Origin of the sequence: Atlantibacter subterraneus (assembly GCF_007570865.1) — a bacterium.
GTDB classification, from domain to species: Bacteria; Pseudomonadota; Gammaproteobacteria; order Enterobacterales; family Enterobacteriaceae; genus Atlantibacter; species Atlantibacter subterraneus.
Genome location: NZ_VLPS01000001.1, coordinates 519045 through 634387, shown reverse-complemented (window position 1 = coordinate 634387; position 115343 = coordinate 519045). Strand labels below are relative to the sequence as shown.

The window sequence follows — 115343 nt, the reverse complement described above, 5'->3', positions numbered from 1 at the left end:
CAGCGCGTCGGAGAGCTTGTAGATGCCCCGGGAATCCTGGAAGCCCCACTCGCCGTAAAACAGCTCCAGCAGTTTTTCCAGCTGGATATCCTGGTGCAGCCCGCCGCTAATCTCTTCGCGGGCGAGCGCCACCAGCGATTGCAGCCGATCGTAGACGTCCTGCGTCGGGAAGTCGTCGCGGATCAGCTGGGAAATCAAAATCATGCCGTCGCATAACGGCGCTTTATTAAACTCGAAATCGGCTAACGACTTCATACAAACCCCAATAACGGTATCTTGGTGGTGGCCAGCTTAATGACGATATAAATGACCACCAGGCCCAGCAGAAAAGCTATCCAGCGCACCTGCTGGCTACGCGGGCGTCGGCCCAGCGCGATAAAACCTAAAACGATGTAGATGATAACGCCAAAAAGCTTCTCAGTCAGCCATGCGCCTTGTGGGGTGAATGGGTAGAAATGGGTGATCATCACCAGCGCCACCCCGGTCACCAGCAGCAGCGTGTCGTTCACGTGCGGGACAATCCGCACCCAGCGTTTGGTCGACATGGCTGAACCGCGATATTGCCACCAGTAGCGCAGAATAAACAGACTCACGGAAAGGAACGCGGTGAGAATATGCACGTGCTTAAGCGCAAAATAGGTCGCCATGACTTACTCCTGTGATGTTATTTGTCCCATGGTCAGGCGTTCATTGCCGCCATAATCCAGACCGGTTTCTACTGCCAAAAATCCTGCTTGATGAAACAACGCGCGCACCGCCTCGCCCTGCTGCCAGCCGTGCTCCAGCACCAGCCAGCCGCCAGGTTCAAGGAAGGCGCGCGCTTCACGAATTAAATAATCGATATCGGCAAGCCCCGCATCAGGCGCAACCAGCGCAGACAACGGTTCAAAGCGCACATCGCCCTGCCGGAGGTGCTCATCTTCGCTGTCGATATACGGGGGGTTGCTGACAATAAGCTGAAAACGGTCGCCCTGAACGGCGCTAAACCAGTCGCTTTGCCGGATGTCGATATTGGCGATGTTGAGGCGCGCGGCGTTACGCTGCGCCAGATCCACCGCATCCGGCACTTTATCCACCGCGACGACCTGGCAGTCCGGGCGCTCGGAGGCCAGCGCCAGCGCAATCGCGCCGGTGCCGGTACCTAAATCGAGAATGCGGCAGGGTTCGGCGGGCAAGCGGGCCAGCGCCTGTTCCACCACGCACTCGGTATCCGGGCGCGGGATCAGCGTCGCCGGAGAAACCATCAGCGGCAGCGACCAGAACTCCCGAACGCCGGTGAGGTACGCCACGGGTTCTCCCGCTGCGCGCCGGGCTAACAGCGCGTCAAGCTCCGCGAGCTGCGCCTCTGATAGCTGGGTTTCACCGAAGGCCAGAATAAAGGTGCGCGCTTTGCCGGTTACCAGGCCCAGCAGGATCTCCGCGTCGCGACGCGGAGACTCGCTATCCACTAAACGTGCGGCGGCCTGCCGTAACCAGTGCTGAAACTCCATTAGTCCTGCTCGGAGAGTGCGGCGAGCTGATCGGCCTGGTATTCCTGAACAATAGGTTCGATCAGCATATCCAGTTTGCCTTCCATCACTTCATCCAGACGGTATACCGTCAGGTTGATGCGGTGGTCGGTGACGCGGCCCTGCGGGAAGTTATAGGTGCGGTTGCGATCGCTGCGATCGCCGCTGCCCAGCAGGTTGCGGCGCGTTGACGCTTCCGCCTGCTGGCGTTTGGCCATTTCCGCCGCATGGATACGAGCGCCCAGCACCGACAGCGCTTTGGCTTTGTTTTTATGCTGGGAACGTTCATCCTGGCACTCCACCACAATGCCGGTCGGCAGGTGGGTAATGCGGATAGCGGAATCGGTGGTGTTTACGTGCTGACCGCCCGCGCCCGAGGAGCGGAACGTATCGATACGCAAATCCCCCGGGTTGATGTCCGGCAGCTCGGCTTCCGGCAGTTCCGGCATCACCGCCACGGTACAGGCGGAAGTGTGAATACGGCCCTGGGATTCGGTGGCCGGTACGCGCTGCACGCGGTGGCCGCCGGATTCGAATTTCAGACGGCCATAAACGCCATCGCCGCTGATTTTAGCGATCACTTCTTTGTAACCGCCGTGCTCGCCGTCGCTGGCGCTCATGATCTCGACCCGCCAGCGGCGCGATTCCGCGTAGCGGCTGTACATGCGGAACAGATCCCCGGCAAACAGCGCGGCTTCGTCGCCGCCGGTTCCGGCACGCACTTCGACAAACGCGTTGCGCTCGTCATCCGGATCTTTCGGCAGCAGCAGAACCTGTAACTCCTGCTCCAGCTGTTCGCTTTTTTGTTTCGCTTCGTTTAACTCTTCCTGCGCCATGTCGCGCATTTCCGGGTCATCCAACAGCATCTGTGCCGTTTCGATATCTTCCTGAACCTGTTGCCAGAGCAAAAAACAGCGCGATACATCGCTCAACTGTGCGTATTCACGGGAGAGCGCGCGAAAGCGATCCTGATCCGCGATTGTCGCAGCATCGCCGAGCAGGGCCTGAACTTCTTCATGGCGCTCCTGCAAGGCTTCTAGTTTGGCAACGATAGAAGGCTTCATAGGCGGTGTTTCACCTTATAATATGTATTGTTGTGCTACTCCAGCCCAAGGCTGTTGCGCAGAATATGCAGGCGTTCGTCATCCCCGTCACGGGCGGCCTGCTGGAGAGATTTGGTTGGCGCATGGATCAGCCGGTTGGTTAACTTCCAGGCTAAATCCTGCATGATGGCTTCGGCGTCGCCGCCTTGTTGCAGCGCAGCAATGGCGCGGGCGGTGAGATCGTCACGCACCTGTTCGGCCTGGCTGCGGTATTCGCGAATGGTCTCGGTGGCGCCCTGGGCGCGCAGCCAGGCCATAAATTCGCTGGCTTCCTGGGCTACGATGGTTTCAGCCTGCACGGCGGCGGCTTTGCGCTGCGCCAGGTTGTGCTGAATGATCGATTGCAGGTCGTCCACGCTGTAGAGATAGGCGTTGGCAAGTTTGCCCACTTCCGGCTCCACGTCGCGCGGCACCGCGATATCCACCAGCAGCATCGGTTGATTGCGGCGGGCTTTTAACGCGCGCTCCACCATGCCTTTGCCGATGATCGGCAGCGGGCTGGCGGTGGAGCTGATAATAATATCGGCCTCTTTCAGGCGTTCGTCGATCTCGCTAAGTTCAATCACGTCTGCGCCCACCTCATCCGCCAGACGCTGGGCGCGCTCGCGGGTACGGTTGGCGATGATCATTTTCGAGACGTTGTGTTCGCGCAGATGACGCGCCGCCAGCTCGATGGTCTCCCCCGCGCCGACCAGCAGCACGGTGACTTTCGAGAGCGATTCAAAAATTTGCCGCGCCAGAGTACAGGCGGCGAAGGCCACCGACACCGCGCTGGCACCGATTTCGGTTTCGGTACGCACCCGTTTGGCCACGGAGAACGATTTCTGGAACATGCGTTCCAGTTCGCTGGACTGGGTATGTCCGCGCTGGGAATCCGAGAAGGCTTTTTTAACCTGGCCGAGAATTTGCGGCTCGCCGAGTACCAGCGAATCCAGCCCGCTGGCCACGCGCATCAGATGGCTGACGGCGTCGTTATCGTGATGCCAGTACAGGCTGTTGCGCACTTCGGCTTCATCAAGCTGGTGATAATCGCACAGCCAGCGCACCAGGCGCTCGTGGAGATCGTCCTGCTGCTCGACGCTTAAATAGAGTTCGGTACGGTTGCACGTCGATAACACCACCCCGCCCTGCACCATCGGCTGCGCCAGCAAGCTTTCCAGCGCCTGGTCGAGCGTTTCCGGCGAAAACGTAACGCGTTCTCGCAGTGAAATCGGGGCCGTTTTGTGGTTGATGCCGAGTGCTAAAAGGGTCATGTGTGCGGGAATAGTACCAGCGTTGATAAGGTTGAACTCGGCGCATCATACAGGATGCGCAGGGTCAATAAAAGAGAAGTACCTCTTTTGAATCAATCGGCGAACCGATCATTTAAGATAACTTGACCGTAGACGCATTTCTCGCTGACAGCTAGCATGAAAGGTTATCAAGCTAACCTACTTTCAAGGATTTGCCGCTACCATGATTCGCTCCCCGTTCCCGCTCATTCGTCTTTTACCGCTGGCAAGCCTGATCTTAACGGCCTGTGCCGTAACTACGCCAAAAGGGCCGGGAAAAAGCCCCGATTCGCCACAGTGGCAGCAGCATCAGCAGCAGGTCGCGAAAATTTCCCAGTATCAGACCCGCGGCGCGTTCGCCTATCTTTCTGACCGCCAAAAAGTGTATGCGCGCTTTTTCTGGCAGCAAACCGGCCAGGACCGCTATCGCCTGCTGCTGACCAACCCGCTGGGCAGCACCGAGCTGGAGCTAAACGCGCAGCCGGGCGTGGTGCAGCTGGTGGATAGCAAAGGCCAGCGTTACACCGATACCGACGCCGAAGAGATGATCGGTAAACTGACCGGGATGCCGATCCCGCTTAATAGCCTGCGCCAGTGGATCCTGGGCATTCCCGGGGACGCCACCGATTACAAACTGGATGAAAACTATCGCCTGCGCGAAGTGAACTACAGCCAGAACGGTAAAAACTGGACTGTGACCTACGGCGGTTACGACACCAAAACCCAGCCGGCGCTGCCTTCTAACATGGAGCTGCGCGAAGGCGATCAGCGCATCAAGCTGAAGATGGATAGCTGGACGGTGAAATAATGCGTCGCTGGCCCTCTCCTGCAAAACTGAACCTGTTTTTGTATATCACTGGCCGTCGTCCTGACGGCTATCACGATCTCCAGACGCTGTTTCAGTTTCTGGATTACGGCGACACGCTGGATATCAACCCGCGCGCTGACGACCAGATCCGGCTGCTGACCCCGGTGGACGGCGTGGCGGATGAAGATAACCTGATCGTGCGCGCCGCGCGGATGCTGGCCGCTAAAGCGCGCGACAACGGCTTTACCGGCCCGCTGGGCGCGGATATCGCTATCGATAAACAACTGCCGATGGGTGGCGGGCTGGGCGGCGGATCGTCCAATGCCGCGACGACGCTGGTGGCGCTGAACCATCTGTGGAAAATCGGCTTTAGCGATGATCAGCTGGCGCAGCTCGGCGTGACGCTGGGGGCGGATGTGCCGGTATTCGTGCGCGGGCGCGCCGCGTTCGCCGAGGGCGTGGGCGAGCTACTGACCTTCGTCGAGCCTGCTGAAAAATGGTATCTGGTGGCGCACCCCGGCGAGAGCATTTCCACGCCGGTAATTTTTGGCGACCCGGATTTGCCGCGCAACACCCCGAAACGACCTCTAAAAGCGTTACTAAAATGTGAATTCAGCAATGATTGCGAGGTTATCGCAAGAAAACGTTTTCGTAAGGTTGATGCCGCGCTTTCCTGGCTGTTAGAATACGCGCCGTCGCGCCTGACTGGCACAGGGGCCTGTGTATTTGCTGAATTTGACACAGAATCCGCTGCTCGCCAGGTGCTTAAGCAAGCCCCGGAATGGCTGCATGGCTTTGTCGCAAAAGGTGTTAACCGCTCTCCGCTGCACCAGGCACTCGCCGAGTAATGCAGGAATTCCGGGCATACTGAGTAATGGTGACAACGTCACCCTGTTCCAGATGTTGCGCCATGCTCTTTAAATACACCGCCTGGATGGCGAGCTTCACCCGCATTGATGCCGTCATCCACCACTGGACGCATGCCTGAGGTTCTTCTCGTGCCTGATATGAAGCTTTTTGCTGGTAACGCCACCCCGGAACTAGCACAACGTATTGCCAACCGCCTGTACACTTCCCTCGGCGACGCTGCTGTCGGTCGCTTTAGCGACGGCGAAGTCAGCGTACAAATCAATGAAAATGTACGCGGTGGTGATATTTTCATCATCCAGTCCACCTGTGCCCCCACCAACGACAACCTGATGGAACTGGTTGTCATGGTAGATGCCCTGCGTCGCGCTTCCGCAGGCCGTATTACCGCGGTGATCCCCTACTTTGGCTATGCCCGTCAGGACCGCCGCGTGCGTTCCGCGCGTGTGCCGATCACCGCAAAAGTGGTTGCTGATTTCCTGTCGAGCGTCGGCGTTGACCGCGTTCTGACGGTGGACCTGCACGCAGAACAGATCCAGGGCTTCTTTGATGTGCCGGTAGACAACGTTTTCGGTAGCCCGATTCTGCTCGAAGATATGATCCAGAAAAACCTCGACAACCCGATCGTGGTTTCCCCGGATATCGGCGGCGTCGTACGCGCACGCGCTATCGCTAAACTGCTCAACGATACCGACATGGCGATCATCGACAAACGCCGTCCGCGCGCTAACGTTTCCCAGGTGATGCACATCATCGGCGACGTAGCTGACCGCGACTGCGTGATGGTTGACGACATGATCGATACCGGCGGCACCCTGTGCAAAGCGGCGGAAGCGCTGAAAGAGCGCGGCGCGAAACGCGTCTTCGCTTACGCGACCCACCCGATTTTCTCCGGCAACGCAGTGGAAAACATCAAGAACTCGGTAATCGACGAGTTCATCGTATGTGACACCATTCCGTTGGCACCAGAAATCAAAGCGCTGGAAAAAGTTCGCACCCTGACCCTTTCCGGCATGCTGGCAGAAGCGATTCGTCGTATCAGCAACGAAGAATCCATTTCTGCAATGTTCGAACATTGATAGACATGCGTTCAGAAACCCGCTGCGGCGGGTTTTTTTTATTGCATGATGTATTTGTATGACTAATGCCTCCTTCATCTGACATACACTAAACAGATGATGCGCTCATGGATGAAACACAGTGAAAACATCTTCAATCGCCCATTTCCTGCCATTTCGCGCCCTCATCGACGCCTGCTGGCGGGAGAAATACACCGCGTCGCGCTTTAGCCGCGATTTAATTGCCGGGATCACCGTCGGGATTATTGCTATCCCGCTGGCCATGGCGCTGGCTATCGGCAGCGGCGTCGCGCCCCAGTACGGGCTGTACACCTCCGCCGTAGCCGGGATCGTCATCGCCTTGAGCGGCGGTTCGCGCTTTAGCGTCTCCGGCCCCACCGCCGCCTTTGTGGTGATCCTCTACCCGGTGGCCCAGCAGTTCGGGCTGGCGGGCCTGTTGATGGCGACGCTGATTTCCGGGTTATTTCTGGTGCTGTTCGGCCTGGCGCGTTTTGGCCGATTGATTGAATACATCCCGCTGTCCGTGACGCTGGGCTTTACCTCCGGGATCGGTATCACCATCGCCACCATGCAGATCAAAGACTTCTTTGGCCTGGAAATGGCGCACGTGCCGGAACACTATTTGCAGAAAGTCGGCGCGCTGGTGATGGCAATGCCGACCCTCAACATGGGCGATGCGGCTATCGGCATTGTAACCCTGGGCGTACTGGTGTTCTGGCCGCGCTTCGGCATTCGCCTGCCGCCGCATCTGCCTGCGCTGCTGGCGGGCTGCGCCGTGATGGCCGCCGTGAATATGCTCGGCGGCGACGTGGCTACTATCGGCTCACGCTTCCATTATGTGCTGGCGGACGGCACCCAGGGCAGCGGCATCCCGCAACTGCTGCCGCAGCTGATGCTACCGTGGAATATTCCCGATTCCGGCTTTACGCTGAGCTGGTCTTCGATTCAGGCGCTGCTGCCCGCCGCGTTTTCCATGGCGATGCTGGGCGCGATTGAGTCACTGCTGTGCGCCGTGGTGCTCGACGGCATGACCGGCACCAAACATAACGCCAACAGCGAGCTGATCGGCCAGGGGCTGGGCAACCTGATTGCGCCGTTCTTCGGCGGCATTACCGCCACCGCGGCGATTGCCCGCTCCGCCGCCAACGTGCGCGCCGGGGCCACGTCGCCCATCGCGGCGGTTATCCATTCCCTGCTGGTGATTATGGCGCTGCTGGCGCTGGCTCCCCTGCTCTCATGGCTGCCGCTGTCGGCCATGGCGGCGCTGCTGCTGATGGTGGCGTGGAACATGAGCGAAGCCCATAAGGTGGTCAGCCTGCTGCGCCATGCGCCGAAAGACGACATCCTGGTGATGCTGCTGTGCATGTCGCTCACCGTACTGTTCGATATGGTGATTGCCATCAGCGTCGGCATCGTGCTGGCCTCGCTGCTGTTTATGCGCCGGGTTGCGCGCATGACGCGCCTTGCGCCGCTCAACGTGACGGTGCCGGATGATGTGCTGGCGGTGCGCGTTACCGGCCCGCTGTTTTTCGCCGCCGCCGAAGGGGTATTTGGCCCGCTGATGCAACAGGCCGAAGGGAAACGAATCATCGTGATGCAGTGGGATGCGGTACCGGTGCTGGATGCAGGCGGTCTGGACGCCCTGCAACGCTTTATCGCCCGCTTGCCGGAAGGCTGCGAGCTGCGCATCTGCCATCTGGAATTCCAGCCGCTGCGCACCCTGGCCCGCGCTCACGTCAAGCCCATCCCCGGGCGTCTGGCGTTCTTCCCTGACCGCGAGGCGGCGCTCGCCGAATTGTGATCCGCTACGCTGATGCGGGCCGCTGCGCCTGCATCAGCGCGTTACAGCCAAAAAAAACGGCTCCGCATGCGGAGCCGTCCTTTAAAATTAATTGATTAGCTATAGTGATTAGCTATGACGATGTTCGTCGCGGCGGCAGCGCTTATCAAAGTGGCGCACCCACCAGTACCGGTCGCAAACCTGTTCATGCCCGCCAACGCGCGCGCCGGCAAGCCAGAGCACGGCACCGACAAAGATGCTTAATACCGCTCCATGGGCGAAAAATTGAGGCAGGTTGAGTTGAGGCAGCTGATTGAGGATGGAATACGCGACGCCAACGACCATAACAACTAAGCCCAACCCCATAAGAAAGTTACCGAGTAACGAAGCGTTTTTGCGTTTCATATGTCACCTCCGGAACGAAAGGGTGTGTGGGAATATCCCCATTCCTTGTGTGTAAAGTATAGACAACAGTTATGGTTCTCTGTTGCGCCTGGGATCACATTTACGCGCCTGACTTCACAAAACTTGACATATAACTTGCTGAACTGAATGAAATTCTAATGGTTCAGTATAGTTATTATTCAATAACTGCGTGCCACAAGCGGAGCGCTTTGTCATCATGACCTGAGCGAAGTAAACTACCCGGCGATTTACGGGCAACCTGGAATAACAACGTGACGATAAAATTGATTGTCGGCCTGGCGAACCCTGGCGCTGAATATGCGGCGACCCGCCATAACGCCGGGGCATGGTATGTGGATTTACTGGCGGAGCGCCTGCGCGCGCCGCTGAAAGAAGAAGCCAAATTTTTTGGCTATACCTCGCGGGTCTCCCTCGCGGGTGAAGATGTGCGATTGCTGGTTCCGACCACCTTTATGAACCTGAGCGGCAAAGCGGTGGCGGCGATGGCGGGCTTTTACCGCATCGCGCCGGATGAAATCCTGGTGGCGCATGACGAGTTAGACCTGCCGCCCGGCGTTGCCAAATTTAAACTTGGCGGTGGTCACGGCGGGCATAACGGCCTGAAAGACATTATCAGCAAGCTGGGCAATAACCCGAATTTTCACCGTTTACGGGTGGGAATTGGTCATCCCGGCGATAAAAACAAAGTTGTTGGATTTGTGCTGGGCAAACCGCCTGTCTCCGAGCAGAAATTAATTGATGACGCCGTAGACGAAGCGGCGCGCTGCACCGAGATTTGGCTGAAAGAAGGCCTGACCAAAGCCACCAACCGTTTGCACGCCTTTAAGGCCCAATAGCCGGCTTTTTATCGGGCGACGGGGTGAAATACGCCCCGAATAACGCCCGTTCGATGTATAATAGGCAAAGTTATTTATTTTCAGTCGTTGAGCCTGTTTTAACTCAATGATAATCAAGCAATTAAGGTGATCTAAACCATGGGATTCAAATGCGGTATCGTCGGCTTGCCGAACGTCGGTAAATCCACTCTGTTCAATGCGCTGACCAAAGCCGGTATTGAAGCGGCTAACTTCCCGTTCTGTACCATTGAGCCGAACACCGGCGTGGTTCCAATGCCCGATCCGCGTCTCGACAAGCTGGCGGAAATCGTTAAGCCCCAGCGCATTCTGCCGACCACCATGGAATTCGTGGATATCGCGGGCCTGGTAAAAGGCGCATCCAAAGGCGAAGGCCTGGGTAACCAGTTCCTGACCAACATCCGCGAAACCGAAGCTATCGGCCACGTGGTGCGTTGCTTTGAAAACGACAATATTATCCACGTGGCGGGTAAAGTCGATCCGGCGGAAGATATCGACGTTATCAATACCGAGCTAGCGCTGTCTGACCTGGAAACCTGCGAGCGCGCCATTCACCGCGTGCAGAAGAAAGCCAAAGGCGGCGATAAAGACGCCAAAGCGGAACTGGCGGCACTGGAAAAATGCCTGCCGCACCTGGAAAACGCCGGGATGCTGCGCGCGCTGGACCTGACGGCGGAAGACAAAGCGGCCATCCGCTACCTGAGCTTCCTGACCCTGAAGCCGACCATGTATATCGCCAACGTTAACGAAGACGGTTTTGAAAACAACCCGTACCTCGACAAAGTGCGTGAAATCGCCGCAGCGGAAGGCTCCGTCGTCGTGCCTGTTTGCGCGGCTGTAGAATCGGATATCGCCGAACTGGACGACGCCGACCGCGAAGAATTTATGGCCGAGCTGGGCATCGAAGAGCCGGGCCTGAACCGTGTGATCCGCGCCGGTTATGCTCTGCTGAACCTGCAAACCTACTTCACTGCGGGCGTGAAAGAAGTGCGCGCATGGACCATCCCGGTTGGCGCAACTGCGCCGCAGGCGGCGGGTAAAATCCATACCGACTTCGAGAAAGGCTTTATCCGTGCTCAGACCATCGCTTATGAAGATTTCATCACTTATAAGGGTGAGCAAGGGGCCAAAGAAGCGGGCAAGATGCGCGCTGAAGGGAAGGATTACATCGTGAAGGATGGCGATGTGATGAACTTCCTGTTCAACGTCTAAGATTGTCGGCCTGACAATAAAAATCCACGCTGCGGCGTGGATTTTTTTTTACCGTTATTTTTTATTGAGCATCGACTTTAAATCGGCGAACGGATTATAGGTGGCTGCCCCGACGTCTTTTTGCGCGTCCTCCCCCGCCACCACGGTGGTGCCGTACTGGTCAGCTTCGGTGTACTTCGAGTGTTCGTGATCATGGCAAAACAGGCACAACAACTCCCAGTTACTGCCGTCTTCCGGATTATTAGTGTGGTCGTGATCGATATGATGGACCGTTAATTCGCGAAGATTCGAGTAAACAAATTCCCGCGAACAGCGTCCACATACCCAGGGATAGATTTTTAACGCTTTCTCACGGTAGCCGCTTTCCAGCCGTGCGTAGTTTTTAGGGATCAGAGCCATTGTTGTTGTAACCTGTAATAAAGAGAATATAGCGTTGATTTTAGCAGGCTCGCGTGGCTAACAGGGAGCACTAAGTTGAACAATCGGCTCAGCGCAGATCCTCATAAAAATGCTATGCTCCAGCCCATGCCTCTTTCTCAAAGGAATTCACAATGACGTCATCTATCCCACTGAAGTTTTATGACATCGCCGACGAGTACGCGACGGAAACAGAAATCCCGGTCACCGAAACCGAACGCGACGCCCTCGCGCACTATTTCCAGCTGCTGATCACCCGCCTGATGAATAACGAAGAAATCAGCGAAGAGGCCCAGCAGGAGATGGCTGTTGAGGCCGGGATTCATCAAGGTCGTATTGATGAGATCGCAGATTTCCTCAATCAGTGGGGCAACGAGTAACGCCGGTTAGCGGCGTTGTTCAAAATCTCTTTTCCTTCAAACGCGCCGTAGAGTTTTGCGGATTTTACGGCGCTCAGGCGGCGCAGGATTTACTCCTCGCCCCCTTCCCGCTGCTTCTGCAAATTATCCCGTCCCACTCCGCCAATAAACGGCAATCTCAGCTTCAACGGCGACACGTCCAGGCCGACATTCAGCCCCAACACGTTCACCTCAAATCCCTCTTCTACCCCCAGCGTCACCCCTGCCACGCCGAGCACGGAAACCTGCAGCCCGCGCCCTGACGGCGGTAAGCCCACCACATGGCGCAGCGAGCGGAAATCTTTGCCGACCGCGTTGGCGGGCATATCCAGCTTCAGCGCCGGCACTTCGCGCCCGATATGGGCAATAAAGGTATTGCTGTTCGGTCCGGGCCAGACGCGATAGCTGTCCGGCCAGGGATAAGAGGCTATCGCCGCTTCGATCTGCGGGATCATGGCTTCGGCTGCCGCCCCGCGATGCTCCACCAGCAGGCGGGGCTTAGAGCCGTACCAGTAGCCGTCCGGCGAATTGCGGTTGCGGCGCACTTTCTCACCCGAGCCCCAGCTAATCACCTCGTAGCGGTTGTACTGGGTTTCTCCGGCGCGCTTAAAGATGATCCACGGATGTACCGCCACCACGCCCTTCCAGCCCCAGGTTGGGGCGGCGTAAACCTGCACCACCGCCAGCCCGGCGTTTTTACGCGGATCGGGGGCCATTCCGGCAGAATCGCTGCGGGCGGCCCACCAGCCTCGCTGCGCCTGAGGATCGTGGTGATACATCGCCTGCCCGACGCTGGCGACAAGAGACAGCAGAATAATGCACAGCAGGCTGAGCGACAGTGTTTTAATCAGGATCATTGGTGTCCGTAATGAGAGGGTTTTGCCTATTGTACTGGTGAATTTTTGCGCAGCAATACGTGTTGCGCCGCGAATTGTCCTGGAACGCCGCCAGCCCGCGAATCTATGCCAGGCTTTAGAGGCAGTTTCTGTTAAGGAGCCTCGCCTTCTTGCTTATCTGACATACAAGACAATATGGGGAAAGCATGACTGAAACCAACCCACTCTCCGATCGTGAAATTCAGTTAATCGATCGCTACTGGCGAGCCGCCAATTATCTCTCCGTCGGGCAAATCTATTTAATGGATAACCCTCTGCTGCGCGAGCCGCTCAAACCCGAACACATCAAGCCGCGGCTGCTGGGCCACTGGGGCACCACGCCGGGCCTGAACTTTATCTACGCGCACCTTAACCGCGTCATCCGCCAGCGCGATCTTGATATGATCTATATCTGCGGGCCGGGGCACGGCGGGCCGGGCATGGTCGCCAACACCTGGCTTGAAGGCAGCTACAGCGAAATCTATCCCGATATTAGCCTCGACGCCGACGGCATGAAAAAGCTGTTTAAGCAGTTCTCTTTCCCCGGCGGTATCCCCAGCCACGCGGCACCGGAAACGCCGGGTTCGATCAACGAAGGCGGGGAGCTGGGCTATTCGCTGTCTCATGCCTTCGGCGCGGTGTTTGATAACCCGTCGCTGATCGCCGCCTGTGTGATTGGCGATGGCGAAGCGGAAACCGGTCCGCTGGCCTCCAGCTGGTACGGCATCAAATTCCTTAATGCGGCGCGCGACGGCGCGGTACTGCCGATTTTGCATCTCAACGGTTATAAAATCGCTAACCCGACTATCCTCGGGCGCACCAGCGACGAGGATCTCCAGCAGCTGTTCCGGGGCTACGGCTACCAACCGCTGATCGTCAGCGGTCATGAGCCGGAGAAAATGCACCGCCAGATGGCGGAAACCCTGGAGCAGGCGCTGGAGAGTATTCGCCAGTACCAGCAGCAGGCGCGCAGCGGCAATCCGCCAGATCAACTGCCGCGCTGGCCGATGATCGTTTTACGCAGCCCAAAAGGCTGGACTGGCCCGCAAACGGTGGACGGTAAAAAAGTTGAGGATTTCTGGCGCGCCCATCAGGTGCCGATTTCGTCTTGCCGCGAGAATGACGAGCATCGCCAGCTCCTCGAACGCTGGATGCGCGGCTATCAGCCGGAAGATCTGTTTGACGAGCACGGCACGCTGAAGCCTGAACTGCGCGCGCTGGCACCGGAGGGCGACAAGCGCATGGGGGCGTCGCCCTGGGCCAACGGTGGCCGCCTGCGTCGGGAGCTGGTGACCCCGGAATTACGTGAATACGCCGTGGATGTCGTCAATCCAGGGGAAACCCAGGCCGAATCGACGTCGGCGCTGGGCGCTTATCTGGCGGGAATTTTCCAGCGTAACCCGGATAACTTCCGTCTGTTTGGCCCGGATGAAACCGCATCCAACCGCCTGAGCAAAGTGTTCGATGTCACCAACCGTACCTGGCAGGAGCCGGTGAAACCCTATGATGAACAGCTGGCAGCGGATGGCCGGGTGATGGAAATTCTCAGCGAGCATCAGTGCCAGGGCTGGCTGGAGGGCTATCTGTTGACCGGGCGGCACGGCCTGTTTAACTGCTATGAGGCCTTTATCCACATCATCGATTCGATGTTCAACCAGCACGCCAAATGGCTGAAGATCACCCGCAAGCTGCCGTGGCGCGAGCCGGTTTCGTCGCTTAACTATCTGCTCTCCTCGCACGTCTGGCGTCAGGATCACAACGGCTATAGCCATCAGGATCCCGGTTTTATGGATCATGTGGCCAACAAAAAGGCCGATATCGTGCGCATCTATCTGCCGCCAGACGCCAACACGCTGCTGTGCGTGGCTGACCACTGCCTGAAAACCTGGGACCGGATTAACGTTATCGTGGCCGGTAAACAGCCCGCGCCCCAGTGGCTGACGCTGGACGACGCGGCGGAACACTGCGCCGCCGGGATGGGCATCTGGCAATGGGCAGGCACCGTGCCACAAGGGGAATCCCCGGATGTGGTGATGGCCTGCGCGGGTGACGTGCCAACCATGGAAACCCTGGCGGCGGTGGATTTACTGCGCGAATACCTGCCCGAGCTGCGCATTCAGGTGGTCAACGTGGTGGATTTAATGGCGCTGCAAACGCAGGATGAGCATCCGCACGGTAAAAGCGAGCAGGATTTCGACGCGATTTTCACCCCCGACAGGCCGGTGATTTTTGCTTTCCACGGCTACCCGAGCCTGATCCACCGCCTGACTTACCAGCGCAACAATCATCGCAACTTCCACGTACGCGGGTTTATGGAAGAAGGCACCACCACCACGCCGTTTGATATGACGGTGCTGAATGAGCTGGATCGCTTTCACCTGGCGCAGGCGGCAATCCTGCGGGTTCCGTCGCTACAGGGTAAAGCCGACGCCATTCTTGACGCGTTGCAGGAGAAAATCGCCGCTCACCATCAATACGTGCGCGAGCATGGCGAGGACTTACCCGAAGTACAAAACTGGAAATGGCCTTCCCAACAGGGGGAAGGTCAGGCTCCGGAGTAAGCCGATCGCTGAAGCTTAAACGGTCTCGCTTTCCAGGCGCTGGCGGTGGCGAAGCCCGGGAAACCACTTCATCCACAGCGCCACCACTACCAGGGTGCCGATGCCGCCGATCGCGGCGGCTGGCACCGCACCCAGCCAGGCGGCCAGCATCCCGGACTCAAATTCGCCCAACTGATTGGAGGTATTGATAAAGATCGAGTTAACCGCGTTAACGCGCCCGCGCATCTCATCCGGGGTATCCAGCTGTACCAGCGAGCCGCGGATCACCATGCTCACCATATCGAAGCCGCCCAGGGCAAACAGCGCCAGCAGCGACAGCCACATCCAGCTCGAAAACGCGAAAATCAGCGTCGCCACGCCAAACCCGGCCACGCTGATAAACATAATCATGCCGACGTTACGCTTCAGCGCCCGGTGGCTGAGCCAGAAACCCACCAGCAACGCGCCTACCGCGGGGGCGCTGCGCAGCAGGCCTAAACCCAGCGGCCCGGTGTGCAAAATGTCATGGGCAAAAATCGGCAACAGCGCGGTCGCGCCGCCGAGCAGCACGGCAAACAGGTCGAGTGAAATGACGCCCAGCACATCCGGTCGATGGCGGATAAAGCTCACCCCGGCAAACAGCGACGACAGCGTGGCGGGCTGACGCGGGGGCGGTGCCTGTTCATAGCGCAGTGTTATCACCAGTAGCAGGGAAACGAAATAGAGCGCCGCAGTGACCCAATAAACCACGTCCGCGCCCGCCGCATATAAAAAACCACCCAGCGCCGGGCCGACAATCTGCGCCGCCTGGCCAGACACCGCGTTGGCGGCGGTGGCGCGCGGCAGCAGCGTGATCGGCACCAGCGCGGGCAGCATCGAAATCATCGAAGGGGATTCCATGGTTTTGGCGCAGGAGATGATAAAGATCAGCGCCAGCATCACGTCCACGCTGGCGTCGCCGTGCCAGGTCAGCCAGGCGAGGGCTACAATCGCCGCCCACTCGCACACCTGCCCCAGCATCACCACGCGGCGGCGATCAAACCGATCGGCGATATGCCCAGCGAATAGCGCCAGAGAAACCGACGGCACAAACTGTACCAGGCCAATCATTCCCAGCCAGAACGCGCTTTGGGTCTGGGAGTAAATCTGCCAGCCGACGATAATCGACAGCATCTGGTAGCCAAAGCCGGAGCTGGTGCGCGCCAGCCAGAACGCCACAAACGAGCGGTGCTTTAACAGTCGCCCATCGCCGGGAGTTAACATGGGTGCCATAAACGAGTCCTGAATATTTCTTCTTGTTACGCCAGGCGGCCAAAAATTCACAGGTTAGAATGTTTGAGGCCAATGCTTTTTCAAGATAGCTTGCAAATTAATGGGTTATTTCAATCGTTCTGATTATATTGCGTAACAAGCCGCGCCAGTGGACCAAAGTTAGCAACGACAAAAATTGCCACGCTGATCAGAACGATCACCCAGCATAATAAAATTTTTACGCCATTAATTTCGCACAACATCATCACCACTGACATTGCGATCCCCGGAAACCAGCCAAGAGCGAAAACACCGGCAAATGCGGCCGACAGACTTTTGAGTAAGGGGACTCTCAGGGTTGTTCCGAAGAATAAAAGCGCTACCAGTGGGCCTACTGCGGCGAGTAAAACTGCATAACCGGATTCCTGTGACATAAACGTCAAATCCATGGACTGGATAGCACAACGGAAGCCTTCCGTCGGGATGTACGGCAGCATCCACAGTGCATTAAGCCGTTCAGGCAGCTGTCCAAAATCCAGGATGAGCTGGTGATGCGTTACCTCCAGAGGCACAAGCAGCATCAGCGAGACAGCTAATGCCATCCCGACAAGGTAATAACCGGCACGTCCCAGCATGACTTCCAGGTGCTCACGTCTAATCAGGTTACTCACGGGAGCAATACCAAAGATACGCCGCTTACTATCGCGTGTGATATAAACCCTCTCGTTTTGCCGTACTGCCAGGCCGATTAGGACGCATCTCTCGCCGGGTTCGAGCCGATATTCACACTTAATCTCATCGCCCGCTCTTTTCTTTTTACTGGCCCTGAGCCACTGTAAATCCAACCCTTCACCCTCAACCGTTACTTTCCCCGTCGCATCCTGCAATGTGAATTCATTACATCGCTGTTCCTTATGGATCTGACAGAAGTGACTTTCGTTATCATAATTACGCCTTTCTTCATAAGCGGTGTATTCATAGCCAATACAAGGTTTATTACTGAGGGGAGCACGTAGCAATGTTTGGCCTGTAACGATCCCTTCCAGCTTTACGATGCCACTCTTCAGAGAACCAACGCTACTGGTTGGCAGTTTGTTATTATATTTAAGAAATCGATTCTGCCCGGAAGGGCGTAATAAACTAATGGCGATTACGCTAAGAATAAGTACCGCCCCGAACTTGAATAGAATAAAGAAGGGGATGATAAACAGGCTACTAATTGCTATTCGTTTCCACCTGAGAGTTCGCAATCTTCCTGTTTCTTTTACTTGAGGCGTGTTCATTAATTTGCTCTTCAATAAAACATGAACCCTATAGTGTCGATCCTCAGGTCAACAAAAAAGCGCAGCGCGAAGAATTAGGAGTATGGCAAATTGTTACCCGGTAAGTTTACCCCCTGAGAAGAAAGTGTTGAGCAAGTGCATCAATAATCCAGTTTGACTTATTTTGTAAAAAGCCTACATTTCAAGCCATGAAAACTATCCTGATTATCGTTCCTGATGGTGGCATGCTGTTTGAAGCCGCCGGTATCGCCGACATCCTGATGCAGGCCAACCGGCTGCATCCCACGCCTTCCGGCGCGTCGCGCTACCGCATCACCATCGCCACCACCCAACCGCACCAGGTGATCCACGGTCAGTCGGGGCTAAACCTGCTGGCGGATCACCGCCTCACCGAGCTGGACCCGTTTGAATCCCGCGATACCATTATGATCACCGGGCGCGGCACCAATCTGGACGAGCGCGACGCGGTGGCAAGCTGGGTGCGTATGGCTGCGCCCCATGCCCGGCGCGTGGCGTCGATTTGCGGCGGGGCGATGCTGCTGGCGCAGGCCGGTCTGCTGGATGGCCGCCGCGCCACCACCCACTGGCGTCTGCTGGAAACCATGCAGGCGACTTATCCGCAGGTGAAGGTGGAAGGCGGCCCGCTGTACGTGCAGGATGGCCCGATGTGGACCTCCGGTGGCGTCAGCTCGGGATTTGATTTAACCCTGGCGCTGGTGGAAGAAGATTACGGGTTTACCCTCGCCAGGGACGTGGCTCAGGATATGGTGATGTACCTGCGCCGTCCCGGCGGGCAGTTACAGTTCAGCCGCTATAAGCTGGATCGGGCCGAGCATGACGGCCCGGTGGGCGAGCTGCAAAACTGGATCCTGGCGAACCTCGCAGACGACTTGTCGGTAGAAAATCTGGCCCAGCACGTGGCCATGAGCCCGCGCAACTTTACCCGCGTATTCACCCGGGAAGCGGGCGTCTCCCCTGCCCGCTACGTGGCGGAAGCGCGTCTGGCTGCGGCCCGCGACCGGCTGGAGCAAACCACCGAAACCCTGGAACGCATCGCGCACATCACCGGTTTCGGCAGCAGCATCAATCTACGCCGCATCTTTGAAAAACAGCTGCACCTTACCCCCGGCGAATATCGCCAGCGCTTCCACTGCCGTAAATTGGCGTAAAGTGATCCTTTTTTGTCATTTACGCCAAACCGACCGCTGACTATCCTGATTGCAGAAACGGCACATCAGGAGGTAACTATGTTAAAGATCGGCATCAACGGCTTTGGCCGCATTGGCCGCAACGTATTCCGTGCGGCCCTCAACGATCCGCAAGTCGAAATCGTGGCGATTAACGACCTGACCGACAGCAAAACCCTGGCGCATCTGCTGAAATATGACTCCCTGCTCGGCACCCTGCCGCTGGCGGTTGAGGCGGGCGAAGGGGAACTGCGCATCGACGGCAACGCGGTGAAGGTATTCTCCCAACGTGATCCGGCAGAAATTCCGTGGAGCAGCGTCGGCGTGGATATTGTCATTGAGGCCACCGGCTTCTTTACCGAGCGCGACAAGGCGGCAGTGCATATCACCCACGGAGGCGCAAAGCGCGTCATCATCTCGGCCCCGGCGAAAAACGACGACATTACCGTGGTGATGGGCGTCAACCACCAGCAATACGATCCTGAGAAGCATTTTGTGGTCAGCAACGGCAGTTGCACCACCAACGGGCTGGCTCCGGCGGCGCAGGTGCTGCACCAGCAGTTTGGCATTGAGCACGGCCTGATGAACACCACCCACGCCTACACCAATAGCCAGGCGCTGCACGATCAGCCGGAAAAAGACCTGCGCGGCGCGCGTGCCGCCGCCCTGTCGATTGTTCCCTACTCCAGCGGCGCGGCCAAAGCGCTCGGCAAAGTGATCCCGGAACTCGACGGACGGCTGACCGGCTATTCGCTGCGCGTCCCGGTTCCGGTGGTATCGATCGTCGATTTAACCGTGACGCTGAAGCGCGATGTCACTGCGCAAGAGGTGAATGCCGCCTTCCGCGCCGCCGCTACTGACGGCCCATTGCAGGGAATTTTGGGTTACAGCGAGGAGCCGCTGGTTTCCAGCGACTATCAGGGCGATGCCCGCTCATCGATTATCGACGGGCTTTCCACCCTGGTGATTGGCGGTAATCTGGTGAAAATTCTCGCCTGGTATGACAACGAATGGGCGTTCTCAAATCGCCTGATCGACCTGGCCCGCCTGATGGAACATCGCGGCCTGTAATCACCGCTCCATCGCCATCTGACAGGATGGCGATGGAGGGCATTATTCAATCTCTTTATCGACGTGCTGAATGATGAGATCAGCCACCCGTCCGGCGTTTTTCGCCGCCAGAGCATCCAGGATAGCGAGATGCTCTTCATGAAGAATATCGGTTTTCTCCGGCGTATAGCCAAACTGCCGCCAGGCCAATACCCACAGATCGTGGATCTGCTCCTGCATAGCGATCAGAATGGCGTTACCGCCCAGCTCCGCCACTTTCTTCTCGAAACTTAAATCCAGACCAGCATCGTCGTTATCCACCAGTTGGCGGGCGAAAATCTCCCTATTGGTTTCGATAAGGTCGCGCAGCTGATTGATGCCAGATTTGTTGGCCCGCCAGGCGTAATCTTCAAAAATCGCCCGTTCAATCGCAGTACGCGCCACAATCAGCTGGCGCAATAAATCTTTCGTTACCCCCCCTTCAATCAGGCGAATCAGGCTGGTTTGATCGCTCATCGACACGGCGGTGGGTTCACACAGAAATGTTCCGCTGCCAACGCGGGTCTCAATCCGGCCGGTTGATTCCAGCACTTTTAACGCCTGGCGTACCGACGTACGGCTGACATTCAACATTTCCGCCAGTTCGCGTTCCGACGGCAAGCGCTCACCCGGCTGGATCTGCTGGCTATCCAGCAGATCGCTCAGATGCTGAATAATGGTCTGGAACACATCTGTGCGTTTAATTGGGATCATCGTGAATTTATTTTTTTCTGGCATTTCATCCCCCTTATGCCGGGTATCCGCTACCCGCACATCTGGTGAACCACAGAGTGGTCCTGTTGCTGGTGTATGGGCAGTATTATGCCACAAATTGGATGGACCACTAAACCTCCTCTCCTTTCACGCCGCGTTTTATGACGGCGCTCTCCTTTTAATAGCTTGAAAAACGCTGATTTTGTGAACTTCACTTCAAAAACACAAATAATTGGTTGGACAGCCATCCAAAAGTCGCGATAGTTACGCCATAAACCCTACCCCGATAAAGGAATTGATGATGTTCAGAAGTAATTTTAAGCCGGGCTCCACCCGCTGGGCTGTTCGCCGCGCACAATGGCGCAGCATGGGCATTCGCGAAGAAGACATGCATAAACCGAAAATTGCGATTATCAATACTTCAAACAAACTTTCCTGTTGCTACGTGCACCTTGACGAGCTCTGCCGCATCGTTGAGCAGGCTATTCGCGATGCTGGCGGTCTGCCGTTTGAAGTACGTACCGTCGCGCCCAGCGATTTCGTGACCAGCGCCGGTAAAAAAGCGCGCTACCTGATGCCGACCCGCGACCTGATGGTCAACGAAGTGGAATGTATGATGGAGGGCGCGGTGCTCGACGGCATGATCTGCCTCTCGTCTTGCGACAAAACCACTCCGGCGCATTTAATGTCCGCTGCGCGCCTCAACGTGCCGAGTCTGCTGCTGACCTGTGGGTATCAGGTAGGCGGTAAATGCTCGAATGAAAAGTTCGACGATCAGTTCTTTGATATCGACGACGTCTACGAGCAGGTCGGTGCGCTGGCGACCGGGGCAATCAGCGAAAAAGATCTCACTGATATGACCGATGTCGCTATCCAGTCGCCGGGCGTGTGCGCCGGTCTGGGCACTGCCAATTCAATGCATATCGTGGCCGAAGCGTTAGGCATGACCCTGCCGGGCAACTCGCCGATTTGGGCGAATGGCCGCAAGGTGAAAGAGTATGCTCAGGCCGCCGGTAAACGCATCGTTGAACTGACCCAGGCGCAGCTTCTGCCACGCAGCATCATTACTGAAAAAGCTATCCAGAACGCGGTGATGACCGTGCTGGCGGTGGGTGGTTCGGTCAATACCGTGCGCCATCTCTCCGCTATCGCCACCGAAGCCGAGTTGCCGGTAGACGTGATCGGGTTGTACGAAAAATACGGCAAAGATATCAAGCTGCTGACCTCGGTGCGTCCGAACGGCCCGTACCGCACGGAAGATCTGGAAGCGGCGGGTGGCACCACCGCTGTGATGAACCAGCTGCGCGATTTCCTGAACCTGGATGCCCTGACCGTCACCGGTAACGCCGTGGGCGACAACATTGCCCATGCCAGCGTAAAAAACAACGAGGTGATCCGCACCCTGAATAACCCGGTGAGCCAGCGCCCCGGTGTCGCTATCCTGCGCGGCAATCTGGCGCCGGACGGCGCGATTGTGAAGCTCTCTGCGGTTCCTGGCGAGCTGGAGCAATTTACCGGTCCGGCGAATATCTACGAAGGAGAAGATGAAGCTATTGAGGCATTAAGTCAGGGAAACATCCACAAAGGCGATGTGATAGTACTGCGCAATATGGGGCCTGCCGGCGGTCCGGGCACCGTATTCGCCTGCAGCTTCGTGGCAGCGCTCAATGGCGCGGGAATTGCCGAGCATGTGGCGGTGATCACTGACGGAGAACTCTCCGGCCTCAACCGCGGGATCATCATCGGGCAGTTGATGCCGGAAGCCGCAGCAGGCGGTCCGCTGGCAGTGGTCAAGCCGGGCGAAATGGTGCAAATAAACTTTGTCGACCTGAGTATTAATATGGACGTGCCGCAGGAAATCATCGAGCAGCGCCTGCAAGCCTGGCAACCCAAGCCCATCGAACTGGGCGGCGGCAGCGGCAGCTATCTCTCTCAGTATGCCCAACTGGTACAGCCTATCGCCCAGGGCGCGGTACTGGGCAAACGCCGCATTCATACGAAGCAAGTTGAATAATCTTCGCTGAACGCACGGGCTGAGAAGCCCGCCAAACAGGGAGTCTGTTATGGAAGTTTGTCACGAAACGGCGCGCGACCTGCCGGTCACCTATGATGTCGATGTGCTGGTGGTGGGTGGTGGTCCAACCGGTGTGGCGGCAGCGACCGCCGCAGCGCGCGCCGGGGAAAACACACTACTCATTGAAAAATACGGCTTCTGCGGAGGAATGGCCACTGCAGGCATGTCGGGGGCAATCTGCGGTTTGTTCACCTCGGGCAAAGGCCCGCATCATCAACTGGTACACGGCTTCGCCGGTGAGTTTTACCACCACCTCAAACAGCGCCATGCCGTCAGCGACCCGTTCCCGTTCGGTGAAACCAGACTGGTGGTACATGAACCTCACACCTGGAAAGAGATCGCCGACGATCTGTTGAGCGAGAGCGGCGTCAATGTGTTGTTCCATACCCTGGCCACTGATGTGGTGATGGACGGCGAACAACTGCGCGGGGTGATTATTGAAAATAAAGGCGGTCGCCAGTTTATTACCGCCAGGCGTTTTATCGATGCTACCGGCGACGGCGACCTGTGTGCCAAAGCTGGCGTGCCCTGGACTTTTGGGCGCAACGGCAAAGTGCAGTACCCGACCATGGTGTTCCGCATGACCAATGTCGATATCCGGCGCGGCATCGGTCACCCGGTTCCTCAACTGGAAGCCTGGGTGGAACAGGCCCAGGCAACGGGAATGGCGCTACCGCGCAAGCATATCTATCTGCTGCCCTCGCCCCGCCCTGGCGAAGTGATGTGCAACGTCACCAGTGTGCTGCGCGACGATGGCAGGCCGATTGACGCCACCTGCGCCGAAGACCTGAGCTTCGCTGAGTTGAAGGGCCGCAAAATCGTCAGGGAATACGAGCGCTTTCTTCAGCAGTATGTGCCCGGTTTTGAGCAGGCGTACCTTAATGACGTGGCGGCACAAATCGGCATTCGCCAGAGCCGGACCATTCAGGGCCAGCGTTGCCTGACCAACGATGACGTCTTTCAGGCAAGAAAGAGCCGGCGCACCGTCGCCAGCAGCGCATGGTGCATCGAAGCCCACGGTGATGACGGCATTTTTATGTTCTATCTGGATAACGACTATTACGACATCCCGTACGACACATTACTGCCGGAGAACGTCCCCAACCTGATCACCGCAGGACGCAGCCTGTGCGCGGAACATGAAGCCCTCGCCTCTGCCCGCGTCACCGCGCAGTGTTTTTTAACCGGCTATGCGGCGGGAACGGCGGCGTACTTAAGCCACCGTGATAACTGCCCGTTCGACGAAATTGACGTCGATGAATTACGCCAGCGTATTGAATATCAAACCTATTAAGGATTGCACAATGAAGTCAGTATTAGGATTTATCGGCCTCGGCATTATGGGCAAACCCATGGTGCGCAATCTGCTTAAGGCAGGCTATCCGGTGCATGTTTACAGCATCGAAGAACGGGATATCCGCGAAGTGGAGCAGGACGGCGCGCGGGGCGAAATCAGCTCTGCCGGGGTGGCCCGCCACGCCGATATCATTATCACCATGGTGCCGAATACTCCGCAGGTTGAAGAAGTGCTGTTCGGTGCCAACGGTATCGGCGACGCGCTGGGCGAAGGCAAGGTGGTGATTGATATGAGCACCATCTCATCGCTGGCGACCCGGGAGATTGCCGCGCGGGTTCACGCCACTGGCGCGCGGATGCTGGACGCGCCGGTGAGCGGCGGCGATAAAGGCGCGAAAAGCGGCACCCTGTCGATCATGGTCGGTGGCGATGTGCAGACCTTTGAACGCTGCCTGCCGGTACTGGAAGTGCTGGGGTCCCGCATCACGCATGTAGGAGGCAATGGCGCAGGTCAGGTGGTGAAATCCTGCAACCAGGTGCTGGCGGCCTCAACCATGGCGGCGCTGGGCGAAGCGCTGGTAATGGGTACCAAAGCGGGCGTCGACCCGACCAAAATTATCGAAGTGCTGAGCGCAGGGTACGCGCGCTGTGGCTGTATTGATATTCGCGGCAGCCTGCTGCTGGAGCGTAATTTCGATCCTGGCTTTATGACCCGTCTCCAGTACAAAGACCTTAATCTGGCGATGGAACTCAGCCGTGGCATCAACGTCCCAATGCCCATCGGCAGCATGGTGCATGAATTTTATAAAAGCATAATGGCCCAGGGGCTGGGTAATGAGGACCACTCGAACGTGATCAAAATATTCGAACGGATGGCGGGCGTGGAAGTGAAAGGTGGAGCAAAAAACCATGATTGAGCCGCACTGGAAACAGCGGCTTTACCATGAGCCGCTGCACGGGTGTTTCGTTACCTTCAGCTCACCGGCGCTGTGCGAATTCACCGCCCGAATGGGATTTGATTTTATTCTGATCGACAACGAGCACGGCGCGATGAACCAGGAGACGCTGGAAGATATGGTCCGCGCCTCGCAGGGCGTGGAGGTGCCCGCCATCGTGCGGGTGCCGATAAACCGCCACGAGTATATTCGCCGGGCGCTGGATTTTGGCGCGAACGGAGTGCAGGTGCCGCTGGTCAACACCGCCCGGCAGGCCAGAGAGGCGGTATCTGCCAGCCACTTTCCGCCACGCGGTGAGCGCGGTGTGGCGTTTCTGACCCGGGCGGCGAATTACGGGATGTGCCCGGACAAGGCCCGCTATATCGAAGACGCCGACGCCAGCAAGCTGGTTTCGGTGCATATCGAAACGCCGGAAGCCGTCGCGAATCTGGATGCGATTCTGGACGTAGAAGGGATTGACGTTTTGTTTATCGGCCCCGGCGATCTGGCGGTTTCCATGGGCTATGCCAACAGTCCGAATCACCCGGATGTGATGGAGACCATGGAAAATTGCATCCGCCGGATAAGTCAGGCAGGTAAAATCGCCGGCACCTATGTAGGGGATGCGGACCGGGCGGCTATGGCGATGGACTGGGGCGCAACTTATCTGGTTACCGCGATCACACCGTATATGGTGCAGGCCGGTACCCAGTATTTAATTAACGCCCGAAAACGATAACAACAGAAAAAGACGAAAGCGGAACCACGCTTTTTTAGCTCTACCCTACACATTGATAAAAAGGGGATCGTATGCATTCTCAACCTAAAAAGACCCATTCCAGATTTATTATTCTGGCAATGATTACTTTTGTATTAACCCTGGCGACAGGCGATCGCGCGACTATTTCCGTTGCCGGCCCGGAAATGCAAAATCAGTTGGGTATAACCTCAATCGAAATCGGGTATTTATTTTCCGTGTTCAGTTGGGCCTACGTATTATGTATGACGCCGGCAGGCTGGATCGCCGATAAATTCGGTTCTAAACGTGCCATGTTCTGGGGCATTTTACTGTGGTCGGCCATTACCGTCGTGATGGGCTGCGTCAGCTGGATCACCGCCGCCGTGGTACCAATGCTGCTGGTGTTACGCTTTCTGCTCGGAATGACCGAATCCCCGGTCGGCCCTTCGTCAGGCCGCATTATTGCCGCCTGGTTTCCTTCCTCAGAGCGCGGTGTCGCCGGAGCGATTTTTAACAGCGCGCAGTATGCCTCGATTGCGATCTTTACGCCGCTGATGGCCTGGCTGTGCCACGAATTTGGCTGGGAACATGTATTTATTGTCATGGGCTTTATCGGTATCGGCGTGGCGCTGGTATGGCTGAAATATTTCCACGTGCCGATGAAACACCCAACGATTAATCAGCAGGAGCTGGATTATATAAAAGAAGGCGGTGGCTTAATCGATCTGGATATTAAAGCCGTTAACCCTGCAGCCGGGAAAAAAAGCAAAGCGTCTTTAAAGGATATTGCACAGCTATTTAAAAGCAGAATGCTGGTAGGGATATTTATTGGCCAGTACTGCATCACTGCTATTACCTGGTTCTTTATGACCTGGTTCCCGATTTACCTGGTAAAGGAGCGCGGGTTTTCGATTCTCCAGGCCGGTTTCATGGCCTCTATCCCGGCGATTTGCGGTCTGGTGGGCGGTATCGCCAGCGGCTTTTTCTCTGACTGGATGCTGAAAAAGACCGGCAACTTAAGCCTCGCCAGGAAAGTCCCGATCACCATCGGCCTGACCCTGAGCGCCAGCATGATTTTCTGCAACTACGTCCAGAGCGAAGCGCTGGTGATTTTCCTGATGAGCGCCGCGTTCTTTGGGAAAGGCTTCGGTTCGCTGGGCTGGGCTGTGGTGGCTGACACCGCGCCGAAACAGATTATCGGCACCACCGGCGGCCTGTTTAACTCGCTGGGCAATATCGCAGGCATCGTCACTCCGCTGGTGATTGGCTACATCATTTCCAGCACCGGTTCGTTCCAGATGGCACTGGTGTACGTTGGCGCGCACGGCATTATCGCGGTATTAAGCTACTGGATTATCGTCGGCAAAATTCAGCGTCTGGAACTCACCACCGAAACTGAAGAGAAGAAAATCGAGAACTACTCGCACTGATTTATTTTCTGCGGCGTTCAACGCGCCGCCCCTGACCGATTAACGTGACACCCTTGAACCAAACTGGAGTGGATAATGAGCAATAACAGCACTAACACTGGACGCGTGATTCGACTCGACCCGCAGGACAACGTTGTCGTTGCGCCAAACGAAATCCCTGTTGGCACTTTTATTGCCAGCGAACACGTCACCACCCTTCATAAGGTGCCTGCCGGACATAAAATCGCCACCCGTCTGATAAGAAAAGGCGAACCGGTGCTGAAATACAACACCGTAATCGGCTTTGCCGGTGAAGACACCCCGCCAGGCAGCTGGATGCACAGCCATAATATCCTGTTTGACGACTTCGAACGCGATTACGCCTTCAGTAAAAACTACCAGCCGGTGGATTTATTGCCGCCGGAGCAGCGCGCAACCTTCCAGGGGTTTGTCCGTGAAGATGGTCGCGTAGGCACCCGTAACTATGTGGGTATCTTTGTGGTGGGTAACTGCGGTGCTACCGTGGCGCGCAAAATCTCGGACCACTTCACTCAGGAGAGGCTGGCGGAATATACCAATATCAATGGCGTGGTGCCGTTTATTCATGAGCTGGGCTGCGGGATGGAGATGACAGGTGAGCCGATGGATCTGCTGCGCCGCACCATTTCCGGCTATATCCGTAACCCTAATACCGCCGCCGCGCTGGTAATCGCCCTTGGCTGTGAGCGCAATAATATCCACGGCTTCTTTGAGCAGATGGGGCTTGAAGAGAGCGATAAACTGAAAAAACTGGTGATTCAGGACACCGGCGGTACCCGCAAAACCATCGAAAAGGGTATTGAAGCGGTGGAGGCGATGCTGCCGCTGGCTAACCGCTACCAGCGCGAAACGGTATCGGCGGAACATATCTGTATCGGCATGCAGTGCGGTGGTTCCGACGGCTTTTCCGGTTTGTCTGCCAATCCGGCGCTGGGTGCAGCGGTGGATATTCTGGTGCGCCACGGTGGTACCGCGATCCTGTCGGAGACCACCGAGATTTTCGGCGTTGAGCATACCCTGACCGCCCGCGCCATGACGCCCGCTGTTGGCCAAAAACTGGTGGACTGCATTCACTGGTGGCTGAAATACAACGAAGGCCGTGACTGCCAGATTAATGGTCGCGTCAGCCCCGGCAATAACGCGGGCGGGCTGGCGAACGTACTGGAAAAATCTCTCGGCGGAGCCAAGAAAGGCGGTAATGCGCCGTTAATGGAGGTCTACAAATACGCCGAGCCGGTTAAAGAACATGGACTGGTGTTTATGGACACCCCCGGTTATGACCCGGTTTCCGCTACCGGACAAATCGCGGGCGGCGCTAACCTGGTAACCTTCACCACCGGACGCGGCTCCTGCTTCGGCTCGTTCCCTGCTCCGTGCATCAAGCTTGCCAGCAATACCCCAATGTACACCCGGATGGAAGAGGATATGGATATCAACTGCGGTGTGGTGATTGACGGCGAAAAAACTATCCAGCAGATGGGACAGGTGATCTTCGAAAAAATCCTGCGCGTGGCCTCAGGCGAAGAGAGTAAAAGCGAGGCGCTGGGCGTAGGGGAAAATGAATTTGCCCCGTGGCCAATAGGCGTTCTGGCGTAAAACCGTATGAGCCTGCAGAGGCAGGCTCTTTTTATCGCTCCGCTTTACCCCTGCAATCTCATGTTATAAACCTGTACAAAAAATTATTGCAAACTTGTACAACCATCACTGGCGAACCCCCGCCGCGCAGTCTACGGTTAAACAAACACTACAGTCTGTTTCCATGGCGGTTCCTCATCAATGAGCGAGAATCAAAACACCCTGTCCGGTGGCGTGTCGGTCCACGAAATCAAAAGCACTATCGAGCATCACCTCAGCGGATTACTGAAAAACTGCGACAGTAAAACCGCAGTGGGCATGGCGATGCAGGAGAGCGTCTTAGGACAAGGCAAACGGATCCGCCCCCTGATGATGATGCTGATCGCGCACGATCTGGGGTATCCGGGCGAAAAGAAGACCCTGCTTGACCTCGCCTGCGCCGTGGAGATGATCCATAGCGCCTCGCTGATCCTCGACGATATTCCCTGTATGGATAACGCCGACATGCGGCGCGGCAAGCCGACTATTCACAAGAAATATGGTGAAAGCGTGGCGATCCTTGCGGCGATTGGGCTGCTGACCAAAGCTTTTGCGCAAGTCTCCGCCGTCAGCGGGCTGAACGGCGAGCAAAAAGCGCGGGTCGTGGGCGAACTGGCTAACGCCGTTGGTGAACAGGGGCTGGTGCTGGGCCAGTTTCGCGATCTGGCGGGCGTCGGGCACACCCAGAATATCAACGATATTACCGCCACTAACGATTTGAAAACCGGCGTGCTGTTTATCGCCATGCTTCAGGTGATTGCCCTGGCCGCCAGCGCCAGTGACGCCACCCACCAGCGGTTATCGGCGTTCGCCACCGACTTTGGCCAGCTGTTTCAGCTGCTGGACGATCTGTCGGATAGCCACTTCACTACCGGCAAGGATCGCAACAAGGATGCCGGTAAGCCTACACTGGTGAACGTGCTGGGCCGGGAGCGGGTCTGCGATCTGGTTTATCACCATTTTCACTCCGCCAATGAGCACCTGGCCGCGGTGTGTGTGGCCGGGCAGGAAACCCGTCAGTTTATTCACGCCTGGTTAACCCTGACGCTGGCGGGTGAAAAACCCGCCATGAAAAGCGCCTGATTTTGTCCGTTTGTGTATCGTTACCAGCCAGGTTGGAGGAATACCATGGCGTTGAAACAGCAGGGAATTGTACAGAGAAAAAACGATCATCTGGACATTATCCTTAACTCCCCGCAGGACGTGACGGGGACATCCACCGGCTTTGAATACTGGCGCTTTGTGCATTGCGCCCTGCCGGAAATCGATTATCAGGCTATTGATCTCTCCAGCCGGTTTCTCGGCAAAACCCTCAACGCCCCGCTGCTGATAAGCTCGATGACCGGCGGCGCGCAGCGTTCGAAATTTATCAATCACCATCTGGCGGAAGCGGCCCAGGAGCTGCGCGTCGCGATGGGCGTCGGCTCCCAGCGCATCGCCCTGGAAGGCAAGTCCGACAGCGGCATCGACAAATCGCTGCGCAGGCTGGCACCGGACATCCCGCTGATGGCGAATCTGGGCGCAGCGCAGCTGGCAGGCGATAAAGGCCTCGACGACGCGCGGCGAGTGGTCGAGATGATTGAAGCCGATGCGCTGATCGTCCATCTCAACCCGCTGCAGGAAATGCTGCAAGCCGATGGCGACCGCGACTGGTCAGGCAAGCTCGATGCCATCGCCCGCGTGGTGCGTTACCTGGAAGTGCCAGTGGTGGTCAAAGAAGTGGGCGCAGGCATTTCAGCGGCGGTCGCGGGACGGCTGATTGACGCGGGCGTCAGTGCCATTGATGTGGCGGGTGCGGGCGGCACCAGTTGGGCAGCGGTTGAAGGTAAACGCGCCCAGGATGCACATCTGCGCGCGCTGGCGATGGCGTTCGCCGACTGGGGGATCCCCACCGCCGACGCGGTGAAGGCGATTGCCGGGTCTTATCCGCAAATCCCGCTTATCGCCTCCGGCGGCATCCGTACCGGCATCGACGCGGCGAAAGCGCTGCGGCTCGGAGCCAGCCTCGCCGGGCAGGCGGCGGCGATCCTCGATAGCGCCACCGAATCCAGCCGGGCGGTGGTGGAGCGTTTTGCCGTCACCATCGATCAGCTCAAACTGGCCTGTTTCTGTACCGGCAGCCCCAATCTGGAAGCCCTGAAGCACGCCGACATCGTCTGGTGCGGCCGCTGACGATGAGCCATTTTGCGATTATCGTACCGCCGCTCTACAGCCATATCCGGTCGATGGAAGCGCTGGCGCTGCACCTGAGCGGCAAAGGGCACCGCCTGACGTTTATTGCCAGCCCGGAACTGATTACCCGCGATAACCCGCGCATCAGCGGCTGCCCGTCGCTGCCGGAAGCGATCGCTGCGGCGCAGCAGCGCTTTCGCGACCCCGCCGCCCGCACTTTTTTCCGCATTGCCGGCACGCTGGCCGGGCATACCGAGGCGCTGTGCCGCGAACTGCCGGGCCTGTTAAAACGCCTGCAGGTTGACGGCGCGATCGTCGACCAAATGGAACCTGCGGGCGGGCTGGTCTGCGAGTATCTGGGGCTGCCGTTTGTGTCGGCCGCCTGCGCCCTGCCGGTTAACCGCGAGCCGGATTTGCCGCTGCCGGTGATGCCGTTTAACTATGCCGACGATGACACGTCGCGCCGGCTTTACGCGGGCAGCGAGCGGGTCTATGACCGGCTGATGCAGGCGCACTATCGGGTGATCAACCGTTACAGCCGCCGCTTTGGTCTGGCAGATCGTTATCGGCTGGATCACTGCCTGTCGCCGCTGGCCCAGGTGGCGCAAGGCTCTGTGGCATTTGATTTCCCGCGCCGCGCCCTGCCCGACCATTTTCACTATATCGGCGCGTTTCAGTCCGTGGACGCCACGCCAATCCCGCCGCGTCATCCCAAACCGGTGGTCTACGCCACGCTGGGCACGCTGCATGGCCACCACTATTCGCTGATGCGAACCCTGGCGCGCGCCTGTCATCTGGCGGGCGTTGAGGTGACGATATCCCACTGCGGCGGGCTTGACGCCGCCCAGGTCGACGGGCTGTACCGTAACGGCGCGCATCGGGTGGAGAGTTTTGTTCCCCAGCGCGAGTTTATCCTTAATGCTGACCTGATCCTGTGCCACGCCGGGTATAACACCGTGCTGGAGGGCATTGCCGCCCGGCGACCGCTGCTGGTGATGCCGGTGGCGTTCGATCAGCCCGCCGTGGCGGCGCGGGTGACATACCACAATCTCGGTCGGCGGGTTTCCCGACTGGCGACCGCCTCGACCCTCGCCCGGGAAATAACCGCGCTGCTGGATGATAGCCACGGCGTCAGCAACAATCTGGCGCAGGCCAGCCAGGCGCTGCGTGAGGCGGGCGGCGCGGCGCGGGCGGCAGCGATCGCCGAACGGGCGCTGCTCAGCGGACGCCCGGTTTACCGTGGGACGGCGCAACCATGAGCTGGGATCTGATCCTCGTGGGCGCAGGCCTGGCGAACGGCCTGATTGCCTGGCGGTTAAAACAGCGCCATCCGCAGATGAAGATCCTGATGCTCGAACAGGGCGCATCGCCCGGCGGCAACCATACATGGTCGTTTCATCATCACGATCTCAGCGCCGCGCAGCATCAGTGGATCGCCCCGCTGGTGGCCCACCGCTGGCCCGGTTATCAGGTGATTTTCCCGGAGCTGATGCGCGATATCGATCAGCCCTATTACACCGTCAGCGCTGAACGCTTTGCCAGCCAGCTGCGCGAGGCGCTGGGAGACGCGCTGTGGCTGAATTGCCCGGTGGCCGACGTCGCACCAGACAGCGTGCAACTGGCAGACGACACTACGCTGCGCGCCAGGGCGGTAATTGACGGGCGTGGGCAGCAAGCCATGCCCGGCTGGCGCTGCGCCTGGCAACTGTTCGTCGGGCAGGAGTGGCGGCTTGCCGAACCCCATGGCCTGACGCGCCCGCTGCTGATGGACGCCACCGTGGCCCAGCACAACGCCTACCGGTTTTTCTATCTGCTGCCGCTGACGCCCGACACGCTGCTGATTGAGGACACCCGTTTTAGCAACGCACCGGACTTACCGGCGGAACAGTATCGCGACGCCATCCGCCAGTATGCCGCGCAGCACGGCCTGGCGCTGGATCAACTGCTGCGTGAAGAGACCGGCTGCCTGCCGCTGACGCTGGCGGGCGACGCGCCGCTGCACGCCAGCCAGCCCTGTTCCGGGATGCGCGCCGGGCTGTTCCACGCGGTCACCGGCTACTCTCTGCCGTTGGCGGCGCAGTTGGCCGACGCCATCGCCGGGCAGGAACGTATCGACGCGCCTGGCCTGCACCGGCTGGTTCAGGCGATGGCGACCCGACAGTGGCGCAGCCAGGGGTTTCTGCGTTTGCTCAACCGGATGCTGTTTCTGGCCGGCCAGGCGGATCGCCGCTGGCAGGTGATGCAAAAATTCTATCGCCTGCCCGATGCCACCATCGCCCGCTTCTACGCCGGGCACCTGACGCTGACCGATAAAGCGCGAATATTGACAGGCAAGCCGCCCGTTCCCGTTTTCGGGGCGCTACGGGCGGCGATAAACACAGGGAATAAATAATGAAAAATACCGTGGTGATTGGCGCAGGATTCGGCGGGCTGGCGCTCGCCATCCGCTTACAGGCGGCGGGCATCCAGACTACGCTGCTGGAACAGCGCGATAAGCCCGGCGGGCGCGCCTATGTTTATCACGACCAGGGGTTTACCTTTGACGCCGGGCCGACGGTGATCACCGATCCCAGCGCGCTGGAGGAGCTGTTCGTCAGCGCGGGAAAGCGGCTGGAGGATTACGTGGAACTGCTGCCGGTCGATCCGTTTTACCGGCTGTGCTGGGAGGACGGTAAGCGCTTCGACTACAACAATAACCAGGCTCTGCTCCAGCAGCAGATCGCCGACTTTAACCCGGCGGACGTGCAGGGCTACGCCCGCTTTCTCGACTATTCCCGCGCGGTGTTTAAAGAGGGCTACCTGCGGCTCGGAGCGACGCCGTTTTTGCAGTTCAGCGATATGGTGAAAGTCAGCCCGCAGCTGATGCAGCTGCGCGCCTGGGAAAACGTCTGGCAGGCGGTGTCGCGCTTTATTCAGGACGATCACCTGCGCCAGGCGTTTTCGTTTCACTCCCTGCTGGTGGGCGGCAATCCGTTTGCCACCTCGGCGATCTACACCCTGATCCACGCGCTGGAGCGGGAATGGGGCGTCTGGTTCCCGCGCGGCGGCACCGGGGCGCTGGTCAACGGCATGGTGAAGCTGTTTACCGATTTGGGCGGCAAGCTGGAGCTGAACACGGCGGTTGAGCGCATCGAGGTGAATCAGCAGAAAGTCACTCAGGTGATGGCCCGGGACGGACGCATATTCGCCGCCGACGCGGTAGCCTCCAATGCCGATGTGGTGAACACCTATAAAAAGCTGCTCGGCCACGATCCGCACGGCAAAACCAAAGGCGAGAAACTGGCCGGGAAGCGCATGAGCAACTCGCTGTTTGTGCTGTACTTCGGTCTGAACGCCCCGCATCCGCAGCTGGCGCACCACACTATTTGCTTCGGGCCGCGCTACAAGGAACTGGTGCAGGAGATCTTTAACGGCTCGACGCTGCCGGACGATTTTTCGCTGTATCTCCACTCGCCGTGCGCCACGGACCCATCGCTGGCCCCGCCGGGCTGCGGCGCGTTTTACGTACTGACGCCGGTGCCGCATCTGGGCAATGCGCCGCTCGACTGGCGCGTGGAAGGCCCGGCGCTGCGCGAGCGGATTTTCGACTATCTGGAACGGCGCTATATGCCGAACCTGCGCCAGCAGCTGGTGACGCACCGCATCTTCACGCCGGATGATTTCCAGCACACCCTGGGTGCGCATCTCGGGTCGGCGTTTTCGCTGGAGCCGCTGCTCACCCAGAGCGCCTGGTTCCGTCCCCATAACCGGGATGAGCATCTGCAAAACCTGTATCTGGTGGGGGCAGGTACCCATCCCGGCGCGGGCATTCCGGGGGTGATCGGCTCGGCGAAAGCCACGGCGCGGCTGATGCTGGAGGATCTGGCATGAATCAACCGCTGTTCCGCCACGCGGCCAACACCATGCGCAGCGGCTCAAAAAGCTTCGACGCCGCGGCCCGGCTGTTTGATGCCGACACCCGCCGCAGCGTGCTGATGCTGTATACCTGGTGCCGCCATTGCGATGATGTCATTGATAACCAAATCGCCGGTTTCGCTGCTGATGCCCCTGCCAGCAACTCCCCCGTACAGCGGCTGGTGCAGTTGCGTACCGCCACCCAGCAGGTGTATCAGGGGCACGCGATGAGTGAACCGGCATTTGCCGCGTTGCAGGAGGTGACGGTGCGTCACCATATTCCCGCCCGATGGCCGCTGGAGCATCTGGAAGGCTTTGCCATGGACGTGCGCGGCGAGCGTTATCACACCCTTGATGACACCCTGCGCTACTGCTACCACGTGGCGGGCGTCGTCGGCCTGATGATGGCGCATATTATGGGGGTGCGCGACGAGCAGGTGCTGGATCGCGCCTGCGATTTGGGGCTGGCGTTTCAGTTGACCAACATCGCGCGGGATGTGATTGAAGACGCCGGGGCCGGGCGCTGTTATCTGCCCCAGCAGTGGCTGGCTGAGCAAGGGTTAAGCATCGAGAACTTTCACGCGGTGGAGAACCGGGCGGCGCTGTACCGGGTGGCGGCGCAGCTGTTGGATGAGGCGGAGCCGTATTACGTCTCGGCGCTGGCGGGGTTGCCTGCCCTGCCCCTGCGCTCCCGCTGGGCGATTGCCACCGCCAGGGATGTGTATCGCGCCATCGGTATTAAAGTGGCTGACGCCGGGGAAAACGCCTGGAACAGCCGCCAGCACACCGGGAAAGCGGAAAAGCTGGCCCTGCTGCTCAAGGGCGCGGGGCGCGCGGCGATTGCGCCGCTGGCGGCTCGCTCGCCGCGTCCGGATTCACTGTGGCAGCGCCCTGTTTAGCCGGACGGCGACGCTTGCGCAGCTGCGCCTGCAGCTCTTCCGGCGAACGCACCACCAAAAAACCAAACGACACGCAGCCCTCTTTGCCGTTCACCGCGTGATGGAAACGGTGCGCCAGCCACAGCCGCTTGAGATAGCCTTTACGCGGCACCCAGTGAAACGGCCAACGTTGATGCACCAGCCCATCATGAACCAGGAAATAGAGCACGCCGTACAGCGTCATGCCCGCGCCGATCCACTGTAACGGCCACACCCCGGCGGTACCCACGGCGATCAGCACGATGGCGACCAGCGCGAACACCACGGCAAACATATCGTTAAGCTCAAACCAGCCGGTGCGTGGGGAGTGATGAGAGCGGTGCCAGCGCCAGCCGAAGCCGTGCATGATATAACGGTGGGACAACGCGGCCACGGCTTCCATCGCCGCCGCGCTAGCCAGAACAATCACTATGTTAAGCCAGATACTCACATCCCTTTCCTCGTCAGCGGGCGTAAACCTGTAGCAGTATAGTGCACCCGCTGGATTTGGCGGGCTGTAGCCTGGTCTGGACTCAGGATGGAGCGGTTTTTTATCGCAGAGGTAACGGGATGATGAAATACCGGTGCGGGCTATTGTATTATTTACCGCTTAATATCCCGCAAGGATCCACGCAAATGAAAAAGAAATGGCCGCAGGTAGAAGACCTGGAAGTATTTATGGCGGTCGTGCGTCATAACAGTTTTTCCGGCGCGGCGGTGGAGCTCGGTTTTTCCAATGCCTGGGTGACGAAGCGGATTAATACGCTGGAAGAAACCCTGAACGCGAAATTGCTGCACCGTAATACTCGTGAAATGCGCCTGACGGCGGCGGGAGAAGTCGCCCTTATCCAGGCCGAAGAGATTATCAGCAAAAATAACGCGGCGATGGATCTGATTGTTAATATCAAAAATGATATTCAGGGCAACTTCCATATTTGCAGTTCATTTGGCTTTGGTAAAAATCACCTGACCAATCCGCTGTCGGCTTTTTCCAGATTAAATCCCGGTTTAAAAATTAAGTTCACCTTAACCGATACCAAGCTGGATCTGATTAAAGAGAATATCGATCTGGAAATTATGGTTGGCGAAAGTTTTCACGAACGCTATTACGCCAAAAAAATTGCCGACAATAAACGTATCCTCTGCGCCTCGCCGGGTTACCTGAACCAGCACGACACCCCCGCCTCGCCTGTGGATCTCTCCCGCCATCAGTGCCTGTTTTTACAGGAAAAGGGGCTGACCTTCGGTCTGTGGCATCTCAGCGACGGGAAAAAGCAGGAAACGGTGCGGGTTGATGGCAACCTGTCATCAAATAATGGCGAAGTGATTTTGCAATGGGCGCTCGACGATCGCGGTATCGCGCTGCGCAGCGAGTGGGATGCAAAACGCTATATTGAGTCGGGCGATCTGATTCAACTATTGCCCGATTATTATGAACAGGCGTCGGTATGGGCGGTCTATCCGACCAAACTTGAAGAGTCCATCAAGACGCAAAAGTGCATTACTTTTCTTGAAAGCTATTTCAAATGCATTCACTTCTGATTGCCGCCCCCTGCGCCGGGGGCGGCGAACGCATCAGGAAAACGCGGCCAGCAGCATGGTCGCCAGAATCACGGTAGAGGCACCACCGATACGCGTTGAGATCTGCGCGAACGGCATCAGCCCCATGCGGTCACAGGCCGAGAGGATCGCCACGTCCCCGGTGCCGCCAAGCCCGCTATGACAAACGGTGACGATGGAGGCTTCCACAGAGTACATATTCAGGAAGCGGGCCAACAGGAAGCTGACAATGGCCATTGATAACACCACCGAGGCGCAAACCGCTACGTAGGCCACGGAAAATACCGACACCACGCTTTCCAGCGGCACGTACAGCATCCCCAGACCAATCATGGTCGGCCATATCAGCGAGGTGGAAATCAGTTTGTAACAGGATTTCGCGCCGGTTTCCATTCTGCCGGGGATCACTTTGGCGTACTTACACAGCACTGCCATCACAATCATTAATACCGGGCCCGGAATATGGACCAGGCGTTCCAGCAGGCCGCCAAAGATAAAGAAGCAGCAGATCATTAATAATCCGGCCCCCATCAGGGAATAGTCGGTTTTGCCGTTCCCTTCGTCACCGATGTTATTAAAAATGGCGTTATCTTCCGCGGTGCGGATCAGCATACCGTTGCCGCTGAGCTCGGGTTTCATTTTACCGAGCTTCGACAGAAACCCCGCGCAGACGATAGCAAAAATATTGCCGATCACGGCGGCAGGCACCAGCTGCGCGACATAGATATCCGGCGTGGTGCCGAGAATAGAAGAATAGGCCAGCGACAGCGGTAAAATCCCCTCCCCGATGCCGCCGCCAATAATCGGCACAATAATATAGAAGAAGGTGTGATAGAAGCTGTAGCCTACCGTTTTACCGACGACCAGCCCCACGCCAACGGCGGTTAGCGTGCCCACCACCAGCGGCACGAACATTCGAATCATCCCCTGAACCAGAATAATGCGGTTCATGCCCAGGATGCTGCCTACCACCAGCGTCGCGATCACGAAATACAGGAAGTTGGCATCCTTCATCAGCACATGCACCGAGTCCAGCACGTTTTTAGGGATGATATGGTAAAAGACCAGAATCGAAGGGATCATCAGGCAAAATATTGCCGGCCCACCGATATCTTTTATTACCGGAATATTTTTTCCAACGGTGGATAAAATAAACCCTAAAGACATAATGATCGCCAGGCCGCCAATCATATTTTTGGGGAGTGTGCCAAACCACGCCGCTGAACCCACTATCACGCACATTATTGCAAAAAACCAAACCGGTACTGAACAAATTTCTTTTACTGACAGCCCGCCCAGAGAATGCGTCGATGTCAGTTTTTTACCATCATGTAGGGTATTACTTTCAATGTGATTCATTGTTTCCGCCTTTATAGTAATAAGAGGGCTTACTTCCTGAAGAGGTAAAAGATGTTCAAAATTATTTTTAATTATGCTGCGACAGATTCTTTAATATGATTACTTAAGCGTCCCAGCCCTTCGATTTCCACTTCAATGCAATCACCTTCTTTTAAGAACAGTGGTGGAGTTCTTTTTTTACCGACGCCGCCGGGCGAGCCGGTAATAATCACGTCGCCCGCGCTCAATGGCGTAAAGGTACTGATATAGGAAATAAGGTACGGGATTTTATGGATCATATTTTTGGTATTATCGCACTGTACTTCCCGGGAATTTAAAAAGGTGCGGATCTGTAAATTATGCGGATCGGGGATTTCATCCCGGCAGGTTAAATACGGGCCGAATGCGCCGGTGCGCGGCCAGTTTTTCCCGGCGGTGTACCAGGTATGCTGCCAGTCGCGGGCAGAGCCATCCATATAGCAGCTGTAGCCCGCCACGTGGGACAGCGCATCCTGCTCGCTGACGTGGCTGCACTTCTTGCCGATGATCACCGCCAGTTCCCCTTCGTAGTCAAATTCCCGGGATTCGGCGGGCTTATTAACGTAACTCAGGTGGCCGGTTTGCGAGTCGGCGAAGCGAACAAACAGCGTCGGCTCGGGATTCTGCTCATTAAATTCGACGCGTTTTTCGCTATAGTTCATGCCGACGCAGATAATTTTGGTCGGGTTATCGATAACCGGCAGAAATTCGACCTCGTTAATAGCGTAATCAGCGGCGGCACTGGCAATTTCTCTCAGGCTGGAAACATCTTCATGCTCGAGAAACGCTTTTAATGACGGATAGCGATTACCATAAATTGCGCTGACATCAATAATGCCGGCTTCCTTTACGATACCGAATTTATTTTTACCGCTAATGCTAAAGTTGACAATTTTCATTGCGTTTATTCCTGTTAATACTGAACGGTTCTGTGCCACGGATTGCGGGCAAAGTATTGCTCTTCGAACTGCTTAATTTCCCGGGTAAAAGACAGGGTGAAGCCGATAGCATCCAGTCCCTGTAACAACATATCCTTTTTAATTTGGTCAACAGTAAAAGCGTATTGATTATCTGCACTGGTAATAGTCTGCTGCGCTAAATCGACCTGTAGAGTATTGGTCTCGCGCTGCGTAATAGCGTTGGCGATTTGCTGTATTTCCGTCTCGCTGAGGCAAATGGTTAATACGCCGTTGCGCAGGCAGTTATCATTAAATATTCCGGCAAATGATGTGCCGATTAACGCTTTGATTCCCAGCTGCTTTAATCCCCATACCGCATGTTCCCGGCTGGAGCCGCAACCAAAATTAGGGCCGACAACCAGAAAACTCGCCCCCAGCCATCCCGGCTGATTTAAAATAAAATCCTCATTCAGGCTGCCGTCCTGATTAAAGCGTAAATCGAAAAATAAGCCCTTATCCAGGCCGCTGCGGTCAATGCCTTTAAGAAACTGCTTCGGCATAATCACATCGGTATCAATATTTGCCGCCATCATCGGGGCGGCAATACCCGTTACGCAGTTAAACGCTTCCATTATTAAACCTCGGTGAAATATCTGACATCGGTTAAGTGACCGGCGACCGCAGCGGCGGCCACCATCGCCGGGCTCATTAAATGGGTGCGCGAGCCCGCGCCCTGACGGCCTGCGAAATTGCGGTTGGTGCTGGAGGCGCAGCGATCGCCCGGCGATAGCACGTCTTCGTTCATGGCCAGGCACATCGAACACCCTGACTGACGCCACTCGAAACCGGCATCGATAAAAATCTGCGCCAGCCCTTCCCGTTCGGCGCGTTCCCGCACCTGGGTGGACCCCGGCACAATCATGCCGCGCACGTGCGGGGCGATTTTTTTGCCTGCCAGCACCTTCGCCACTTCGCGTAAGTCCTCGATGCGGCTATTGGTGCAGGAACCAATAAAGGCATGGGAGATGCGAATCTCGGTGAACGGTGTACCAGGCTTAAGTTCCATATAGTTAAGCGCCGTCTGGTAATCGTGCCTTTTCTGCCGATCTTCAATGGATTGCGGATCGGGTATCGCGTCGGTAATCGGGCCAGCCTGATCGGGGCTGATCCCCCAGGTGATAAAGGGTTCGAGGCGGGAACAGTCGATATAGACTTCTTTATCAAACTTCGCACCCGGATCGCTTTTCAGCGTCCGCCAGCTCTCTACCGCGCGGTCCCACAGTTCGCCTTTCGGCGCGCGCGGGGTATCCTTCAGGTAAGCAAAAACCCTGTCATCCGGGGCCATAAAGGCACCGCGCGCCCCCGCTTCCACCGCCATATTGCAGATAGTCATGCGCGCTTCCACGCTCAGGTTATCGATAACGCTGCCGCAGAATTCGATGGCGTACCCGGTCGCGCCATCCGCGCCGATACGGGCTATCAGCGCCATGATGACGTCTTTGGAGGTGACGCCTGCGCCGAGCTGGCCTTCCAGGGTGACGCGCATATTGCGCAGCTTTTTGTACACCAGGGTTTGGGTGGCGAGGAAATGTTCGATCTCCGACGTGCCGATGCCAAAGCCGAAAGCGCCAAGCGCGCCGTAGGTGGTGGTATGGCTGTCCCCTGCCGCAATCACCATGCCAGGCATTGCCAGCCCCTGCTCATGCGCTACCACGTGCTCGATGCCCTGACGCTTATCCATCACGTCAAACAATTCGATATCGAAGAATCGGCTGTTTTCGGTGAAATATTTCACCTGCAGCGCACCGCCGGAATCGGTCATTTCCGGGTTACGCGCGGGCCGGGTCGGATTAACGTGATCCACATTGAGCAAAACAGATTTTGGGTTCCAGACGCTGCGGTTCTGTTCGCGTAAACCGCTGAACGCCTGCGGGCTGGTATATTCGTTGAGAATCGAACGATCGATATACAACAGCACATTACCGTCGTCATCGAATTTTTTAATGGTATGGGAATCGATATGTTTATCGTAAAGCGTTTTAGCCATATTCATAGTCATCTCGAATTACTCACGGGTTTGTTTTTTTCCAGTATAAATTTCAGGGGTAATGTGTATAGCCTGTTACGGGTTTAAATAAGTAAAATCATTTTTTGCAAATCGTGAAAAGTAGACAAATATTCACTATTACAGTCAGTTAGGCGCATTCTCAGCCTGTTAAGCACCATTATTATTCCGTAAACGTTAATGCTATAGTGCGCGACGGATAAGCGATGCGATGATAGCTAATGAGTACAACATTACTTTTATTTTTCGAATGTTTTTGTATTGGTGGAGGCCTGGGGTTTTTAGGTGGCCTGTTAGGCATTGGTGGGGGGATTATTGCGATTCCGGTGCTGGCATGGTTATTTCAGATGGATCAGCAACTCGCTCAGGGCACCGTATTAATTATGATCATCCCGAACGTAATAATGAGCGTGATTCACTACCGACGGCGCAATGATATTAAATTTAAAAATATTATACCGCTGTGTATTCTCTCGAGCGTATTTTCTGTTTTCTCTTCGATGTTGGCGATCCATCTTGATGCCGCATCCCTGAATCTGTTTTTTTGTGGCTTTATTTTTTTGCTGGCTTTTTATTATCTCTACACCATTGTCATCAACCGCAAAACACCCCGTTATGCCTTGCCTGAATCCTGGTTGCCCGTCACCGGCATCGTATGCGGATTGACCTCTGGCCTGTTTACCGTCGGCGGTGGTATGGTGATTGTTCCCCTGCTGGTGGCGCTGTTTTCCTACTCGCAGACCAAAGCGCAGGGCACCGCGCTGGCGCTGGTGTTGCCTGGTGCCGTTACCGCGCTGGTGACCTATGCGGTTGCCGGGCAGGTCGCCTGGTCTGTCGGATTGCCGATGGCGCTGGGCGGCGTGTTCACCGTCGCCTGGGGCGTCGCGCTGGCGCACCGGCTTCCGACGCAAGCGCTGAAAATGTGCTTCTGCGCGATGCTGTTTTTTGTTGCGTTCAGCGCGTAGTGATTAGCGCTGCCAGTATTTCGTCAACCCAGGCGTATCTCCATTAACCGGGTCCTGCTCCGGAAACGGCAGCGCAGCGATGCGCGCCAGCATTTCCGGCGTCGCCGCCTGCCTGCACAGATCGAAATCCGCGCCCGGCGGATAGGCCCCGACCACCAGAAAATCGTCGCTTGCCGAGAGCCGCCGGTGCCCGGTGCCTGCCGGGAGCAGCAGCACGTCGCCGGTTTCGACATCGATCGCTTCGCCGCCGGGGCCGCCAAGCATCAGGTGAGCCGAACCCTGCGCCACGCCTAACACTTCATGGGCGTTAGAGTGGTAATGGTGATAGTCGAAAATCCCGTCGCGCCACTGGGGCGGCCAGCCATTATCGGCAAATAGCTGTTCGAACCGGCTGGCGATATCACCGTCGTTAATCACGTTTTTATAAATTAACACCGGTAAATGCGGGTTATTAGGCACCCAGTCGTGGGCGGCGAGCATCAGGGTTTGAGGAACTATGGTTTGATGAACAGGGGCCTGAGTCATCCGCGATCTCCTTCCGTTAACGTGTCTGTTAACTGTAGACGGCTTATCAATCGGCCAGTAACTGTTCCAGAAGACTCTGCATGGCAGGCGAAAGCGTCGCCGCGTCGCGACAGCAAAAACAGAGCTGGCGCTGCGCCCAGCCGTCTGCCAGCGGCACAATCGCGTAGCCATAGCGCGGCTGGTAGCGCGCGGCTATGCTCAGCGGCAGCACCCCTATACCGATGCCCTGCGCCACCATTTCGCCGACGCCCTCAAAGGTATTCATGCGGATACGCAGCGTTAGCGGGCGGCTGGCGTGGGCGTGAATATGCTCCTGTAACGCGCTGCCCGGATATAACCCGACAAACGGCAATTCCTGAACATCCGCGAAGTGAACCGTTTTCTGAGACGCCAGCGGATGCCCCGAAGCGACGATCAGCGCCAGATTGTCGGTGGTCAGCGGGTGGAGCAGCAGTCCCAGCGGATCGACGGCATCAGAAACAATCCCCGCCTCGCCCACGCCGTTCACCAGGCAAGTGACGATATCGCTGCTGGTGCGCTCCTCCAGTTCGACATGCAAATCAGGGTGCGCCGCCAGCCAGCGCGCCAGCCGGGCAGGTAAAAACTCGCTTAGCGCCGAGGTATTGGCGTACAGACGCAACGTCTGCTGCGCGCCGCTGGCAAAGCTGTTGAGCTCGCTTTTTAGCTGGCTTTGCTGTTCGAGGATCAGCCGGGCATGGCGTTCAAAGGCTTTGCCTGCCGCCGTGGTACGTATGCCGCGCGCGTGGCGCTCCAGCAGCTGTACGCCCGCGTCCTGTTCAATATTGCGCAGGCGCTCGCTGGCCGAGGCCAGCGCCAGGTTCGCCCGCAGCGCGCCTTGGGTGATGCTGCCCGCGTCAACGATGCATAAGAACAGTTTTAAATCCGCCAAATCGAGCCGCATACGCTGCCTTTTCTCCCTTCGGTTGCACCGAAGGCCGTGTGGGAAAAACCAGATTGTGCCCTGTCCAGCGCATTGATTCAATTAAGCATTACGTTGCATAAAGGCCAGCCGCACGATGAATGAATTAATTTTACTGATGGGGATTTTTATCGCCGCCGGCGTAGTTAAAGGCGTAACCGGAATGGGATTACCGACGGTAGCAATGGGATTATTAAGCCTGATGATGCCGCTACCGGTGGCCGCCGCGCTGCTGGTGCTGCCGTCATTTATCACCAATATCTGGCAGCTGTTTAGCGGCCCGTCGCTGAGGCAGATCGTGCGTCGGCTGTGGCCGATGATGATATGTATTATTCCCGCCACGGTCGCCGGTTCGGCATTGCTGATCGGCGCGGGGCAATGGGCAACAGCGGGGTTAGGCGTGGCGCTGATTGTTTACGCCAGCTATGCGCTGCTGGCCCCGGCATTGACCGTTCCGGCGCGCGCCGAGGCGTGGCTTTCGCCGCTCACCGGGGCGATCACCGGCGTGGTGACCGGCGCGACGGGGGTGTTTGTGATGCCTTCGGTGCCCTATCTTCAGGCGCTGTCGATGAGTAAAGATGAACTGGTGCAGGCGCTGGGTCTGTCATTCACGCTCTCTACCGTGGCGCTGGCGGGCGGGTTGGCGGCACATAACGCCTTTGCGATGGCACAGCTAAATCAGTCACTGCTGGCGATTGTTCCGGCGCTGCTGGGGATGTGGTTGGGGCAGAAAATCCGTTCGCGCCTGAGCGCTACGCGTTTCCGGATGTGCTTCTTGCTGTTTTTACTGGGGCTGGGCGCAGAGCTGGCGTCGAGGCCGTTTATTTGACGGGGCGGCATCGCAGAAAACCGCGATGCCGCATACGTTTATATTTTGATGCCGTATTTCGCGGCGTTGTCATCGTAAAACTTAATTTCTTTTTTAACTTCATCGATGAGCGGTGAATATTTCTGTTTGGCAAACTCCACCTGGCGATCGCAGTAATATTTTAACGATTCACGGAACATTTTAGTGGGTAGAGAACCGTTGATGTAGTCTTTATATTTTTCGCCGGTCGCCGATGCGGCCAGCTCCTCAACGGTTGGGATCCGCCCTGGCGTCCAGAGCGCATAATAATCTTTTTTGCGTGCCTCATAAATTTCGTACCCCACCTTCTCGCCGTTGTCCTTCATTACCGCTTTTAAGCACGCCGCCTGCGGTACGGTGTATGAGGCATATTTATCATTCAGTTCTTTAAGTCGGGTAACCTGTTCCTGGCGGTTCCTCGCATACTCTGCCTGCTGTTTTGCATCGGCGCACAGTAAATGAATAATTTTGCTGTGTAACCCATCGTCGTCTTTACCCTCACGTTCGTATTCACGCTTAGCCTGAATGGCAGACGTGCATTCAAAATCGCTATTAGAAATACGGTTTTCAGGATGCGCGATAACGTATTCAATGGTCTCGGCGATATTCTTGCTGTGGCCTTCGTTATACCAGTCTCTCATCGCCGCCGTGAGATACTGGGTTTGCCAGGTCATACCGCCTTCGTTAAACAGTTTTACGGTGCGTAAATCGCCGCGTTTGATGGCCTGTTGCATCACTTCGCGATCCCACTGCACCCCAAGATTCGCCAGCTCTTTACGCGGGTCAACGCTGGTTTCCTGCTTCACTTTGCCAAGTTTTTCCTGCACGTCGCTGACTTTATCTTTGATGATTTCGGTATTCACAAAACTGCCGCCGCTAAAATGCAGCGTCACACCGGTAATGGCGATAATGCCCACAATACCCACCAGAGCCCAGGTGAGTTTGTGATTTATTTTCTTCACGACGACTTCATTACGTTCAGCGGCGGCATTCAGTTTCGCCAACTGTGCCTGATAGGCTTTGATAGCCTCGGCGGGCGCGTTGTACAGCGCATCCGGGTCCGTCTGCAAACGCCCCTGCTGATGGGCGTTGCGCAGCGGCTCTACCACCTGATCGAAATACTCGTTCAGTAACAGCATTTCCGATTCAGTTAACTTTTTATGGTGGGCGATTTTATTGCGGATATGGTTCAGGCTCTGCAAAAACTGCGACAACGTTTCCCGGGTGGTGGAGGCGTAATTCAGCCCCGAGGCGCCGTCAAAATAGGCGTCGTAATAATTCGGGTAATCCTCTTGATTGGAGAAAATAATCCGCAGTTGTTCCAGCAACGTACCGCTGAGAATATTGTCCTTCTCGGCGCTTTTCATAATCCGCGCCACCTGCTCTTTACCAAACAGCGTTTGCAGCCGCTCGGCTAATTTCTGCTGGTCTGCCCAGGCTTCGTCAATCACCTGGCGGATTAACAACTCGATGGCGCGCATCTGGCGCACCGCGTTATCCTCGCTGGTTTCGTCGGGCAATGAATAGCGGCTGTCCCAGTTCAGCTGCGGATATTTGTGTTTTGCCAGTTCAAGCAGGTTGACGATTTGCAGGCTGTCTATCAGGCATTTATTCAGGGTAATCGGATCAAGATTTTGTACATCGTCGCAGCCGCGCAGCCCTCTCATCAGATCCACATAATCCAGCATTTGCTGCCGATTAAATCCCAGCAACTCGCCCACTTTGATCCAGTTGCCGTTCTCATTGCGGGCGTCGTCCAGCATCCGGTAGCTGGCATCGAAGCTGTTATTTTCCGGTTGCGGTACGCTCAACTCCCTGGCGAGCTGTGCATGGGCCAGGGCGATAATATCCCGTGAGCGGGTAACAATAGCGATAGCGGTTTTATTATTCATTCGGTTATTTCTCCGTGCGCATTACTCTTCCTGGCTGCGAATATCAAAGAACCAGAAGAGGATGAATCCCAATAGACCAAAGGCTAAAAAGACGATCAGCGATATTAATTCGAAGTGGGCGCTCTGCCCGGCGATCTCCGCCAGTTGCTGCGGCGTGGTGTCGGGGTATTTAAACAGCAACAGCTGCCACTCATATTCATTGGTAGTGAGGATATCGCGCACCGGCTCCCAGACGTGGCTGGCGGCGATGCCCATCCCGAGCGCCGAAAACAGCGAGCCGTAAATGCGATGACGGCGCGAATTCTGCCGGGCGATGGCGTCGCGCATCAGCGCATCCAGCCGGTCGACCTGGGCGAACAGGCTGCCGCGCTGCTCGTGTAATCCCCACTGGCGCTGCAGCATTTCACTGAGGCGGTTTTGCTGGGCGCTGGCGAACAGGGTATCGGTGCTGTTCAGCACGTTCAGGGCGTTGACGCGCAGGGCGAAGATCTCCTCTTCCCACTGCTTATCCTCAATAGTGCCGGTATGCTGCCTGAGCTGCTGCGGCCATTTTTTGAAGATCTCCCGGGTCTGGCGTAGAAATTGGGCGTACTCGTCGCTGAGCGTGGCGATGCGCCGGGCAACCTTCAGTAAACCTTCAAGCGCCGGGTTATCCGGCGAGCGGCTGAACAGCGTGACGCCCTGCTGATGGCTGACAATCAGTACATCGCCCTGCCACTGCGCCTCGTAATGATCTGCCGCAGGCAGCGCGCTGGGCGTGGTGGGCATTAACGGCTGGCTACAGCCCGCCAGCCAGGCTTCAAACGAGGGCGTGCTGGTCAGGTAACTGGTGGTATCGGTTTGCTGCAAACGCGCATCCGGCTGGTTCCAGCGCCACGCGCACACCTGCTTTTGCCCCCCGGCTGGCATATCGGCCTCGTCGACGCGCGTCAGGCAGGGTTGCAGATAATCGACAAATCCCTGCTGCCAGATCAGCGGCAAAACATCATTCCACCAGCTGAGTTTGCTGCCCGGTTCACCGGTGTTAGCAAGTGTTTTCGGCGCACCCAGCAGCGTGTAGCGCCCGGCGTCATCCCACCACGGCTGATCCGGCGCATTGGGCACACCAGCGTAGCTGTGCAGCGGGCGCGGGTTATTGCACGGGCGCTGCCCTGCCCAGCGACGGTTCTCTTCCGCTTCCAGCGCCTGCCACAGGCTTTGCAGCGACAGGCCGCTTTTCGGATCCACCGAAATCACCATATCGTTACCCGTGCCCTGCTGTTGCTGGCGGTAAATGCCCAACAGCGTAAAGCCGTTTTTGCTCCAGCTGTGGATACGATCGTTACGGGCGAAGATTTTGAACAGGCCACTGGGATTTTGCTCATTAAGAAACAGCGCATCCACCAGCATTTTGCGGCGGCTATCGGCCTGTTCCACTAACAGTTGGCAGGTGACAGCGCGCTCGATAGCCAGTTGATAAAGCTGATATTCGTAGGCCAGCGCGGCCTGTGCCGCGAGGTAATCCGCTGACGGCAGGGATTGAATGCCCTGCAACGGCTCCAGTGTGTGATTAATAAACGCCGTGAGCAATTTCAGGCAGCGGATAAAGCCGTCACGCAATAAATCCGCATCATAATGATGCGCTGCGGTTTGCGCGGCATGCAGCCGCGCGTGGGCGAATACCGTATGCAGACAAGCGGCGGAATCGCTGACATTATCACCGTCGAGATAAAACCCCTGTTCCCACTGGTCGATATACCGCACCCATTGGTCCAGCCCCTGGGTTTCCCCGCTGCTGAACAGTAACCAGGCAAAACAGCTATCCAGCGAAAAATCTTCTATCGCGATATGGGTAATGGCCTGTGAGCGGGCTTTTCCCTGCAACGCACGTCGTTCATCCGCATCCATCGCCCACAGCCAGGCAGAGAGCGAGCGGTATTTGCCGCTGTTTTTGCAGTTCAGGGCAATTCCCTGTGACGCGGCGTCGCCAATACCCAGAGCCAGCATACCGGCGGGCAATTCTTGCAGCGACGGGCGCATGGAAAAGGTAACAGTTTCAAGCGCGGCGGCAAGGCGTTCGCCGTTGAGTCTTTCGGCCATTGATCATCCTTTATAATGCCCGAAGTAATACAGGCGGCATTGGGACAGCGTTATTTTATTGGGAAGGGCGTGTAGCGGAAAAGAATATTATATAGCGCGTAATGCGGCAATAATATTAACGCGAATTGCGCTTAAGTCATCAATCGACACGGCCCTGAATAAGTACCCGGGCCGTGACTATTAAATTTAATAGCTTGTAATTTGCTCGTTATTATTTTGCCACCAGCGGCTGAAAGTCTGTTGGCTATTATCCATCTGCACCGTTTCACCAATTTTCGGCGTCAGTAATCGCCAGGGCTGATTCGCACTGGCGGCGGCGAGACGTTCCAGGGGCTCATTCCAGCGGTGGTGCGCCAGTTTGAATTTGCTGTTATGAGACGGCAAAACCGCTTTAGCCTGTAGGTCACTGGCGGCTTTGGCGGCGTCTTCTGGCGTCATATGGATAAATGGCCACTGTGCGTCGTACTGCCCGCACTCCAGAACCGCAAGGTCAAACCCGCCGAATCTGGCAGCGATATCTTTGAAATGTCGGCCATAGCCGCTGTCGCCGCCGAAGTAGATCCGCTGATTTGGCGTAATAATCCCGTATGAAGCCCACAGCGTCTGGTTGCGCTTAAAGAAGCGGCCCGAGAAATGCTGGGCAGGCAGAATATGGATCTCCAGCCCGTCGGTTTTCATTGCGCTGTTCCAGCCGCCCTCGAATATTTTCGTTTTCGGGAAACCCCATTTTTCAAAATAGGAGCCGACGCCGGTAGGCGTAATAATCTGGCCGATTTTATCGCGCAGGGCGTTAATGGTCGGATAATCCAGATGGTCCCAGTGATCGTGGGTTATTAACAGATAGTCGACGGGCGGAATATCCTCGGCGCGATAAATATTGCTGCCGCTAAATGCCACGTTAGTGCGCGGGATCGGCGAAGCGTAATCGCTGAAAACCGGATCGATAAGATAATTTTTGCCGTCGAGGCGCAGGAAATAGCTGGAGTGCCCCATCCACACCACGGCATTTTCTTTTAGCTGGTGCAGGTTGGTTTTTTGCGACGGCAGCACGCCGTCCGGCTGAGCGCCTTCGTCTTTACCGAATAAAAAGCGATACCACAGGATTAACCGGCTCTGGGTGCGGGTCACCGGCGGCGGATCTTCGGCATTGAAGAATTGCCCGTCGCGGTATAGCGGGTTATCCGCCTGCGGCGCAACCACGGGCGAGGCGTACTGCGGCTGCTGAAGCCAGGCGAAAATGAACAGCGTTAAAAGAGCGATGATGATAATCAAATAGCGGATCCCACGTTTAAGTTTTGAAGCTGTTGTTATTGAGGTCATTGAGGCCATTGAGGCATGTGCTCCGGGGTAAATAGGCGATACGCTGGCACGTTGGATAAGGGTACTACAATCGGGCTGGCGCGGGGGGAGGATGGCACGAAGTGGCAAGATGTCTTTTGTTGTGGTCGGTGGCGTTGTTCCGGTTGGTGGAAGGGTTCCGTTCGGTGGAAGGGTTCCGTTCGGTGGCGTTGTTCCGTTCGCCAGGCGTTCGTGGCTCAACGTGACTCCGTAGTACGCGAACGGGCAAAGGGGGATTCCGCATCCCCCTTTGCAATCCCCGCTCCCGGCCAGCAAAATCGCCGCTACGCGGTTCCCTCGGCTCCATCTCCTCGCTTCAGGTCGGTCGTGATGCTACATCCTGTAGCTCACGACCTCAGCCCCGCATCCCTGCGGGTCTGACCTGGCTCGTCAATTACGCCTCGGCGATTTTGATGCCGGACCAACACCCCCAACTTTGAGATTTTTATTTTTTACTGAGCAGACTTTGTCGCTGTCAGTCCTTTTCATACTATTAGCGACACACTGGTTACATTAAAAACCTGAACGTATCGCGGGGGTTTTCACTCCCCATCGAAATCGCCGAGGCGTTCGCGGGAGGCCGGGGCAAGCCGCAGGGATGCGGCTTGAGGGCGAGAAAGGCAGGATGCCGTATCTCGCCCGACCCGGAGCCGGACGCGATAAGCCGAGGGTACCGCGAAGCGGCGATTTCGCTCGGGGGAGCCGGGGGTGTCGGGGGCGCGGCGGCGAGCGCCCCTGACACGTTCGCGTGCTACGGTGCCAGAGACTGACTCGAAAGCCCAGGCGAACGGAACAATTCCACCGAACGGAACAATTCCACCGAACGGAACAATTCCACTAAACAAACTACACCTACTTTTGCGTTTGAATAAACGCCGCCAGCCCCCTAATCTCCTCATCGGTGAGCTTCGCCTTCGCCCGCGCCGCCGCGCTATTCCCCCCGCCGTCGCGGATCGCCGTCATCCCCTCCACCGCCTGCTGCTCGCTGAGCGTAATCAGCGGCGGCGCTTTGTTAAACGCCGTTTTATCCGCCTTGCGCCCGTGGCAGCTCGAACAGTCGCGCTGAAACTGCCGGGCATAATCCTCCGCCCCGGCAACGCTGGCTGACACGGCCAGCAGACCACACACTATCAGCATCCGAAGCGTCATCACCCTTCCCCCGCCAGTTTACGGAAGGTTGCCGTCAGCGCCTGCTCATTGCGCGCGCCCTGATGCATATCAATCACCCGGCCTTTCGCGTCAATCAAAAACGAGGTCGGCGTGCCGATCACCTGATAACGCTCCTGGGTGATTTTCATCTGGTCGCGCACCACCGGGTAGCTAATGTGGTGCTGCGCCAGCAGCGGCGCGATATCCACCGCGTCGTTATCGGTATTCACCGCCACTACCACCAGCTTATCGCCCCACTGCTGGCTGAGTTTTTCCAGCGTATGCATCTCCGCCAGGCAGCCGCCGCAGCTGGCGGACCAGAAATTCAGATACACGCCCTTGCCCTGCCACTGTTCCAGTTTCGCCTCATGGCCCTGGCTGTCGAAGGCTGCCAGCTGCGGAGCCGGTTCGCCCAACGCCAGTTTTTCCTCTTTGCAGCCCGCCAGCGCCACCAGCAGGATGAATAACAGATTACGCCAGCGCATGGTTTCGCTCCTCGCTCAGGTATTTGCCGTGTTGCAGACGGATCACCCGGTCAGCGAACTGGCCGAGCGCCGGGTTGTGGGTCACCATCACAATGGTGCGGCCCTGGCGGTGCAGATCCTTTAACAACGCCAGCACCCGGCTTTCGTTTTCTTCGTCGAGGTTGCCGGTAGGCTCATCGGCAAAAATCACCGGCGGTTCGTTGACCAGCGCCCTGGCGATGCACACCCGCTGCTGCTCCCCGCCGGAAAGCTGGCTCGGCAGGTGCGTCATACGGTGCTCCATACCGACCTGCGCCAGCACCGCTTTAGCGGCATTTTCATCCACCACGCTGTGGTAGTGCTGCGCCAGCATTACGTTTTCCAGCGCGGTGAGAAAGGGGATCAGGTGGAACTGCTGGAACACCAGGCCGATTTTCTCGGCGCGAAAGCGGCGGCGGCCCTCTTCGTCCAGCCCGGCGGCGTCGGTGCCGTCGAGAAACACCTGCCCGTCGCTCACCGTATCCAGACAGGTAAGAATGTTCATCAGCGTGGTTTTCCCCGAGCCGGACGCGCCCATAATCGCCACAAACTCGCCACGCGCGATGCGCAGGTTGATGTCGTCCAGCGCGGTTACCTCGCCGAAGCGTTTATACAGATGGCGGGTTTCAATCACCGCCTGCGGAATGCGCGATACTGACATAGCGCTACTCTCCTTTGAGAACTTTTGCCGGTTCGACGCTCACCGCGCGGCGCACCGGGACAATGGCCGCCGCAGCGGCGACCAGAAGCGATAAAATTAAGGTGATCGGCAGCACCGGCAGGCGCAGCGCGATGGTGGCGTTGAACACCGTCATGCCCAGCAGTTGGGCCAGCAAATAGCCCAGCACCCAGCCGCAGGCCACCGCCGCCAGGGCAATCAGCCCGGTTTCTGCCAGCATCTGGCGGATGATGTCCCGGTGAGTTGCGCCGAGCGCTTTTTGCAGGGCGAACTCTTTGGCCCGTTCGCCGACTATCGCCATCAGCGTGGTATTCACGCACAGCGACGACAGCGCGAGGATCACAATCGAGACCAGCCCCATCAGCCCTTTGATTTTGTCCAGCACCTGGCCTTCCGACGCCGAGACTTTGCGGATCGGGCGGATATCAAGCTGCGGATACTGTTTTTGCAGCGTGTCGGCGTACTGGTCTACCTGGCCGAGATCGTTATTCACGCTGAGCAGCGCATGGTTGAGTTCGCCGGTTTTGTGCAGCAGGGTTTGCGCCAGGTCGATGTTGACGATCAGCATGTTGTCGGTGGCGTCGCCCGCCTCCACCAGCCCTTTGATACGCAGCTTTTTCTTGCCGTCGTCGGTAATCACGGTGACGCTGTCACCCACTTTCAGATTGAGCCGCCCGGCCAGTTTAACGCCCGCCATGGCGTTGCGATCGTCAAAGTTGACGCCCACCCAGTCGCCGGTCACCTGCCAGTACGGAGACAGCTTCGGCATCGATTCGAACCACACGCCCATCACCACCACTTTTTCCAGCTCGGTGCGGGCCATGCCGTAGAGCATCGGGCTGGCGGCGTTAATCAGGCCCGGCGGCGCGTCGTCGATAATCGGCTGTAGCTCGCGCTGATCCATGCTTTTGCCGTGGCCGGGGCCGATATAAAAGTTGGCCCCAAAGGTGCGCAGCTCTTCACTCATTTTGGCGTTGATATCGAACCAGACCGCCGACAGCGCCGTGACAATCGCCGCGCCGACGGTGAGCGCCGCGAACACTACGCTGACGCGCTGCATCCGCAGGCGCAGCGCGCGCCACACCAGCAGCCACAGCATGGAATGCTTACCGCCCATACAGCACCTCCACCGGGTAGAGCCGCGCAATGCGCCGCGCCGGGAACCAGGTGCCGATCAGCGCAATCAGCACCGCCACCACCAGCACGCACGGCACCACTACCCAGGCAAAATTCAACGGCGCGTCAAACAGCATCAGGCCGATGGACTTCGCCAGCCCCCAGCCCGCCACGCAACCCGCCGCGCCGCCCAGTAGTCCGCTACTCGCCGCTTCGAGATAAAACAGCAGCATGATTTGCCACTGGCGTGCGCCGAGGGCTTTCATCAGGCCGATCTCTTTGGCGCGCTCCATAATGGTGCTGGTCATCAGCGAGGCGATGCCCATCGCTGCCGCCACCAGCGCCGCCAGGGTGACCACCGCCAGCAGCAACTGGATCTTATCGATCACCACCCCTTCCGAGGCCGCCACCTGCCAGATCGGACGCACCACCGAGCCGGAAATCGCCTCTTCAAGCTGATGGGCAATCGACGAGACAAACGCGGTGCAGTACCACAGGTCGTACTCTTCGGCATTCAGGGCGTCGAGGTTTTCCCTGGCGCGGCGCGACAGTTCGTTTTCCGGCACGGTCAGCGCCGAGACGCGGATTGCCTGCACTTTGCCCGGCAACCCCAGCAGCGTTTGCGCGATGCTCAGCGGCATCACCAACTGGTTGTCTTCATCGCCGCCGCTGGCCAGAATCCCGCTAACGGTGACGGTTTGCGCAGTTTTCTCGCCCTGTAATGTCAGCACATCCCCCGCTTTCAGTGCGAGGCGCTTCGCCAAAGACTGCCCGACCAGCGTTTGCGGCTGCCCGGCCACTGGCTCCTGCGGCCACGCGCCGGTCACTTGCCAGTACGGGCTCACCGCCTGCTGGCCGATGCGGTAATCCTCTTCGTCCGGCACGTCCACCGGCTGGTTGAAGAAGGTGCCGAGAATATTCACCGGCTTACCGTTGAGCATCACCTCGCCGCCCAACAGCGGGGCGAAGCCGACGATGTTATTGCGCCAGAAGATGTCTTTGATGTTCGGCAGCTCTTTCTCATCGAGAAAATCCTGGCCGGAAAGCGGATTGCTCTGCTCGCTAAACAGCGCAGGCAGCGCCGCCTGCCCCGCCGGTTCGATCAGGATATTCGCGCCGTAGGATTTCAGCTCCCGCGACATTTTGTCGCCGATATCAATCGACACCGCCAGCAGCGCGGAAATCAGCCCGGAGGCCAGGAACACCGTCAACACCGCCAGCAGTTTCCGGCGCAGATTTCGTCCCCAGGTCTGACGCAGCATTCGCCACAGCATGGTTACTCCTCCTTCTCGCCCGGCACGAACTGCTCCGGCGCGTCGCGAAAGCGGTTGTAGTTGGCTTCGGAGGCAAAGAACCAGGTTTTGCCGCCGTAGCTGAATTTGTATTCGGCTTTGTCGTTGGTCAGGGTCGCGCCGTTCACCGGATCGGTGACTTTCATGCTGATCACGGTGGAGAAATAGTTCACGCCCGCTTCCAGCGACGCTTTGGTCAACGTCAGCTCTTTGTCGTCGCTCTGCCAGTCCTCAATCGGCACCGGGTTGCAGCCGCCCGCTTTGCCGATAGACGGGATAAAAATATGCACCCCGCAGGCCACGCAGATCACCTGGTTGCCCTCCATCACATAACCCTGGTCGCCGCACAGCAGGCAGGCGTCGAACACCACGCCGAGGCGCAATTTGTCCGGATAGCGGTTGATCACGAAGAAGCGCACCGCTTTGCCGTCGTCGGCCACCCAGACAAAGCGATGCAGTTTGCCATCGCGCACCTGCTCGATGGGAATATGCACTTTGCCGTCTTTTTCCAGCAGCACCGGTTTGGCCTCGGAGAGGCGCGGCGGCTGCGAGGCGACCTGATCCCAGTACAGTTGCCCGGCGGCGATCAGCACTGCGGCGCATCCGGCGGTGAGCAACAAGCGGCGCGCGCCCAGATAGCGGGCGCTGGCGAGGCGATGCGGGATCGGTTCGCGGGTTTGCGCCATGGTTTTACGGCGGCGCTGTAGCTCCGGCAGCCAGCAGGCCGCCAGCACCAGCAGCAGCGCGGCACCCGCCCAGTTAAACCACGGGGCGTTATTGGTAACGCGGGAAACAAAGCTCAGCAGCGCTTTGGTCAGCGGTAGTACCTGCAGTTTCATCAACAGCAGCAGCAAATCGCCCACCAGCGGCACCAGCAGCAGTACGGTGACGGCGATAACGGTCGGCCACTGGGCGCGCGGCATCCGGCGCAGCAGCATGGCGCACAGCACCGCCGCCAGCGCCAGCAGCGCGAATGCACCAACCAGCGCGGTGATATTGAGCAGCAAATCAGTATTGAGTACATGGGTGGTGGTAACCGCGCCGAGATTCGGGTCCTGCACCCAGTGGCGGGCCGCGCCGAAAATCAGCACGCCCTGCCAGAGGTAACCGAGACGCGAGGAAGGATGACGCCAGGTTAACAAAAATAGCAGCAGCACCGCGATTTCCACGCCGGTGAGCGTCAGCTGGAGCGTTTGATTCGCCGGCAGCTGCCGTCCCAGCCAGCCGCCCAGCGCCAGGGCAAGCAGGCTTACCCACACCAGCGGACGCAGCGTCGCCGCCCGCCGCACCCAATTCACCCCGCACAGCAGCGCAATACACAAAAACGCCTGCAGGGTCGTGACAAAAAAGTAACTCATAACGTCAACTCAATGCGCTCAAAACCGCCGTAGCGTAAAACCAGAAAAGGGCGGCGGCATAGCCGACACCCTGGTCACATCCTTTTGCCTCTTGTGCGATGGCGGCGATCAGTTCAGCCCGACGTATTTAAATTCGTAGCTGACGTCAAACGGCTTCCACCAGCGGCCTACGCCGGTTTCACCATCGGTATGGCGATGCATGCCCGCTTTTGACGGCGGATCGATGTGGTAGGTGACTTTGTAGTTGCCGACGCCCATCATTTTAATGTTCGCGCCGTAGTGCGGGCCGTCGCTCGCCACCATCGGCATGAAGGTGCCTTCCTGTTTCGCGCCGGTATCGGTGTTCACCAGGGTGTAATTGATGGTCAGGAACGGGATCCACTCGCCCGCGCCGAAGCCGTTTTTGTTGCCTTCCACCGCGTGGATATCCGCTTCAAGATGAATATCCGCTTTGGCGGCCGGCAGGCCCATGCCGCGCGGCTCCATGTCGATCGGCTGGAGGTAAACCGCCGCCAGCTCCATTTCGTTCATGGTGACAGGCTCGCCCGCCGGGTACTCTTTAAAGGCAAACGCCGCAGGTGCGGTAAAAATCCCGGCGATCACGGCACTGGCAATCAGGCTCTTCTTGATGGTCATCAGACTTATCCTCTCGTCTCAAAGAAAAATTCAGTTAAGGTTTGCTTTTAATAATGTCTGGCCCGGATACCGTCGCCCCGCGCCGTTGCATCACCCACAGGGCGATCAGCGCGGCGACCAGTAAAGCGGCCTGCGGCAGTAAGGTTTCAACATAGGGATAGATGCCGAGCCAGCCGATTTCCGGCATGCCTGGCAATAACGTGGGCTGGAACAGCTTGCCCTCGATCAGCTCCAGTACCCCTTTCCCGGCGAAGACAAACGCCATCAGGTACATAAAGCTGCCGGTAAACATAAAGAACGGCTTGAGCGGCAGTTTGACCACCGAGTAGCGCATCACCAGCCAGGCCACCAGCAGCACCACGCAGCCGATGGCGAAACCGGCAACAATCGCCAGGTGGCCGGAAACGTTGCTGGCGTCGCCCACCAGCGCGTAGTAGAACAGCACGGTTTCCGCGCCTTCCCGGTAAACCGCCAGGAAGCTGGTCATCCACAGGCCAATCAGCGAGCCGCGGCTCAGGGAGTGTGAGAGTTTGCCCTCCAGCCAGGCTTTCCAGTGGCGGGCTTCCACTTTGGAAAGCAGCCAGTAGCTCATGGAGAACAGCATAAACACCGCGATCAGCATGGTGATGCCTTCGAGCAGTTCGCGGCTGGCTCCGGAGTTGGTAAACACCGCCTGGAAGATCGCTGCGGTGATCACGCTGCACACCAGCGCCACTACTACCGACTGGCGGATCAGCGGCAGTTTGTCCTGATGGTTGTTTTTCACCATATAGGCCACGATGGCGGCCACGATCAGCAGCGCTTCCAGACCTTCACGCACGATGATCATCAGGCTGTACAGCAGCAGGCTCCACTGGGTTTGCTCACCTTCGCCAAGCAGAGAAACCGCTTTCGCCAGATCCTGCTCCAGCGCCTGCGCTTCGGCATTCAGCGCCGCTTCCGGCTGGCCGGCTTTCATCAGGCTGACCAGGCGGGTGAAATGGCCTTCGAGCTGGGTTTTAAAGGCGGCGTCACGGGAGCCGACTTTGTTCTCCATGCCGCTGGCTTCGAACAGGTCGAAATAGGTGTCCTGAACCGCCATCATGCCGTCCTGGACGTTGCCGTCCTGATAAACCGCAATGGCTTTTTTCAGGCTGCTGTTGATGCTGGCGGAAACGTTACCCCAGTCGGCCTGGGCGGCGGTATCGGCTTTGGCGGGCGCATCGCCGCTTTGCGGCGCGCTCACGGCCTGGGTATCGCGGGTAGTGGGCAGGCCCGGCAGCACGTCCTCGATATCCTGTAACAGCGTGGTGACGCCATAAGCGACATCGTTAAGATTGTCCGGTTTGGCGGTCAGGGCGATAAGCGTGGTGAACTGCTGATTAATCGCCGCGGCCTGCTGGGCGGAGCGGTTCTTGCGCACCGACATTTCCATTTCTGAGTTTTTGAAACCCTGATAATGGGCCTGCTGCACGCTCTGGCTGGCTGCCGTGAATTGCCCTTCCTGATACTGGGTCACCGCCTGGGCCAGCAGATCGTCGATGGTCTGGAAACTTTGCTGCCAGTAGTGGGCGATTTCCCCGTTGCTGTACGCGCCGTGCTGCTCTTCCGCCACCAGCTTGTGGCCGCCGTCCAGCACCGGCTCAACCTGGTCCAGCTCGTTCTTCAGCCAGTCAATTTTGCCCTGCACCTCGGTCACGGATTTGCCTTCGCCGATCATTTTGCGAATTTCGCCGAAGGTGCTCTCCATCTGGTAGCTTTTCTGGGCAGAAATATTAATGCGGATCGGGCCTTCGAGATTTTCGAACACTTCGAAGTAAGCCATCTGCACTTCGCGGCGGGCTTCATTGACCTGTTGCTGCTGGTACAGCGTGGCGGTTTTATCGAGGCGAGTTTTAATGTCGTTGATATAAGGGGAATAATCGGTGGCTGCCCACGCCAGTGAACTCACCAACAAGCAGCAAACGGCAAGGAAGAATGAACGCATGTTGAACACGGTACGCCCTGATAATCTAAATAATATTCATTATCATTACCTGTTTTGTCAGGTTTTGTACATGATAAAGATCATATAAGTGACAATTATTGACGTTACCTTTCAAAAACTGCGATGAATGACTCCATTTCGCCTGAATTTTGTGCTACCCGGCGAATTTTGCTCCGTCCCGCCCTTTACGTGACACCAATCCCACATTCCAGCTATTGAATTCAGGAATTGATATTTCATTTTCAAATCTTCGCAACGTTATGCTCTCAAAACGTTAACAAAAACGTCTGCGAATATGATGGAGATGAATAATGACAAGACAAATTAAACTCGGCGCATTTCTTCCTGGCGGCGGCCAGCATGTGGCAGCCTGGCGTCATCCCGATCAGCCCGCTGACGGTGCAACCAGTTTCGAATTTCACAAACAGCTGGCGTTGACTGCCGAACGCGGCCTGTTTGACGCTTACTTCCTCGCCGACGGACTGGCGGTCCCGGCTAAAGGCGGCACCGAAGGCGGCCGCGCCAAAATCGCCGGGTTCGAACCGGTGACGCTGTTTTCCGCACTGGCACCGTTAACCAAAAACATCGGTTTTATCGCCACCGCCTCCACCACTTACGAAGAGCCGTACAACACGGCGCGTAAATTCGCCTCGCTGGATTTGATTTCCCAGGGCCGCGCGGGCTGGAATGTGGTGACGACCGCCACCGAAGCGGCGGCGGTGAACTTTAACCTCTACCAACAGCATCCGCATGATTACCGCTACGAGCGCGCCCAGGAGCACGTTGAAGTGGTGAAGAAACTGTGGGACAGCTTTGAAGACGACACCTTTATTCGCGATAAAGCCTCCGGGCAGTTTATCGACCCGGACAAAGTGCACACCGCCGATCACGTCGGGAAGCACTTCAAGGTGAAAGGGCCGCTCAACGTACCGCGTTCGCAGCAGGGGCATCCGGTGATTGTCCAGGCCGGGCAATCGGATAACGGGCGGGAACTGGCTGCCGCCACCGCCGAGGTGATTTTCACCTCCCACCAGCATATTTCCACCGCCCAGGAGTTCTACCGCGATATTAAAAACCGCGCCAGAGCGCTGGGCCGCCGCCCGGAACATATTCTGGTGATGCCCGGCGTCGCGCCGTTTGTGGGCCGCACCGAAGAAGAAGCCCAGGAAAAATATCGCGCATTGACCTCATTAATCGTCGAGGAAGACGGGCTGGCGCTGCTTAACGGCCTGACCGGCGGCACCCTGAACTTCGCCGATTACGATCTTGACGGCCCATTGCCGCCGCTGCCGGCCACCGAAGGGATGAAATCGCGCCAGGCGCTGATCCGCCAGATCGCCGACGAGCACCAGTTCACCATCCGCGAACTGTATCAGTGGATCGCCACCGCGCGCGGCCACTTCACCATCGTTGGCACCGCTGAACAGGTAGCCGATACCCTGCAGGAGTGGTTCGAAAACGAAGCCGCCGATGGGTTCAACATTCTGCCGCCATACCTGCCGGGCGCGCTGAACGACTTTATCGACCTGGTGATCCCGGAGCTGCAACAGCGCGGCCTGTTCCGCACCGCCTATGAAGGCACCACCCTGCGCGAAAACTTAGGCTTACCGTACCCGGAAAACCGTTATTCCATTCTCCGCAACAGCAAAGTGGCATGAGGGGTTCACGATGACTGATTTCAGCAAAGTATGGGTGCGCCCACGGGCGCGCGGCCCCGGCGTCAGGCTGGCGATCTCCGGGAAATGGCGCAAGCGCGCGCTGGCATTCAGCGCTGATTACGGCCTGCTGGTATTTTTCTTCGCGGGCTGGCAAATCGCCAGTACCCAGGGGTGGCTGAACCCGGCGGTGATCCCGCCGCTGGATAAGGTGTTTTATGCCCTGTGGAACGGTATCAGCTCCGGCGCGCTGCTGGACGATATCACCATCAGCCTGCAACGCGCCGGTCTGGCGTTCTTCTCGGCAGTGATTATAGGTATTCCGCTCGGGTTGTTTATGGGGCAAATCCGCCCGCTGGAGCGCGCGCTGGATCCGCTGTTGCAGCTGTTCCGCCAGACCTCGGCGCTGGCGCTGTATCCGGTGTTTATCCTGCTGTTCGGGCTGGGCGAAAGCTCCAAAGTGTTCGTGATTTTCTGGGCCGCCCTGTTCCCGGTACTGCTGGCCACCATCAGCGGCGTGAAAGAGGTGGATCCGAAGCTGCTGGAAATGGCGAAAACCTTCGGCGCGCGCCGCTTAACGGTGTTCCGCCGGGTGATTGTGCCCGCGTCGGTGCCGTCGATTTTCGTCGGTCTGCGTCTCTCTGCCACCACCGCCCTGCTGCTGCTGATTGCCGCCGAGATGATTGGCGCGAATAAAGGCATCGGTTTCCAGGTGATGAATGCGCAATACAACTTCCAGATCCCGGTGATGTTCGCCGCCATTTTCCTGCTCGCATTGCTGGGGCTGATGGCGAACCGCATCCTGGTTACCCTGCAACGCCGTCTGTGTCGCTGGAATACGCATAACCATTAAATAGCCGTTCACTTTTCGTACTTTGATTGACTTATTTGGGAAGTTAAAAATGAAAAAACGCATCGCCTTATTTGCCGCATTCGCCTTTGCCAGCCTGAGTTTTACGTCGCTTGCCCAGGCGCAGGACAACGTCACGTTACGTTATCTGGCCAGCTACGGTGGCATCTCCGCCCATGAACTGGCCGACGCGCTGGGTTATTTCAAAGGCACCGGTGTGTCGATTGAAAACAAAGGCTATGCCAGCGGCGGCCCGGAATCGTTATTCGCGCTGGCCTCCGGCAGCGTGGATATCGGCTCCGCCGCCACCCCGGCGGTGCTGAACTCCATCGCCAGCGGCAATAAGTTCGTGGCCGCCTACCCCACCAACGGCATCGATAACACCACAAAGTCAATCTTCTATGTGCGGGAAGACAGCCCGATCAAGACCGTGAAAGATCTGGCCGGTAAATCCGTCGCCATCAATACCCTGGGCGCGCATCTGGATTACACCCTGCGCGAAGCGTTACGCCAGGCGGGTTTACCGCAAAACGCCGCTAAGCCGGTGGCGGTCCCCGGCCCGCAGCTTGAGCAGGTGCTGCGTTCCGGGCAGGTGGATGTGGCCGCGTTCGGCTACTGGCAAACCACCTTTGAAGGCGTGGCCCGCAGCCACGGCGGCCTGCGACCGGTGTTTAACGATACCGCAGTGTTAGGCGAGATCGCGGGCGGCTTTACCGTGCTGCGCGAAGATTTCGTGCAGGAGCACCCGGAAGCGGCGAAAACCTTTGTGCAGCAGTCGGCCCGCGCGCTGGACTATGCCCGCGAGCATCCTGAAGAAGTGCGCGTCATCCTGGCGAAAGCCCTGAAAGAGCGCGGTGAAAACCCGGAAGTGGCTCAGTACTTTACCGGCTACGGGGTGCGTCCTGGCGGCAAAGCGGAAGACCGCGATGTGCAGTACTGGATCGATATCCTGGAGCGCGACGGCGCGCTGGGTAAAGGCCAGCTCCAGGTGACTAACGTTCTGTTTAAAGCGCAATGAGGTGAATGATGACCACAGCAACCGATATCCGCCGCGGTGAAGTCTCCGTACAGCGCGTGCATAAATCGTTTTCCCTGAACGGCGAGCAGTTTGATGTGTTCCGCGATTTGAATCTGCATATCAGCGCCGGGCAAAGCATCGCCATCGTCGGGCCGAGCGGCTGTGGTAAAACCACCCTGCTGCGCATCCTGGCCGGGCTGGAGGAGCCGAATGCCGGGGATGTGTTGATTGACGGCAACGCGGTCCACGGCCTGAGCCGCGAACGGGCGGTGATTTTTCAGGAGCCGCGCCTGTTGCCCTGGCTGTCGGTGCTGGATAACGTCAGCTTTGGCCTCGATGTCCAGGGCGTCTCTAAGCGTGAAGCCCAGCAGCGCGCCCGCAAGGCGCTGGCGCTGGTGGGACTGAGCGAATTTGAAAAAGCCTGGCCGCGCCAGTTGTCTGGCGGGATGGCCCAGCGCGTGGGCATCGCCAGGGCATTGACCGTGCAGCCGGAAATTCTGCTGCTGGATGAGCCGCTGGGCGCGCTGGATGCGATGACCAAAATCACCATGCAGGAGGAGCTGGCGCGCATCTGGGCGGAGGAGAGCGTCACCATGATTCTGGTGACCCACGATCTGGAAGAAGCCATCTATCTGGCGGACCGGGTGCTGGTACTGCCGAAGCATAAAGGCGGGGAAATCCGCTTTATCGACGTCACCCTGCCCCGCCCGCGCCTGCGCAGCCAGAGCGAGTTTGTGGCCCTGCGCCAGCAACTGATGGCCGAGTTTGGTTTACACTAAGCCGCTGTATTTCCATGACTTACCGCGCCCAGGCTCACGCCGGGGCGTTTTTTTTGCCGGATTGCCAGCGAATTCGGCTGTAAACCTCAGATTTATCACATCAGATATCTCGCTTCGCCAATATTCGTCTAAGGTTTTTCTATGGTTGTTTTCAGCCCCTGCGCTGAACGCCCGACGATGGAGAATCATTGATGACAAAATCAGCTATGCGCCAACCCCGTACCCTGTTGTTCGCTATTCAGATTGCGCTGGGCAGCGCTTTTTTACTCTTCGGCCCGCAGACCGCGCTGGCGGAAGATCAACCCAAAGCCGCCGTGCAGCCGCCCGATGTGCTGTTAGGCCCGCTGTTTACCGATGTGCAAAGCGCCAAACTGTTCCCCGATCAGAAAACCTTTGCCGATGCGGTGCCAAAAAGCGACCCGTATATGATCCTCGCGGATTACCGGATGCAGCGTAACCAGTCGGGTTTCGATTTGCGCCACTTTGTGAACCTCAATTTCGACCTGCCAAAAGCGGGCGAGAAATACGTGCCGCCTGCCGGGCAAAGCCTGCGCGAGCATATCGACGGGCTGTGGCCGGTGCTGACGCGCACTACCGATAAGGCCGCGAAATGGGATTCACTGCTGCCGCTGCCGGAGTCCTATGTGGTGCCGGGCGGGCGCTTCCGCGAGGTCTATTACTGGGACAGCTATTTCACCATGCTGGGCCTGGCGGAGAGCGGCCACTGGGACAAAATTGAGGATATGGTGAAGAACTTCGCGTATGAGATCGACACCTGGGGCCATATCCCCAACGGCAACCGCAGCTACTATCTGAGCCGTTCTCAGCCGCCGTTTTTCTCGCTGATGGTCGAGCTGCTGGCGACCCACGATAAATCCGCACTGCAAACCTTCCAGCCGCAGTTGACCAAAGAGTATCAGTACTGGATGGAAGGCGGCGACAGCCTTGCGCCGGGCAACGCCAGCAAGCGGGTAGTCAAACTGGAAAACGGCGCGCTGCTTAACCGCTACTGGGACGACCGCGACACGCCGCGCACCGAATCCTGGCTCGACGATGTGACCACCGCGAAGAACAATCCGGATCGCCCGGCAACCGAGATTTACCGCGATTTGCGCGCGGGCGCGGCCTCCGGCTGGGACTTTAGCTCGCGCTGGATGGATAACCCACAACAGTTAGGCTCGATCCATACCACTTCAATTATCCCGGTGGATCTGAACGCCCTGATGTATCAGCTGGAAAAAACGCTCTCGCACGCCAGCAAAGCGGCGGGCGATGAGGCGGGCGCGGCGCGCTATGACAAACTCGCCAGCCAGCGTCAGCAGGCGATGGAATCGACCCTGTGGAACGACAAACAGGGCTGGTACGCCGATTACGATCTGCGTCGTAAAGCGGTACGCGATCAGCTTACCGCCGCCGCGCTGTTCCCGCTGTTTGTTAACGCAGCCGCCCAGGATCGCGCTGATAAAGTGGCGACCGCCACCCAGTCGCAATTGTTGAAGCCGGGCGGCGTGGTGACCACCACCGTAAACACCGGCCAGCAATGGGATGCGCCGAACGGCTGGGCACCGTTGCAGTGGGTCGCCGCCGTGGGGCTGGAGAATTACGGTCACAAGGATCTGTCGATGGAAGTGACCTGGCGGTTCCTGACTAACGTCCAGCACACCTATGACCGGGAGAAGAAGCTGGTGGAGAAATATGATGTGTCCAGCACCGGGACCGGTGGCGGCGGCGGGGAATACCCGTTGCAGGATGGGTTCGGGTGGACTAATGGGGTGACGCTGATGATGCTGGATAAGCTGTGTGCGGCGCAGAAGCCATGTGATAGTGTGCCGCAGACGCGGCCGGGGGCGGGTTCGTCGGCTCCGGGGGGTTCGAATTCGGGATCGGAACCGGTGAAGGTGGCGGAGCCTGAGGCGGCGAACGTACAGTGAGATTGTTCTTTTTGGGGTCGCTCGGTGGCGTTGTTCCGTTCGCCAGGCGTTCGTGGCTCAACGTGACTCCGTAGTACGCGAACGGGCAAAGGGGGATTCCGCATCCCCCTTTGCAATCCCCGCTCCCGGCCAGCAAAATCGCCGCTGCGCGGTTCCCTCGGCTCCATCTCCTCGCTTCAGGTCGGTCGGGATACGGCATCCTGCCTTTCCCGACCTCAGGCCCGCATCCCTGCGGGCCTGACCTGGCTCGTCAATTACGCCTCGGCGATTTTGATGCCGGACTCAACTGCCCCAACTTTGAGATTTTTATTTTTTACTGGGCTGTCATTGTCGCTGTGAGTTTTATTTTAAAACTGTCAGCGACATATTGGTTTCATGGAAAACCTGAACGTATTACGGGGGTTTTCACTCCCCATCGAAATCGCCGAGGCGTTCGCGGGAGGCCGGGGCTGGCGGCAGGGATGCCGCCAGAGGGTGCGAGCTACAGGATGTAGCATCGCACCCGACCCGAAGCCGGACGCGATAAGCCGAGGGGACCGCGCAGCGGCGATTTCGCTCGGGGGAGCCGGGGGTGCCGGGGGCGCGGCGGCGAGCGCCCCTGACACGTTCGCGTACACTGGCGCCAGAGACTAACTCGAAAGCCCAGGCGAACGGAACAATTCCACCGAACGGAACAATTCCACCAAGCCCCCATAAAAAACGGCCCAATGGGCCGTTTTCTTATAACTCCAAATTCTTAACCCTGAAGTTAATCCCTCCGCAACATGCGGAAAATCAACAGCACCACGATGGCACCCACCACCGCGACCAGGAAACTCTGTAAGTTAAAGCCCGTAACATCTCCGCCAATGCCGAAGAATGTCGCCAGCCAACCACCCACAACCGCACCCACAATCCCGAGAACACAGGTGAGGATAAATCCGCCCCCGTCCCTACCCGGCATAATGAACTTGGCAATCACACCTGCTATCAATCCAAAAATAATCCAGGACAAAATACCCATCGTGAGGCTCCTTATTCTTCGCTGAAAAACATGACCCGCCGCAGGCGGGGTACTCTTAGTGAAAGACAGTTCAAGTATAGGCAACTTTTGAAAAAAGGTGAGGAAGGTCACACGCTTAATCGCTCTGTTGCCCATTCCCCCCTGGAATTTGTATTAAGTTTTTTGCCGCGTTGCCGATATTCTTGCCATCACTTTGTACAGAGCAGGGATCGGGGACGTGAGTACCTATAATGAGCAGTTTCTGAAACATCATCCGCTGGCCGTGTTGGGCGTTTTACGGGATTTGCACAAGAATCGCGTGCCGATCCGTATCTCCTGGGGCAGCCAGCAGTTGATCAGCCGCATTCTCGACGTTGACGCCAGCCAGTTGGTGATGGACTTCGGCAGCCAGAATCATGAAAACAAATCGGTGCAGGAAGCCAGTGATATCCAGATTTCCGCCGAAACCCAGGGCGCGAAGATTGAGTTCAATTTGCCGCAGCTGAAAGCGGGCGATTACCAGAGCCTTCCAGCCTTCATCACCCAGCTTCCCCCTTCCCTGTGGTTTGTGCAGCGTCGCGAGTATTTTCGTATTCCCGCCCCGCTTTCCCCTGTTTTTTATTGCGAAGCAACGCTGACCAGCGGCAGCGCCTTTCGTTTTCGGCTGGCGGATTTATCCCTCGGTGGGATGGGCGCGCTGGTTGACGGCCCGGTGCCCGAAGGGCTTCAGGAAGGGCAGCTGTTTTCCCAGGTTAAAATTGAGCTGGGCGAATGGGGAACGTTTCACTTCGATATGCAGCTGATCACCATTTCCGAACGCCTGACGGTGAGCAGTAAAAATGAGACGGTTGTGACGCCCCGCCTGAGCTTCCGTTTTCTTAACATCAACCCGGCGGCGGAGCGGGAGCTCCAGCGAATTATCTTCGCGCTGGAGCGTATCGCACGCGAAAAAGCCAATAAAGTCCGCTGATTACATCACGTCCATGGCCTGCTGCATTTTCCAGATATAGCGGGGGGCCTGCGGAGACGGATGATTTTTTTGCACGTGCTCGACAAATTCATCCGGGCTGAGATCGTTGATCTTATCAATCGCCTTGCGGCGATCCGACGAGAAGGTGCGCAGCAGCGCGCCTGCACCGTTGGCATACGACACCATCAGCGCGTATTGCATGGTTGTGGGGTCCTGGATGCCCTGTAGCGCGCCGTGTTCGAGAATGCTCAGGTACGCCGTTCCCATAGAAATATTGCGCTCGGGGTTTTTCAGCTCGCTGGTGGACGGCTGCCCGCTCCAGCCCATATGGCGATAGACATCGCGCCCGGAAGTGGAGGCTTTGAGCTGCATCAGGCCGACGGCGTTGGATTTACTGACCGCATTGGGATTGCCACCGGATTCAATAGCAATAATGGCGGTGATCAGCCGCGGACTGACGCCCCAGGCCGCACCGGCTTTCTCGCTGATGGGATACCACTGCATGGCGCGTTTAACCGGAACTTCAGGGTTCCAGGGTGGATTTTTATAGTCGGGAGTAGAGGAACATCCTGCCAGAAACAGGACCAGTACAATCAGCCATTTAAAATTCACGCAAACTATCCTTTTTGTTTTGCCAAATCGGCATCAAAACCCCGCCGGGAGTGTGCTTCACCAACCACTCGACGGATGACAACAATCAATGTTAGCGGCATGATAACCATTCTATGTAATAAATCAGCAAGGAAATGCCATGTCCCGCATCCATCTCATCGCTCCATCCGGTTATTGCATTGCGCAGGAGGCCGCGCAGCGCGGTGTACAGCGGCTCACCGAGGCGGGACATCAGGTGAGCAATCAGGCAGTTATTTCCCGGCGTTTTCAAAGGTTTGCCGGGGATGATGCGGCGCGCCTTTACGATATCAATCAACTGGCGACCTTAACCAATTCCGATATCGTGCTGGCGGTGCGCGGCGGTTACGGTGTCACGCGCCTGCTGGAAAATATAGACTATTCCGCAATCGCCGCGCGCCAGCGCCGCAACCCGCTGGTCATTTGCGGGCACAGCGATTTTTCCGCCGTGCAGCTACAGCTGCTGGCGACCGAAAATGTCATCACGTTCTGCGGGCCGATGCTGGCGGGCAATTTTGGCGCGCCGGAAATGAACGCGTTTACGTGGCACCACTTCTGGCAGGCTGTGACATCGCCGGAATTCACCCTGGAGTGGCAAACTCGTGCGCCAGACTGCCAGGCGCACGGCACTATCTGGGGCGGTAATCTGGCAATGCTGTGTTCGCTGCTGGGCACCCCGTGGATGCCGGACATTGAAGGCGGCATTCTGGTGGTGGAGGACATCAACGAACACCCGTACCGCATCGAGCGGATGCTGTTGCAACTGCATCAGGCGGGCATTCTCAACCGGCAGCGCGCGCTGGTGCTCGGCAGCTTTAGCGCCAGCAAACCCAACGATTACGATAACGGCTACGATCTGGGTGCAATGATCGAGACCCTGCGCCAGCGTCTGGCGATCCCGGTAATTCCCGGTCTGGATTTTGGTCACGAGCAGCGTACCGTGACGCTGCCGCTGGGCGCGATGGGTAGCCTTATCTGTGACGCTAATCAGGTGTCGCTCACCGTCAAAGGTCATCCCGTGGTGAATAATTCCGGAAATAATCATTCACATCGTTAATTAGTCCCTCATTCACGGCCTAATTGTGGTATACCAAAATAGACCCGGCGGCGTTGCGCCGCCTTGATAACAGCATGATGAAGGAGAACGATAACGTTGGACGGCGGGGCGATTTTTAGTCTGTTTATTCTGGGTTCGGTGCTGGTTACCTGTAGCATTTTATTAAGTTCGTTTTCTTCCCGTCTCGGTATCCCTATTCTGGTTATCTTTCTCGCCATCGGCATGCTGGCGGGAATCGATGGCGTCGGCGGCATTCCTTTCGATAACTACCCTCTCGCCTATTTGATCAGTAACCTGGCGCTGGCGGTGATCCTGCTGGACGGCGGGATGCGCACCCAGGCGAGTTCGTTTCGCGTGGCGCTGGGCCCGGCACTGTCGCTGGCGACCGTTGGGGTGTTGATCACCTCGGGGCTGACCGGCATGGCGGCGGCGTGGCTGTTCGGCCTGCCGATTATGGAAGGCTTGCTGATTGGCGCGATTGTCGGCTCAACGGATGCGGCGGCGGTGTTTTCCCTGCTCGGCGGCAAGGGGCTGAACGAGCGTGTGGGCGCGACGCTGGAAATTGAATCCGGCAGCAACGACCCGATGGCGGTGTTCCTGACCATCACCCTGATTGAGATGATCCAGCACCACACCAGTACACTTAGCTGGATGTTCGCCTGGGAAATCATCCAGCAGTTCGGGCTCGGCATTATCGTCGGTCTGGGCGGCGGCTTCCTGCTGTTGCAGATGATCAACCGCATTTCTATGCCCCAGGGGCTGTATCCGCTGCTGGCGCTCAGCGGCGGCATCATGATCTTCGCCATTACCACGGCGATAGACGGCAGCGGCATCCTGGCGGTGTACCTGTGCGGATTCCTGTTGGGCAACCGCCCGATCCGCAACCGCTATGCTATTCTGCAAAACTTTGACGGTCTGGCCTGGCTGGCGCAGATCGGCATGTTCCTGGTGCTGGGCCTGCTGGTCAATCCATCAGATTTACTCGCCATCGCGATTCCGGCGCTGCTGCTGTCGCTGTGGATGATCCTGTTTGCCCGTCCGCTGTCGGTGTTCCTGGGCCTGCTGCCGTTCCGCGGCTTTAATCTGCGCGAGCGGATCTTTATTAGCTGGGTGGGGCTGCGCGGCGCGGTGCCAATTATTCTCGCCGTGTTCCCGATGATGGCCGGCCTTGAGAACTCGCGGCTGTTCTTTAACGTGGCGTTCTTTGTGGTGCTGGTGTCGCTGCTGTTACAGGGTACATCGCTGAGCTGGGCGGCCAAAAAAGCCAAAGTCGTGGTGCCGCCGGTGGGGGTGCCGATTTCCCGCGTCGGGCTGGATATCCATCCGGAAAACCCGTGGGAGCAGTTTGTTTACCAGCTCAGCGAAGAGAAATGGTGCGTGGGCGCGGCGCTGCGTGATTTGCATATGCCGAAAGAGACCCGCATCGCGGCGCTGTTCCGCAATAATCAGCTGCTGCACCCTAACGGCAGTACCCGCCTTCAGGAAGGGGATATTCTGTGCGTGATTGGCCGCGAGCGCGACTTACCGGCGCTTGGTAAGCTGTTCAGCCAGTCGCCGCCGGTGGAGCTGGATCAGCGCTTCTTCGGCGACTTTATCCTCGAAGCCAGCGCCAAATTCGCCGATGTGGCGTTTATTTACGGTCTGGAAGCCAAAGACGCGGATGATGCCCAGCAAACCATTGGCGAAATGATGCTGGCGCAGCTCGGCGCGGCACCGGTTGTTGGCGATCAGATTGAGTTTGCCGGGATGACCTGGACCGTGGCGGAGAAAGAGGATAACCAGATCCGCAAAGTGGGCCTGCGGGTGCCGGAACCCGAGGCGGAGTGATCCGCCCCGGTGCGTGATTACTGAGTGACCACCGGCACGCGCGGCGCGAGCGCGCACATCAGTTCATAACCTACGGTGCCCGAGGGCGCGGCCACATCGTCGATTTTGATGTTGTCGCCCCACAGCTCCACCGAACTGCCGATGCCCGCCTGCGGGCACGGCGTTAAGTCCACCGTTAGCATATCCATCGACACCCGTCCCACCAGTTGGGTGCGCACGCCATCGACCATCACCGGCGTACCGGTGGGTGCCTGGCGCGGGTAGCCGTCGGCATAGCCGCAGGCCACCACGCCGATACGCTGCTCGCCAGTCGCCTTGTAAAGACTGCCGTAGCCCACCGTATCCCCGGCCTTCAGATTCTGAATGCCGATGATTTCGCTATTCAGGGTCATTACCGGTTTAAGTCCGGAGGTAGCGACATCGCGCCACTGCCCGCTCGGCGATGCGCCATACAGCACAATCCCCGGGCGCACCCAGTCGAAATGGCTTTCCGGGTGCCACAGCGTGGCGGCGGAGTTGGCCAGCGAGCGCGGGCTGTCGAGCCCTTCCGCCGCCTGCTCGATGCGCGCCAGCGGTTCGGCAATGCCGTCCGGGTGTTCGGCGTCGGCGAAATGCGCCATTAACGTCAGTTGGCCGACGTTTTTCAGCTCGCGCAGCTGCCGCCACACCGTCTGAACCCGATCCGGCGTAAAGCCCAGCCGGTTCATCCCGCTGTTGATTTTAAGATATACGTCGATGGGCGCGTTCAGCCGGGCATTGGCCAGCACTTTCACCTGCCAGTTACTGTGCAGGCTGGTGGTTAAACGGTAGCGGTCAAACAGCGCCAGCTCATCGGCATGGAAAAACCCCTCCAGCATCAGAATCGGGCCTTTCCAGCCGCGTTCACGCAGTAAAATCGCCTCTTCAATATTGAGCATCGCGAAGCCGTCGGTGCCGGAAAGGCCTGACCAGACGCGGTCAAGACCGTGTCCATAGGCATTCGCTTTGACCACCGACCACACCCGGGAATGGGGTGCGGCTGAGCGCACCACCTGAAGATTTTGCCGCAATGCTTGCAAGTCGAGACGCGCGACAATTGGACGAGCCATGTCTACTCCTGTGTTATTGGTGCGCCCCGTGTAAACGATGGGATGACGTTGGGCGGAACCCGGAGGAGTAACGCGCCACGCCAAGATCGTCAAAAGGAATCGCCGGGGTGCGCCCGGAAATCAGATCGCTGATCAACTGGCCGGAGCCGCAGGCCATGGTCCAGCCCAGGGTGCCATGCCCGGTGTTCAGCCATAAATTCTTATACGGGGTGCGCCCGACAATCGGCGTGCCGTCCGGGGTCATGGGCCGCAGCCCGGTCCAGAACGTAGCCTGCTCAACGTGCCCGCCGCGCGGATAGAGATCGCGCACCACCATTTCGAGGGTTTCGCGGCGCGGTTGCAGCAGCGCGGTATTAAAGCCGACAATCTCCGCCATGCCGCCGACCCGGATGCGGGAATCAAAACGGGTAATGGCGATTTTGTACGTTTCGTCGAGAACCGTCGACATCGGCGCCCCGCTCTCTTCGGCGATGGGGATCGTCAGAGAGTAGCCCTTCAAAGGATAGACCGGAATATCGACAATGCCCCTGAGCATCGCGGTGGAATACGAGCCAAAAGCCATTACGTAAGCGTCGGCTTTGACCACTTCCTGGCCGCACTGGACGCCGTAGATCTGGTTGCCCTCATACAGCAGGCTGTCTACCGGGGTGTTGTAGCGGAACACCACGCCCGCGTCGGCGGCCATACGCGCCAGACGTTGGGTGAATAACTGGCAGTCGCCGGTTTCATCATTCGGCAGTTGTAAACCGCCGGTCAGCTTGTGGGCTACATCCGCCAGAGCCGGCTCCACTTCCGCCAGCCGATGGGATTCCAGCAGTTGATACGGTACGCCCGCGTCTTCCAGCACCGCAATATCCTTCGCCGCGCTTTGATACTGCTGTTCAGTGCGAAACAGTTGCAGCGTGCCGCCCTGTCTTCCTTCGTAGGCGATGCCGGTACTGGTGCGCAGTTGTTTCAGGCAGTCGCGGCTGTATTCCGCCAGACGCACCATGCGGCCTTTGTTTTCCATGTAGTGGCGGGTATCGCAGTTACGCAACATCTGCCACATCCATTTAAGCTGAAAACTGGAGCCGTCAAGGCTGATCGCCAGCGGCGCATGGCGCTGGAACATCCATTTGATCGCTTTCAACGGTACGCCCGGCGCGGCCCAGGGGGCGGCGTAACCCGGCGAGATCTGCCCGGCGTTGGCGGCGCTGGTTTCCAGCGCCGCATCCGGCTCCCGGTCGATGACGGTGACGTCATGACCCTGCTGACGTAAATACCAGGCGCTGGTCACTCCCACCACGCCACTTCCCAGCACAACGACTCGCATATCCACTCCGATTTAACCGAAAGAATAATCTTCTGATTACAAATTGATAACTCAGAAGAAAATATTATTCAACATAGGCTTTTTTTATGGTGACTAACCTCACATCTTGCCCAGCCAGCACAGGATGCTGGAAAATAGCATCTCCTGCTTCGGCGTAAAATTCTGCAAGATAAAATGCTAATGCCCGGCGGCAAATCCCCTGTTCTGGATCACTAAATCGCGGAGAAAAAAATTTCGTTAAGCCACGGATTTTTCCGCTGTGTTCTATGCTTTGTAGGTAAGGTTCCCCGTGCAGAGGGTTCCGCAACAATGAGGGCGCGCTGATGGCTATTATTGATTCCGAAACAAGGGATTCCCGTCGCCTGAGCGATGGGCCAGACTGGACGTTCGATCTGCTGGATATCTATCTTGCTGAAATTGATAGAGTGGCGAAGCTGTACCGCCTCGAGACGTACCCGCATCAAATTGAAGTCATCACCTCCGAACAGATGATGGATGCCTATTCCAGTATCGGGATGCCGATTAACTATCCCCACTGGTCGTTTGGTAAAAAGTTCATCGAGACCGAAAGGCTCTACAAGCACGGTCAGCAGGGGCTGGCCTATGAAATCGTTATCAACTCTAACCCCTGCATTGCCTATTTGATGGAAGAGAACACCATTACCATGCAGGCGCTGGTAATGGCCCACGCCTGCTACGGGCATAACTCATTCTTCAAAAATAACTATTTGTTCCGCAGCTGGACCGACGCCAGCTCGATTGTCGATTACCTGATCTTTGCCCGCGGCTATATTACCGAGTGCGAAGAGCGCTACGGCGTGGATGAAGTGGAGCGGCTGCTGGACTCCTGTCACGCCCTGATGAATTACGGGGTAGACCGCTACAAGCGCCCGCAGAAAATCTCGTTGCAGGAGGAGAAAGCGCGCCAGAAAAGCCGTGAAGAGTACCTGCAAAGCCAGGTGAATATGCTGTGGCGCACCCTGCCGCGCCGGGAAGAGGAAAAAACGGTGGAAGCCGAGCGCCGCTATCCGTCCGAGCCGCAGGAAAACCTGCTCTATTTTATGGAGAAAAACGCGCCGCTGCTGGAGCCGTGGCAGCGTGAGATCCTGCGCATTGTGCGTAAGGTCAGCCAGTATTTTTACCCGCAGAAACAGACCCAGGTGATGAACGAAGGTTGGGCGACGTTCTGGCACTACACCATCCTGAATCATCTCTACGATGAAGGGAAAGTGACCGAGCGCTTTATGCTGGAATTTTTGCACAGCCATACCAATGTGGTGTTTCAGCCGCCCTATAACAGCCCGTGGTATAACGGCATTAACCCGTATGCGCTGGGCTTTGCCATGTTCCAGGACATCAAGCGGATCTGCCAGTCGCCGACTGAAGAAGACCGCTACTGGTTCCCGGATATCGCCGGTGCGGACTGGCTGGATACGCTGCACTTCGCGATGCGTGATTTTAAAGATGAGAGCTTTATCAGCCAGTTCCTGTCGCCGAAGGTGATGCGCGATTTCCGCCTGTTTACCGTGCTGGATGACGATCGCAATAACTATCTGGAAATTTCCGCCATCCACAACGAAGAAGGCTACCGTGAAATTCGCAACAAGCTTTCTTCACAGTACAACCTGAGCAATCTGGAACCGAATATTCAGGTGTGGAATGTCGATTTGCGCGGCGACCGTTCGTTAACCCTGCGTTATATTCCGCATAACCGCGCGCCGCTCGATAAGGGCCGCCGGGAAGTGCTGAAGCACGTACACCGCCTGTGGGGATTTGACGTGATGCTGGAGCAACAGAATGAAGACGGAAGCGTAGAACTGTTGGATCGCTGCCCGCCGCGTATGAATACGCTGTAAATTTATTCTTCCACTCAACCTGGTGCCGAGCCTGTATCGCGCCAGGTTTTTTTGTGGGTTGCGACGCTGGCCTATAACCTTCCGTAATGTATCAACTTTTCTCGCCCCACCTTCCTGATAGGTATTCCCTATATTAACGATAGGTAAAAGTTTATAAATATATTACCGGGTGTGACTAGAATTTTTAGCATCAACACGGATTATTCGTTAGCTAATGATTAGCGTTGACACAGCTTTACAGTGGAGAACATCCCGTCAGGACGACGCATTCACACGGATTTTTCGATTTGAGCACTGCAGCACGATACAACAGGAGTGTATTCCACCATCTGGCTACACCTGCAGAAGGAAAATAATATGATCATGCTATTACCTTTACTGAAAGTGTTAATAGTCATTACGGTGTTGTGCGGTCTCTGGGTGTTATTAGGCGGTACGGTACTTTTCGCCTTTGTGTCGGTGCTTATCACCGGCTTATTGTTAATTAGACAACATAACATCATCTAGACCCGCCTGGCTCCTCTCGGGCACAAAAAAAGCCCCTCCGCCTGAGCGCTTGAGGGGCTAATCATTTGATAAATCTTTTTTTACGCGTTGTTATTCAAAATCAGCTGGCCGTTGCTATCCAGCGGAATGGTCTCGCCGGGCTGTTTATCCATGCGGATTTTGCCCTGCTGATCGCCGATTTTATAGGTGACGTCATAGCCGATCATCTTCTCGGACTTGTCATAGACTGTCTGGCAACGCTGTTGGGTGGTGGTGTAGGTATCGCGCTCCTGCATGGCTCCCTGAATCTGGTTACCCGCATAGCCGCCGCCCAGTGCGCCCGCGACCGTGGCGATATCTTTGCCGCGTCCACCGCCGAACTGGTGACCAATCACGCCGCCTGCTACCGCGCCCAGCACCGAACCGGCAAGACGGTTTTCATCCTGCACCGGACGACGGTGCGTCACGGTGACGTTGCGACACTCTTTACGCGGCGTTTTGACCGTTTCCTTTATCGGCGTGGCGGAAACCACCTGCGCGTACTTAGGCGCGGGATTGAATACATTTAAGCTGGCTACTGCAGCCACACCCAGCGCGGCTGCGACGCCAATCCCTATACCCGCTAACATTGATTTGTTCACAGGACATCCTCCTGGCTGTGTTATTCATAACAATTGTGCAACCGGATGTAAGAGTAAAACATCAGACGAAGGCGTAAAAACGAGGAATATGTGGTGTAAGACGGGGGTTTCAGAGGAGTCCGATGTGACTTAAGCGAAATCCCGCTGATTTGTGCTAAAACCCTCCCGCGACAGGCGGGAGGGTGAGTGGGATTAATGCAGCTTCAGGCGTGGGCGAATAACCCGGTTGATGCTGCCTACCAGCATCATCAAACCAGTTTTGATGTAGCCGTGCAGGGCAATCTGATGCATACGGTACAAAGAAATGTACACGAAGCGCGCGATACGCCCTTCCACCATCATCGAACCGCGCATCAGGTTACCCATCAGGCTGCCCACGGTGGAGTAATTAGAAAGCGACACCAGCGAACCGTGGTCTTTATAGACGTAGTTCTTGAGCGGCTTGTTCTTGTACTGCGCCAGAATGTTGTCCAGCGCCAGGGAGGCCATCTGATGCGCTGCCTGGGCGCGCGGCGGGACGAAGCCGCCTTCCGGACGGGCGCAGGAGGCGCAGTCGCCAATGGCGAAAATATCCGGGTCACGCGTGGTTTGCAGCGTCGGCTCAACCACCAGCTGATTGATGCGGTTGGTTTCCAGCCCGCCGATATCTTTCATAAAGTCCGGCGCTTTGATGCCTGCGGCCCAGACCATCAGATCCGCTTTAATAAACTCGCCGTCTTTGGTATTCAGGCCGTTGGCTTCCGCGCTGGTCACCATGGTGTTGGTCAACACCCGCACGCCCAGTTTAGTGAGTTCGCTGTGGGCGGCGCTGGAAATGCGTGGCGGCAGCGCCGGAAGAATGCGTTCGCCTGCTTCTACCAGCGTGACGTTGAGCGCCTCGTTGGTTAAGCCCTTGTATCCGTAGCTGTGCAACTGCTTCACCGCGTTATGCAGCTCTGCCGACAGCTCAACGCCCGTCGCTCCGCCGCCGACAATAGCGATGTTCACTTTGCCGCTGGCACCGAGGTTGGAAGAGTATTTCAGGAACAGGTTAAGCATTTCCTGATGGAAGCGCCGCGCCTGGTGCGGGTTATCCAGGAAAATGCAGTTCTCTTTCACGCCCGGGGTGTTGAAGTCGTTAGAGGTACTGCCCAGCGCCATCACCAGCGTGTCATAGGCCAGTTTGCGTTCCGGCACCAGCAGTTCGCCCTTCTCGTCGCGCAGCTCCGCCAGGGTGATGGTTTTGCTTTCGCGATTGATGTCTACCACCGAACCCAACTGGAACTGGAAATGATGGTTACGCGCGTGGGCCAGATAGCTCAGCGCATCCACGCCTTCGTCGAGGGAGCCGGTAGCCACTTCGTGCAGCAGCGGTTTCCACAGATGGCTGTGATTGCGATCGACCAGGGTGATTTTGGCTTTTTTACCGCGACCCAGCTTTTTACCCAGCTGCGTCGCCAGCTCCAGCCCGCCAGCACCGCCGCCGACAATCACAATCTTTTTCAATGGCGTAGTCAACGTGACCCCCTTAAATTATTAACCAATTGTTAACTAAAAGTTATATAAATAGCTTTTAATTAACAAAGGGTTACCCGCGTTTCCTCATCCTGTTGACCAAAGAATAACATGAACGGGTCAATGGTCATACCAAATTTGATGTGAATCAATTTTTCTGCCGAAAACTTCAACAAAAAGGGCCAGCACATGGCTGACCCGTTAACATTTTTGACCGCTGCATCGCTTATCCGAGGGTTTTAAACGCCTTGATGCGCTGCAAATGGGGCGAAATGTTTTTAAATTTGTGGGTCTGCTGCTCGTCCCAGACGATTTCGTAATACGGAAGCAGCACCTGGGCCGAACGCTGGCTGTCGAGCGCCTCGTCATTACGGGATAACAGCACCAGGCAGCGGTCGCGGTTTTTCTCGCGAAAATTCTCCACGCACTTGGTGGCGATGTCCTGGTACTCTTCCGGGCGGTCGATCTTCCCTTCCATATTTTCATAGGGGAACAGATTTGGGTTGAAGATGGCCTGACGGATATCGCACAGGAACCCCACCCGCTCGGCCCAGTAGCCGCCAAGCCCGACGCCGCAAATCAGCGGTCGGTCATCCGCATTTAACTGTAGCATCTTGTCCACTTCACGCAGCAGATGTTGCATGTCGTGTTTGGGGTGCAGCGTGCTGTAGCTGATCAGCCGCACGTCCGGATCGATAAATTGCAGTTGCAACACTTTTTCATGGTTACCCGGACTGCTTGAGTCGAAACCGTGTAAATAAATTATCATCGTTACCTCACCCTGCCGCTTACCGATAAACGATTACAGCCCTGCTTTATGGGCCTGCCAGCGCTCATGCTGCGCTTCCAGCGCGCGATTCACCTGCTTCCAGCGCGATGAGGCAAGCAGTTCGCTGCGCGAAAATGAACCTTTATGATACAAATGCGTAACACGTTCAGCATTGATCGGCGACAGGTTATCTAACACGCTAACCGCGCCTTCACGATTATTACAAACCAGGATCATGTCACAGCCAGCATCCAGCGAGGCCTGACCGCGCTCGGCATAGCTGCCCATAATTGCCGCGCCCTCCATGGAGAGGTCGTCGGAGAAAATCACCCCATCAAAGCCTAATTCGCCGCGCAGCACCGTTTTCAGCCAGTGCGGCGAGCCGCTGGCCGGGCGGTCATCTACCTCCGGATAAATCACATGCGCAGGCATGATGGCGTCGAGCTTGTTATCGAGGATCAGGTTTTTAAAGATCGACATATCGTGGCTGCGGATCTCTTCTTCCGGACGGGGATCGCGCGGCGTCTCTTTATGGGAATCCGCCAGCACCGCACCGTGGCCGGGGAAATGCTTGCCGGTGGTTTTCATTCCGGCGCTGTGCATCCCGTCGATAAACTGCTCCGCGACGCGCAGGGCAATCGCCGGGTCGGCATGGAATGAACGCTCGCCAATGGCGGCGCTGATGTGACCGAGATCGAGCACCGGCGCAAAGCTGATGTCGATATCCATGGCGATCATTTCGCTGGCCATTAGCCATCCGGCGTCAAACGCCAGTTTCGCGCCCTCTTCTTCGCCGTACAGTTCGGCGAAGGATTGCGCCGCCGGCAAGCGGGTAAACCCTTCGCGGAAGCGCTGAACGCGCCCGCCCTCCTGGTCCACCGCCACCACCAGGCGATGTCGGGACGCCGCGCGGATTTGCCGCACCAGTTCGCGCAACTGTGCCGGATCGTGGTAATTGCGGGTAAACAGGATCAGCCCGCCCACCAGCGGATGGTTTAAAATCTCGCGCTCTTCGGCATCCAGCTCGAAGCCCGCCACATCCAGCATTACTGGTCCCACATCAACCTCCGGTTAATTATTCTTAAGCCTGTTCCAGGCATCATTGGCAAGTGTAATAAACTGGCTATCGCGCGTTTGCCAGAAATGGCGCTCGTACCAGCCCGCCATCAGGGCGACGGTCCAGGGCCGCCAGCGCGCAACCTGCAAACCCAGCTGTTGCGGGTCAAGTGCAGCACGCTGCGCATAGTCGCCGATTAATGTTTGTCGGTCGCTTTCATCCAGACTGGCGGCGGCGATTTCCAGCGCCACATCGCCGTCTCCGGCGTATTCCCAGTCGATCAGCCGTAGCTGGCCCGCACTGCGTACCATATTACCCGCATGGAGATCCATATGCAGCGGCGCGAGGCGTAGCGGGCGCGGTTCGCCCTGCGCGCGTAGCCGTTGTAAGGTGCGCAACCATAGCGGCGTGCGCCGGGCCGGATCGCTCTGCTGCCAGTAGCTCAACAGCAGCGGTAACAGCTGAATTCGCCAGCCGAATCGTCGCTGCTGATGCAGAGTATACAGCAGCGCGGCCAGCTCACCCGCATCGGGTAAGGTTTCGACCACGTCGCCGCTGATAAATTCGCTGACCAGCCAGCCGTCGCCCAGCGCATAAGGTTTTGGCCCGAGGCCAGGGGCAAGATGCCTGAGTGCGCGATAGTGGCGGCGCAGGCTGACGCCGGATTGCAGGTTGCCGACGTCGCGCCGGGCGACCAGCGGAACGCCAGCCCATTCGAGGCGCAGGCTCTGACCGCTGGAGCCGGGCAGTGGAGAAACAGAACCGGCGGCCTGAGCCGCCGGAAACCGGGATTGAAGCAGTGCGTTTAATGCCGCATCACTGGATTTGGGAAACCGCACCTTTACCTGACCAGATAATTTCGCCGGTTTGCACCAGCATCAGTTGCATTTGCAGAGTCGGCGCGCCGACGTTGCCGCTGGCGCTGGTATACAGCACATAGTGTGCGCCAACGTTACGGGCAATGCCGATCGCCTTACTGCGCGTTCCTAAGCTGTCCTGTGGAGAGAGGCCAAGCTGCTGCTTCGCCATCGACAGCTGCTGCGCGGAAACCAGGGTGAAAGTGTTGTTGTTGGCCAGCGCATTGCGCAGCGCTTCAGTGGCCGGACCGGTTTGCAGCGAACCGTTAGTACGGTTGTTGACCGAATCCACCAGCAGCACGCTGCCCGCATTCACGCCGCCCGCCTGCAACATTTTGCCAACCATCGGTTGCACCGCGCCGCTCCAGTCGTACTGGCGCACTTTCGGCTCTGCCGGTGTTGGTTCCTGATGTTCAATCGGGCCCGGCTGCGACGGCACTGAAGGCACCGACGGCACGGTTGGCACCGGCTGAGGCGTCGGTACCGGTTGCTGTGGCGCAGGTGTGGCTTGATCCACCGGCGCAGGCTCCTGTTGCCCACGCATTACACACCCAGAAAGTATTAACGCTACTGTCGCCAGTAGCCAAAAACGAGGCATCGCCCTCATTAATATCACCCCTTATAACCAGAGATAGAGTCGAACCTGGCTGGCGCCCAAAAATGGCGACGCCGCATTCAGCACGGTACGGCTGTGCGCAGGTATGATTACCGTGGCGGACTTATCCAGTGGATGCAATTCCAGTCCGCTCTCTTCGTACCAGTAAAATTGATAGTTCAGCGTTACGGGCACATCCTTTTCATTGTAAAGCGTACTGGTGGCGACAAGCTTGCCGGATTGACTGGATAATTCTGGTTTTTCAGCAATAACGCCAGCCGCCATCACCGAGGTCTCCATCACCAGCGTTTGCCGGTCGCTTACCGGGATTTCCGGGCGCGAGCTGCACCCTGCCAGCACCATCAGCGAACACAATGCCAGAAGGCACGCACGTTTCATATTACAGCCCTTTATGGGAGAGCATTGGCCCCAACGCGCGTCCACCCAGCAGGTGCATGTGGATATGGTAAACCTCCTGCCCGCCGTGGCGATTGCAGTTCATAATCAGGCGGTAGCCGTCTTCGGCGATGCCTTCCTGCTCGGCGATTTTCGCCGCCACGGTCAGCATCCGGCCCAGCGCCTGCTCGTGTTCCGCCGTGACGTCATTGACGGTGGGGATCAGAATATTTGGGACGATTAAGATATGGGTCGGCGCTTGCGGAGAGATATCGCGGAACGCGGTAACCAGTTCATCCTGAAACACGACGTCGGCTGGGATCTCGCGACGAATGATTTTGCTAAAAATAGTTTCTTCAGCCATGACCGTATCCTTATTTAACGCTGCGGCGCTATAAAGCGCAGTAAACGAGTGAGCCTCTGTGGATTCAGTATATCACTCACACTGATTGCCACAAATGAAACACTGGTTTTAATCAATAGGTTGCGTGGTATTCAGTGGGCAAAATCGGTTTGTCTCGCCGGTTCGCCAGCAAAACAAACCGTCTGATTACGCCGTGAGAGATGCCATATCGATGACGAAGCGGTATTTTACGTCGCTTTTCAGCATCCGCTCGTAAGCCTCGTTGATCTCCTGAATTTTAATCACTTCTACGTCGGAAACGATGCCTTTCTGCGCGCAGAAATCGAGCATCTCCTGAGTTTCCGCAATCCCGCCAATGCACGAACCCGCCACGGAACGGCGGCCCAGGATCAGCGGCACGGTGTTGACGTAGGGCTGCAGCTCGCCAAGCAGGCCGACAAACACCAGCGTGCCGTCAAGGGTCAGCGTCGGCAGATAGGGATTAATGTCATGGGTATAGGGCACGGTGTCGATAATCAGGTCGAACTGGTTTTTTACCTGTTCCATATGCGACGGATCGGTGGAAATAATCACGTGATGAGCCCCGAGCCGACGCGCATCCTCTTCTTTGCCCGGCGAGCGGGTAAACAGTGTGACCTCCGCGCCCAGCCCGTTCGCCAGCTTAAGCGCCATATGCCCTAATCCGCCAAGACCGACTACCGCCACTTTGCTGCCCTCGCCAATATTCCAGCGTTTGAGCGGCGACCAGGTGGTGATACCCGCGCATAACAGCGGTGCGGCACCTTCTAAATCCAGGCCGTCCGGGATACGCAGCACAAAATCTTCGCTGGCGAGAATAGCCTGTGAGTACCCGCCAAACGTGGGGCGATGATCGAAGCGATCCTGACCGTTATAGGTCTGGATGTTGCCTTCTTCGCAGTACTGCTCCAGCCCCTGCTTGCAGGGGTTACATTCGCGACACGAATCCACCATACAGCCGATGCCCGCCAGATCGCCGGGTTTAAATTTGGTCACCTTGTCGCCCACCGCCGTGACCCGGCCAATGATTTCATGGCCTGGCACCAGCGGATACTGACTGAAGCCCCAGTCGTTACGAGCCTGATGGAGATCGGAGTGGCACACGCCGCAATAAAGAATCTCCAGCGTCACGTCATCGGGGCGCGGGGTACGGCGTTCAACCTGGAAAGGCGTTAACGGTTCTGTGGGGGAAAGCGCTGCATAACCTGAAACTTTCATCTTTGTTCTCTCTCGCTGTAAACAGACCTATTCACTGTAGACCCGCCCCCTGCTGATAACCACTGCGCGAAAAATTACGCCCCGCATCCAGCCATGGATCACATCGGTTTCCGGCGCGTATCCGGCTGTTTATGTTGTGAAATCGTGATGCGGCGGGATCAATGACGTTAACTAACGCACCCTTCAGCGCGATCGTTATCACTGTTTCCGGAATCCTGTTTCAGTTTCCCTCTTACATTTGTTTACACCAATCAATCAAATGCATATAGTTCTCATTTTTATTCGTATCTCTGATATTTCTTGCACCCACAACAGCTATGCGCCCTCAGGAAAACCGGGCCGCGCAGCAAAATTTGCGTCTTTTATTAAGGGTTAATCATGTCTTTTGTTGTTAATACCAGGAAAAATGTTTTGCCGCACCGCTCGCTGCTGGCGATGTGCGTTTGCGCCGCCCTGCCGGTGAGCAGCGCGTTCGCTGCGCCGCAGTCTGAAGATACCGTGCTGGTAGAAGCCTCTGCCGATAACGCGCAGGCTGAAGAGAGCCAGGATTACAGCGTTAAAACCACGACGACTGGCACCAAACTGCTGCTGGTTCCGCGCGATATTCCGCAGTCTGTTAGTGTGATCAGCCAGCAGCGCATGCAGGATCAGGAACTCAACACCATCGGTGAAGTGTTGGATAACACCACCGGTGTAAGCGCTTCGCGTATTGACAGCCACCGAACCAACTTCTTCGCACGTGGCTTCTTCATCAGCAACTTTGCTTATGAAGATATGCCGACCTTTCTGGATAACCGCTGGAACTTTGGCGATACCGCAGGCGACACGGCTATTTTTGAAAAAATTGAAGTGGTGCGCGGCGCAGCTGGCCTGATGAGCGGTACCGGCAACCCTTCTGCTTACGTCAACATGGTCCGTAAGCATGCCGACAGCAAAGAATTCAAAGGTTCGGTTTCCGCTACTTACGGCAGTTGGGATAAACAGCGCTATGTGATGGACCTTCAGGCGCCCCTGACCGAGTCGGGCGATGTCCGTGGACGCGTGATCGCCGGTTATCAGGATAATGACTCCTGGCTGGAGCGTAACCACTACCGTAAGAAGTTTGTTTACGGGGTGGTAGATGCGGATATTACCGACTCTACCACCCTCTCTCTGGGTTATGACTATCAGGAAAATGAAGAAGATAGCCCGACCTGGGGTGGATTCCCGTCATTATTCAGCGACGGTAGCCGCACTGATTTCCGCCGTGGTTTCAATACCGCTGCCGACTGGGCCTATTCCAATGGTGATTCTTCCAAAGTCTTTGCAAACCTGACGCAACGTTTTGGCGACGGCTGGGAAATGAAGGTTAACGCCATGCACGCCGAAACCAATTTTGACGGCAAGCTGATGTATATCGACGGTTACCCGGACAAAACCACGGGACTGTATGACGCATCGCAATTCCAGGGCGCATGGGGCGGCTGGAACCGCGGCGAGCGTAAGCAGGATTCTGTTGACGCGTTTGTGCGCGGTGGTTACGACCTGTTAGGACGCCAGCATGAAGTGATGTTCGGCGGCAGCTACAGCCGCCAGCGTAATAATTACGATAACTCTTATCCGGTTAACGACAATTACGGTCTGATGGACGTGGGCAGCATTTATGACTACAACGGCAACCTGGCTGATCCGCAATGGTCTGAGTGGGCGCTTTACCAGCGCGACGTGATCCGTCAAAAAGCCGTGTACGCTGCCACTCGCCTGTCGCTTGCCGACCCGCTGCACCTGATTCTGGGCGCGCGTTATACCGAGTGGAGCGCAAAGTACAACCTGGAGCGTAAACCAGACGAAATTCGTAACACCAAATTCGACGATGTTACGCCGTATGCGGGCCTGATTTACGACATCAACGATACCTGGTCGGCCTATACCAGCTATACCTCAATCTTCCAGCCGAGCGGCCAACGTGACGCCAATAGCGAATTCCTCGATCCTACCACCGGTAAAAGCTATGAAGCGGGCATCAAAGGCGACTGGGACAACACGCGCCTGACGGCTTCGCTGTCGGTATTCCGCACCGAGCAGGATAAGGTCGCGGTTTCTACCGGTCAGGCCATTCCGGGTTCCGGCGGGCAAACTGCATATAAATCCGTGGACGGTACGGTCAGTAAAGGCGTGGAGTTTGAGCTGAACGGCGCGCTGACGGATAACTGGCAGCTGACCTTCGGTGCCAGCCGCTATATCGCTGATGACGAAAATGGGGATGCGGTGAATCCGGCCCAGCCGCGTACTACCGCCAAACTGTTTACCCGCTATCAGCTGCCGATGCTGCCTGAGTTAGCGGTAGGCGGTGGCGTTCGCTGGCAGAATAAAACCTGGAACCTTATCGACAACGGTCCGAATGGCGTATCGCGCGTATCCCAGAACGGGTATGCGGTGGTGGATCTATTTACCCGTTATCAGGTGACAAAAGACTTCGCCGTTCAGGCCAACCTGAACAACGTATTTGATAAAGAGTATTACGACTATCTGGACACTTACGGGGTTTACGGCGCGCCGCGCAACTTCTCTGTGACCGCGAACTACAGCTTCTGATGCCTGTCTGGCGGGGACGTTAACGCGTCACCGCCTTTTTTACGTCCCTTCCCCGCCTGGATTGCAGGCAATAAAAAAGGGAGCCTTGCGGCTCCCTCAGTCTCCCCGAACAACGCTTAGCTGTTACGGATGTACTCATCCATTTCAGTTTTCAGGTTATCGGATTTAGTACCGAAAATCGCCTGAACGCCGGAACCTGCAACAACCACGCCCGCAGCACCGAGTTTTTTCAGGCCAGGCTGGTCAACTTTCGCCACGTCGGCCACGCTAACGCGCAGGCGAGTGATGCAGGCATCCAGGTTAGTGATGTTTTCTTTGCCGCCGAAAGCCGCAACCAGAGCCGGTGCCATTTCGCTGGTACCAGTGGCTTTGCTGTCTTCGGTTGCATCTTCACGACCCGGGGTTTTCAGGTCCAGCGCTTTGATCAGCACGCGGAAGATGGTGTAGTAAACCACCGCGTAGCCTGCACCCACAATCGGGAACAGCCACAGTTTGCTGCTGTTGCCGGACAGAACGATGAAGTCAATCAGGCCGTGAGAGAACGAGGTACCGTCACGCATACCCAGCAGGATACAGATCGGGAATGCCAGGCCTGCCAGAATCGCGTGGATGATGTACAGGATCGGCGCAACGAACATAAAGGAGAACTCGATCGGCTCGGTGATACCGGTCAGGAACGAGGTCAGCGCAGCGGAGATCATGATACCGCCGACTTTAGCGCGGTTTTCCGGCTTAGCAGAGTGCCAGATGGCAATCGCGGCAGCAGGCAGACCGTACATTTTGAACAGGAAGCCACCAGACAGCATGCCCGCAGTCGGGTCGCCTGCCATGTAACGCGGGATATCGCCGTGGAACACCTGGCCTGCGGCGTTGGTGTATTCGCCAATCTGCATCTGGAAAGGAACGTTCCAGATATGGTGCAGACCAAACGGCACCAGGCAGCGCTCGATAAAGCCATAGATACCAAACGCCACTACCGGGTTCTGATAGGCAGCCCACTGGGAGAAGGTCTGGATAGCAGAGCCAATCGGCGGCCAAATAAAGGACAGGATAACGCCCGTGAAGATCGCAGCCAGACCAGAGATGATCGGCACGAAACGCTTACCGGCGAAGAAGCCCAGATACTCAGGAAGCTTGATGCGGTAGAAACGGTTGAACATGTAGGCGGCAATCGCACCCGAGATGATCCCGCCAAGCACACCGGTATCGGCCAGGTGTTTAGCAGCGATCTCTTCCGGCGGAAGATGCAGAACCAGCGGCGCAACCACAGCCATGGTTTTCACCATGATGCCGTAAGCCACCACAGCGGCGAGAGCGGAAACGCCATCGTTATTGGTAAAGCCAAGCGCGACACCAATGGCGAAAATCAGCGGCATGTTGGCGAAAACTGAACCGCCCGCTTCTGCCATCACATGGGAAACCACCGCTGGCAGCCAGCTGAAGTTTGCGGAACCGACGCCCAGCAGAATACCTGCGATCGGGAGTACGGATACCGGCAGCATCAGCGATTTACCCACCTTTTGCAGGTTAGCAAATGCATTCTTAAACATAATTGAGAGTGCTCCTGAGTATTAGTGCTTTTTACGCGTTTAACGCATCAGCCTGTGGGGAGAGACAGGCCATAAACAGGGCATCTAAGTGCCCTTTATTTATTACGCAGAGTAAAATAAATAGGCTCAACATTGTTTGACAGCTATCACGTTTCAGCAAAACGCAGGCCAAAAACTTTCATTTCTTTACATTAGAGATGTCTGGATGTGTCTAAACGCAGCGTCACCGCCCTTTTTCAGGCGGTGAACTTTACTCGCTTTAAATATTAATTACGAGCTTTAAAATAACTGTGAGAGCCTGCGGATCAGGCGAGGTGGGAGAGGTCGAGATGGAAGAGTTCGGAGAAATTACGCGTGGTGATACGCGCCAGTTCCTCGACGGAAACCCCTTTAAGCACAGCCATGTACTCAGCGACATCTCTCACTAACGCTGGCTGGTTCTCTTTGCCGCGATGAGGCACTGGCGTCAGCCAGGGGGAATCCGTTTCAATCAACAAACGATCGAGCGGTACGTATCGCGCGGCCTCGCGCAATTGCTCTGCATTGCGAAACGTCACGATACCGGAAAACGAGATATACATTCCCATATCGAGAAGCTTCGCTGCCGTTTCCTTGTCCTCAGTAAAACAGTGTAGTACGCCACCGCATTCCGTCACGTTTTCCTCGCGCAGGATCGCCAGGGTGTCTTCACGGGCGTCGCGGGTGTGGACGATCACCGGTTTATTCAGCTCGCAGCCAATACGCAGGTGGTTGCGGAACGATTCCTGCTGCTGAGGTTTGGTTTCCGGGGTGTAGTAATAGTCGAGGCCAGTTTCGCCCATGGCGACCACGCGCGGGTCCGCCGCCAGCTGGCGCAGTTGTTCGACGTCCCAGGCCTCATCCTGATTCAGCGGATGAACGCCGCAGGAGTACGCCACGTTATTGCGTTCGCCAATCATTTCACGCATCGCCCGGTAGCCCGGCAACGTGGTGGCTACCGCCAGGCAAAACTTCACGTCGCGCGCAGCGGCTTTTTCCAGTACATCGTCAACGCTGGCGTGCAGCGTCTTGTAGTCCAGCCCGTCAAGGTGGCAGTGTGAATCAACTAAAAACATAGTGTCTCTCAGAGAGGGGAATGCGGGAGCGGTGCGCCAGTGCGCCATACCTGTTCCCAGTTTAAGAGTAGTTCAGTGAGCATCAGTTCGCGGTTAAGCCCGGCGACCGAGATAAGCTGTTCGCGGCATGGCAGCAGCAGATTCAGCATCGACTGCAACCGGTCAGTGGGCAGCAACGTCGCCAGCCGTTGGCTGTTCGCGGATAAATCCACATGGGTGCTATACCCCCCTGCCCCCTGCTGGCACTTGATGGCGTCCAGCAGCAGCGCCGCCAGCCAGTGCAGGCGCATCGCCGCGTCATCGTGATGCAGGTCGGGCAGCAGCGTCAGCGCATCGCGTGCAGCAATGGCCTGTTCCAGACGTTCCGCCAGCAACGGACGCTGCGCCCAGCCGCTGGTTTGCAGCAGTTCCAGCGCCGCCGCGGGCGCGCCACCGCTTAACCGCAAGGCGGCAATACGCTGATCCTGGGGCACATCGGTTTCACGCGCCAGCCAGGCTTGCGCCCAGCGATCTTCCGGCGGCGACAGGTGCCAGTATAAACAGCGGCTGTGCAACGTGGCGGGCAAACGCTCCGGCGCGCGGCAGCCCAGCATAAACCAGGTTTTTTCCGGCGGTTCTTCAAGGGTTTTCAGCAGCGCGTTGGCGGCAGCTTCCGTCAGCTGCGCGGCATCTTTGATCCACACCACTTTCGCACCGCCCAACCGGGCGCGATCGTACAGCTTTTCGGTCACTTCGCGGATCGCGTCAATGCCCAGCGTCGCTTTGCCTTTTTCAGGTTCAATAAGATAGTAATCGGGATGCGTCTGGGCCTGCATCAGCTGGCAGGCGCGGCATTGCCCGCAGCTTTTCTGCCCGTCCGGCTGCTGGCACATTAACCAGCGGCCAAGGGCATAAATCAGCGAGTCGTCCCCCATGCCCGGCAGGGCATGAACCAGTAATGCATGGTGACCACGGCCAGCCTGATGGTTCGCCACCAGCTGCTCATAGGCAGGACGCAGCCATGGATACCATTTCATTACGCCTGCTCCTTAACCCAGCGCGTCACCGTTTCACGAATCGCCTGGGTTACTGCTTCCAGCGATTGCGTCGCGTCGATGGTATGGATACGGCTGTCCGACGCCGCCAGTTCCAGATAGCGGGCGCGGGTACGATGAAAGAAATCAAACGACTCTTGTTCGATGCGATCCAGATCGCCGCGCGCGCGGGCGCGCTTAAGACCAATTACCGGATCGACGTCCAGATACAGCGTCAGATCCGGGGCGAAGTCGCCTAATACGGCCTGGCGTAAAGTGCTGAGAAGATGGGCATCAATGCCGCGACCACCGCCCTGATAGGCCTGGGTCGACAGATCGTGACGATCGCCGATCACCCATGCGCCGCGCGCCAGCGCCGGTTTGATTACGGTTTCCACCAGCTGCACCCGCGCCGCGTAAAACATCAGCACTTCTGCTTTGTCGGTAATCACTTCGTCGCCGACGGATTTAATATCCAACACCAGGCTGCGCAGTTTTTCCGCCAGAATGGTGCCGCCGGGTTCGCGGGTAAAGGCCATATCCTCAATACCCAGCGATTTCAGCGTCTCCACTACCACATTGCGCGCCGTGGTTTTCCCTGCTCCCTCTAATCCCTCAATGACAATGTACTTGCCCATCTTTTTCCTTCATGACTTTCAAATAATCCTGCACCGACTTGTTATGGTCCGCGAGGTTGGTATTAAACGTGTGTCCGCCATCGCCGTCAGCGACAAAATAAAGATAAGGCGTTTTCGCTGGCTTCGCCGCAGCCATTAATGAGGCTTCGCCCGGAATGGCGATCGGCCCCGGCGGCAGGCCGTTAATAATATAGGTGTTGTAAGGCGTCGGGGTATCCAGCGCTTTACGGGTCAGATTGCCTTCATAATCTTTACCCATTCCGTAAATCACGGTGGGATCGGTTTGCAGCCGCATGCCGATCCGCAGGCGGTTTACGAACACCGAAGCGACTTCTGGACGTTCGCTGGCGACCGCAGTTTCTTTCTCGATAATCGAGGCCATGGTCAGCAGTTGCTCTTTATCCTGATACGGCAGCCCTGCCGCTTTCTCATCCCAGGCTTTATCAACGGCCTTTACCATACGCAGATGCGCGCGCTTTAGCAAAGCCACGTCGGTGGTATTGGCGGTATACAGCCAGGTATCCGGGTAGAACCAGCCTTCAATAGATTTAGCGCTGTCGAACCCGAGGGCTTCGGCCACCGTTGCATACTCATCGTCTTTCAGAGTGTGCTTGATGTAAGGCGCTTCGCGCAGTCGACTGAGCCAGTCGCTCAGACGGGTGCCTTCAACAAACCGCAGCGGGAACTGGGCTTCTTTACCGCTTTCCAGCAGTTTGAGCATGTCGCGCACGGTCATCTCTGGCGTAAAACGGTAGGTACCCGCTTTAAAATGCGACAGCTCAGGCTCGACTTTCAATAGCCACTGGAAAACCCGTGGTCGGTTAATGATTTCTTCGTCGGAGAGTTGATTACCCAGCGCCAGCCGGCCGGTACCCGCTTTCAGGGTAAAAATGGTTTCTTGCTTGACGAGCAGACGGCTGTCCGCCAGTTGGCGTACTTTCCAGTAGCCAACGCCTGCGGCAATCGCCAGGGCAATAATAATCAGCAAAACAAAACGCAGCATTTTCTTCATTGGTTCAATTCGGCTCACAAAGAGGGGCTAAATAGTGGTAAAGATCGCGGGAAGCGTAGCGAGTGTGCATGGCCTGGTTCACCGGGACAATCGGCATTAGCGCATTGCAGATAAACACCTCATCCGCCGTTTCCAGATCGCTCAGTAAGGCGCGCACCTCCTCCACTTGCCAGGCATTGTGGTTCAGCTGGCTCAGGATATGCTGGCGCATTAACCCATTGACGCCCGCCTGGTCGAGTTTCGGCGTATACACGCGCTGACCTTTGCGCCAGAACAGGTTAGCGGCGCAGCATTCCGTCAGCCAGCCTTCGCTATCCAGCACCAGCGCTTCCTGGGCATTCGTTTGCTCCAGATGACGCCGAATCAATACCTGTTCCAGCCGGTTAAGATGCTTGATACCCGCCAGCAGCGGATTGCGGCCAAGCTGCACCGGGCTTTGAGTTAAGGTAACGCCCTGCTCCCGCCACTGGGTATAAAACGCCGGGTAAGGCGCAACGGACAGCATACGCGTCGGCGAATCGCAGCCCGTGGTGCTGTAGCCTCGCCCGCCCGCGCCACGGCTAATGATGACCTTCAGGACCGCCAGTTGCTGCGTCTTAGCAATGCTGCGCATCTCTTCACCCAGCACGGTGGCATCAGGAAAAGCGATGCCCAGCCTGTCGCATGCCTGCGCCAGCCGTTGCAAATGCGCATCAAAAAGTTGAATTTGACCGCCGATCACCCGCGCCGTGGTAAAACACCCGTCGCCAAACTGGATCGCCCGATCGTTAGCCGCCAGCGTATGTTGCCATGTGCCATTGATTAAGAACATGAGGGCTCCTTACCGATAGCGCGCTAGTGTCGCAGGATGTAAAGCGAGGGGCAAGAGGAGAAGTCTGATGAAAAGGCCCACAGAGGGGCCTTTAAAAAGAATCGGTTAGATCTTTTTGAAGATCAATGAACCGTTGGTACCACCGAAGCCGAAGGAGTTACACAGGGCGTAATCCATACCGGAAACCTGACGTGCTTCGTGCGGAACGAAATCCAGGTCGCAACCTTCATCCGGGTTATCCAGGTTGATGGTCGGCGGGATAGCCTGATCGCGCAGCGCCAGGATAGAGAAAATGGACTCTACCGCGCCCGCTGCACCCAACAGGTGACCGGTCATCGATTTGGTGGAGCTGACCATCACGCGATGGGCTGAGTCACCAAATACTGATTTCACCGCCTGCGCTTCTGCCACGTCGCCCGCAGGGGTCGAGGTGCCGTGAGCATTGACGTAGCCAACCTGGCCCGCTTCAATACCTGCGTCACGCAGGGCATTGGTCATTGCCAGCGCCGCGCCCGCACCGTTATCTGGCGGTGAGGTCATGTGATAAGCGTCGCTGCTCATGCCGAAACCGACCACTTCGCAGTAAATTTTCGCGCCGCGTTTCTTCGCGTGCTCGTACTCTTCCAGCACGATAATGCCCGCGCCGTCGCCGAGCACGAAACCGTCACGCTCTTTATCCCACGGACGACTTGCCGCTTGCGGATTGTCGTTACGAGTGGAGAGTGCACGAGCGGCACCAAAACCACCCACGCCCAGCGGGGTGCTGGCTTTCTCAGCGCCGCCCGCAAGCATTGCGTCCGCATCACCATAGGCAATCATGCGCGCCGCATGGCCGATATTGTGAACGCCAGAAGTACAGGCCGTGGCGATAGAGATGCTCGGTCCACGCAGGCCGAACATAATAGTCAAATGACCTGCCACCATGTTTACGATAGTAGACGGGACGAAGAACGGGCTAATCTTACGTGGGCCACCGGCCACCAGCGAGGTGTGGTTTTCTTCGATAAGACCTAAGCCACCAATGCCGGAACCGATAGCGGCACCGAACCGGGTTGCGTTTTCTTCCGTCACTTCCAGACCAGAATCCTGCATGGCCTGAATACCGGCAACAACTCCATATTGAATGAAGGCATCCATCTTGCGTTGATCTTTACGCGAGATAATGTCGTCACAGTTAAAATCCTTTACTAAGCCAGCAAATTTCGTTGCATAGGCGCTAGTATCGAAATGGTCGATCAGGCTGATGCCACTCTGACCGGCAAGGAGAGCTTTCCAGGTAGACTCTACGGTATTGCCGACAGGAGACAACATGCCCAGTCCGGTCACAACTACACGACGCTTAGACACGTTTGTCCTCCAGGGAGGGATAAAAAAGGGATTCGTGGGATAAAAAAACTCAGGCGGTCGAGTGACCGCCTGGAGATGTTCACTTACGCCTGGTGGCCGTTGATGTAATCAATGGCAGCCTGAACAGTAGTGATTTTCTCAGCTTCTTCGTCCGGAATCTCAGTATCAAACTCTTCTTCCAGAGCCATTACCAGCTCAACGGTGTCAAGAGAATCAGCGCCCAAGTCTTCAACGAAAGAAGCATTGTTGGTAACTTCTTCCTGCTTAACGCCCAGCTGTTCGCCGATAATTTTCTTAACGCGTTCTTCGATAGTGCTCATACTCTTAAATTTCCTATCAAAACTCGCTTTCGCGATGGTTTTCGTAGTGTATAAAATGTTGAAAAAGTTGCAACTAAATCCCGGCAGGTCGTACCACGATTTTACGCTATTTTGCGGGCAATCGCCCTAATAACGCAAATAATTTTATACCCTTCCCCATTCAGACGGCAGGTTTTAAGCCATCTCTGACCATTCTTGCTCACAGAGTAGACTGTGAAGACGAGAATCTGTTCAGCGGCTTGTCCTGCCTCTGGCGGCGAGAGGTATAAACATGGTTAAACCATATACATCCCGCCGTTGACGTGCAGAGTTTCACCAGAGATGTAACCCGCTTCATCAGAAGCTAAGAATGCAACCGCACTGGCGATTTCCTTCGCATCGCCTAAGCGACCCGCAGGAACCTGCGCCAGGATACCCGCACGCTGATCGTCAGATAGCGCGCGCGTCATGTCCGTTTCAATAAAGCCCGGAGCAACAACGTTCACTGTAATACCGCGAGACGCTACTTCGCGCGCCAGCGATTTACTAAAGCCGATAAGACCCGCTTTCGCCGCAGCGTAGTTGGCCTGACCCGCATTTCCCATGGTACCAACCACAGAACCGATAGTAATAATACGCCCATGACGTTTTTTCATCATAGCTCGCATTACTGCTTTTGACAGACGAAATACGGATGAAAGATTGGTTTCGAGGATGTCGCTCCACTCTTCTTCTTTCATGCGCATCAGCAAATTATCGCGAGTGATACCGGCATTATTAACCAGAATATCCACTTCACCAAATTCGCTACGAATATTTTCCAGCACGGATTCGATAGAGGCCGGGTCGGTGACGTTAAGCATCAGACCTTTACCGTTAGCACCCAGATAGTCGCTGATCGCCTGCGCGCCGCTTTCGCTGGTGGCAGTACCGATAACTTTCGCGCCGCGCGCCGCAAGGGTTTCAGCAATTGCGCGGCCGATGCCGCGGCTTGCGCCGGTAACCAGCGCGACTTTTCCTTCAAAACTCATGGTATTCCTCGTTTTATTGCTCGAGTGCTGCGGCCAGGCTTGCCGGCTCGTTGATCGCGGAGGCGGTTAAGCTGTCCACGATGCGTTTAGTCAGGCCGGTCAATACTTTGCCTGGACCAACTTCGTAAAGATGGGTGATATCACGGGAAGCCATGAGCTCAACGCTTTTGGTCCACTGCACCGGGCTGTACAGCTGGCGCACCAGCGCATTGCGGATCTCATCCGGATCGGTGGCGCAGGCGACATCAACGTTATTCACCACCGGGATCGCCGGCGCGTTAAAGGTGATGTTCTGTAGCTCTACCGCCAGTTTTTCGGCGGCGGGTTTCATCAGCGCGCAGTGCGACGGCACGCTCACCGGCAGCGGCAGCGCGCGTTTAGCGCCCGCGGCTTTACAGGCTGCGCCTGCACGTTCAACCGCCTCTTTATGACCGGCGATCACCACCTGGCCCGGCGAGTTGTAGTTGACCGGCGATACCACCTGGCCCTGGGCCGACTCTTCGCAGGCTTTGGCGATAGCGTCATCATCCAGACCGATAATGGCCGACATGGCACCGGTGCCTTCCGGAACCGCGTCCTGCATCAGTTTACCGCGCAGCTCCACCAGACGGACCGCATCGCTAAACGCGATAACGCCCGCGCACACCAGCGCGGAGTATTCGCCAAGGCTGTGACCCGCCATCATCGCAGGGGCCTTTCCGCCTTTTTGCTGCCATACGCGGTATAACGCGACGGAAGCAGTCAGTAGCGCAGGCTGAGTCTGCCAGGTTTTGTTTAACTCTTCGGCAGGGCCCTGCTGAATCAGCGCCCAGAGATCGTAACCTAAAACCGCAGAAGCCTCGGCGAAGGTCTCTTCGACGATGGGATATTGCGCGGCAACATCTGCCAGCATGCCCACAGCCTGGGAGCCCTGTCCCGGAAACACAAATGCAAATTGCGTCATGTTTTTAATCCTTGTTTATCAGAAACGAACCAGCGCCGAGCCCCAGGTAAAGCCGCCGCCAAAGGCCTCAAGCAGCACTAAATGGCCAGGCTTGATGCGGCCATCGCGCACCGCTTCATCCAGCGCGCTGGGCACGGACGCGGCAGAAGTATTGCCGTGACGATCCAGGGTTACCACCACATTATCCATCGACATGCCGAGTTTTTTGGCGGTTGCGCTGATAATGCGCAGGTTCGCCTGGTGCGGCACCAGCCAGTCCAGCGAGGAGCGGTCGAGCTGATTCGCGGCCAGCGTTTCATCAACGATATGCGCAAGCTCTGTCACAGCAACTTTAAATACTTCATTACCGGACATGGTTAAATAGATAGGGTTTTCCGGCACCACGCGATCGTGGTTTGGCAGCGTCAGCAACTCACCGTAGCTGCCGTCAGCGTGCAGGTGGGTCGAAATAATGCCCGGCTCTTCAGACGAGCTCAGTACCACGGCACCCGCGCCGTCACCGAACAGAATAATTGTGCCGCGATCCTGCGGATCGAGGGTGCGCGCCAGCACGTCGGAGCCGATCACCAGCGCATACTGCACCGCGCCGGATTTCACGTACTGATCGGCAATGCTCAGCGCATAGGTAAAGCCCGCGCAGGCCGCGGCGACATCAAACGCCGGGCAGCCTTTAATGCCCAGCATGCCCTGGATCTGGCATGCTGCGCTTGGGAAGGCGTGGGTCGCGGAGGTTGTGGCCACCACAACCATACCGATTTGTTCTTTATCGATACCGGCCATCTCAATGGCGCGCAGCGCGGCCTGGTAGCCCATGGAATCAACAGTCTCATCAGGACCGGCGATACGACGCTCACGAATGCCTGTGCGGGTGACAATCCACTCGTCAGTCGTTTCCACAATTTTTTCAAGATCGGCGTTAGTCCGCACGTGCTCAGGCAGGTAGCTGCCTGTGCCAATAATCTTCGTATACATGTACGCTCAGTCACTCTTGGGTAATATATCCGCTGGTGGCGCTGCAGGGGCGTTATCGCCGTCCTGCAATGCGAAACCTGCGGGATATAAACATTCCAGGCGAGCGGCTATCCGCTGAGGAACCTGCCGCTGCACCGCCTGCACTGCCTGTTCAATCGCCACGCTAAACGCGCGCTGATTGGCCGCGCCGTGACTCTTAATCACGGTGCCGCGCAATCCTAACAGACAGGCGCCATTATACTGGTCGGGGTTGAGGTGACTGAATCGCCTTGAGAGGCTTTTTTGTAACCAGTGCTTTAATAAACGCCACCACCACGACCGTTTTTTCCCCTCTCCCTGCGATTTGAGCAGAGAAAGGAACATTCGTACAACGCCCTCCATGGTTTTGAGTGTGACATTGCCTACAAAACCATCACACACCAGCACGTCCGTTTTGCCGGTTAGCAATTCATTGGCTTCAAGATAGCCAATATAATTCAGCGACGGCATGGTTTTTAACAGTGCCGCCGCGTCACGAATACTGTCGAGACCTTTGGTTTCTTCTTCGCCGATATTCAGTAACGCCACGCGTGGCGTCTGGATGCCAAGGACTTCCTCAGCCATCACTGAACCCATAATGGCGAACTGTACCAGCATCGTGCTATCGCAGGCCACGTTGGCACCTAAATCCAGCACCACGGTTTTGCCTTTTTGCTGATGCGGCAACACCGTCATCAGCGCCGGGCGCTCAATACCGTCAATCGGTTTGAGCAGCAGCTTAGCCAGCCCCATCAGCGCGCCGGTATTGCCCGCGCTGACGCAGGCCTGCGCCCGTCCCTCTTTAACCAGCTCCAGCGCCATGCGCATAGAGGAACCACGGCTATTGCGTACCGCCTGAGACGGCCTGACATCACTGGCAATAACCGACTGGGACGCAACGATCTGCAAACGCGAGCGTTGTTCAAAATCAGCTTTGGCGAGTAATGGAGTAATGACGTCGGGATCGCCGACTAAAAGGAGATTCAGTTGCGAATTAGAATTCAGTGCCTGCAAGGCTGCAGGCACTGTCACGGAGGGACCAAAGTCCCCACCCATGGCATCTAACGCAAGGGTTAGACGTGTCAAGGTATCGACGGGCGACGTTATATCCCCGCGTAAACGGGGAAACGACGCTAAGTTTAATCACGCTTGCGCGTGATTACTTAGCGATAACCTTGCGGCCGCGGTAGTAACCGTCGGCAGTGATGTGGTGACGCAGGTGGGTTTCACCAGAAGTCTTGTCAACAGACAGGCTGGTTACAGCGGTCAGTGCATCGTGAGAGCGACGCATGCCACGTTTGGAACGGGTTGGTTTATTCTGTTGTACGGCCATGGACCTTACTCCTCAATTACGGTTTACCCCGTTTGCGCGGGGAAGACCAATTACTTACGCTTTAAGCTGGCTAATACGGCAAACGGATTTGGCTTTTGCGCTTCTTCAGGCAGTTCACCAAATACCATGTCCGCTTCGGACACTTCACAGTGTTCATGATCATGCACCGGAACCACCGGCAGCGCGATGATGATTTCATCTTCGACAACCGCCAGCAGATCGATTTCACCGAATTCGTTAACCTCAATCGGCTCATACGCTTCCGGGAGTGCTTCAGCCTGTTCGTCTGAACGAACCGGACTAAAACAATACGTTGTGTGGACCTGATGGGAGAACGGATTCCCGCAACGCTGACATGACAACGTCACCGTCACCTTCGCATCGCCGGTTAATACCGCGAGACGTTGGTTATCGATGGCGAAGCGCATGGAGCATTCCACATCGCTGTCCACACTGACAACTGATTCGGCGACGCGCTCCACCTGTTCAGGGGTGTACACGCCATGGTAATCAAGGCGCTTTTGAGCGGTACGAACCGGATCGAGAGTCAGGGGTAATTTTACCTTTTGCATAGGGCGCGCATATTAACGTCGTAATGTCATAGAGTCAAAGGAAAAGGCGGTATCAACATGCCATTTGCTAATAAATCACACACAGCATTGTCCACAGTTTAAGATGTCATAATTAGATTCGCGAATTATGGCAGAAAAAAATGACTCAACTGGTACTCGCTTCGACCTCCCCCTTCCGTCAAAGCCTGCTCGAAAAATTGGGCCTTGCGTTTATAACCGCCGCGCCGGACTGCGATGAAACGCCGTTACCTAACGAAGATGCCCGCCATCTGGTGGTGCGTCTGGCGCAGCAAAAAGCGCAGTCGCTGGCAGGCCGTTTTCCGAATCATTTGATCATCGGCTCCGATCAGGTTTGCGTGCTGGACGGCAACATCACCGGTAAGCCGTTGAGCGAAGAAAACGCGCGTTGGCAATTGACCAGAGCCAGCGGCCATGTCGTCACCTTCTATACCGGTTTGGCGCTGTATAATTCCGCCAACGGCCAGCTGCAAACCGAATGCGAGCCGTTTGACGTGCACTTTCGCGCTCTCAGTGCCGAAGAAATTACGGGCTATGTAAAGAAGGAACAGCCGCTGTATTGCGCGGGCAGTTTTAAAAGCGAAGGTCTCGGTATTACGCTTTTTGAACGCTTAAGTGGACGCGATCCGAACACGCTGGTTGGCCTGCCGTTGATCGCGCTATGCCAGATGCTGCGTAATGAAGGGATAAATCCGCTGGCATAACCTAAAAAAAGCCCGGTATCAAACCGGGCCATTGCTGTTACTTGCCGTTGCGCAGCACGTTCAGACAGTGTTTAAGCGCATTGTCGAGCGGCGCTTCGACGCGCATCGTCTCGCCAGTATTAGGGTGCTGGAATTTCAGCGCCGCCGCATGCAGGAACAGGCGGCTTAATCCAGTATTCGCCAACTGCTTATCAAATTCACGGTCGCCGTAACGATCGTCAAAGGCGATAGGATGACCGGCATGCAGAGTATGCACGCGGATCTGGTGGGTGCGGCCCGTCACCGGGCTACAGCGCACCAGCGTGGCGAACGCATAACGCTCCTCCACTTTAAAACGCGTTTCCGATGGTTTGCCTTCACTACTCACCCGCACGATGCGCTCGCCGCTTTGCAGGATGTTTTTCAACAGCGGTGCCTGTACCACTTTCACATGCGACTGCCACTGCCCGCGCACCAGCGCCAGGTAATCTTTTTGCATCTCTTTGCCGCGCAACTGTTCATGCAGCGAACGCAGCGCCGAACGTTTTTTCGCCACCAGCAGGACGCCGGACGTGTCGCGGTCGAGACGGTGGACCAGCTCCAGGAAGCGGGCTTCCGGGCGCAATGCGCGCAGACCTTCAATCACCCCAAAGCTCAATCCGCTGCCGCCGTGCACGGCGGTGCCGGAGGGCTTATTCAGCACCAGGATATGATCATCCTCATACAAAATCGCCTCGGTGAGCGCAGAGACTTTTTGCAGATGTGGAGATACCGCCTGTTCTTCACGTTCGGCGACGCGCACCGGCGGAATACGCACTTCATCGCCGTCTTCGAGTTTGTATTCAGGTTTGATACGTTTTTTGTTTACCCGCACCTCGCCTTTGCGAAGGATGCGATAAATCATGCTCTTAGGCACACCCTTTAATTGGGTGCGCAAAAAGTTATCGATACGCTGCCCCGCTTCATCAGCGGTAATGGCAACGATTTTTACGGCTGGGGTCTCAGTTTTCATGGTGGCGATTCTAATTATCGACATTCATTAGCGCCACTCATTTTTATATGCTTATACTTACTGTCACCCGGATTCTGGCGGCTTATGAATCACCGGATTGGTGGATATAACAACAATCGGTAATTTGTGGTTAAGAAACTGTGAGTAACCGGGTGATAAATGGCAAAAGTCATCTTGCTATAACAAGCTTAGCAATGGAATAATGCTGCAGTTTTCCGTGTTAAAACTTGTTGAGACAAGGAACTTTGCGGAATTACCAGTTTTGCCTGACCGTTCATCCACGCAGCAATGGCGTAAGACGTATTGAACCTTCAGGCAGTTAGCGGGCTGCGGGTTGCAGTCCTTACCGGTAAATGGAAGCTTCTCTGGCGAAACATCCCAGGCAGTTCCCCTGATAATTGCGCTGTATTTCCAGATGAAATACAGGCTACCGACACTCTGCGCCTCTTAAGCGAGCGACAACCGTGAGGTTGGCGACGTGAATAGTCACGAGGCCATCGGTTCATACCCGGAAAGGCGATATCTTGCCCGCAGCTTAGTCGTCAATGTAAGAATAATGAGTAAGTTACGATGAAAAGAATGTTAATCAACGCGACTCAGCAAGAAGAGTTGCGTGTCGCCCTTGTGGACGGGCAGCGCCTGTACGACCTGGATATTGAAAGCCCAGGGCACGAACAGAAAAAAGCTAACATCTACAAAGGAAAAATCACCCGCATTGAACCCAGCCTTGAAGCCGCCTTTGTTGATTACGGCGCTGAGAGACACGGTTTTCTCCCTCTTAAAGAAATCGCCCGCGAATACTTCCCTGCTAACTATGCTTCCCATGGTCGTCCAAACATCAAAGATGTGCTGCGCGAAGGCCAGGAAGTTATCGTTCAGATCGACAAAGAAGAGCGCGGTAACAAAGGCGCGGCCCTGACCACCTTTATTAGTCTGGCGGGCAGCTACCTGGTTCTGATGCCGAACAACCCGCGCGCGGGCGGCATCTCTCGCCGTATCGAAGGCGACGACCGTACCGAACTGAAAGAAGCGCTGGCCAGTCTCGAACTGCCGGACGGCATGGGTCTGATCGTGCGTACCGCTGGCGTGGGTAAATCCGCCGAAGCGCTACAGTGGGACTTAAGCTTCCGCCTGAAACACTGGGAAGCCATCAAGAAAGCCGCTGAAAGCCGCCCTGCACCGTTCCTGATCCACCAGGAAAGTAACGTGATTGTGCGTGCCTTCCGTGACTATCTGCGCCAGGACATCGGCGAAATCCTGATCGATAACCCGAAAGTGCTTGAGCTGGCTCGCCAGCACATCTCTGCGCTGGGCCGCCCGGATTTCAGCAGCAAAATTAAGCTGTACACCGGTGAAATCCCGCTGTTCAGCCACTACCAGATCGAATCGCAAATTGAATCTGCGTTCCAGCGCGAAGTGCGCCTGCCGTCCGGCGGCTCTATCGTTATCGACAGTACCGAAGCACTGACCGCAATCGACATCAACTCCGCCCGCGCAACCCGGGGCGGCGATATCGAAGAAACCGCCTTCAACACCAACCTGGAAGCGGCGGATGAAATCGCCCGCCAGCTGCGCCTGCGCGACCTCGGCGGCCTGATCGTTATCGACTTTATTGATATGACCCCGGTGCGCCACCAGCGCGCGGTGGAAAACCGTCTACGTGAAGCTGTTCGTCAGGACCGCGCGCGCATTCAGATCTCCCATATTTCACGCTTCGGCCTGCTGGAAATGTCCCGTCAGCGCCTGAGCCCGTCACTGGGCGAATCCAGCCATCACGTCTGCCCGCGCTGTAGCGGTACCGGCACCATTCGCGACAACGAATCCCTGTCCCTGTCGATTCTGCGTCTGATTGAAGAAGAAGCGCTGAAAGAGAACACCAAAGAAGTTCACGCCATTGTTCCGGTGCCGATTGCTTCTTATCTGCTGAACGAAAAGCGCGACGCCATTACCGCAATCGAAACCCGCCAGGGTGGAGTACGCGCGGTGATCGTGCCGAACGACCAGATGGAAACCCCGCATTATTCCGTGCTGCGCGTGCGTAAAGGCGAAGAGACCAAAACCCTGAGCTACATGCTGCCGAAGCTGCATGAAGAAGCGATGGCAATGCCGTCTGACGACGAACCAGCCGAACGCAAGCGTCCGGAAGAGCCGGCGTTAGCCACCTTCGCAATGCCGGATATCCCGCCTGCGCCGCCAGAGACCAAAGCCGTTCAGGAAGCCCCGGCAAAAGTACAAGCCGCGCCGCAGCCTGCCGCGCCGCAGCCGTCCCAGCCGGGCCTGTTTAGCCGCTTTATCAACGCGCTGAAATCGCTGTTCGCCGGTGAGCCAGCCGCGCCTGCCCCGGTTGCAGAAGAGCCGAAGAAAGAAGCGGGTGAAGAGAAACAGCGTGGCGATCGCCGTAATAATCGTCGCCAGAACAACCGCCGCGATCGCAACGATCGTCAGGGACGCGACAGCCGTGATAATCGTGAAGGACGTGAGCCGCGTGAACCTCGCGAACCGCGTGAGCCACGTGAGCCGCGCGATGAAAACCGCCGCAACCGTCGTCAGGCTCAGCAGCAGACCGCTGAGGTGCGTGAAGTCCGCGATGTCGCCGTTGATGAGACCGAACAGACCAAAGGCCGTGACGAGCAGCAGCCGCGCCGCGAGCGCAGCCGCCGCCGTTCTGAAGACAAGCGCCAGGCACAGCAGGATGTTAAAGCGCTGAATCGCGAAGAGCGTCCGGAGCAGGATGCCGAGCAGGAAGAACGCGTTCAGGTGATGCCGCGCCGTAAACAGCGCCAGCTGGCCCAGAAAGTTCGCTTCACAGATGAAGTGGTCGAGTCGGAAGCCATTGTTGACGTTGAGCCGCAGGAAACCGTGCCGGCCCAGCGTACCGAACTGGCCACTATTCCGCTGCCTGCTGTGGTTGAAACCGAGACCAGCGAGCCGGAAGAAAACGCTGAAAATCGCGCAGACGCCAACGGCATGCCGCGTCGCTCTCGTCGTTCGCCGCGTCATCTGCGCGTGAGCGGCCAGCGTCGTCGTCGCTACCGTGACGAGCGTTACCCAACCACATCCCCAATGCCGTTAACCGTTGCCTGCGCTTCACCGGAAATGGCGTCCGGCAAAGTCTGGATCCGCTACCCGGTCGCGCAAGCGCCGGTGGTTGAACAGCAGGAACAGCCGGTTGACGCAACTGTGGAACAGCAGACGATTCAGATTGCGCCAGTAGCAACCGAAATCGCTGAAGTGGCACCGGTTGAAACGACCCATCCGGAAGTGATTGCTGCGCCGGTCGATGCCCAGCCGGAAATCATTGCGCCGCAGGATGACGCTGTTGCTGAGCAGGTTGCTGAAGAAGCCAAACCGGTAGACTCTGCGCCAGCTGCTGAAGCCGTGCAGGAAACGGCTCAGGAAGCCGTGGTGGTTGAGCCTGTTGCAGAAGAAAGCATCGCCGATGCACCGCAGGAGCAACCTGCCGCGCGTGAAGCTGAACAGCAGCAGCCAGCGGTTGTTGAGACGCCGGAAGCCGACGTTGCCGAACCGGTTGTTGAACCGGTAAAAGTGGAAGAACCGGTGAAAGCCGCTGCGCCTGTACAAGCGGAGCCGCAACCTGAAGCGCAGCCCGCGGCCGCAAAACCGGTCGCCAGCGCGCCGATGACGCGTGCCCCGGCCCCGGAATACGTGCCGGAAGCGCCGCGTCACAGCGACTGGGTGCGTGAACCGTTTGATTTTAGCGGTAAAGGCTCCGCGGGCGGCCACAGCGCCAGCCACCAGGCTACCGCGCCAGCCACCCGCCCGGGTCAGGCTGAGTAACCTCCCCCTAAGCCGGTCTTGATGACCGGCTTTTTTTTCGCCTATCCGGCGGCTGCATCCCCATTAATCCAGGCAGAATTTCCCGCATCAGCTCGAGAAATTTACGCAAGCGTGCGGGATAGTAGCGGCTATACGGATAGGCCAGCCAGACCGGGAGCGGCGCGGCCTGCCACTCCGGCAGGACATGCACCAGTTTGCCCTGCTCAAGATCCTGCGCCACTATCCACGCCGAGACGATACCCACGCCTAACCCTGCCAACACCGTCTCTCTCACGGCATACAGACTGTCAGTGCTCAGACGCGGCGCGATGGCAAGCGTTCGCGTTTCGCCCCCTGCAACCTGCCTGAGCGTCACTTCCTGTTGATAAAACAGGTTTAAGGCCACCCAGGGCAACGCGGTCAGCGCCTCAGGCTGGTCAATTTGCGGATAACCCGCCAGCAATTCCGGCGCGGCAACCACGATGCGCGGCACTTCCGCCAGCAGCACTGAAATGGTTGACGGATCGGGCTGCGCGCCGAGGTGGATAGCGCAATCGATATTCTCGGTGACAAACAGCGGGGCTTTATCGTTCAGCATCCACTCCACATTCATCTGCGGATACTGGCGAAGAAACTGCGTCAGCGGCGCAATCAGCTGCTGCTGACCAAACGCGTGCGGTGCCCGGACCCGCAACGTGCCCACTGGTTCATCTCCGGCGTTGCGCAGATCGTCTTCCAGCATCATCCAGTGGCCCGTCACGGTTTTAGCATGCTGATAGCAGCGTTCGCCATCGTCGGTCAGCTTCATGGCGTGGGTGGTGCGCAGCAGCAGCTTGCAGCCCAGCATCTCTTCCAGCGATTTAAGCCGGCGGCTGACGGTCGCCTGAGTGGTATTCAGCTGCACCGCCGCCGCGCTGAGCGATCCGCTTTCGATGATGCGGATAAAGGTGTTCATCAACTCAATTCGGTCTATACGTTCATTTGCCATTTAATTTTCCCGGACATACGCCTGGCGTATAACCGTTTTATCAGTTGTCCCGCTACCGCGCCAGCCTCCTGTCACCGACAATCCTCACATCTTCCAGAGCATGAGGCTTTACCCATGACCACTTCCCTTTCTTCTTCGGCGCTGATGCGTACTTTGCTGGTGCTTGCTACCGCTGCTGGCTTCAGTGTGGCATCAATTTATTACGCGCAGCCGATACTGCCGCTGATTGGCGATAATTTACATCTCGGCATCAGTAGCCTGGGGTTAATCCCCACGCTGACCCAGGCTGGATATGCGCTGGGGATCTTATTTCTGCTGCCGCTCGGCGACCGTTTCGATCGGCGTATCATTATCATGGTGAAATCTTTCACCCTGGCCCTGATGCTGGTTCTGTATAGTTTTTCTACCGGCGAACACAGCCTGCTGGCGTTGAGCCTGCTGCTGGGCGCTTCCGCCACCGTGGCGCAAGATATCGTGCCGGCTGCCGCCATTCTTTCTGCCTCCGGTAAGCAGGGTAAAGCCGTGGGTATGGTGATGACCGGTTTACTGTTGGGGATCCTGTTATCCCGCACCGTGAGCGGGTTGGTGAGTGCGGCCTTTGGCTGGCGCGCCATGTACCAGTTGGCAGCATTGAGCATCGCCCTGATCGGCCTGGCCCTGTGGCGCGTACTGCCGCGCTTTGCCGCGCAAGCGGAACTGGGTTACCCATCGCTGATGAAGTCAATGGTGGGTCTGTGGAGCCGCCATCCTGCGTTACGTCGCGCCGCGCTGGCGCAGGGGTTACTTTCGATTGGCTTTAGTGCCTTCTGGTCAATGCTCGCCGTGATGTTAAGCCAGCAATTCCATATGGGCAGCGCCGTCGCTGGCGCATTCGGTATCGCCGGGGCTGCGGGCGCGCTGGCTGCCCCGTTGTCAGGTTCGCTGGCCGACAAGCTGGGTGCTAACCGGGTTACCCAATATGCCGCCGCGTTGGCCACTGTTTCATTTGGTTTAATGATATTTCTACCGCTGCTGTCGCCTTTCTGGCAGCTCGTAATGATTGCGCTGTGCGCGGTGGGTTTCGACCTGGGCCTACAATCCTCGCTGGTGGCGCACCAGACGCTGGTATACCGGCTCGATCCACAGGCGCGTGGCCGTCTGAATGCCCTGCTGTTTACCGGCGTATTTATTGGTATGGCAGTAGGTTCGATTCTGGGCAGTGCTATGTGGGAAGAATATGGCTGGATGGGCGTGGTCATGCTTGCCGTAGTAGCCAGCGCTGGCGGCCTGCTGGTGCGGTTGGCGGAACAGCGCCAGCGTGATGCGCGGACAAACGCCTCGTATTAGCAAATTCCTAAAACCGGGGCAGAGTACTCATCCAACTATCAATTTGCGCTACCATTCGGCTGTTACAGGAAGTACTAAGTCACTGATAATTAATAGCTACAGAGTAAGTAACTCGATCTTAAGTCAGGCCCGGCAATACGGATTACGCCGGGCGTCATTATCCAGGAACGGACAAAAGGGAATGTTATGAGCACTATCCAGGCAACATCACGGGATCGAAAAATCCCGCTCAATATGGATGTCTACGATGCGGCTGTTAAGCGGATTTCATGGGTTTTCGATACCTTTTCCCGCGTTTGCGTTTCCTTTTCCGGCGGGAAAGACTCCACTTTATTATTTCATCTCACGGCGCGGGAGGCGCGTAAGCGTAACAGAAAGTTTAGCGTCATGTTTATCGACTGGGAGGTGCAGTTTCAGTACACCATCAATCATATTCAGGCGATGAAGAGCCTATATGCCGACTGTACGGAAACCTTTTATTGGATCGCGCTGCCTGTCACCACCGTCAATGGCACATCAGCCTGCCAACCGGAATGGACAGCCTGGGAACCCGGTATTGAATGGGTTCGCACTCCGCCGGACGACGCCATTACCGATCCCGTTTTTTTCCCGTTTTATACCCCCGGTATAACCTTTGAAGATTTTGTCCCCGCCTTTAACGACTGGCTGGCCCGCGTCGAGCCCATCACCCCCACCGCCATCCTGACGGGCATGCGCGCCGATGAGTCTTTAATGCGTTTTCAGAGCATTTGTGACCGCCGCAAAAATCGCTACAGCGTGGATAAGCCCTGGACCACATCCAGTATGACCTCTGGTGCCTGCACCGTTTCGCCTGTCTATGACTGGCGAACAGCGGATGTCTGGTCCTGGTTCGCCCGGACGCGCGCGCTGTGCAATCCGCTGTATGAACTGATGCACCAGGCGGGAGTAAAGCCACGCTATATGCGAATTTGCGAGCCATTCGGCCCGGAACAGCGCGCCGGGCTATGGTTATTTCATGTTCTTGAACCGGAACTGTGGGACCGGATCTGCCGACGGGTAAGCGGCGCGCATACCGGAGAGTTATACGCCGCCGAGCGCAACGGATTTTATGGTCAGGGGCAGCTCGTCAAGCCACAGAATAAAACCTGGAAAGAGTACGCGCTGTTTTTACTCGACAGCCTGCCGCCGTCTACGGCAGAGCATTACCGTAACAAGATCGCCATTTACCTACAGTGGTACCGCAATCGGGACTATCCGGATGATATTCCCGATTGCCAGGACAAAGACACCGGCAGCCGCGATGTTCCATCATGGCGGCGCATCTGCCGCACCCTGCTACGCAACGACTACTGGTGCCGGTCGCTGTCGTTCAGCCCGACCCGTACTCATCATTACGACCGCTGGAAAAAGCGCGTTCAGGAGAAACGTAAACTATGGCAAGTACTATGACCCCCGCCCTCGCGGATTTACTGGCGCCGCTCACCGAGTGGTTGAAGGGATTATCTGAGGAAAAACGTATTGATGCGCTCAATCAGATTAAACGCCATCTTCATACCCTGAGCCCCTTTAAGCAGGAGCCGGTAGATTGTGTTGTGTGGATCAAAGCCACGCAGCTAAAAGAAAACAACTACAACCCAAACGTGATGGCGGCGGCTGAACGCAAACTGCTGGCGCATTCGCTGATCAAAGACGGCTATACCCAGCCGGTGGTGGTGACGCCGTCGCCGGAGGAGACGCTGAACCTGGTTGATGGAGCGCATCGTTTCCGCGCCGGGTTAAAAGACCGCACGCTGGTGGCGCGGCTGCGCGGTTATATGCCGGTGGTTTTTCTTCCGGCGGATCGGGGTGGACGCGAGGCGAACATTGCCTCTACCGTTCGCCATAACCGCGCCCGGGGCAAGCATCAGGTTCCCGCCATGTCTGAGCTGGTTCTGGAGCTCTGCCACTACGGCTGGACTGATGAACAGATAGCGAAAGAACTGGGGATGGAACCCGATGAGGTGCTGCGTCTGAAACAAACCGCAGGCCTGAAAGAGATGTTCGCCGACCGTAAATACTCAGAAGCCTGGACGGTGGACTAGCCGTCATTATGAGATAAAAAAAAGCCCGCTCCGGGGTGCGGAAGCGGGCATAAAGCATATCCAGTTTCAAAATATGCTCAAATCTTTCGCCTTAGCGGTTCAACTGAAACAGCGACATGCCCTGCATATCGGTGAAGGTTTTATAAGAGGCCTGAAGCGCGGCTTGCTGCATCACATAGGATGAAATCACCGAGTTCCAGTCCGCATCAATCAGATTACTCATCTGTTGCGTTTGCCCGAGTGCGCGATCGCTGCCCAGGGTATCCAGGCTGCTCAGCTCGGCCAGCTGAGTACCCAGTTCGGCCTGCACGGTCAATACATTGTTGAGCGAGTTTTTCAGGCCGCGGTTGGTTTTATCAATAACCGCATCCAGAGCGGCCTGCTCATCTTCCGTGGCCCCGGTTTTTGGCGTTTTCAGCGCGGCAATAGCGGTGTCGAGCATATTAAACAGGCTTTTCTCCTGAGTGCTGCCTGCTGGCTCAGGTACGGCATTGCTGGTGATGTTCATAAAAACCGAATCACCGGTATGGCCAATCACCATGCTGCGCGCGGAATCCACCTTTTGGGTGATTTGCTCACTCCCGCCTTTATATTCGATATTGCCCGCGTCGCCGCTGAAGGGAGGGGTAGCGGTTTTAAAACCGGCGAAAATATAGCGTCCGTTGCCGTCGGTGCTGTTCGCCAGGTTCAACAGCTGGTCGCGGATCCCCTGCAAATCGGTAGCCAGCGATGCGCGGTCATCATCGCTCAGCGTGCCGTTGCCTGCCTGAACGATTTTTTCCTGCGCGGTCTGGATCGCGGTGGTGACCTGAGTAAGCACACTGGTTTCCAGCGAGACTTTCTGGGTCGCGAACGAACGCGCCTGGGTGTACTGGCTGTTTTCGGCCTGCGCCTGGGACAGCACCACCGCCTGCGCAGCGGCAATCGGATCGTCCGACGCTTTGTTCACCCGTTTGCCGGTGGACATTTGCTCCCCGTAACCCAGCCATTCGGTCTGCGCGTTGGTAATGCCGCGCATATTCTGCTGGTACATCATTTGAGTACTGATACGCATCGATCAATTCTCCCGTTAGCGGATGGACAGCAGCGCATCAAACAGCGTGGATGCCGTCTGAAGCACCTGGGCATTCGCCAGGTAATATTGCTGGAAACGTTGCAGATTGCCGTACTCTTCGTCGAGGTTGACCCCGGAGATGGACTGCTGCTGGTTGGTCAACTGCACCACCACGTTGCTCTGGGTGGTGCTGGTGACTTTGAGCGTGCTGGTCTTGTTGCCGACGTCACTCACCAGGCTGGCATAGGCATCGTTAAAGGTTTTATTGCCGCCGACCATTTTATTGTTCTGCAAGTCGAGCAGCTTCTGGCCGTTGGTGTTGTCGCTCTCGCCGCTGTCTAACCCACCTGCCATGGCGATTTTCGACTCGTCCTTAATCTTCACTTCCATATTGATAATGGCGTTGGTAACTGGCTTCACCATAAACGAATCGTTATTGGCTGCCGTACCGGTAATGTCGATTTTCAGACCGTCGAACTCGATGGAGTCGCCGTTATCGGTCGGCTTCACGCTGGCATTGTCAGACAAACGCGTCACCTGCCATTCGCCGTTGACGCGGGTGACCTTATAATCCGACGCCTGGACTTCAGATGTCTTCGCGAAGCTCACCTCAAAGGTTGCGCCCGGCTTGCTGTTTTTGGCATTGCTCAACGCTTCAGGTTTACCGAAGCCGAAGAAATCGGTGCCTTCCTTGTTATTCGCATCCACACCCGCTTTATGCTGGGTGTTGAACGCATCGGCAAACGCCAGCGCCATCTGGTTCAGAGAGTTACGCGTCTGGTCCAAATCCTGGGCGCGGAAGGTCATCAGGCCGCCGAGACTGCCGGTGCCGAGTAATTTTTCCGGGATTTCCACGTTGCCCGCGGTCTTATCGACAAACGCCACCGTCGTGCGCGACGGATCGGCGCTGGACGCCACTGCCGCCAGCTGGTTCGCGGTGCTGCCCTGCACCAGGGTGTAGCCGTTGCCGACGGTCACGTTGTAAGTGCCGCCATCCTGAACCGTCACTTCCACGCCAACGATCTTGTTAAGTTCAGATACCAGCTGGTCGCGCTGATCGAGCAAATCGTTCGGCGAGGCTCCAGCGCCCACGCCGGTCAGGCGTGAAATCTGGTCGTTCAGGTTAGCGATTTGCTTCGCGTAAGTGTTGATCTGGCTAACGCTGGTGGTAATAGAGCCATTCACTTCTTTATTCTGATCGCGCAGATACTGGTCGGTGACGCGGAACTGGTTAACCAACCCTTCCGCCTTGCCCAACAGTGCCTGGCGCGCCGCCGGATCTTCCGCATTACTCACCAGCGTCTGCATGGTTTTGAAGAAATCTTGCATGGTGGACGACAGCGTGTTGGTGCTGCTGGAGAGCATATTGTCGATTTTCGACATCTGCTCATAGCGCGTCGTCAGGCCGCTGCTCTGGTTCTGCGCGGCGCGTAACTGATTGGAGATAAACGCGTCATATTCACGGTGTACACCGGTGACGTTAACGCCATTGCCCACCCATCCACCGGCACCCAGCGTACTGTTGGCCTGAGAAAGCACCGTCGTCTGACGGGTATAGCCCGCAACATTGTAATTGTTGATGTTGTTACTGACAGTATTCAGTGCCGCCTGAGCCGCAGAAAGGCCGCTCATTGCGCTGTTAATTAAGCTACTGGACATGGAGGTTCCTTATGAACTTTCAGACTCGGTTCCTGCTTACCGTTATCGGCAGCGTGCTACCAGACTTGAGGCATTTTCAGAACAAAGTCGAAATATCGTTGCTATAAGCTTTGGAGACTTTTTCGCTCATCGCTTTCAGCTGGCCAATCATGGTGGTCAGCTTGCGGGCGTAGTGAGGATCGGTGGCGTAACCGGCGTTTTGCAGGGCCGTCGCGCCCTGCTCCGCCGTCGCCGCGCTGGTCACGGCGGCATAGCGCGGATTGCGGGTCAGTAAGTTGACGTAATCCGACAGCGCTTCCAGATACGAGCCGTAAGCGCGGAATTTGGCCTTCACCTTTTTGGCTTCGCCGTTTTCATATTCGGTAGTGGTGATTTCCGCCACTTCGCCTTTCCAGCCGGGGCTGGCTTTAATGCCGAACAGGTTGAAGCTCGGCTCGCCGTTGGCTTTTAAAATCTGGCGTTGTCCCCAGCCGGATTCCAGCGCCGCCTGGGCCAGAATCAGATGATGCGGCACGCCGCTCTGCTCGCTGGCCAGTTTGGCAGGCAACGACAGCGCCGCCAGGAAGTCTTTGCTGTCGCCGCTGAGCGGTTCCTCCTGGGACGGCGCGCGTGGCACCGCCTGGCGCACGGTCTGTGCCAGGGTCTGGGTCTGGTAGCGGTTGATGGTTTCCAGATCGAACTTCAGCGGCACCTGGTCCGGCGTTTCGGCAGGCTGCTGGGATTCGCTGGTCATCTGCTTAACCATGGCGTCCGCAAGGCCCAGCCCCTTACCGCCAGACAAATGCTGGGCGATTTGCTGGTCATACATGCTGGTGTAAAGCCGCGTCTGGTCGCTGCTGAACAGGCCGTCTTTCGGCAGCGCCTCACGCATGCTTTTCAGCATCATCTGGACAAACATGCCTTCGACCTGCTGGGCCACCGCTTTGACGTTCGCCTTCGGGTCCTGCCCCGCTTTGGCTTTCAGATCGTTCAGCGAGTTCGCGTCCCACGCGGCGCTGGAGAGCAGTTTGGTGTCGTTCAGCATAACAATGACCTAGATGATTTCCAGTTTGGCGCGCAGGCAGCCCGCCGTTTGCATCGATTGTAGAATCGACATCAAATCCATCGGCGTCGCGCCCAGCGCGTTAAGCGCCCGCACCACGCTGTTCAGGCTGGCGCTGGACTGTACGCTTTGCAGCGAGCCGCCGCTCTGACGCATATCGATCTGGGTGTTCGGCGTCACCACCGTCTGCCCACCGCCGAACGGCGTATCCGGCTGGCTGACGTCCAGCTGGCGGTTGACGGTCACCGACAGATTGCCCTGCGCCACTGCGCAGCTGTCCAGCGTGACTTCACGGTTCATCACTACCGAGCCGGTGCGCGAGTTGATAATCACCCGGGCATCCTGCGGAGCGACCCTGACTTCCAGATTCTGGATATCCGCCAGGAAGCGCACCTGGGAGCTGCCGCCGGTCGGCACGCGCACCTGAATGGTGCGGGAGTCCAGCGCCGTGGCGCTGCCGTAGCCGCGCGCGCGGTTAATGGTGTCGGTGATTTGCTGGGCCAGGGTGAAATCTTCCTGATTCAGTTGCAGATTCAGGGTGTTGCTGGTGCCGAACTGGCTGGGCAACTCGCGCTCCACCACCGCGCCGTTGGTGATGCGCCCGCCGTTCAGTTGGTTAACCTGAACGCTACTGCCGCCTGCCGACGCGCCCGCGCCGCCGACCAGAATGTTACCCTGGGCCAGCGCGTAAACCTGGTTGTCCACGCCTTTCAGCGGGGTCATCAACAACGTGCCGCCGCGCAGGCTTTTGGCGTTACCCATTGAGGACACCACCACATCGATGGTCTGCCCCTGGCGGGCGAAGGCCGGGAACGACGCGGTCACCATCACCGCCGCGACGTTTTTCAGCTGCATGTTGGTGCCCGGCGGCACGGTAATGCCTAACTGGGAGAGCATGTTATTCAGGCTCTGGGTGGTAAACGGCGTCTGGGTGGTCTGGTCGCCCGTTCCGTCCAGGCCAACCACCAGGCCGTAGCCAATCAAGGAGTTTTCCCGTACGCCCTGTACGCTTGTGAGGTCACGAATACGGTCGGCCTGGGCGAACGACGCCACCAGCAACAACCCGATTGTGAGGAGTGATTTCAACATAGTCACCTCGCTTACATCGGCGATAAGTTAAGGAAGAAACGCTGCAGCCAGCCCATGTTCTGCGCTTCGTTGATATAGCCGTTGCCGACATATTCGATACGCGCATCCGCCACGTTGGTGGACGGAACGGTGTTGCTGCCGCTGATGGTGCGTGGGTTCACGACACCGGAGAAACGAATGAATTCTGTGCCCTGGTTGATGGCGATCTGTTTTTCGCCCACCACGTGCAGGTTGCCGTTCGCCAGTACCTGGTCGACGGTCACGGTAAGCGTGCCGCTGAAGGTGTTGCTGGCGTTAGCGCCGCCTTTGCCGTTAAAGCTGTTGCCGCCGGAAGCGTCCACGGTGGCGCGGTCGTTGCCGAATAATCCTTGTAGATAGCGCGGCACGGCGTCAAAGCCGAAGTTGGTTTTGCCGTCGCGGCTGGCGTTAGCCGAGGAACTCTTGCTGGCGCTGACGTTTTCCTGCAGGACAATCGTCAGGGTATCGCCGATATTGCGCGGTCGGCGGTCTTCAAACAGCGGCTGGTAGCCGTAGTTAATCGGCTGGGCGGACTGGAAAATAGAACCGTTGACCACCGGCGCGGCGCCTGGCGCGGGCTGCGCGGTTGTCGCGCCCTGCACCAGCGGCTTCGAGGGGACCCAGGCACACCCGGATAACGTCACCATCAGGGCGATGAATAGAGGGCGATATTGCGCACCGGTATTTTGCATTGCTTTCATCTTCAGTATTCGTGCCCGGCGCGGCGTGAACCGCGCCGGGATCACGTTAGAGTTGCGTCAGTTTTTGCAGCATCTGGTCGGTAGTGGAGACCGCTTTACTGTTAATTTCGTAAGCGCGTTGCACCTGGATCATATTCACCAGTTCTTCCGCCACGTTAACGTTCGAGGTTTCCACATAGCCCTGATACAGCAGGCCGGCACCGTTCAGCCCCGGCGTGCTTTCGTTCGGCGCGCCGGAGGACTGGGTTTCGATGTACAGGTTTTCACCAATGCTTTCCAGACCGGTGTCGTTCATAAAGGTGGTCAGGTTTAACTGCCCGACCTGAACCGGCGCGGCCTGGCCCTGCTGGGTCACGCTCACCAGGCCATCGCGACCGATAGTGATGCTGAGCGCATTTGCCGGGACGGTGATCGCAGGCTGGACCTGGAAACCGCCCGCCGTCACCAGCTGGCCATTCTGATCCACCTGGAACGAACCGTCGCGGGTATAGGCAGAGGTGCCGTCCGGCAACATCACCTGGAAAAAGCCCTGGCCTTTGATCGCCACGTCTTTACTGTTGCTGGTTTGCGACAGGTTGCCCTGGCTGTGCAGACGCTCGGTGGCCACCGGACGGACGCCGGTACCGATCTGCAAGCCGGACGGCAGCGTGGTTTGTTCGGAAGACTGCGCACCCGGCTGGCGGATGGTTTGATACAGCAGATCTTCAAATACCGCGCGCTGGCGCTTAAAGCCGTTGGTGCTGACGTTCGCCAGGTTGTTGGCGATCACGTCCATATTGGTTTGCTGGGCGTCGAGGCCGGTTTTCGCAATCCATAATGAGCTAATCATAAAGTGCCCTTATTAAGTCATCGACAGCAGCTGGTTAGCCCGCTGAGAATTTTCATCGACGCTGGAGATAATTTTCATCTGCATCTCGAAGCGTCGGGCGTTGGCGATCATATCGGTCATCGCTTCGACGGGTTTGACGTTGCTGCCTTCCAGCACGCCGGACATCACGCGGATGCTCGGGTCGGCCTGCAACATCGGGCCGCGCTGCGCCTGCGCGGCGGCGCTTAAGCGGAATAATCCGTCATCGCCGCGCACGATCTCATTCCCATCGGCCTTTACCAGTTTCAGACGGCCTACCGGTGCGACGGTGTTTGGCGGGTCGCCGGGGTTGAGCGCCGAAATGGTGCCGTCCGCCGCGATGGTGATTTCCGCGCCTTCCGGTACCACAATCGGGCCGCCGTCGCCCATCACCGGATTACCCTGAATGGTCAACTGCCCCCCGGCAGTGACCTGGATATTCCCGTTACGGGTATAGGCTTCGGTTCCCGCCGCGCTCTGTACGGCGATCCAGCCGTCCTGCTGCAGCGCCACGTCCAGCGGACGCGAGGTATAATCCAGCGCCCCCTGGGACATATTGGCCCCTGGCGTGGATGCCGCCACCAGGGTGCGGGTCGGCAGCGATAAGCCTTCCACCGGCACCGCGCGCAGCGCGGTAAGCTGGGCGCGGAAACCCGGCGTAGAAGCATTCGCCAGGTTGCTGGCATTGACCGCCTGTTGGTTCAGGGTCTGGCTGGCAGCCCCCATAGCGGTATAAATAGCGTGATCCATTAGGCCGTCCCGTCAGGCATTAACGCAGGTTAACCAGCGTGTTCAGGATCTGGTCCTGGGTTTTGATGGTCTGGGCGTTGGACTGGTAGTTACGCTGGGCCACGATCATGTTGACCAGCTCTTTACTCAGATCGACGTTAGAGGCTTCCAGCGCGCCGTTGGTCAACTGGCCGAAGTTGCCGCTGCCCGCGGTGCCCAGCAGCGCCACGCCGGACGCGTTGCTCGCTTCCCACAGGTTATCGCCCTGGGATGAGAGCCCTTCCGGGTTGGCAAAGTTTGCCAGCACGATCTGGCCCAGCAGCTGCTGCTTCTCGTTGGAGTA

Annotated in this window: 106 protein-coding genes and 2 pseudogenes (2 of these 108 cut by a window edge); 41 read left to right on the top strand and 67 right to left on the bottom strand. The window is 57.2% G+C overall.

From position 1 onward, the window contains the following. The 5 genes in view from sirB1 to hemA are tightly spaced (at most 35 nt apart) and all read right to left on the bottom strand, a layout consistent with a single transcriptional unit that may run on beyond the window. Positions 1-255: the start of an invasion regulator SirB1 gene (gene sirB1 / locus FND52_RS03070; RefSeq protein WP_125295392.1), read on the bottom strand. Its footprint begins 555 nt before the window's first position; the window shows 255 of its 810 coding nt (coding positions 1-255); the start codon lies at positions 253-255; the stop codon falls past the left edge of the window. After that, a complete protein-coding gene (locus FND52_RS03065) occupies positions 252-647 on the bottom strand; it encodes a SirB2 family protein (protein WP_125295391.1) in 396 nt (131 codons plus the stop codon). Before FND52_RS03065 ends, sirB1 begins: the two co-directional genes overlap by 4 nt. A 3-nt stretch (positions 648-650) precedes the next feature. Then, positions 651-1490, bottom strand: coding sequence for a peptide chain release factor N(5)-glutamine methyltransferase (gene prmC / locus FND52_RS03060; protein WP_144129266.1), 840 nt, complete (start codon positions 1488-1490; stop codon positions 651-653). Next, positions 1490-2572: a peptide chain release factor 1 gene (gene prfA, locus FND52_RS03055; protein WP_125295389.1), complete on the bottom strand. Its 1083-nt coding sequence runs from the start codon at positions 2570-2572 to the stop codon at positions 1490-1492. The genes prmC and prfA overlap by 1 nt, the downstream gene beginning before the upstream one ends. A gap of 35 nt (positions 2573-2607) precedes the next feature. After that, positions 2608-3864 carry a glutamyl-tRNA reductase gene (gene hemA / locus FND52_RS03050; RefSeq protein WP_125295388.1) on the bottom strand — a complete coding sequence of 419 codons (1257 nt, stop codon included), beginning with the start codon at positions 3862-3864 and terminating at the stop codon, positions 2608-2610. 202 nt (positions 3865-4066) lie between these two features. On the opposite strand from hemA, the gene lolB reads away from it, so the two are divergent. The 4 genes from lolB to dauA all read left to right on the top strand — a co-directional run bounded on the left by lolB (position 4067) and on the right by dauA (position 8437). Further along, on the top strand, positions 4067-4690 hold the full coding sequence (gene lolB, locus FND52_RS03045; protein WP_125295387.1) for a lipoprotein insertase outer membrane protein LolB: 624 nt from the start codon (positions 4067-4069) through the stop codon (positions 4688-4690). Further along, positions 4687-5538 carry a 4-(cytidine 5'-diphospho)-2-C-methyl-D-erythritol kinase gene (gene ispE, locus FND52_RS03040; RefSeq protein WP_144129265.1) on the top strand — a complete coding sequence of 284 codons (852 nt, stop codon included), beginning with the start codon at positions 4687-4689 and terminating at the stop codon, positions 5536-5538. Before lolB ends, ispE begins: the two co-directional genes overlap by 4 nt. Positions 5539-5688: 150 nt before the next feature. Continuing rightward, entirely contained in the window at positions 5689-6636 is a 948-nt protein-coding gene (prs, locus tag FND52_RS03035; RefSeq protein ID WP_002437209.1) for a ribose-phosphate diphosphokinase, read from the top strand. Positions 6637-6757: 121 nt separating this feature from the next. Further along, entirely contained in the window at positions 6758-8437 is a 1680-nt protein-coding gene (dauA, locus tag FND52_RS03030; protein WP_144129264.1) for a C4-dicarboxylic acid transporter DauA, read from the top strand. A 108-nt stretch (positions 8438-8545) separates the two neighbouring features. Here the strand turns inward: dauA and ychH are convergent, their stop codons facing one another. Then, positions 8546-8821: a stress-induced protein YchH gene (gene ychH / locus FND52_RS03025; protein WP_125295384.1), complete on the bottom strand. Its 276-nt coding sequence runs from the start codon at positions 8819-8821 to the stop codon at positions 8546-8548. A gap of 272 nt (positions 8822-9093) precedes the next feature. Here ychH and pth point away from each other — a divergent pair, with 272 nt between their 5' ends. Together pth and ychF are read left to right on the top strand one after the other, a co-directional pair. After that, complete coding sequence (gene pth, locus FND52_RS03020) at positions 9094-9678, top strand: aminoacyl-tRNA hydrolase (RefSeq protein ID WP_125295383.1); 585 nt, start codon at positions 9094-9096, stop codon at positions 9676-9678. Positions 9679-9816: 138 nt separating this feature from the next. Continuing rightward, a complete protein-coding gene (gene ychF, locus FND52_RS03015; RefSeq protein ID WP_144129263.1) occupies positions 9817-10908 on the top strand; it encodes a redox-regulated ATPase YchF in 1092 nt (363 codons plus the stop codon). A 54-nt stretch (positions 10909-10962) separates the two neighbouring features. On the opposite strand, the gene yajD is transcribed toward ychF, so the two are convergent. Continuing rightward, entirely contained in the window at positions 10963-11307 is a 345-nt protein-coding gene (gene yajD, locus FND52_RS03010; protein WP_125295381.1) for an HNH nuclease YajD, read from the bottom strand. Between the two features lie 152 nt (positions 11308-11459). Here yajD and FND52_RS03005 point away from each other — a divergent pair, with 152 nt between their 5' ends. Then, positions 11460-11705 (top strand): DUF2543 family protein, encoded by a 246-nt coding sequence (locus tag FND52_RS03005; protein WP_125295380.1) that lies wholly within the window; start codon positions 11460-11462, stop codon positions 11703-11705. Positions 11706-11794: 89 nt separating this feature from the next. On the opposite strand, the gene FND52_RS03000 is transcribed toward FND52_RS03005, so the two are convergent. Further along, positions 11795-12580 carry a DUF3750 domain-containing protein gene (locus FND52_RS03000; RefSeq protein WP_144129262.1) on the bottom strand — a complete coding sequence of 262 codons (786 nt, stop codon included), beginning with the start codon at positions 12578-12580 and terminating at the stop codon, positions 11795-11797. A gap of 185 nt (positions 12581-12765) precedes the next feature. Here FND52_RS03000 and FND52_RS02995 point away from each other — a divergent pair, with 185 nt between their 5' ends. After that, the gene (locus FND52_RS02995) at positions 12766-15159 is read left to right on the top strand and encodes a phosphoketolase family protein (protein WP_144129261.1); all 2394 of its coding nucleotides are present in this window, start codon (positions 12766-12768) and stop codon (positions 15157-15159) included. A gap of 15 nt (positions 15160-15174) precedes the next feature. Here FND52_RS02995 and FND52_RS02990 read toward each other — a convergent pair whose 3' ends face one another. Together FND52_RS02990 and FND52_RS02985 are read right to left on the bottom strand one after the other, a co-directional pair. Further along, positions 15175-16410: an MFS transporter gene (locus FND52_RS02990; protein WP_144129260.1), complete on the bottom strand. Its 1236-nt coding sequence runs from the start codon at positions 16408-16410 to the stop codon at positions 15175-15177. A 110-nt stretch (positions 16411-16520) separates the two neighbouring features. Further along, positions 16521-17672: a hypothetical protein gene (locus FND52_RS02985; RefSeq protein WP_144129259.1), complete on the bottom strand. Its 1152-nt coding sequence runs from the start codon at positions 17670-17672 to the stop codon at positions 16521-16523. A 188-nt stretch (positions 17673-17860) separates the two neighbouring features. Between FND52_RS02985 and FND52_RS02980 the strand changes: the two genes are divergently transcribed. Next, complete coding sequence (locus FND52_RS02980) at positions 17861-18841, top strand: GlxA family transcriptional regulator (RefSeq protein WP_144129258.1); 981 nt, start codon at positions 17861-17863, stop codon at positions 18839-18841. 78 nt (positions 18842-18919) lie between these two features. Beyond that, entirely contained in the window at positions 18920-19930 is a 1011-nt protein-coding gene (gene gap, locus FND52_RS02975) for a type I glyceraldehyde-3-phosphate dehydrogenase (protein WP_144129257.1), read from the top strand. 42 nt (positions 19931-19972) lie between these two features. On the opposite strand, the gene FND52_RS02970 is transcribed toward gap, so the two are convergent. Continuing rightward, positions 19973-20686 (bottom strand): FadR/GntR family transcriptional regulator, encoded by a 714-nt coding sequence (locus FND52_RS02970; RefSeq protein ID WP_125295373.1) that lies wholly within the window; start codon positions 20684-20686, stop codon positions 19973-19975. A 277-nt stretch (positions 20687-20963) separates the two neighbouring features. Between FND52_RS02970 and ilvD the strand changes: the two genes are divergently transcribed. The 12 genes from ilvD to crtB all read left to right on the top strand — a co-directional run bounded on the left by ilvD (position 20964) and on the right by crtB (position 35733). Continuing rightward, positions 20964-22676 (top strand): dihydroxy-acid dehydratase, encoded by a 1713-nt coding sequence (ilvD, locus tag FND52_RS02965; RefSeq protein ID WP_144129256.1) that lies wholly within the window; start codon positions 20964-20966, stop codon positions 22674-22676. 49 nt (positions 22677-22725) lie between these two features. Beyond that, positions 22726-24030, top strand: coding sequence for an FAD-dependent oxidoreductase (locus tag FND52_RS02960; RefSeq protein ID WP_144129255.1), 1305 nt, complete (start codon positions 22726-22728; stop codon positions 24028-24030). Positions 24031-24040: 10 nt separating this feature from the next. Continuing rightward, on the top strand, positions 24041-24949 hold the full coding sequence (locus FND52_RS02955; RefSeq protein ID WP_144129254.1) for an NAD(P)-dependent oxidoreductase: 909 nt from the start codon (positions 24041-24043) through the stop codon (positions 24947-24949). After that, positions 24927-25706, top strand: a complete 780-nt coding sequence (locus FND52_RS02950; RefSeq protein WP_244290534.1) for an HpcH/HpaI aldolase family protein — start codon at positions 24927-24929, stop codon at positions 25704-25706. The genes FND52_RS02955 and FND52_RS02950 overlap by 23 nt, the downstream gene beginning before the upstream one ends. A gap of 71 nt (positions 25707-25777) precedes the next feature. Further along, positions 25778-27136 carry an MFS transporter gene (locus FND52_RS02945; protein ID WP_125295369.1) on the top strand — a complete coding sequence of 453 codons (1359 nt, stop codon included), beginning with the start codon at positions 25778-25780 and terminating at the stop codon, positions 27134-27136. A 75-nt stretch (positions 27137-27211) separates the two neighbouring features. Further along, positions 27212-28750 (top strand): UxaA family hydrolase, encoded by a 1539-nt coding sequence (locus FND52_RS02940; RefSeq protein ID WP_144129253.1) that lies wholly within the window; start codon positions 27212-27214, stop codon positions 28748-28750. 180 nt (positions 28751-28930) lie between these two features. Continuing rightward, a complete protein-coding gene (locus FND52_RS02935; protein WP_144129252.1) occupies positions 28931-29851 on the top strand; it encodes a polyprenyl synthetase family protein in 921 nt (306 codons plus the stop codon). Positions 29852-29902: 51 nt separating this feature from the next. Beyond that, positions 29903-30940 carry a type 2 isopentenyl-diphosphate Delta-isomerase gene (fni, locus tag FND52_RS02930; protein WP_208737478.1) on the top strand — a complete coding sequence of 346 codons (1038 nt, stop codon included), beginning with the start codon at positions 29903-29905 and terminating at the stop codon, positions 30938-30940. A gap of 2 nt (positions 30941-30942) precedes the next feature. Next, positions 30943-32199 carry a glycosyltransferase gene (locus FND52_RS02925; protein WP_144129250.1) on the top strand — a complete coding sequence of 419 codons (1257 nt, stop codon included), beginning with the start codon at positions 30943-30945 and terminating at the stop codon, positions 32197-32199. Next, positions 32196-33332 carry a lycopene beta-cyclase CrtY gene (gene crtY / locus FND52_RS02920; RefSeq protein WP_144129249.1) on the top strand — a complete coding sequence of 379 codons (1137 nt, stop codon included), beginning with the start codon at positions 32196-32198 and terminating at the stop codon, positions 33330-33332. The genes FND52_RS02925 and crtY overlap by 4 nt, the downstream gene beginning before the upstream one ends. Further along, a complete protein-coding gene (locus FND52_RS02915) occupies positions 33332-34810 on the top strand; it encodes a phytoene desaturase (protein ID WP_144129248.1) in 1479 nt (492 codons plus the stop codon). Before crtY ends, FND52_RS02915 begins: the two co-directional genes overlap by 1 nt. Continuing rightward, complete coding sequence (gene crtB / locus FND52_RS02910) at positions 34807-35733, top strand: 15-cis-phytoene synthase CrtB (RefSeq protein WP_144129247.1); 927 nt, start codon at positions 34807-34809, stop codon at positions 35731-35733. Before FND52_RS02915 ends, crtB begins: the two co-directional genes overlap by 4 nt. Here crtB and FND52_RS02905 read toward each other — a convergent pair. Beyond that, the gene (locus tag FND52_RS02905; RefSeq protein ID WP_144129835.1) at positions 35651-36154 is read right to left on the bottom strand and encodes a sterol desaturase family protein; all 504 of its coding nucleotides are present in this window, start codon (positions 36152-36154) and stop codon (positions 35651-35653) included. The two genes, crtB and FND52_RS02905, sit on opposite strands and share 83 nt — an antisense overlap. A 233-nt stretch (positions 36155-36387) precedes the next feature. Between FND52_RS02905 and FND52_RS02900 the strand changes: the two genes are divergently transcribed. Next, a complete protein-coding gene (locus FND52_RS02900; protein ID WP_144129246.1) occupies positions 36388-37293 on the top strand; it encodes a LysR family transcriptional regulator in 906 nt (301 codons plus the stop codon). Between the two features lie 33 nt (positions 37294-37326). On the opposite strand, the gene FND52_RS02895 is transcribed toward FND52_RS02900, so the two are convergent. The 4 genes from FND52_RS02895 to leuC all read right to left on the bottom strand — a co-directional run bounded on the left by FND52_RS02895 (position 37327) and on the right by leuC (position 41640). Further along, complete coding sequence (locus FND52_RS02895) at positions 37327-38670, bottom strand: 2-hydroxycarboxylate transporter family protein (RefSeq protein WP_144129245.1); 1344 nt, start codon at positions 38668-38670, stop codon at positions 37327-37329. A 71-nt stretch (positions 38671-38741) separates the two neighbouring features. Next, positions 38742-39587, bottom strand: coding sequence for a fumarylacetoacetate hydrolase family protein (locus tag FND52_RS02890; RefSeq protein WP_125295360.1), 846 nt, complete (start codon positions 39585-39587; stop codon positions 38742-38744). A 14-nt stretch (positions 39588-39601) separates the two neighbouring features. After that, the gene (gene leuD / locus FND52_RS02885) at positions 39602-40219 is read right to left on the bottom strand and encodes a 3-isopropylmalate dehydratase small subunit (RefSeq protein WP_125295359.1); all 618 of its coding nucleotides are present in this window, start codon (positions 40217-40219) and stop codon (positions 39602-39604) included. A 2-nt stretch (positions 40220-40221) separates the two neighbouring features. Continuing rightward, complete coding sequence (gene leuC / locus FND52_RS02880) at positions 40222-41640, bottom strand: 3-isopropylmalate dehydratase large subunit (RefSeq protein ID WP_144129244.1); 1419 nt, start codon at positions 41638-41640, stop codon at positions 40222-40224. 233 nt (positions 41641-41873) lie between these two features. Between leuC and FND52_RS02875 the strand changes: the two genes are divergently transcribed. Then, positions 41874-42617 carry a sulfite exporter TauE/SafE family protein gene (locus tag FND52_RS02875; RefSeq protein ID WP_144129243.1) on the top strand — a complete coding sequence of 248 codons (744 nt, stop codon included), beginning with the start codon at positions 41874-41876 and terminating at the stop codon, positions 42615-42617. A 3-nt stretch (positions 42618-42620) separates the two neighbouring features. Here FND52_RS02875 and FND52_RS02870 read toward each other — a convergent pair whose 3' ends face one another. Together FND52_RS02870 and FND52_RS02865 are read right to left on the bottom strand one after the other, a co-directional pair. Continuing rightward, the gene (locus tag FND52_RS02870) at positions 42621-43142 is read right to left on the bottom strand and encodes a cupin domain-containing protein (RefSeq protein ID WP_144129242.1); all 522 of its coding nucleotides are present in this window, start codon (positions 43140-43142) and stop codon (positions 42621-42623) included. A 46-nt stretch (positions 43143-43188) separates the two neighbouring features. Then, positions 43189-44064, bottom strand: a complete 876-nt coding sequence (locus tag FND52_RS02865) for a LysR family transcriptional regulator (protein WP_144129241.1) — start codon at positions 44062-44064, stop codon at positions 43189-43191. 115 nt (positions 44065-44179) lie between these two features. Between FND52_RS02865 and FND52_RS02860 the strand changes: the two genes are divergently transcribed. Next, entirely contained in the window at positions 44180-44911 is a 732-nt protein-coding gene (locus FND52_RS02860; RefSeq protein ID WP_144129240.1) for a sulfite exporter TauE/SafE family protein, read from the top strand. Between the two features lie 38 nt (positions 44912-44949). Here the strand turns inward: FND52_RS02860 and FND52_RS02855 are convergent, their stop codons facing one another. The 3 genes from FND52_RS02855 to FND52_RS02845 form a co-directional block, all read right to left on the bottom strand. Beyond that, positions 44950-46821 carry an STY4199 family HEPN domain-containing protein gene (locus tag FND52_RS02855; protein WP_144129239.1) on the bottom strand — a complete coding sequence of 624 codons (1872 nt, stop codon included), beginning with the start codon at positions 46819-46821 and terminating at the stop codon, positions 44950-44952. Between the two features lie 21 nt (positions 46822-46842). Continuing rightward, positions 46843-48900, bottom strand: coding sequence for a hypothetical protein (locus FND52_RS02850; RefSeq protein WP_144129238.1), 2058 nt, complete (start codon positions 48898-48900; stop codon positions 46843-46845). 186 nt (positions 48901-49086) lie between these two features. Then, entirely contained in the window at positions 49087-50220 is a 1134-nt protein-coding gene (locus FND52_RS02845) for an MBL fold metallo-hydrolase (RefSeq protein ID WP_144129833.1), read from the bottom strand. Between the two features lie 101 nt (positions 50221-50321). Here FND52_RS02845 and FND52_RS22000 point away from each other — a divergent pair, with 101 nt between their 5' ends. Next, the gene (locus FND52_RS22000; protein WP_280114054.1) at positions 50322-50444 is read left to right on the top strand and encodes a hypothetical protein; all 123 of its coding nucleotides are present in this window, start codon (positions 50322-50324) and stop codon (positions 50442-50444) included. 646 nt (positions 50445-51090) lie between these two features. Here the strand turns inward: FND52_RS22000 and FND52_RS02835 are convergent. From FND52_RS02835 to FND52_RS02800, 8 genes are all read right to left on the bottom strand, one after another. After that, positions 51091-51387 carry a c-type cytochrome gene (locus FND52_RS02835; protein ID WP_244290532.1) on the bottom strand — a complete coding sequence of 99 codons (297 nt, stop codon included), beginning with the start codon at positions 51385-51387 and terminating at the stop codon, positions 51091-51093. Beyond that, positions 51387-51872 (bottom strand): TlpA family protein disulfide reductase, encoded by a 486-nt coding sequence (locus FND52_RS02830; RefSeq protein WP_144129237.1) that lies wholly within the window; start codon positions 51870-51872, stop codon positions 51387-51389. Before FND52_RS02830 ends, FND52_RS02835 begins: the two co-directional genes overlap by 1 nt. Continuing rightward, positions 51859-52551, bottom strand: coding sequence for an ABC transporter ATP-binding protein (locus FND52_RS02825; protein WP_144129236.1), 693 nt, complete (start codon positions 52549-52551; stop codon positions 51859-51861). The genes FND52_RS02830 and FND52_RS02825 overlap by 14 nt, the downstream gene beginning before the upstream one ends. A 4-nt stretch (positions 52552-52555) precedes the next feature. Next, complete coding sequence (locus FND52_RS02820; protein ID WP_144129235.1) at positions 52556-53686, bottom strand: ABC transporter permease; 1131 nt, start codon at positions 53684-53686, stop codon at positions 52556-52558. Further along, a complete protein-coding gene (locus tag FND52_RS02815; protein WP_144129234.1) occupies positions 53676-54959 on the bottom strand; it encodes an ABC transporter permease in 1284 nt (427 codons plus the stop codon). The genes FND52_RS02820 and FND52_RS02815 overlap by 11 nt, the downstream gene beginning before the upstream one ends. 2 nt (positions 54960-54961) lie before the next feature. Then, a complete protein-coding gene (locus FND52_RS02810; RefSeq protein ID WP_144129233.1) occupies positions 54962-56335 on the bottom strand; it encodes a Fe-S-containing protein in 1374 nt (457 codons plus the stop codon). 108 nt (positions 56336-56443) lie between these two features. Then, positions 56444-56971: an iron transporter gene (locus FND52_RS02805; protein ID WP_125292073.1), complete on the bottom strand. Its 528-nt coding sequence runs from the start codon at positions 56969-56971 to the stop codon at positions 56444-56446. 34 nt (positions 56972-57005) lie between these two features. Then, a complete protein-coding gene (locus FND52_RS02800; protein ID WP_125292074.1) occupies positions 57006-58937 on the bottom strand; it encodes an FTR1 family iron permease in 1932 nt (643 codons plus the stop codon). Positions 58938-59248: 311 nt separating this feature from the next. Between FND52_RS02800 and FND52_RS02795 the strand changes: the two genes are divergently transcribed. The 5 genes from FND52_RS02795 to treA all read left to right on the top strand — a co-directional run bounded on the left by FND52_RS02795 (position 59249) and on the right by treA (position 65170). Then, positions 59249-60595 (top strand): LLM class flavin-dependent oxidoreductase, encoded by a 1347-nt coding sequence (locus FND52_RS02795; RefSeq protein WP_144129232.1) that lies wholly within the window; start codon positions 59249-59251, stop codon positions 60593-60595. 10 nt (positions 60596-60605) lie between these two features. Further along, a complete protein-coding gene (locus tag FND52_RS02790) occupies positions 60606-61445 on the top strand; it encodes an ABC transporter permease (protein WP_144129231.1) in 840 nt (279 codons plus the stop codon). Positions 61446-61494: 49 nt separating this feature from the next. Continuing rightward, the gene (locus FND52_RS02785; protein WP_125292077.1) at positions 61495-62460 is read left to right on the top strand and encodes an ABC transporter substrate-binding protein; all 966 of its coding nucleotides are present in this window, start codon (positions 61495-61497) and stop codon (positions 62458-62460) included. 5 nt (positions 62461-62465) lie between these two features. Next, the gene (locus tag FND52_RS02780) at positions 62466-63239 is read left to right on the top strand and encodes an ABC transporter ATP-binding protein (protein ID WP_244290531.1); all 774 of its coding nucleotides are present in this window, start codon (positions 62466-62468) and stop codon (positions 63237-63239) included. Positions 63240-63430: 191 nt separating this feature from the next. Continuing rightward, a complete protein-coding gene (gene treA, locus FND52_RS02775; protein ID WP_167509315.1) occupies positions 63431-65170 on the top strand; it encodes an alpha,alpha-trehalase TreA in 1740 nt (579 codons plus the stop codon). A gap of 748 nt (positions 65171-65918) precedes the next feature. Here the strand turns inward: treA and FND52_RS02765 are convergent. Continuing rightward, positions 65919-66173, bottom strand: a complete 255-nt coding sequence (locus FND52_RS02765; RefSeq protein WP_125292080.1) for a GlsB/YeaQ/YmgE family stress response membrane protein — start codon at positions 66171-66173, stop codon at positions 65919-65921. A 217-nt stretch (positions 66174-66390) separates the two neighbouring features. On the opposite strand from FND52_RS02765, the gene ycgR reads away from it, so the two are divergent. Beyond that, complete coding sequence (ycgR, locus tag FND52_RS02760) at positions 66391-67122, top strand: flagellar brake protein YcgR (protein ID WP_125292081.1); 732 nt, start codon at positions 66391-66393, stop codon at positions 67120-67122. Here the strand turns inward: ycgR and emtA are convergent, their stop codons facing one another. Further along, a complete protein-coding gene (gene emtA / locus FND52_RS02755; protein ID WP_125292082.1) occupies positions 67123-67734 on the bottom strand; it encodes a membrane-bound lytic murein transglycosylase EmtA in 612 nt (203 codons plus the stop codon). It abuts the gene before it with no gap. Between the two features lie 139 nt (positions 67735-67873). Between emtA and ldcA the strand changes: the two genes are divergently transcribed. Next, positions 67874-68809 (top strand): muramoyltetrapeptide carboxypeptidase, encoded by a 936-nt coding sequence (gene ldcA, locus FND52_RS02750; RefSeq protein WP_144129229.1) that lies wholly within the window; start codon positions 67874-67876, stop codon positions 68807-68809. A gap of 96 nt (positions 68810-68905) precedes the next feature. Next, positions 68906-70618: pseudogene (locus tag FND52_RS02745) on the top strand (potassium/proton antiporter); the annotation flags it as partial. Here the strand turns inward: FND52_RS02745 and FND52_RS22065 are convergent. The 3 genes and pseudogenes from FND52_RS22065 to FND52_RS02735 all read right to left on the bottom strand — a co-directional run. Further along, positions 70565-70693, bottom strand: a pseudogene (locus tag FND52_RS22065) (hypothetical protein); the annotation flags it as partial. The pseudogenes FND52_RS02745 and FND52_RS22065 overlap by 54 nt on opposite strands. Further along, the gene (dadX, locus tag FND52_RS02740) at positions 70654-71724 is read right to left on the bottom strand and encodes a catabolic alanine racemase DadX (RefSeq protein WP_125292085.1); all 1071 of its coding nucleotides are present in this window, start codon (positions 71722-71724) and stop codon (positions 70654-70656) included. The gene dadX and the pseudogene FND52_RS22065, both read right to left, overlap by 40 nt. A gap of 13 nt (positions 71725-71737) precedes the next feature. After that, positions 71738-73036, bottom strand: a complete 1299-nt coding sequence (locus tag FND52_RS02735; RefSeq protein WP_144129228.1) for a D-amino acid dehydrogenase — start codon at positions 73034-73036, stop codon at positions 71738-71740. Between the two features lie 323 nt (positions 73037-73359). On the opposite strand from FND52_RS02735, the gene FND52_RS02730 reads away from it, so the two are divergent. After that, a complete protein-coding gene (locus FND52_RS02730; RefSeq protein ID WP_125292087.1) occupies positions 73360-74892 on the top strand; it encodes a SpoVR family protein in 1533 nt (510 codons plus the stop codon). A gap of 587 nt (positions 74893-75479) precedes the next feature. Here the strand turns inward: FND52_RS02730 and FND52_RS02725 are convergent. The 9 genes from FND52_RS02725 to FND52_RS02685 form a co-directional block, all read right to left on the bottom strand. Further along, positions 75480-76019, bottom strand: a complete 540-nt coding sequence (locus FND52_RS02725; protein ID WP_125292088.1) for a glycine zipper 2TM domain-containing protein — start codon at positions 76017-76019, stop codon at positions 75480-75482. Positions 76020-76211: 192 nt separating this feature from the next. Then, positions 76212-77516 carry an NAD(P)/FAD-dependent oxidoreductase gene (locus tag FND52_RS02720; protein WP_125292089.1) on the bottom strand — a complete coding sequence of 435 codons (1305 nt, stop codon included), beginning with the start codon at positions 77514-77516 and terminating at the stop codon, positions 76212-76214. A 223-nt stretch (positions 77517-77739) separates the two neighbouring features. After that, positions 77740-78282, bottom strand: a complete 543-nt coding sequence (gene ycfP, locus FND52_RS02715; protein WP_125292090.1) for an alpha/beta hydrolase YcfP — start codon at positions 78280-78282, stop codon at positions 77740-77742. A gap of 33 nt (positions 78283-78315) precedes the next feature. Further along, the gene (nagZ, locus tag FND52_RS02710) at positions 78316-79341 is read right to left on the bottom strand and encodes a beta-N-acetylhexosaminidase (protein ID WP_144129227.1); all 1026 of its coding nucleotides are present in this window, start codon (positions 79339-79341) and stop codon (positions 78316-78318) included. Positions 79342-79353: 12 nt separating this feature from the next. Next, positions 79354-80178, bottom strand: coding sequence for a thiamine kinase (gene thiK, locus FND52_RS02705; protein WP_144129226.1), 825 nt, complete (start codon positions 80176-80178; stop codon positions 79354-79356). Then, entirely contained in the window at positions 80156-80803 is a 648-nt protein-coding gene (gene lpoB / locus FND52_RS02700; RefSeq protein ID WP_125292093.1) for a penicillin-binding protein activator LpoB, read from the bottom strand. Before lpoB ends, thiK begins: the two co-directional genes overlap by 23 nt. Positions 80804-80815: 12 nt before the next feature. Next, the gene (locus tag FND52_RS02695; protein WP_144129225.1) at positions 80816-81190 is read right to left on the bottom strand and encodes a YcfL family putative periplasmic lipoprotein; all 375 of its coding nucleotides are present in this window, start codon (positions 81188-81190) and stop codon (positions 80816-80818) included. Position 81191: 1 nt separating this feature from the next. Beyond that, positions 81192-81551, bottom strand: a complete 360-nt coding sequence (hinT, locus tag FND52_RS02690; protein WP_125292095.1) for a purine nucleoside phosphoramidase — start codon at positions 81549-81551, stop codon at positions 81192-81194. 186 nt (positions 81552-81737) lie between these two features. Further along, positions 81738-82787, bottom strand: a complete 1050-nt coding sequence (locus tag FND52_RS02685; RefSeq protein ID WP_144129224.1) for an NAD(P)-dependent alcohol dehydrogenase — start codon at positions 82785-82787, stop codon at positions 81738-81740. Positions 82788-83165: 378 nt separating this feature from the next. Between FND52_RS02685 and fhuE the strand changes: the two genes are divergently transcribed. Next, positions 83166-85361 carry a ferric-rhodotorulic acid/ferric-coprogen receptor FhuE gene (fhuE, locus tag FND52_RS02680; protein ID WP_144129223.1) on the top strand — a complete coding sequence of 732 codons (2196 nt, stop codon included), beginning with the start codon at positions 83166-83168 and terminating at the stop codon, positions 85359-85361. A gap of 116 nt (positions 85362-85477) precedes the next feature. Here fhuE and ptsG read toward each other — a convergent pair whose 3' ends face one another. From ptsG to yceD, 14 genes are all read right to left on the bottom strand, one after another. After that, the gene (gene ptsG, locus FND52_RS02675; protein ID WP_125292098.1) at positions 85478-86911 is read right to left on the bottom strand and encodes a PTS glucose transporter subunit IIBC; all 1434 of its coding nucleotides are present in this window, start codon (positions 86909-86911) and stop codon (positions 85478-85480) included. Between the two features lie 305 nt (positions 86912-87216). Further along, positions 87217-88005, bottom strand: a complete 789-nt coding sequence (locus tag FND52_RS02670; RefSeq protein ID WP_125292099.1) for a metal-dependent hydrolase — start codon at positions 88003-88005, stop codon at positions 87217-87219. Positions 88006-88013: 8 nt separating this feature from the next. After that, complete coding sequence (gene holB, locus FND52_RS02665) at positions 88014-89021, bottom strand: DNA polymerase III subunit delta' (RefSeq protein ID WP_144129222.1); 1008 nt, start codon at positions 89019-89021, stop codon at positions 88014-88016. Further along, a complete protein-coding gene (tmk, locus tag FND52_RS02660) occupies positions 89021-89656 on the bottom strand; it encodes a dTMP kinase (RefSeq protein ID WP_125292101.1) in 636 nt (211 codons plus the stop codon). Before tmk ends, holB begins: the two co-directional genes overlap by 1 nt. After that, positions 89634-90668 (bottom strand): cell division protein YceG, encoded by a 1035-nt coding sequence (gene yceG, locus FND52_RS02655; RefSeq protein WP_144129221.1) that lies wholly within the window; start codon positions 90666-90668, stop codon positions 89634-89636. Before yceG ends, tmk begins: the two co-directional genes overlap by 23 nt. Positions 90669-90672: 4 nt before the next feature. Next, the gene (pabC, locus tag FND52_RS02650; protein ID WP_144129220.1) at positions 90673-91479 is read right to left on the bottom strand and encodes an aminodeoxychorismate lyase; all 807 of its coding nucleotides are present in this window, start codon (positions 91477-91479) and stop codon (positions 90673-90675) included. Positions 91480-91584: 105 nt separating this feature from the next. Beyond that, a complete protein-coding gene (gene fabF, locus FND52_RS02645; protein ID WP_125292104.1) occupies positions 91585-92826 on the bottom strand; it encodes a beta-ketoacyl-ACP synthase II in 1242 nt (413 codons plus the stop codon). A gap of 83 nt (positions 92827-92909) precedes the next feature. Beyond that, on the bottom strand, positions 92910-93146 hold the full coding sequence (acpP, locus tag FND52_RS02640) for an acyl carrier protein (protein ID WP_000103754.1): 237 nt from the start codon (positions 93144-93146) through the stop codon (positions 92910-92912). Positions 93147-93421: 275 nt separating this feature from the next. Beyond that, on the bottom strand, positions 93422-94156 hold the full coding sequence (gene fabG, locus FND52_RS02635) for a 3-oxoacyl-ACP reductase FabG (protein ID WP_125292105.1): 735 nt from the start codon (positions 94154-94156) through the stop codon (positions 93422-93424). Positions 94157-94169: 13 nt separating this feature from the next. Next, positions 94170-95099, bottom strand: coding sequence for an ACP S-malonyltransferase (fabD, locus tag FND52_RS02630; RefSeq protein WP_144129219.1), 930 nt, complete (start codon positions 95097-95099; stop codon positions 94170-94172). An 18-nt stretch (positions 95100-95117) separates the two neighbouring features. Further along, entirely contained in the window at positions 95118-96071 is a 954-nt protein-coding gene (locus FND52_RS02625; RefSeq protein WP_144129218.1) for a beta-ketoacyl-ACP synthase III, read from the bottom strand. A gap of 6 nt (positions 96072-96077) precedes the next feature. Beyond that, positions 96078-97175 (bottom strand): phosphate acyltransferase PlsX, encoded by a 1098-nt coding sequence (gene plsX / locus FND52_RS02620; protein WP_125292108.1) that lies wholly within the window; start codon positions 97173-97175, stop codon positions 96078-96080. Positions 97176-97248: 73 nt separating this feature from the next. Then, positions 97249-97422, bottom strand: coding sequence for a 50S ribosomal protein L32 (gene rpmF / locus FND52_RS02615; RefSeq protein WP_002435125.1), 174 nt, complete (start codon positions 97420-97422; stop codon positions 97249-97251). Between the two features lie 50 nt (positions 97423-97472). Next, a complete protein-coding gene (gene yceD / locus FND52_RS02610; protein WP_125292109.1) occupies positions 97473-97994 on the bottom strand; it encodes a 23S rRNA accumulation protein YceD in 522 nt (173 codons plus the stop codon). 140 nt (positions 97995-98134) lie between these two features. On the opposite strand from yceD, the gene FND52_RS02605 reads away from it, so the two are divergent. After that, positions 98135-98716 carry a Maf family protein gene (locus tag FND52_RS02605; protein WP_125292110.1) on the top strand — a complete coding sequence of 194 codons (582 nt, stop codon included), beginning with the start codon at positions 98135-98137 and terminating at the stop codon, positions 98714-98716. A gap of 37 nt (positions 98717-98753) precedes the next feature. On the opposite strand, the gene rluC is transcribed toward FND52_RS02605, so the two are convergent. Beyond that, on the bottom strand, positions 98754-99707 hold the full coding sequence (gene rluC, locus FND52_RS02600; protein ID WP_125292495.1) for a 23S rRNA pseudouridine(955/2504/2580) synthase RluC: 954 nt from the start codon (positions 99705-99707) through the stop codon (positions 98754-98756). Positions 99708-100277: 570 nt separating this feature from the next. Between rluC and rne the strand changes: the two genes are divergently transcribed. Further along, complete coding sequence (rne, locus tag FND52_RS02595) at positions 100278-103505, top strand: ribonuclease E (RefSeq protein WP_144129217.1); 3228 nt, start codon at positions 100278-100280, stop codon at positions 103503-103505. Positions 103506-103512: 7 nt separating this feature from the next. Here the strand turns inward: rne and FND52_RS02590 are convergent, their stop codons facing one another. After that, a complete protein-coding gene (locus FND52_RS02590; protein WP_144129216.1) occupies positions 103513-104472 on the bottom strand; it encodes a LysR family transcriptional regulator in 960 nt (319 codons plus the stop codon). A gap of 114 nt (positions 104473-104586) precedes the next feature. Here FND52_RS02590 and FND52_RS02585 point away from each other — a divergent pair, with 114 nt between their 5' ends. The 3 genes from FND52_RS02585 (at position 104587) to FND52_RS02575 (ending at position 107861) form a co-directional block, all read left to right on the top strand. Beyond that, positions 104587-105798, top strand: coding sequence for an MFS transporter (locus FND52_RS02585; protein ID WP_144129215.1), 1212 nt, complete (start codon positions 104587-104589; stop codon positions 105796-105798). Positions 105799-105984: 186 nt separating this feature from the next. Beyond that, the gene (locus FND52_RS02580) at positions 105985-107229 is read left to right on the top strand and encodes a phosphoadenosine phosphosulfate reductase (RefSeq protein ID WP_144129214.1); all 1245 of its coding nucleotides are present in this window, start codon (positions 105985-105987) and stop codon (positions 107227-107229) included. Then, on the top strand, positions 107214-107861 hold the full coding sequence (locus FND52_RS02575; RefSeq protein ID WP_125292115.1) for a ParB N-terminal domain-containing protein: 648 nt from the start codon (positions 107214-107216) through the stop codon (positions 107859-107861). Before FND52_RS02580 ends, FND52_RS02575 begins: the two co-directional genes overlap by 16 nt. Positions 107862-107952: 91 nt before the next feature. Here FND52_RS02575 and flgL read toward each other — a convergent pair whose 3' ends face one another. The 8 genes from flgL to flgE all read right to left on the bottom strand — a co-directional run. Beyond that, on the bottom strand, positions 107953-108915 hold the full coding sequence (flgL, locus tag FND52_RS02570; RefSeq protein ID WP_144129213.1) for a flagellar hook-associated protein FlgL: 963 nt from the start codon (positions 108913-108915) through the stop codon (positions 107953-107955). Between the two features lie 15 nt (positions 108916-108930). Continuing rightward, entirely contained in the window at positions 108931-110574 is a 1644-nt protein-coding gene (flgK, locus tag FND52_RS02565; protein ID WP_125292117.1) for a flagellar hook-associated protein FlgK, read from the bottom strand. Between the two features lie 76 nt (positions 110575-110650). Then, positions 110651-111598, bottom strand: coding sequence for a flagellar assembly peptidoglycan hydrolase FlgJ (gene flgJ / locus FND52_RS02560; protein WP_144129212.1), 948 nt, complete (start codon positions 111596-111598; stop codon positions 110651-110653). 9 nt (positions 111599-111607) lie between these two features. Beyond that, entirely contained in the window at positions 111608-112705 is a 1098-nt protein-coding gene (locus FND52_RS02555) for a flagellar basal body P-ring protein FlgI (RefSeq protein ID WP_125292119.1), read from the bottom strand. Between the two features lie 11 nt (positions 112706-112716). Beyond that, positions 112717-113415, bottom strand: coding sequence for a flagellar basal body L-ring protein FlgH (gene flgH / locus FND52_RS02550; protein WP_125292496.1), 699 nt, complete (start codon positions 113413-113415; stop codon positions 112717-112719). 55 nt (positions 113416-113470) lie between these two features. Next, positions 113471-114253 carry a flagellar basal-body rod protein FlgG gene (gene flgG, locus FND52_RS02545; protein ID WP_125292120.1) on the bottom strand — a complete coding sequence of 261 codons (783 nt, stop codon included), beginning with the start codon at positions 114251-114253 and terminating at the stop codon, positions 113471-113473. A 12-nt stretch (positions 114254-114265) separates the two neighbouring features. Next, positions 114266-115021 (bottom strand): flagellar basal body rod protein FlgF, encoded by a 756-nt coding sequence (locus tag FND52_RS02540; RefSeq protein WP_125292121.1) that lies wholly within the window; start codon positions 115019-115021, stop codon positions 114266-114268. A gap of 19 nt (positions 115022-115040) precedes the next feature. Next, on the bottom strand, positions 115041-115343 hold the end of the coding sequence (flgE, locus tag FND52_RS02535) for a flagellar hook protein FlgE (RefSeq protein WP_125292122.1). It continues 915 nt past the right edge of the window; only the last 303 of its 1218 coding nucleotides appear in the window; its start codon lies beyond the right edge, outside the window; its stop codon occupies positions 115041-115043.

Excerpts from the sequence above, each read along its gene's own strand:
- yceG (WP_144129221.1), bottom strand. The coding sequence starts at position 90,668 with ATGAAGAAAATGCTGCGTTTTGTTTTGCTGATTATTATTGCCCTGGCG.
- FND52_RS02835 (WP_244290532.1), bottom strand. The coding sequence starts at position 51,387 with ATGACGCTTCGGATGCTGATAGTGTGTGGTCTGCTGGCCGTGTCAGCC.
- lpoB (WP_125292093.1), bottom strand. The coding sequence starts at position 80,803 with ATGAGGGCGATGCCTCGTTTTTGGCTACTGGCGACAGTAGCGTTAATA.
- FND52_RS02815 (WP_144129234.1), bottom strand. The coding sequence starts at position 54,959 with ATGCTGTGGCGAATGCTGCGTCAGACCTGGGGACGAAATCTGCGCCGG.
- rluC (WP_125292495.1), bottom strand. The coding sequence starts at position 99,707 with ATGAAAACTGAGACCCCAGCCGTAAAAATCGTTGCCATTACCGCTGAT.
- FND52_RS02830 (WP_144129237.1), bottom strand. The coding sequence starts at position 51,872 with ATGCGCTGGCGTAATCTGTTATTCATCCTGCTGGTGGCGCTGGCGGGC.
- rpmF (WP_002435125.1), bottom strand. The coding sequence starts at position 97,422 with ATGGCCGTACAACAGAATAAACCAACCCGTTCCAAACGTGGCATGCGT.
- gap (WP_144129257.1), top strand. The coding sequence starts at position 18,920 with ATGTTAAAGATCGGCATCAACGGCTTTGGCCGCATTGGCCGCAACGTA.
- hinT (WP_125292095.1), bottom strand. The coding sequence starts at position 81,551 with ATGGCTGAAGAAACTATTTTTAGCAAAATCATTCGTCGCGAGATCCCA.
- FND52_RS02855 (WP_144129239.1), bottom strand. The coding sequence starts at position 46,821 with ATGAATAATAAAACCGCTATCGCTATTGTTACCCGCTCACGGGATATT.
- FND52_RS02940 (WP_144129253.1), top strand. The coding sequence starts at position 27,212 with ATGAGCAATAACAGCACTAACACTGGACGCGTGATTCGACTCGACCCG.
- FND52_RS02695 (WP_144129225.1), bottom strand. The coding sequence starts at position 81,190 with ATGAAACGTGCGTGCCTTCTGGCATTGTGTTCGCTGATGGTGCTGGCA.
- FND52_RS02805 (WP_125292073.1), bottom strand. The coding sequence starts at position 56,971 with ATGACCATCAAGAAGAGCCTGATTGCCAGTGCCGTGATCGCCGGGATT.
- FND52_RS02555 (WP_125292119.1), bottom strand. The coding sequence starts at position 112,705 with ATGTTGAAATCACTCCTCACAATCGGGTTGTTGCTGGTGGCGTCGTTC.
- FND52_RS02850 (WP_144129238.1), bottom strand. The coding sequence starts at position 48,900 with ATGGCCGAAAGACTCAACGGCGAACGCCTTGCCGCCGCGCTTGAAACT.
- yceD (WP_125292109.1), bottom strand. The coding sequence starts at position 97,994 with ATGCAAAAGGTAAAATTACCCCTGACTCTCGATCCGGTTCGTACCGCT.
- FND52_RS02795 (WP_144129232.1), top strand. The coding sequence starts at position 59,249 with ATGACAAGACAAATTAAACTCGGCGCATTTCTTCCTGGCGGCGGCCAG.
- FND52_RS02900 (WP_144129246.1), top strand. The coding sequence starts at position 36,388 with ATGAAAAAGAAATGGCCGCAGGTAGAAGACCTGGAAGTATTTATGGCG.
- flgJ (WP_144129212.1), bottom strand. The coding sequence starts at position 111,598 with ATGCTGAACGACACCAAACTGCTCTCCAGCGCCGCGTGGGACGCGAAC.
- FND52_RS02960 (WP_144129255.1), top strand. The coding sequence starts at position 22,726 with ATGGAAGTTTGTCACGAAACGGCGCGCGACCTGCCGGTCACCTATGAT.
- FND52_RS02585 (WP_144129215.1), top strand. The coding sequence starts at position 104,587 with ATGACCACTTCCCTTTCTTCTTCGGCGCTGATGCGTACTTTGCTGGTG.
- ldcA (WP_144129229.1), top strand. The coding sequence starts at position 67,874 with ATGTCCCGCATCCATCTCATCGCTCCATCCGGTTATTGCATTGCGCAG.
- FND52_RS02915 (WP_144129248.1), top strand. The coding sequence starts at position 33,332 with ATGAAAAATACCGTGGTGATTGGCGCAGGATTCGGCGGGCTGGCGCTC.
- FND52_RS02985 (WP_144129259.1), bottom strand. The coding sequence starts at position 17,672 with ATGAACACGCCTCAAGTAAAAGAAACAGGAAGATTGCGAACTCTCAGG.
- FND52_RS02935 (WP_144129252.1), top strand. The coding sequence starts at position 28,931 with ATGAGCGAGAATCAAAACACCCTGTCCGGTGGCGTGTCGGTCCACGAA.
- FND52_RS02790 (WP_144129231.1), top strand. The coding sequence starts at position 60,606 with ATGACTGATTTCAGCAAAGTATGGGTGCGCCCACGGGCGCGCGGCCCC.
- FND52_RS02870 (WP_144129242.1), bottom strand. The coding sequence starts at position 43,142 with ATGACTCAGGCCCCTGTTCATCAAACCATAGTTCCTCAAACCCTGATG.
- FND52_RS02895 (WP_144129245.1), bottom strand. The coding sequence starts at position 38,670 with ATGAATCACATTGAAAGTAATACCCTACATGATGGTAAAAAACTGACA.
- FND52_RS02945 (WP_125295369.1), top strand. The coding sequence starts at position 25,778 with ATGCATTCTCAACCTAAAAAGACCCATTCCAGATTTATTATTCTGGCA.
- FND52_RS02825 (WP_144129236.1), bottom strand. The coding sequence starts at position 52,551 with ATGTCAGTATCGCGCATTCCGCAGGCGGTGATTGAAACCCGCCATCTG.
- crtY (WP_144129249.1), top strand. The coding sequence starts at position 32,196 with ATGAGCTGGGATCTGATCCTCGTGGGCGCAGGCCTGGCGAACGGCCTG.
- fhuE (WP_144129223.1), top strand. The coding sequence starts at position 83,166 with ATGTCTTTTGTTGTTAATACCAGGAAAAATGTTTTGCCGCACCGCTCG.
- FND52_RS02590 (WP_144129216.1), bottom strand. The coding sequence starts at position 104,472 with ATGGCAAATGAACGTATAGACCGAATTGAGTTGATGAACACCTTTATC.
- FND52_RS02735 (WP_144129228.1), bottom strand. The coding sequence starts at position 73,036 with ATGCGAGTCGTTGTGCTGGGAAGTGGCGTGGTGGGAGTGACCAGCGCC.
- ychH (WP_125295384.1), bottom strand. The coding sequence starts at position 8,821 with ATGAAACGCAAAAACGCTTCGTTACTCGGTAACTTTCTTATGGGGTTG.
- FND52_RS02670 (WP_125292099.1), bottom strand. The coding sequence starts at position 88,005 with ATGTTTTTAGTTGATTCACACTGCCACCTTGACGGGCTGGACTACAAG.
- FND52_RS02575 (WP_125292115.1), top strand. The coding sequence starts at position 107,214 with ATGGCAAGTACTATGACCCCCGCCCTCGCGGATTTACTGGCGCCGCTC.
- fabD (WP_144129219.1), bottom strand. The coding sequence starts at position 95,099 with ATGACGCAATTTGCATTTGTGTTTCCGGGACAGGGCTCCCAGGCTGTG.
- FND52_RS02970 (WP_125295373.1), bottom strand. The coding sequence starts at position 20,686 with ATGCCAGAAAAAAATAAATTCACGATGATCCCAATTAAACGCACAGAT.
- holB (WP_144129222.1), bottom strand. The coding sequence starts at position 89,021 with ATGAAATGGTATCCATGGCTGCGTCCTGCCTATGAGCAGCTGGTGGCG.
- FND52_RS02800 (WP_125292074.1), bottom strand. The coding sequence starts at position 58,937 with ATGCGTTCATTCTTCCTTGCCGTTTGCTGCTTGTTGGTGAGTTCACTG.
- lolB (WP_125295387.1), top strand. The coding sequence starts at position 4,067 with ATGATTCGCTCCCCGTTCCCGCTCATTCGTCTTTTACCGCTGGCAAGC.
- FND52_RS03000 (WP_144129262.1), bottom strand. The coding sequence starts at position 12,580 with ATGATCCTGATTAAAACACTGTCGCTCAGCCTGCTGTGCATTATTCTG.
- FND52_RS03065 (WP_125295391.1), bottom strand. The coding sequence starts at position 647 with ATGGCGACCTATTTTGCGCTTAAGCACGTGCATATTCTCACCGCGTTC.
- FND52_RS02580 (WP_144129214.1), top strand. The coding sequence starts at position 105,985 with ATGAGCACTATCCAGGCAACATCACGGGATCGAAAAATCCCGCTCAAT.
- FND52_RS02990 (WP_144129260.1), bottom strand. The coding sequence starts at position 16,410 with ATGGCACCCATGTTAACTCCCGGCGATGGGCGACTGTTAAAGCACCGC.
- flgH (WP_125292496.1), bottom strand. The coding sequence starts at position 113,415 with ATGCAAAATACCGGTGCGCAATATCGCCCTCTATTCATCGCCCTGATG.
- leuC (WP_144129244.1), bottom strand. The coding sequence starts at position 41,640 with ATGAATATGGCTAAAACGCTTTACGATAAACATATCGATTCCCATACC.
- yajD (WP_125295381.1), bottom strand. The coding sequence starts at position 11,307 with ATGGCTCTGATCCCTAAAAACTACGCACGGCTGGAAAGCGGCTACCGT.
- treA (WP_167509315.1), top strand. The coding sequence starts at position 63,431 with ATGACAAAATCAGCTATGCGCCAACCCCGTACCCTGTTGTTCGCTATT.
- dadX (WP_125292085.1), bottom strand. The coding sequence starts at position 71,724 with ATGGCTCGTCCAATTGTCGCGCGTCTCGACTTGCAAGCATTGCGGCAA.
- FND52_RS02980 (WP_144129258.1), top strand. The coding sequence starts at position 17,861 with ATGAAAACTATCCTGATTATCGTTCCTGATGGTGGCATGCTGTTTGAA.
- pabC (WP_144129220.1), bottom strand. The coding sequence starts at position 91,479 with ATGTTCTTAATCAATGGCACATGGCAACATACGCTGGCGGCTAACGAT.
- prfA (WP_125295389.1), bottom strand. The coding sequence starts at position 2,572 with ATGAAGCCTTCTATCGTTGCCAAACTAGAAGCCTTGCAGGAGCGCCAT.
- leuD (WP_125295359.1), bottom strand. The coding sequence starts at position 40,219 with ATGGAAGCGTTTAACTGCGTAACGGGTATTGCCGCCCCGATGATGGCG.
- rne (WP_144129217.1), top strand. The coding sequence starts at position 100,278 with ATGAAAAGAATGTTAATCAACGCGACTCAGCAAGAAGAGTTGCGTGTC.
- acpP (WP_000103754.1), bottom strand. The coding sequence starts at position 93,146 with ATGAGCACTATCGAAGAACGCGTTAAGAAAATTATCGGCGAACAGCTG.
- hemA (WP_125295388.1), bottom strand. The coding sequence starts at position 3,864 with ATGACCCTTTTAGCACTCGGCATCAACCACAAAACGGCCCCGATTTCA.
- ptsG (WP_125292098.1), bottom strand. The coding sequence starts at position 86,911 with ATGTTTAAGAATGCATTTGCTAACCTGCAAAAGGTGGGTAAATCGCTG.
- FND52_RS02730 (WP_125292087.1), top strand. The coding sequence starts at position 73,360 with ATGGCTATTATTGATTCCGAAACAAGGGATTCCCGTCGCCTGAGCGAT.
- FND52_RS02765 (WP_125292080.1), bottom strand. The coding sequence starts at position 66,173 with ATGGGTATTTTGTCCTGGATTATTTTTGGATTGATAGCAGGTGTGATT.
- FND52_RS02810 (WP_144129233.1), bottom strand. The coding sequence starts at position 56,335 with ATGAGTTACTTTTTTGTCACGACCCTGCAGGCGTTTTTGTGTATTGCG.
- flgL (WP_144129213.1), bottom strand. The coding sequence starts at position 108,915 with ATGCGTATCAGTACTCAAATGATGTACCAGCAGAATATGCGCGGCATT.
- crtB (WP_144129247.1), top strand. The coding sequence starts at position 34,807 with ATGAATCAACCGCTGTTCCGCCACGCGGCCAACACCATGCGCAGCGGC.
- FND52_RS02995 (WP_144129261.1), top strand. The coding sequence starts at position 12,766 with ATGACTGAAACCAACCCACTCTCCGATCGTGAAATTCAGTTAATCGAT.
- FND52_RS02925 (WP_144129250.1), top strand. The coding sequence starts at position 30,943 with ATGAGCCATTTTGCGATTATCGTACCGCCGCTCTACAGCCATATCCGG.
- FND52_RS02780 (WP_244290531.1), top strand. The coding sequence starts at position 62,466 with ATGATGACCACAGCAACCGATATCCGCCGCGGTGAAGTCTCCGTACAG.
- FND52_RS02905 (WP_144129835.1), bottom strand. The coding sequence starts at position 36,154 with ATGGAAGCCGTGGCCGCGTTGTCCCACCGTTATATCATGCACGGCTTC.
- FND52_RS02875 (WP_144129243.1), top strand. The coding sequence starts at position 41,874 with ATGAGTACAACATTACTTTTATTTTTCGAATGTTTTTGTATTGGTGGA.
- ychF (WP_144129263.1), top strand. The coding sequence starts at position 9,817 with ATGGGATTCAAATGCGGTATCGTCGGCTTGCCGAACGTCGGTAAATCC.
- FND52_RS02955 (WP_144129254.1), top strand. The coding sequence starts at position 24,041 with ATGAAGTCAGTATTAGGATTTATCGGCCTCGGCATTATGGGCAAACCC.
- FND52_RS02540 (WP_125292121.1), bottom strand. The coding sequence starts at position 115,021 with ATGGATCACGCTATTTATACCGCTATGGGGGCTGCCAGCCAGACCCTG.
- FND52_RS02785 (WP_125292077.1), top strand. The coding sequence starts at position 61,495 with ATGAAAAAACGCATCGCCTTATTTGCCGCATTCGCCTTTGCCAGCCTG.
- FND52_RS02865 (WP_144129241.1), bottom strand. The coding sequence starts at position 44,064 with ATGCGGCTCGATTTGGCGGATTTAAAACTGTTCTTATGCATCGTTGAC.
- FND52_RS02625 (WP_144129218.1), bottom strand. The coding sequence starts at position 96,071 with ATGTATACGAAGATTATTGGCACAGGCAGCTACCTGCCTGAGCACGTG.
- FND52_RS02860 (WP_144129240.1), top strand. The coding sequence starts at position 44,180 with ATGAATGAATTAATTTTACTGATGGGGATTTTTATCGCCGCCGGCGTA.
- prmC (WP_144129266.1), bottom strand. The coding sequence starts at position 1,490 with ATGGAGTTTCAGCACTGGTTACGGCAGGCCGCCGCACGTTTAGTGGAT.
- FND52_RS02685 (WP_144129224.1), bottom strand. The coding sequence starts at position 82,787 with ATGAAAGTTTCAGGTTATGCAGCGCTTTCCCCCACAGAACCGTTAACG.
- ycfP (WP_125292090.1), bottom strand. The coding sequence starts at position 78,282 with ATGATAATTTATTTACACGGTTTCGACTCAAGCAGTCCGGGTAACCAT.
- FND52_RS02845 (WP_144129833.1), bottom strand. The coding sequence starts at position 50,220 with ATGACCTCAATAACAACAGCTTCAAAACTTAAACGTGGGATCCGCTAT.
- tmk (WP_125292101.1), bottom strand. The coding sequence starts at position 89,656 with ATGGGCAAGTACATTGTCATTGAGGGATTAGAGGGAGCAGGGAAAACC.
- FND52_RS02605 (WP_125292110.1), top strand. The coding sequence starts at position 98,135 with ATGACTCAACTGGTACTCGCTTCGACCTCCCCCTTCCGTCAAAGCCTG.
- flgK (WP_125292117.1), bottom strand. The coding sequence starts at position 110,574 with ATGTCCAGTAGCTTAATTAACAGCGCAATGAGCGGCCTTTCTGCGGCT.
- ilvD (WP_144129256.1), top strand. The coding sequence starts at position 20,964 with ATGTTCAGAAGTAATTTTAAGCCGGGCTCCACCCGCTGGGCTGTTCGC.
- FND52_RS02890 (WP_125295360.1), bottom strand. The coding sequence starts at position 39,587 with ATGAAAATTGTCAACTTTAGCATTAGCGGTAAAAATAAATTCGGTATC.
- FND52_RS02820 (WP_144129235.1), bottom strand. The coding sequence starts at position 53,686 with ATGGGCGGTAAGCATTCCATGCTGTGGCTGCTGGTGTGGCGCGCGCTG.
- fabG (WP_125292105.1), bottom strand. The coding sequence starts at position 94,156 with ATGAGTTTTGAAGGAAAAGTCGCGCTGGTTACCGGCGCAAGCCGCGGC.
- FND52_RS03005 (WP_125295380.1), top strand. The coding sequence starts at position 11,460 with ATGACGTCATCTATCCCACTGAAGTTTTATGACATCGCCGACGAGTAC.
- flgG (WP_125292120.1), bottom strand. The coding sequence starts at position 114,253 with ATGATTAGCTCATTATGGATTGCGAAAACCGGCCTCGACGCCCAGCAA.